The organism is Acinetobacter sp. ANC 4178 (assembly GCF_004331175.1).
Lineage (GTDB): Bacteria > Pseudomonadota > Gammaproteobacteria > Pseudomonadales > Moraxellaceae > Acinetobacter.
Genome location: NZ_SJOD01000001.1, coordinates 634,386 through 749,728 on the forward strand (window position 1 = coordinate 634,386; position 115,343 = coordinate 749,728).

General features: G+C 40.4%; 94 protein-coding genes, 9 tRNA genes, 1 other RNA gene and 2 pseudogenes (2 of these 106 cut by a window edge). 46 read left to right on the top strand and 60 right to left on the bottom strand.

What is annotated here, in order from left to right; all coding sequences use genetic code 11:
* The 4 genes from E0H87_RS02985 to tcuB all read left to right on the top strand — a co-directional run.
* A protein-coding gene (locus E0H87_RS02985; RefSeq protein WP_205677736.1) for a substrate-binding domain-containing protein crosses the window boundary here: on the top strand, window positions 1-551 show its 3' portion. The gene continues 244 nt to the left of window position 1, outside the view; only the last 551 of its 795 coding nucleotides appear in the window; the start codon falls outside the window, past its left edge; the stop codon is at window positions 549-551.
* A 131-nt stretch (window positions 552-682) separates the two neighbouring features.
* Complete coding sequence (locus E0H87_RS02990; protein ID WP_131322248.1) at window positions 683-1,612, top strand: LysR family transcriptional regulator; 930 nt, start codon at window positions 683-685, stop codon at window positions 1,610-1,612.
* Between the two features lie 103 nt (window positions 1,613-1,715).
* Window positions 1,716-3,122: an FAD-dependent tricarballylate dehydrogenase TcuA gene (gene tcuA / locus E0H87_RS02995; protein ID WP_131322249.1), complete on the top strand. Its 1,407-nt coding sequence runs from the start codon at window positions 1,716-1,718 to the stop codon at window positions 3,120-3,122.
* Complete coding sequence (tcuB, locus tag E0H87_RS03000) at window positions 3,112-4,245, top strand: tricarballylate utilization 4Fe-4S protein TcuB (protein WP_131322250.1); 1,134 nt, start codon at window positions 3,112-3,114, stop codon at window positions 4,243-4,245. Before tcuA ends, tcuB begins: the two co-directional genes overlap by 11 nt.
* Window positions 4,246-4,323: 78 nt before the next feature.
* Here the strand turns inward: tcuB and E0H87_RS03005 are convergent.
* Window positions 4,324-4,665: pseudogene (locus tag E0H87_RS03005) on the bottom strand (HPP family protein); the annotation flags it as partial.
* Between the two features lie 483 nt (window positions 4,666-5,148).
* On the opposite strand from E0H87_RS03005, the gene E0H87_RS03010 reads away from it, so the two are divergent.
* Complete coding sequence (locus E0H87_RS03010) at window positions 5,149-6,024, top strand: homocysteine S-methyltransferase family protein (RefSeq protein ID WP_131322251.1); 876 nt, start codon at window positions 5,149-5,151, stop codon at window positions 6,022-6,024.
* A gap of 12 nt (window positions 6,025-6,036) precedes the next feature.
* The gene (locus E0H87_RS03015; protein ID WP_131322252.1) at window positions 6,037-7,365 is read left to right on the top strand and encodes a basic amino acid/polyamine antiporter; all 1,329 of its coding nucleotides are present in this window, start codon (window positions 6,037-6,039) and stop codon (window positions 7,363-7,365) included.
* Window positions 7,366-7,746: 381 nt separating this feature from the next.
* On the opposite strand, the gene E0H87_RS03020 is transcribed toward E0H87_RS03015, so the two are convergent.
* The 12 genes from E0H87_RS03020 to lldP all read right to left on the bottom strand — a co-directional run bounded on the left by E0H87_RS03020 (window position 7,747) and on the right by lldP (window position 22,733).
* Window positions 7,747-8,184, bottom strand: coding sequence for a MarR family winged helix-turn-helix transcriptional regulator (locus E0H87_RS03020; RefSeq protein WP_131322253.1), 438 nt, complete (start codon window positions 8,182-8,184; stop codon window positions 7,747-7,749).
* Between the two features lie 19 nt (window positions 8,185-8,203).
* Window positions 8,204-9,268 (bottom strand): uroporphyrinogen decarboxylase, encoded by a 1,065-nt coding sequence (hemE, locus tag E0H87_RS03025; RefSeq protein WP_131322254.1) that lies wholly within the window; start codon window positions 9,266-9,268, stop codon window positions 8,204-8,206.
* 27 nt (window positions 9,269-9,295) lie between these two features.
* Window positions 9,296-9,973: a ribulose-phosphate 3-epimerase gene (gene rpe, locus E0H87_RS03030; protein WP_131322255.1), complete on the bottom strand. Its 678-nt coding sequence runs from the start codon at window positions 9,971-9,973 to the stop codon at window positions 9,296-9,298.
* A gap of 28 nt (window positions 9,974-10,001) precedes the next feature.
* Window positions 10,002-10,919 carry an alpha/beta fold hydrolase gene (locus E0H87_RS03035; RefSeq protein ID WP_131322256.1) on the bottom strand — a complete coding sequence of 306 codons (918 nt, stop codon included), beginning with the start codon at window positions 10,917-10,919 and terminating at the stop codon, window positions 10,002-10,004.
* A gap of 43 nt (window positions 10,920-10,962) precedes the next feature.
* Window positions 10,963-12,555: a class I adenylate-forming enzyme family protein gene (locus E0H87_RS03040; RefSeq protein WP_131322257.1), complete on the bottom strand. Its 1,593-nt coding sequence runs from the start codon at window positions 12,553-12,555 to the stop codon at window positions 10,963-10,965.
* A complete protein-coding gene (lysA, locus tag E0H87_RS03045; protein WP_171458327.1) occupies window positions 12,542-14,185 on the bottom strand; it encodes a diaminopimelate decarboxylase in 1,644 nt (547 codons plus the stop codon). The genes E0H87_RS03040 and lysA overlap by 14 nt, the downstream gene beginning before the upstream one ends.
* A gap of 560 nt (window positions 14,186-14,745) precedes the next feature.
* Window positions 14,746-14,835: transfer RNA gene (locus E0H87_RS03050), tRNA-Ser, on the bottom strand.
* An 87-nt stretch (window positions 14,836-14,922) separates the two neighbouring features.
* Window positions 14,923-16,956 carry an NADPH-dependent 2,4-dienoyl-CoA reductase gene (locus tag E0H87_RS03055; protein ID WP_131322258.1) on the bottom strand — a complete coding sequence of 678 codons (2,034 nt, stop codon included), beginning with the start codon at window positions 16,954-16,956 and terminating at the stop codon, window positions 14,923-14,925.
* A 181-nt stretch (window positions 16,957-17,137) separates the two neighbouring features.
* Window positions 17,138-18,835, bottom strand: a complete 1,698-nt coding sequence (gene dld, locus E0H87_RS03060) for a D-lactate dehydrogenase (RefSeq protein WP_131322259.1) — start codon at window positions 18,833-18,835, stop codon at window positions 17,138-17,140.
* A 297-nt stretch (window positions 18,836-19,132) separates the two neighbouring features.
* On the bottom strand, window positions 19,133-20,284 hold the full coding sequence (gene lldD / locus E0H87_RS03070; RefSeq protein WP_131322260.1) for an FMN-dependent L-lactate dehydrogenase LldD: 1,152 nt from the start codon (window positions 20,282-20,284) through the stop codon (window positions 19,133-19,135).
* 2 nt (window positions 20,285-20,286) lie between these two features.
* A complete protein-coding gene (gene lldR, locus E0H87_RS03075) occupies window positions 20,287-21,030 on the bottom strand; it encodes a transcriptional regulator LldR (protein WP_131322261.1) in 744 nt (247 codons plus the stop codon).
* A 32-nt stretch (window positions 21,031-21,062) separates the two neighbouring features.
* Window positions 21,063-22,733 (bottom strand): L-lactate permease, encoded by a 1,671-nt coding sequence (lldP, locus tag E0H87_RS03080; RefSeq protein ID WP_171458328.1) that lies wholly within the window; start codon window positions 22,731-22,733, stop codon window positions 21,063-21,065.
* A 566-nt stretch (window positions 22,734-23,299) separates the two neighbouring features.
* Between lldP and argG the strand changes: the two genes are divergently transcribed.
* The 11 genes from argG to E0H87_RS03130 all read left to right on the top strand — a co-directional run bounded on the left by argG (window position 23,300) and on the right by E0H87_RS03130 (window position 30,974).
* On the top strand, window positions 23,300-24,640 hold the full coding sequence (gene argG / locus E0H87_RS03085; protein WP_131265737.1) for an argininosuccinate synthase: 1,341 nt from the start codon (window positions 23,300-23,302) through the stop codon (window positions 24,638-24,640).
* Between the two features lie 256 nt (window positions 24,641-24,896).
* Window positions 24,897-25,931 carry a dihydroorotase gene (gene pyrC / locus E0H87_RS03090; protein ID WP_131322263.1) on the top strand — a complete coding sequence of 345 codons (1,035 nt, stop codon included), beginning with the start codon at window positions 24,897-24,899 and terminating at the stop codon, window positions 25,929-25,931.
* Window positions 25,916-26,575 carry a ribonuclease T gene (rnt, locus tag E0H87_RS03095; protein ID WP_165493930.1) on the top strand — a complete coding sequence of 220 codons (660 nt, stop codon included), beginning with the start codon at window positions 25,916-25,918 and terminating at the stop codon, window positions 26,573-26,575. Before pyrC ends, rnt begins: the two co-directional genes overlap by 16 nt.
* A 20-nt stretch (window positions 26,576-26,595) precedes the next feature.
* Window positions 26,596-26,671, top strand: a tRNA-Glu gene (locus E0H87_RS03100).
* Between the two features lie 98 nt (window positions 26,672-26,769).
* Window positions 26,770-26,922, top strand: coding sequence for a hypothetical protein (locus E0H87_RS16035; protein WP_165493931.1), 153 nt, complete (start codon window positions 26,770-26,772; stop codon window positions 26,920-26,922).
* A gap of 318 nt (window positions 26,923-27,240) precedes the next feature.
* Window positions 27,241-27,316: transfer RNA gene (locus tag E0H87_RS03105), tRNA-Glu, on the top strand.
* Between the two features lie 111 nt (window positions 27,317-27,427).
* Complete coding sequence (locus E0H87_RS03110) at window positions 27,428-28,846, top strand: amino acid permease (protein WP_131322265.1); 1,419 nt, start codon at window positions 27,428-27,430, stop codon at window positions 28,844-28,846.
* Between the two features lie 81 nt (window positions 28,847-28,927).
* Window positions 28,928-29,821, top strand: coding sequence for a hypothetical protein (locus E0H87_RS03115; RefSeq protein ID WP_131322266.1), 894 nt, complete (start codon window positions 28,928-28,930; stop codon window positions 29,819-29,821).
* A 127-nt stretch (window positions 29,822-29,948) separates the two neighbouring features.
* A tRNA-Glu gene (locus E0H87_RS03120) sits at window positions 29,949-30,024 on the top strand.
* Window positions 30,025-30,066: 42 nt separating this feature from the next.
* Window positions 30,067-30,142 (top strand) — tRNA-Glu (locus E0H87_RS03125).
* 133 nt (window positions 30,143-30,275) lie between these two features.
* Window positions 30,276-30,974, top strand: a complete 699-nt coding sequence (locus tag E0H87_RS03130; protein ID WP_131322267.1) for a glutathione binding-like protein — start codon at window positions 30,276-30,278, stop codon at window positions 30,972-30,974.
* A gap of 2 nt (window positions 30,975-30,976) precedes the next feature.
* Here the strand turns inward: E0H87_RS03130 and E0H87_RS03135 are convergent, their stop codons facing one another.
* The 6 genes from E0H87_RS03135 to E0H87_RS03160 all read right to left on the bottom strand — a co-directional run bounded on the left by E0H87_RS03135 (window position 30,977) and on the right by E0H87_RS03160 (window position 41,114).
* Window positions 30,977-32,221: an NADH:flavin oxidoreductase/NADH oxidase family protein gene (locus E0H87_RS03135; RefSeq protein ID WP_131322268.1), complete on the bottom strand. Its 1,245-nt coding sequence runs from the start codon at window positions 32,219-32,221 to the stop codon at window positions 30,977-30,979.
* A 93-nt stretch (window positions 32,222-32,314) separates the two neighbouring features.
* Window positions 32,315-33,919 (bottom strand): dipeptide ABC transporter ATP-binding protein, encoded by a 1,605-nt coding sequence (locus tag E0H87_RS03140; RefSeq protein ID WP_131322269.1) that lies wholly within the window; start codon window positions 33,917-33,919, stop codon window positions 32,315-32,317.
* Entirely contained in the window at window positions 33,897-34,907 is a 1,011-nt protein-coding gene (locus tag E0H87_RS03145) for an ABC transporter permease (RefSeq protein WP_131322270.1), read from the bottom strand. The genes E0H87_RS03140 and E0H87_RS03145 overlap by 23 nt, the downstream gene beginning before the upstream one ends.
* The gene (locus tag E0H87_RS03150; protein ID WP_131322271.1) at window positions 34,907-35,971 is read right to left on the bottom strand and encodes a microcin C ABC transporter permease YejB; all 1,065 of its coding nucleotides are present in this window, start codon (window positions 35,969-35,971) and stop codon (window positions 34,907-34,909) included. The genes E0H87_RS03145 and E0H87_RS03150 overlap by 1 nt, the downstream gene beginning before the upstream one ends.
* Before the next feature lie 74 nt (window positions 35,972-36,045).
* Complete coding sequence (locus E0H87_RS03155; RefSeq protein ID WP_227547307.1) at window positions 36,046-37,833, bottom strand: extracellular solute-binding protein; 1,788 nt, start codon at window positions 37,831-37,833, stop codon at window positions 36,046-36,048.
* Between the two features lie 77 nt (window positions 37,834-37,910).
* Window positions 37,911-41,114, bottom strand: coding sequence for a LysM peptidoglycan-binding domain-containing protein (locus E0H87_RS03160; protein WP_131322273.1), 3,204 nt, complete (start codon window positions 41,112-41,114; stop codon window positions 37,911-37,913).
* A 218-nt stretch (window positions 41,115-41,332) separates the two neighbouring features.
* Here E0H87_RS03160 and dnaQ point away from each other — a divergent pair, with 218 nt between their 5' ends.
* The 3 genes from dnaQ to nudC all read left to right on the top strand — a co-directional run bounded on the left by dnaQ (window position 41,333) and on the right by nudC (window position 45,257).
* Entirely contained in the window at window positions 41,333-42,709 is a 1,377-nt protein-coding gene (dnaQ, locus tag E0H87_RS03165) for a DNA polymerase III subunit epsilon (protein ID WP_131322274.1), read from the top strand.
* 125 nt (window positions 42,710-42,834) lie between these two features.
* Window positions 42,835-44,484 carry a chemotaxis protein gene (locus E0H87_RS03170; protein WP_131322275.1) on the top strand — a complete coding sequence of 550 codons (1,650 nt, stop codon included), beginning with the start codon at window positions 42,835-42,837 and terminating at the stop codon, window positions 44,482-44,484.
* On the top strand, window positions 44,484-45,257 hold the full coding sequence (nudC, locus tag E0H87_RS03175; RefSeq protein WP_131322276.1) for an NAD(+) diphosphatase: 774 nt from the start codon (window positions 44,484-44,486) through the stop codon (window positions 45,255-45,257). The genes E0H87_RS03170 and nudC overlap by 1 nt, the downstream gene beginning before the upstream one ends.
* On the opposite strand, the gene E0H87_RS03180 is transcribed toward nudC, so the two are convergent.
* From E0H87_RS03180 to E0H87_RS03190, 3 genes are read right to left on the bottom strand one after another with little or no spacing between them, the layout of a single operon-like run.
* Complete coding sequence (locus E0H87_RS03180; RefSeq protein WP_131322277.1) at window positions 45,246-46,130, bottom strand: alpha/beta hydrolase; 885 nt, start codon at window positions 46,128-46,130, stop codon at window positions 45,246-45,248. The two genes, nudC and E0H87_RS03180, sit on opposite strands and share 12 nt — an antisense overlap.
* Window positions 46,120-46,815, bottom strand: a complete 696-nt coding sequence (locus E0H87_RS03185) for a BON domain-containing protein (RefSeq protein WP_131322278.1) — start codon at window positions 46,813-46,815, stop codon at window positions 46,120-46,122. The genes E0H87_RS03180 and E0H87_RS03185 overlap by 11 nt, the downstream gene beginning before the upstream one ends.
* 60 nt (window positions 46,816-46,875) lie before the next feature.
* Window positions 46,876-47,316, bottom strand: coding sequence for a YraN family protein (locus E0H87_RS03190; protein ID WP_131322279.1), 441 nt, complete (start codon window positions 47,314-47,316; stop codon window positions 46,876-46,878).
* Between the two features lie 340 nt (window positions 47,317-47,656).
* On the opposite strand from E0H87_RS03190, the gene rsmI reads away from it, so the two are divergent.
* A complete protein-coding gene (gene rsmI / locus E0H87_RS03195) occupies window positions 47,657-48,493 on the top strand; it encodes a 16S rRNA (cytidine(1402)-2'-O)-methyltransferase (protein ID WP_131322280.1) in 837 nt (278 codons plus the stop codon).
* A gap of 65 nt (window positions 48,494-48,558) precedes the next feature.
* On the opposite strand, the gene E0H87_RS03200 is transcribed toward rsmI, so the two are convergent.
* The 3 genes from E0H87_RS03200 to ubiH all read right to left on the bottom strand — a co-directional run bounded on the left by E0H87_RS03200 (window position 48,559) and on the right by ubiH (window position 51,419).
* Window positions 48,559-48,807 carry a hypothetical protein gene (locus E0H87_RS03200; RefSeq protein ID WP_131322281.1) on the bottom strand — a complete coding sequence of 83 codons (249 nt, stop codon included), beginning with the start codon at window positions 48,805-48,807 and terminating at the stop codon, window positions 48,559-48,561.
* Window positions 48,808-48,981: 174 nt separating this feature from the next.
* The gene (locus E0H87_RS03205; RefSeq protein ID WP_131322282.1) at window positions 48,982-50,214 is read right to left on the bottom strand and encodes an FAD-dependent monooxygenase; all 1,233 of its coding nucleotides are present in this window, start codon (window positions 50,212-50,214) and stop codon (window positions 48,982-48,984) included.
* Window positions 50,211-51,419, bottom strand: a complete 1,209-nt coding sequence (gene ubiH / locus E0H87_RS03210) for a 2-octaprenyl-6-methoxyphenyl hydroxylase (protein ID WP_131322283.1) — start codon at window positions 51,417-51,419, stop codon at window positions 50,211-50,213. Before ubiH ends, E0H87_RS03205 begins: the two co-directional genes overlap by 4 nt.
* 676 nt (window positions 51,420-52,095) lie before the next feature.
* Between ubiH and E0H87_RS03215 the strand changes: the two genes are divergently transcribed.
* The 5 genes from E0H87_RS03215 to E0H87_RS03235 all read left to right on the top strand — a co-directional run bounded on the left by E0H87_RS03215 (window position 52,096) and on the right by E0H87_RS03235 (window position 57,854).
* The gene (locus E0H87_RS03215) at window positions 52,096-52,443 is read left to right on the top strand and encodes a hypothetical protein (protein ID WP_131322284.1); all 348 of its coding nucleotides are present in this window, start codon (window positions 52,096-52,098) and stop codon (window positions 52,441-52,443) included.
* A 1,425-nt stretch (window positions 52,444-53,868) separates the two neighbouring features.
* Complete coding sequence (locus E0H87_RS03220; protein WP_131322285.1) at window positions 53,869-54,768, top strand: LysR family transcriptional regulator; 900 nt, start codon at window positions 53,869-53,871, stop codon at window positions 54,766-54,768.
* Window positions 54,769-55,123: 355 nt separating this feature from the next.
* Window positions 55,124-56,116: a DUF1852 domain-containing protein gene (locus tag E0H87_RS03225; RefSeq protein WP_131322286.1), complete on the top strand. Its 993-nt coding sequence runs from the start codon at window positions 55,124-55,126 to the stop codon at window positions 56,114-56,116.
* A gap of 36 nt (window positions 56,117-56,152) precedes the next feature.
* The gene (locus E0H87_RS03230) at window positions 56,153-57,199 is read left to right on the top strand and encodes a methionine synthase (protein WP_131322287.1); all 1,047 of its coding nucleotides are present in this window, start codon (window positions 56,153-56,155) and stop codon (window positions 57,197-57,199) included.
* Window positions 57,200-57,362: 163 nt separating this feature from the next.
* Window positions 57,363-57,854, top strand: coding sequence for a flavin reductase (locus E0H87_RS03235; RefSeq protein WP_131322288.1), 492 nt, complete (start codon window positions 57,363-57,365; stop codon window positions 57,852-57,854).
* Window positions 57,855-58,792: 938 nt separating this feature from the next.
* Here the strand turns inward: E0H87_RS03235 and pepP are convergent.
* Together pepP and E0H87_RS03245 are read right to left on the bottom strand one after the other, a co-directional pair.
* Window positions 58,793-60,112, bottom strand: coding sequence for a Xaa-Pro aminopeptidase (gene pepP / locus E0H87_RS03240; RefSeq protein ID WP_131322289.1), 1,320 nt, complete (start codon window positions 60,110-60,112; stop codon window positions 58,793-58,795).
* 76 nt (window positions 60,113-60,188) lie between these two features.
* Window positions 60,189-60,818 (bottom strand): UPF0149 family protein, encoded by a 630-nt coding sequence (locus tag E0H87_RS03245; RefSeq protein WP_131322290.1) that lies wholly within the window; start codon window positions 60,816-60,818, stop codon window positions 60,189-60,191.
* Between the two features lie 64 nt (window positions 60,819-60,882).
* Between E0H87_RS03245 and E0H87_RS03250 the strand changes: the two genes are divergently transcribed.
* The 3 genes from E0H87_RS03250 to ssrS all read left to right on the top strand — a co-directional run bounded on the left by E0H87_RS03250 (window position 60,883) and on the right by ssrS (window position 62,006).
* Window positions 60,883-61,440, top strand: coding sequence for a hypothetical protein (locus E0H87_RS03250; protein ID WP_131322291.1), 558 nt, complete (start codon window positions 60,883-60,885; stop codon window positions 61,438-61,440).
* Window positions 61,437-61,721 (top strand): cell division protein ZapA, encoded by a 285-nt coding sequence (locus E0H87_RS03255; protein ID WP_016167013.1) that lies wholly within the window; start codon window positions 61,437-61,439, stop codon window positions 61,719-61,721. Before E0H87_RS03250 ends, E0H87_RS03255 begins: the two co-directional genes overlap by 4 nt.
* A 100-nt stretch (window positions 61,722-61,821) precedes the next feature.
* A non-coding RNA gene (ssrS, locus tag E0H87_RS03260) (6S RNA) lies at window positions 61,822-62,006 on the top strand.
* Between the two features lie 48 nt (window positions 62,007-62,054).
* Here ssrS and E0H87_RS03265 read toward each other — a convergent pair.
* From E0H87_RS03265 to E0H87_RS03280, 4 genes and pseudogenes are all read right to left on the bottom strand, one after another.
* Window positions 62,055-63,485: an amidohydrolase family protein gene (locus E0H87_RS03265; RefSeq protein WP_131322292.1), complete on the bottom strand. Its 1,431-nt coding sequence runs from the start codon at window positions 63,483-63,485 to the stop codon at window positions 62,055-62,057.
* A pseudogene (locus tag E0H87_RS03270) lies at window positions 63,485-64,280 on the bottom strand (ABC transporter permease). The gene E0H87_RS03265 and the pseudogene E0H87_RS03270 overlap by 1 nt, the downstream one beginning before the upstream one ends.
* Window positions 64,273-65,094, bottom strand: coding sequence for an ABC transporter ATP-binding protein (locus E0H87_RS03275; RefSeq protein WP_131322293.1), 822 nt, complete (start codon window positions 65,092-65,094; stop codon window positions 64,273-64,275). Before E0H87_RS03275 ends, E0H87_RS03270 begins: the two are co-directional and overlap by 8 nt.
* A gap of 50 nt (window positions 65,095-65,144) precedes the next feature.
* Window positions 65,145-66,125, bottom strand: coding sequence for an ABC transporter substrate-binding protein (locus tag E0H87_RS03280; protein WP_131322294.1), 981 nt, complete (start codon window positions 66,123-66,125; stop codon window positions 65,145-65,147).
* Window positions 66,126-66,786: 661 nt separating this feature from the next.
* Here E0H87_RS03280 and E0H87_RS03285 point away from each other — a divergent pair.
* Window positions 66,787-67,797 carry an isopenicillin N synthase family dioxygenase gene (locus E0H87_RS03285; protein WP_131322295.1) on the top strand — a complete coding sequence of 337 codons (1,011 nt, stop codon included), beginning with the start codon at window positions 66,787-66,789 and terminating at the stop codon, window positions 67,795-67,797.
* Between the two features lie 13 nt (window positions 67,798-67,810).
* On the opposite strand, the gene E0H87_RS03290 is transcribed toward E0H87_RS03285, so the two are convergent.
* Both E0H87_RS03290 and alc read right to left on the bottom strand, forming a co-directional pair.
* Entirely contained in the window at window positions 67,811-68,347 is a 537-nt protein-coding gene (locus E0H87_RS03290) for an ureidoglycolate lyase (RefSeq protein WP_131322296.1), read from the bottom strand.
* 65 nt (window positions 68,348-68,412) lie between these two features.
* Window positions 68,413-69,420 carry an allantoicase gene (gene alc / locus E0H87_RS03295; protein ID WP_131322297.1) on the bottom strand — a complete coding sequence of 336 codons (1,008 nt, stop codon included), beginning with the start codon at window positions 69,418-69,420 and terminating at the stop codon, window positions 68,413-68,415.
* A gap of 162 nt (window positions 69,421-69,582) precedes the next feature.
* On the opposite strand from alc, the gene E0H87_RS03300 reads away from it, so the two are divergent.
* Window positions 69,583-70,299: a FadR/GntR family transcriptional regulator gene (locus E0H87_RS03300; RefSeq protein ID WP_131322298.1), complete on the top strand. Its 717-nt coding sequence runs from the start codon at window positions 69,583-69,585 to the stop codon at window positions 70,297-70,299.
* A gap of 414 nt (window positions 70,300-70,713) precedes the next feature.
* Window positions 70,714-71,871 (top strand): FAD-dependent urate hydroxylase HpxO, encoded by a 1,158-nt coding sequence (hpxO, locus tag E0H87_RS03305; protein WP_131322299.1) that lies wholly within the window; start codon window positions 70,714-70,716, stop codon window positions 71,869-71,871.
* Window positions 71,872-71,985: 114 nt separating this feature from the next.
* Here the strand turns inward: hpxO and E0H87_RS03310 are convergent, their stop codons facing one another.
* From E0H87_RS03310 to greB, 9 genes are all read right to left on the bottom strand, one after another.
* On the bottom strand, window positions 71,986-73,050 hold the full coding sequence (locus tag E0H87_RS03310) for a hypothetical protein (RefSeq protein WP_131322300.1): 1,065 nt from the start codon (window positions 73,048-73,050) through the stop codon (window positions 71,986-71,988).
* A 492-nt stretch (window positions 73,051-73,542) separates the two neighbouring features.
* Window positions 73,543-74,838 (bottom strand): hypothetical protein, encoded by a 1,296-nt coding sequence (locus E0H87_RS03315; protein WP_131322301.1) that lies wholly within the window; start codon window positions 74,836-74,838, stop codon window positions 73,543-73,545.
* 184 nt (window positions 74,839-75,022) lie between these two features.
* Window positions 75,023-76,399 (bottom strand): nucleobase:cation symporter-2 family protein, encoded by a 1,377-nt coding sequence (locus E0H87_RS03320; RefSeq protein ID WP_131322302.1) that lies wholly within the window; start codon window positions 76,397-76,399, stop codon window positions 75,023-75,025.
* Window positions 76,400-76,444: 45 nt separating this feature from the next.
* Complete coding sequence (uraH, locus tag E0H87_RS03325) at window positions 76,445-76,780, bottom strand: hydroxyisourate hydrolase (protein ID WP_131322303.1); 336 nt, start codon at window positions 76,778-76,780, stop codon at window positions 76,445-76,447.
* Complete coding sequence (gene uraD, locus E0H87_RS03330) at window positions 76,780-77,280, bottom strand: 2-oxo-4-hydroxy-4-carboxy-5-ureidoimidazoline decarboxylase (RefSeq protein WP_131322304.1); 501 nt, start codon at window positions 77,278-77,280, stop codon at window positions 76,780-76,782. The genes uraH and uraD overlap by 1 nt, the downstream gene beginning before the upstream one ends.
* A 219-nt stretch (window positions 77,281-77,499) precedes the next feature.
* The gene (locus E0H87_RS03335; RefSeq protein ID WP_131322305.1) at window positions 77,500-78,162 is read right to left on the bottom strand and encodes a helix-turn-helix transcriptional regulator; all 663 of its coding nucleotides are present in this window, start codon (window positions 78,160-78,162) and stop codon (window positions 77,500-77,502) included.
* A gap of 198 nt (window positions 78,163-78,360) precedes the next feature.
* Window positions 78,361-79,767: an aldehyde dehydrogenase family protein gene (locus tag E0H87_RS03340; protein ID WP_131322499.1), complete on the bottom strand. Its 1,407-nt coding sequence runs from the start codon at window positions 79,765-79,767 to the stop codon at window positions 78,361-78,363.
* A gap of 615 nt (window positions 79,768-80,382) precedes the next feature.
* Window positions 80,383-80,472: transfer RNA gene (locus E0H87_RS03345), tRNA-Ser, on the bottom strand.
* 104 nt (window positions 80,473-80,576) lie between these two features.
* Window positions 80,577-81,056, bottom strand: a complete 480-nt coding sequence (gene greB, locus E0H87_RS03350; RefSeq protein WP_131322306.1) for a transcription elongation factor GreB — start codon at window positions 81,054-81,056, stop codon at window positions 80,577-80,579.
* Between the two features lie 366 nt (window positions 81,057-81,422).
* Here greB and E0H87_RS03355 point away from each other — a divergent pair, with 366 nt between their 5' ends.
* Window positions 81,423-82,535, top strand: a complete 1,113-nt coding sequence (locus E0H87_RS03355) for a transglycosylase SLT domain-containing protein (RefSeq protein WP_131322307.1) — start codon at window positions 81,423-81,425, stop codon at window positions 82,533-82,535.
* Between the two features lie 64 nt (window positions 82,536-82,599).
* Here E0H87_RS03355 and E0H87_RS03360 read toward each other — a convergent pair whose 3' ends face one another.
* Together E0H87_RS03360 and ttcA are read right to left on the bottom strand one after the other, a co-directional pair.
* Window positions 82,600-82,983, bottom strand: coding sequence for an SCP2 sterol-binding domain-containing protein (locus E0H87_RS03360; protein ID WP_131322308.1), 384 nt, complete (start codon window positions 82,981-82,983; stop codon window positions 82,600-82,602).
* 230 nt (window positions 82,984-83,213) lie between these two features.
* The gene (gene ttcA, locus E0H87_RS03365; protein WP_131322500.1) at window positions 83,214-84,137 is read right to left on the bottom strand and encodes a tRNA 2-thiocytidine(32) synthetase TtcA; all 924 of its coding nucleotides are present in this window, start codon (window positions 84,135-84,137) and stop codon (window positions 83,214-83,216) included.
* Window positions 84,138-84,685: 548 nt separating this feature from the next.
* Here ttcA and E0H87_RS03370 point away from each other — a divergent pair.
* Together E0H87_RS03370 and htpX are read left to right on the top strand one after the other, a co-directional pair.
* Window positions 84,686-85,504, top strand: a complete 819-nt coding sequence (locus E0H87_RS03370) for a lytic transglycosylase domain-containing protein (RefSeq protein WP_227547308.1) — start codon at window positions 84,686-84,688, stop codon at window positions 85,502-85,504.
* 130 nt (window positions 85,505-85,634) lie between these two features.
* The gene (htpX, locus tag E0H87_RS03375) at window positions 85,635-86,540 is read left to right on the top strand and encodes a protease HtpX (protein ID WP_131322310.1); all 906 of its coding nucleotides are present in this window, start codon (window positions 85,635-85,637) and stop codon (window positions 86,538-86,540) included.
* A 62-nt stretch (window positions 86,541-86,602) separates the two neighbouring features.
* Here the strand turns inward: htpX and E0H87_RS03380 are convergent, their stop codons facing one another.
* Both E0H87_RS03380 and E0H87_RS03385 read right to left on the bottom strand, forming a co-directional pair.
* Window positions 86,603-87,190, bottom strand: a complete 588-nt coding sequence (locus tag E0H87_RS03380; RefSeq protein ID WP_131322311.1) for a DUF4112 domain-containing protein — start codon at window positions 87,188-87,190, stop codon at window positions 86,603-86,605.
* 277 nt (window positions 87,191-87,467) lie between these two features.
* Complete coding sequence (locus E0H87_RS03385) at window positions 87,468-90,566, bottom strand: multidrug efflux RND transporter permease subunit (RefSeq protein ID WP_131322312.1); 3,099 nt, start codon at window positions 90,564-90,566, stop codon at window positions 87,468-87,470.
* Window positions 90,567-90,991: 425 nt separating this feature from the next.
* On the opposite strand from E0H87_RS03385, the gene E0H87_RS03390 reads away from it, so the two are divergent.
* Entirely contained in the window at window positions 90,992-91,366 is a 375-nt protein-coding gene (locus E0H87_RS03390) for a diacylglycerol kinase (protein ID WP_131322313.1), read from the top strand.
* A gap of 7 nt (window positions 91,367-91,373) precedes the next feature.
* Here the strand turns inward: E0H87_RS03390 and E0H87_RS03395 are convergent, their stop codons facing one another.
* From E0H87_RS03395 to E0H87_RS03415, 5 genes are all read right to left on the bottom strand, one after another.
* Entirely contained in the window at window positions 91,374-92,540 is a 1,167-nt protein-coding gene (locus tag E0H87_RS03395) for a LuxR C-terminal-related transcriptional regulator (protein ID WP_131322314.1), read from the bottom strand.
* Window positions 92,541-92,705: 165 nt separating this feature from the next.
* Complete coding sequence (gene groL, locus E0H87_RS03400) at window positions 92,706-94,340, bottom strand: chaperonin GroEL (RefSeq protein ID WP_131322315.1); 1,635 nt, start codon at window positions 94,338-94,340, stop codon at window positions 92,706-92,708.
* Between the two features lie 61 nt (window positions 94,341-94,401).
* Complete coding sequence (gene groES, locus E0H87_RS03405) at window positions 94,402-94,692, bottom strand: co-chaperone GroES (RefSeq protein WP_116763434.1); 291 nt, start codon at window positions 94,690-94,692, stop codon at window positions 94,402-94,404.
* 195 nt (window positions 94,693-94,887) lie between these two features.
* Entirely contained in the window at window positions 94,888-95,646 is a 759-nt protein-coding gene (locus tag E0H87_RS03410; RefSeq protein ID WP_131322316.1) for a metallophosphoesterase family protein, read from the bottom strand.
* The gene (locus E0H87_RS03415; protein ID WP_131322317.1) at window positions 95,627-96,559 is read right to left on the bottom strand and encodes a diacylglycerol/lipid kinase family protein; all 933 of its coding nucleotides are present in this window, start codon (window positions 96,557-96,559) and stop codon (window positions 95,627-95,629) included. The genes E0H87_RS03410 and E0H87_RS03415 overlap by 20 nt, the downstream gene beginning before the upstream one ends.
* Window positions 96,560-96,972: 413 nt before the next feature.
* Between E0H87_RS03415 and E0H87_RS03420 the strand changes: the two genes are divergently transcribed.
* On the top strand, window positions 96,973-98,805 hold the full coding sequence (locus tag E0H87_RS03420) for a phosphoenolpyruvate carboxykinase (GTP) (protein WP_131322318.1): 1,833 nt from the start codon (window positions 96,973-96,975) through the stop codon (window positions 98,803-98,805).
* A 112-nt stretch (window positions 98,806-98,917) separates the two neighbouring features.
* Window positions 98,918-99,289: a hypothetical protein gene (locus tag E0H87_RS03425; RefSeq protein ID WP_131322319.1), complete on the top strand. Its 372-nt coding sequence runs from the start codon at window positions 98,918-98,920 to the stop codon at window positions 99,287-99,289.
* 96 nt (window positions 99,290-99,385) lie between these two features.
* Here the strand turns inward: E0H87_RS03425 and glpD are convergent, their stop codons facing one another.
* Window positions 99,386-100,897, bottom strand: coding sequence for a glycerol-3-phosphate dehydrogenase (gene glpD / locus E0H87_RS03430; protein ID WP_131322320.1), 1,512 nt, complete (start codon window positions 100,895-100,897; stop codon window positions 99,386-99,388).
* Between the two features lie 347 nt (window positions 100,898-101,244).
* On the opposite strand from glpD, the gene E0H87_RS03435 reads away from it, so the two are divergent.
* Together E0H87_RS03435 and E0H87_RS03440 are read left to right on the top strand one after the other, a co-directional pair.
* Complete coding sequence (locus E0H87_RS03435; RefSeq protein WP_131322321.1) at window positions 101,245-102,564, top strand: MFS transporter; 1,320 nt, start codon at window positions 101,245-101,247, stop codon at window positions 102,562-102,564.
* A 128-nt stretch (window positions 102,565-102,692) separates the two neighbouring features.
* Window positions 102,693-103,124 carry a hypothetical protein gene (locus E0H87_RS03440; RefSeq protein ID WP_131322322.1) on the top strand — a complete coding sequence of 144 codons (432 nt, stop codon included), beginning with the start codon at window positions 102,693-102,695 and terminating at the stop codon, window positions 103,122-103,124.
* Window positions 103,125-103,151: 27 nt separating this feature from the next.
* Here the strand turns inward: E0H87_RS03440 and E0H87_RS03445 are convergent, their stop codons facing one another.
* Window positions 103,152-103,820: a class I SAM-dependent methyltransferase gene (locus E0H87_RS03445; protein WP_131322323.1), complete on the bottom strand. Its 669-nt coding sequence runs from the start codon at window positions 103,818-103,820 to the stop codon at window positions 103,152-103,154.
* Between the two features lie 282 nt (window positions 103,821-104,102).
* Window positions 104,103-104,951, bottom strand: a complete 849-nt coding sequence (folD, locus tag E0H87_RS03450) for a bifunctional methylenetetrahydrofolate dehydrogenase/methenyltetrahydrofolate cyclohydrolase FolD (RefSeq protein WP_016167035.1) — start codon at window positions 104,949-104,951, stop codon at window positions 104,103-104,105.
* Window positions 104,952-105,103: 152 nt separating this feature from the next.
* Between folD and E0H87_RS03455 the strand changes: the two genes are divergently transcribed.
* From E0H87_RS03455 to E0H87_RS03465, 3 genes are all read left to right on the top strand, one after another.
* Window positions 105,104-105,177: transfer RNA gene (locus E0H87_RS03455), tRNA-Cys, on the top strand.
* A gap of 13 nt (window positions 105,178-105,190) precedes the next feature.
* Window positions 105,191-105,276, top strand: a tRNA-Leu gene (locus E0H87_RS03460).
* 687 nt (window positions 105,277-105,963) lie between these two features.
* Window positions 105,964-106,695, top strand: a complete 732-nt coding sequence (locus tag E0H87_RS03465; RefSeq protein WP_131322324.1) for a hypothetical protein — start codon at window positions 105,964-105,966, stop codon at window positions 106,693-106,695.
* A 40-nt stretch (window positions 106,696-106,735) separates the two neighbouring features.
* On the opposite strand, the gene E0H87_RS03470 is transcribed toward E0H87_RS03465, so the two are convergent.
* Complete coding sequence (locus E0H87_RS03470) at window positions 106,736-108,520, bottom strand: alkaline phosphatase D family protein (RefSeq protein WP_131322325.1); 1,785 nt, start codon at window positions 108,518-108,520, stop codon at window positions 106,736-106,738.
* A gap of 210 nt (window positions 108,521-108,730) precedes the next feature.
* On the opposite strand from E0H87_RS03470, the gene E0H87_RS03475 reads away from it, so the two are divergent.
* Window positions 108,731-108,816, top strand: a tRNA-Leu gene (locus tag E0H87_RS03475).
* Between the two features lie 84 nt (window positions 108,817-108,900).
* Here E0H87_RS03475 and E0H87_RS03480 read toward each other — a convergent pair.
* From E0H87_RS03480 to rlmE, 5 genes are all read right to left on the bottom strand, one after another.
* Window positions 108,901-109,215: a DUF5713 family protein gene (locus E0H87_RS03480; protein ID WP_131322326.1), complete on the bottom strand. Its 315-nt coding sequence runs from the start codon at window positions 109,213-109,215 to the stop codon at window positions 108,901-108,903.
* A gap of 122 nt (window positions 109,216-109,337) precedes the next feature.
* A complete protein-coding gene (locus E0H87_RS03485) occupies window positions 109,338-110,930 on the bottom strand; it encodes a vWA domain-containing protein (RefSeq protein WP_131322501.1) in 1,593 nt (530 codons plus the stop codon).
* Between the two features lie 135 nt (window positions 110,931-111,065).
* Entirely contained in the window at window positions 111,066-111,917 is an 852-nt protein-coding gene (gene folP, locus E0H87_RS03490) for a dihydropteroate synthase (RefSeq protein ID WP_131322327.1), read from the bottom strand.
* Window positions 111,918-112,058: 141 nt separating this feature from the next.
* Window positions 112,059-113,948, bottom strand: coding sequence for an ATP-dependent zinc metalloprotease FtsH (ftsH, locus tag E0H87_RS03495; protein ID WP_131322328.1), 1,890 nt, complete (start codon window positions 113,946-113,948; stop codon window positions 112,059-112,061).
* Window positions 113,949-114,084: 136 nt separating this feature from the next.
* Window positions 114,085-114,735, bottom strand: coding sequence for a 23S rRNA (uridine(2552)-2'-O)-methyltransferase RlmE (rlmE, locus tag E0H87_RS03500; RefSeq protein ID WP_131322329.1), 651 nt, complete (start codon window positions 114,733-114,735; stop codon window positions 114,085-114,087).
* A gap of 185 nt (window positions 114,736-114,920) precedes the next feature.
* On the opposite strand from rlmE, the gene yhbY reads away from it, so the two are divergent.
* Both yhbY and E0H87_RS03510 read left to right on the top strand, forming a co-directional pair.
* Window positions 114,921-115,244 carry a ribosome assembly RNA-binding protein YhbY gene (gene yhbY, locus E0H87_RS03505; protein WP_131322330.1) on the top strand — a complete coding sequence of 108 codons (324 nt, stop codon included), beginning with the start codon at window positions 114,921-114,923 and terminating at the stop codon, window positions 115,242-115,244.
* A 9-nt stretch (window positions 115,245-115,253) separates the two neighbouring features.
* On the top strand, window positions 115,254-115,343 hold the 5' end (the start) of the coding sequence (locus tag E0H87_RS03510) for a DOMON-like domain-containing protein (RefSeq protein ID WP_131322331.1). The gene runs 450 nt beyond the window's last position; 90 of the gene's 540 nt are visible here — the first part of the coding sequence; the start codon lies at window positions 115,254-115,256; its stop codon lies beyond the right edge, outside the window.

The window sequence follows — 115,343 nt, forward strand, 5'->3', positions numbered from 1 at the left end:
TGGTGTTGGCTGCTCCTGAACTGAACAAGCTTGCAGAAAAAGGTTATGTCGACTCAAATTCACAAAGTGCTTTAGTCAATTCAAGTATTGGCATGGCTGTGCCTAAAGGTGCGCCAAAACCAGATATTAGCTCTGCGGCAAAATTTGAAAAAGTTTTATTAAATGCTAAGCATATTGGCTATTCAGCAAGTGCAAGTGGTACGCATCTTGAAAAAGATGTTTTCCCAAGCTTCCCACCTGTCGAGTACAAAGTGATTTCTGGTAAAGCAGAAAAAGTAGTCGGTGACCGTGTTGCAAAGCGCATTGCTGAAGGTCAGTTTGACATTGGTTTCCAGCAAATTAGTGAAATCAAACCTTTTACTGGCCAATATGGTCAAGTTGATTTAGTCGGTCCAATTCCTGCGCCTTATCAAAAAGTCACTGTGTTTGCAGCGGGCATTGGTAAAAACTCTGAACATGAAAAAGTCGCAAAAGAACTCATCAAATTTGTGAAGTCACCACAAGCAACACAAATTATTGAAGAACAGGGTCTGGAGCAGGTTAAACAATAAAAGCTCTAAAAGGCAACGTCTTGAGGTGATGTTGCCTTTACTCTGTTGGTGGTTTACTCAGCGCAATAGAACAAAATGTATAGCGATAAACCAGTGTAGAATAACTAATAAAGGACAATGTAGTATTTGCCGTGGAACTCAAACAATTAAAGTATTTTATTGCGGTGATCGAGTCAGGAAGCTTGGGTAAAGCTGCAAAAAATCTCGATATTGGAACTTCTGCATTAAGTCAGCAAATCTCAAAATTAGAAAGTGAGCTTTCTATTCGCCTTTTACAACGTACTGCTTTGGGTACGGTTCCTACCCCTGCGGGTTTAGCTTTTTTTCAACAGGTTCAACTGGCGCTTAGGCACTTAGACCATGCCGTAGATTCTGCACACTCTTCACGTTTAAGTGGTCATGTCACCGTCGGTTTTTCGCCGAGTGTCGCGTCGGTTATTGGTACGCACTTTTTAAAACTCATGAGAAACCGTTATCCCGACATTAAAGTCCGTTTAATTGAAGGTTTATCGGGTGACCTCAAGGCATTAGTTAATGCAAGGCAGCTTGATGTTGCCATCATCTTTAGTGACGATGTCGACCCACAGTGGTCCATACAGCCTTTAGTCAAAGAACAGATGTTTTTAATCTCGCCTAAAGAAGTGCTGAGTCAGTACCACCTTGAAAGCTGTATAGACACTCAAACGATTACCCATTCACAGCTTAAAGAACTTCCACTAATTTTACCGAGCCAACGACATGGGCTGCGCTTGTTGCTCGAACAGAAAATTCACCAACTTAAAGTGGCCTATGAAATTGATGGGCTGCATTTGTTAATGGAAAGCATTAGCCAACTGGAAATGGCAACCATTCAACCCGCGGGTGCATCGTTAAACTCACGGCAAGACCTATGTTTACTTCGCGTTGTAGAACCTGCAATTGAACGTATTAACTATTTAATCAGTCTTTCTGAAGAGGAAATTTCACCTGCTACTTTAGCCACGAAAGTGGTGATTCGTGCTTGTGTAACCAACTTGATTAATGAAAAACGCTGGCCCGGTGCGGAACTCATAAACACTTAAGCACTTAGTGTTTATTTTTACTAAATACCCATTCAAGCTTAGCCTCTCACTTCACCTTCCCTTTTAAAGCTACATTAACCCTAGCTGAGAAAGGGAGAAATCCATGCATGATGTGATTGTAATTGGTGGTGGGAATGCCGCACTGTGTGCCGCGCTCACAGCAAAAGAAAGTGGCGCGTCTGTGCTTGTCATAGAAGCAGCACCTAAAGAATGGCGTGGTGGTAACTCACAACACACTCGTAACCTCCGTTGCATGCATGATGCTCCTCAAGATGTATTGGTCGATGCCTACCCTGAAGAAGAATATTGGCAAGACTTACTGAAAGTCACTGCTGGCAAAACCAATGAACACTTAGCTCGTCTCGTTATTCGTAGCACGGCGACCTGCCGTGACTGGATGCGTAAACATGGTGTGAATTTTCAGCCACCACTATCGGGTGCTTTGCATGTTGCACGTACCAATGCGTTTTTTATGGGTGGCGGTAAAGCCCTCATTAATGCGTACTACCGAAGTGCCCAAGAACTTGGTATCGAAATTTTATACAACACAAAAATTAAAGATCTAAAGTTAAACCAAGGACATTTTGAAGCTGCAATTGCTGAAGATGGTCGTGTGTTTAAAGCGAAAAGCTGTGTATTGGCCGCTGGTGGTTTTGAGTCAAATCTGGAATGGTTAAGAGAAGCATGGGGACAAAATGAAAACGGCGAATGGCCTGCCGATAATTTCATTATTCGCGGAACCCGCTTCAATCAGGGCAACTTACTCAAATTTATGATAGATCAAGGCGCCGATATTATTGGCGACCCATCGCAATCGCATTGCGTCGCTGTAGATGCAAGAGCACCTTTATATGATGGCGGCATCTGCACCCGTATCGACTGCGTTTCATTGGGTATTGTGGTCAATAACAAAGCCGAACGTTTTTACGATGAAGGCGAAGACTTCTGGCCAAAACGCTATGCGATTTGGGGCCGTCTTGTTGCCAAACAACCACAGCAAATTGCCTATTCGATTATTGATTCAAAAGCCATCGGGCGCTTTATGCCACCTGTGTTTGCGGGTCTAAAAGCAAATAGCATTCAAGAACTGGCAGAAAAAATCGGGCTAGATGTAAAAACCTTATGCCACACCGTAGAAGAGTTTAACCAATCTTGCGTGCAAGGCACCTTTAACCATACGGTTTTAGATGACTGCACCACCAAAAATATTGTTCCCAACAAAACCCACTGGGCCGTTCCTCTCGATCGCCCACCCTTCTATGCCTATGCCCTTAAACCCGGTATTACCTTTACCTATTTAGGTTTAAAAGTCGAAGACGATGCTGCTGTGCGTTTTAACAATAAAGCCAGCCGCAACCTGTTTGTCGCAGGTGAAATGATGGCAGGTAACGTACTCGGTCAGGGTTATACCGCAGGAGTCGGCATGTCGATTGGAACGACCTTTGGACGCATTGCCGGAAAAAATGCAGCCCACTATGCACTTTCACAAGGAGTTGAACATGAATGCTAGTACTAAAGCCCTAATTCCAGTTGTTCAGCTCTCTGATCATGAGCAAGAAGTTCAAAGAGCCTTACAAATTTGTAATGCTTGTCGTTACTGTGAGTCTTTTTGTGCTGTATTTGCGGCGATGACTAAGCGCCTTGAGTTTAATCAAGCCGATATTCATTACCTCGCAAACCTGTGCCATAACTGTGGTGCATGTTTACATGCTTGCCAATATGCCCCACCACATGAGTTTGGTGTAAACATTCCAAAAGCGATGGCGCAAGTACGTTTAGAAACTTACCAAGAGTTTGCGACCCCTCAGCCTTTAGGCCGACTTTATAAGTCTGTCGGGATTCCTTTTGTCTCGGCATTAACACTTATTTTCTTTTTATGTATGTTAGCTGTGGTGTGGTACAAAGGCACCGACCTATTTGCAGGCTACCAAGGTAATTTCTATGCGATTTTCCCTCATAACTTTTTAGCTCTACTTTTTGGAACAACCTTTACAGTTGCCATTGTTTTACTCGGCATTGGAATTAGTAAATTTTGGAGACAGACGTCTAAAGTTATTCACGGCAAAGTTGAAAAACCCGACCTTATTCAAGCCTCTCAAAATGTTTTAACGCTTAAATATTTAGATGGGGGGCATGGCAAAGGTTGTAATGAGCAAGATGACCGTTATACCCAAATCCGCCGCGTGTTCCATCACATGACTTTTTATGGCTTTATGCTCTGCTTTGCAGCCACAGGTGTAGCGACTTTATACCACTATTTTCTTGACCTGCATGCGCCTTACCCTATCTTTAGCTTACCTGTTATTCTGGGCACTTTGGGTGGACTTGGCTTAGTTGTCGGGCCATCTGGCTTGCTCTATTTAAATCTTAAACGCCATCCGTTACATGGTGACCGTGAGCAAAAACCTGTAGATCGAGGCTTTATCTTCCTTCTACTTATCGTTAGCGCTTCAGGGTTAGCACTCATGGCATTTCGTAATACCCCTTACATGGCACTTTTACTGATTTTCCATTTAGCCACAGTCATGACGTTCTTTATTACCATGCCATTTGGAAAGTTCGCACATGGTTTTTACCGCAGTGCTTCTTTACTCAAATTTGCCATCGAAGAGCGTATTTCTAAAAAGTCATAATTTCATTTAAAAGTATTCACTATCTTGGCATAGTGAATACTTTTATTATTTTTCAGCTCAAAACACTTCATGCTTTCCCTACTTTTTACTATTTAAAATTCCCAAGCCATACATAGGCCACTTGGTGCTCGCTTTAATATTATTAATCAGCATCGCAACAAAAACTAAAGAAACTGCGCCGACCAAAACAGGAAAAATTAAGAAACTCCACTGGTAATGTATGCTGCTCGCGGTAAGCAAAATAACCAAAGGATTGGCACCCGCAGGTGGATGAACACACTTAAACACTTGCATGAGTGCAATGGCACAGCCCACTGAAAAAGCAATTGTAAATATAGAAACACCGACAAATTTTAGAAAAAACAAACCTACAAAAGCCGAGATAAGATGCCCAAATATAATATTTCTCGGCTGTGCTAATCTTCACCACCATAAAATTTAGTCATGATTAGCAAGAGCAATAAGCAAATTACCGATAACCATTCGTCAACTTAAATAAAATAAAACTTTCACCAGTAAACAACACTGGATAGCTGGATCTAAAGAAGTTTGATTTCGTCCCTATGTAGCTTTTGGCTTGGCATCGCATTGAATAGGAAAATCATAGCAAATCGGAAGATTGACTCTATTTATCAAAGTGTAGTTCTAAGAAACTCTATTCCCTGTGCGATAGTCGCTTCTAAGTTTTGGCTGATGCATCTGAGAATTATGTTGCTGAATAAACCTTTACAAACTGATTTATACAACAAAGCTATGGTTTATACTGTTGTGGAAGCGCGTTGCAATATACAAGAAATTCTAATTTACTATAGTCGAAAAAAATATAAATTCTGTACTTTTAAATCATTAATCATGGTTTTTATTTAATTATAATTAATTACTTTTTAATGATAACTGTAATATATGAAAATTTTAGATGGTGGCTTTGGTCGTGAACTAGCGCGCAGAGGTGCTCCTTTTAGACAACCTGAATGGTCAGCATTGGCTTTAACTGAAGCCCCTGAAATCGTTAAAGAGGTTCATTTAGATTTTATCCGTGCTGGCGCTGAAGTTATTACAACTAATAACTACGCAGTCGTTCCATTTCATATCGGTCAAGAACGCTTTGATACTGAAGTGAAAGATTTAGTTCACATTGCAGTTATGCAGGCAAAACAAGCCGTTGAGGAAAGTGGGAAAAAGGTTTTAATCGCAGGATGTTTACCCCCTTTATTTGGCTCATATCGTGCTGATTTATTTCAGGAGAATGAAGCTGAAAAACTCGCAAAGCCTATCATTGAGACACTTGCACCACATGTGGACTTTTGGTTAGCTGAAACACAATCTTGCTTAAAAGAAGTGGAAACTGTGCATGCGTTGTTACCGAAAGATCAACGTGATTTCTGGGTCTCATTTACATTGCAAGATGAAATAAAACTTGAGCAGCCATTATTAAGATCGGGTGAGAGTATTCATCAGGCTGCGGAGATGATTATACGTCTTGGTGCCAAAGCTGTACTATTTAACTGTTGCCAGCCAGAAGTGATTCACAAAGCAATCATTACGATCAAAAGTTTGTTACCAGAAGACATTGAAATTGGTGCTTATGCCAATGCGTTTCCTCCGCAAAACAGCGAAGCAACTGCAAATGATGGTTTAGATGAGGTTCGTGCCGATTTAAATCCAGCATTGTATTTAAAGTTTGCACAAGAATGGAAAGAAGCGGGTGCAACACTACTTGGGGGTTGTTGTGGTATTGGCCCAGAACATATTTCTGAACTTTCAAAATTCTTTAAGTAGTAAATATTTTTCATGTCTACATCTAAAATTGGCTTACTGTCCCTAACAGCCCTTGTTTTCAGTTCAATGGTGGGTTCGGGGGTATTTAGTTTGCCTCAAAATATGGCACTGGTTGCCAATGGTCAAGCATTACTCATGGCTTGGCTTATTACGGGTATTGGAATTCTTTTTCTCGCATTTGCATTGCTCTATCTAACGCGACAACGACCAGACTTAGATGGCGGAATCTATAATTATGCACGTGAAGGTTTCGGGGAACTTATCGGTTTTTGCTCGGCTTGGGGATATTGGCTGTGCACCACGATTGGTATTGTTGGTTATGTCGTTATTGCTTTCTCTGGCGTCGGCATGTTTACCGATAGGCCCGATCATGTCTATTTTGGCGAAGGTAACACGATTTATGCACTTATTGGCTCTTCAATATTTGTATGGATCATTCATTGGCTCGTTAGCCGAGGGATTAAAGAAGCATCCGTAGTCAATTTAATTGCGACCATCGCGAAAATTGTTCCGATTGTAATCTTCATCGTCTTTACTTTCATCGCATTTAAACTTGACCTTTTCAAATTCAATTACTTTGATTTTTCTTTACAAATGCCTGTGTGGGAACAAGTCAAAAATCTGATGTTAATTACACTTTGGGTTTTTACAGGTATTGAAGGAGCTGTTGTTTTATCTTCTCGTGCCAAAAATAGAAATGATATTGGGCGTGCTACTGTACTCGGTGTTTTGTTGGCACTGACTTTCTACGTTATGGTGACTGTACTGTCCTATGGTGTGGCAAATCGTGCTGATATAGCCAATATGCATAATCCTTCAATGGCCACTATTTTAGAGCAATTGATTGGGCTACCTGGAACCATCATTATTACCTTAGGATTGATTATTTCTGTCAGTTCGTCTTATCTAAGCTGGACACTTTTTGCCACAGAAATCCCCTTTCTTGCAGCAAAAAATAACGCGTTCCCACAGATTTTTTTGAAAACGAATCAGAATAATGTACCCATTGCATCATTATGGTTAACTTCTCTTGTCGTGCAAATTGCATTAATCGCAGTTTATTTTTTCAATAAAAACTATACGCAGTTATTGTTAATTTCTTCTGTCATGATTTTGCTTCCCTACTTTTTAGTATCCGCTTTTTATTTCAAAGAATCGTGGAAAAACAAACGAACTAAACATATCGTGATTGCAACCGTCGCTGTAATCTATGCCTCTTGGTTACTTTACGCAGCAGGCCTTTCACTCCTTTTACTTTCTGTCTGCTTATATTTTGTTGGATTATCAATATTCTTTTATAGCAGATTTTCAAATAAATCCAAGGTTTACAGTCCCTTGTAAATCTTTAATTAGGATGACTTATGGTCATCCTAATTTTTTTAAAACACCTAACTACTTTCAATTTTACATAAAAGCAAACTGATTCAATCCCAACATCTTGGAATTGCTCTCAATATTAATTTTAACTTCAATTTTGGCAAACATTGTGGCTTGCTGCACCAATCTTCAAAAACTGAACATTTCCTCAAGCGGTCTAAATTTAAATGACAACTGGAGATAAGGTCTGGCGAATGCAGTAAATTTAGTCAGGGCGACAATTCTCGCATGCACTTTGTTAAATTGAAAAAAGCTTTACTAACAATCAATATCCTGTTTGAACGAGTGATTTTAATCAGCACAGGACTACTTAAGCTCACCCACCTGACTAAACCATTAAATCATTCAGACCATTAATTCGTTCTTAATTTTTTTACAGACTTTTAAAGTTGAATCCACTTCGCTTTCATTCAGATTGAGTTTGCACTGAGTATCTTGGAAGATTTTCGCAACAGGATCTTTTAAATTCTGACCAGATTCAGTTAATGAAATATATTTTCGACGACGGTCGAGCATGTCCACTGATACAACAACAAAACCCGCTTTTTCAAGTCGTTTGATGATTGGGGTGAGTGAACCAAGATCAAACAAAGTTTGCTCACTCAATTCGCTAGATGACAAGTGATTTTGATTCCAAAGAGCCGCCAATACCAGAAGTTGAGGATAGGTTATTCCAAGTTCAGCTAATGGTTTAGTGTAGTTTCGCATCATAGCATTCGTCGTCGAATACAGTGTAAAACAGAGCATTTTGTCAAAATTAAATGTATCTAGCATCGAACTCATCTGTTATGTCCTGAAAAAATTAAAAACGATGAACAGCCTCAATTAACACGGACACCGAATCTGGGTTTGTTTCCTTCGAAATTCCATGCCCCAAGTTAAACACAAAACCTGTATCATCTTTTTGCTTTCCGTAAAAAGATGTCATGACTTTATTCACTTCGTTTTGAATTACAGAATCAGAGGCAAGTAATACTGCGGGGTCGAGATTACCCTGTAAGGTAACTTTAGAACCTACTCGCTGACGTGCTAAATCCAGATCAGTCATCCAGTCGAGTCCTAAAGCATTTGCCCCACATCGTGCCATTTCTTCAAGCCATTGACCACCTCCTTTTGTAAAGACAATTGAAGGAACAGAACGCTCACCTAACTGGTTTTTTAAACTATCTAAAATAAAGGTAATGTATCTGAGGGAAAATTCTTGATAAGCAGCTCGACTTAACATCCCACCCCATGTATCAAAAATCATGATGGCCTGTGCGCCAGCCTCCACCTGACATTTAAGATGCTGTACAACAGCTTTGGCATTTTTTTCTAATAATTGATGCAAGATTTTCGGGTTGCTATAAAGCATACTTTTTATCGTTATAAAATCTTTTGAACCCTGTCCCTCGACCATATAACAGGCCAATGTCCACGGACTTCCAGAAAAACCAATCAGTGGAACTTGACCATTGAGCTCATGACGACATTGGCTGACTGTCTGATAGACGTAAGATAAAGATTCTTGGGAAGGAATCTGTAAATTATTGATCTCTTGTTCAGAACGTATAGGGTTTTTAAATTTAGGTCCATGATTTTCTTCAAAATATAAACCTAAGCCCATTGCATCAGGAATAGTCAAAATATCAGAAAATACAATTGCTGCATCTAAATCATAACGTCGGATTGGCTGCAAAGTTACTTCAGTTGCATAGTCAGGTGTTTTCATTAGGTTAATGAAATTTCCTGCCATTTTACGCACGGCTCGATATTCAGGAAGATAGCGACCCGCTTGGCGCATCATCCAGATTGGCGTTCGATCTACGGGTTGTTTCTGTAATGCTCGAATAAAGTTAGTATTTTTAAGTGGTGCAAAGTTTGTCATTTGAGACTCAATTATATAGATGGGGATTTAGCTAATTCGATGATGATTTGCAGCATTTTTCATTTCTGAAATAGCTTCTTGATAATTAGAAGTATTGAAAATCGCCGTTCCAGCTACGAATGTATCTGCGCCCCATTTAGCAATTTCAGCGATATTGCCCGCATTCACGCCACCATCCACTTCAAGACGAATATTTCGACCACTTGAATCGATTAACTTTCGTGCCTCAGCAATTTTAGGAAGAACAGCAGGTATAAATTTTTGTCCGCCAAATCCTGGATTTACCGACATAATGAGCATTAAATCGATGTTATCCATAAGGTACTTGCATGAATCAAGCGAAGTGGCTGGATTGAACACCAAACCAGCTTTGCATCCTAGGTCTTTAATGAGCTGAATTGAACGATCTAAATGAATAGTGGCATCAGGGTGAATAGAAATATAGTTTGCACCCGCTTTTGCAAAATCAACGATCAAGGAATCCACGGGTGAAGCCATCAGATGTACATCTATCGGTGCTTGAATTCCTTCAGATCTAAGTGCCGAACAAACTTGGGCCCCCATGGTTAAGTTGGGAACATAGTGATTGTCCATAATATCAAGGTGAATCATATCTGCACCAGAATCTAATACAGACTTCACTTCTTCGCCTAAACGGGCGAAATTTGCGGCTAGAATTGAGGGAGCAATCCAAATGTCATTCATATAAAGAGCCTAAATATAAAAATTATTATCAATGATCTGCAAGAGAGGATTTGATATCCAAAATCATCTCGTGGCTTAAGTTTTCTAAATGTAAGTGATGACCACCTTCGTACCAGCTTACTTTTGCATTGTTTCCTAAATACTGTGATTTCGAATGAAATTTATCGCCAACGAATAATCCACCCGTTCCAAGCAGAATAGTCAAAGGACAATCAATTTGGTTTAGAAAGCGACCAGCTTGTTCATCCGTCAATTGAATTGGTTCAGATATAGTGAGCCGAGAATCATGTCGCCACCGATAGCCTAATTCGACTGCTCGAAGATCACGTTCTGCAAGACGTCTGGCACTGTCTAAAGAGATAAATCCACCAACTACTTTCTGTCGGGTTTTCACTGCAACCTCCACACTTGAAAACTGAGGTTGATTCTTTTCTGAAAAACCGTTGAGTTTGGTCAAATGTGCCATTTCAGACAGTCGAAGTGATGTTTTCAAATGCCGCACGACATCTTCAGCCGAGACGGTAAAAGGAGCTCCCATACCATCAATGAAAACTATGCGATTTATTCCTTTACTAATGGCATTTAAAATTGATGCAACGCCGGTACCCATCGAGTGGGCCAAAATAGAATAACTGTCCCACCCCATTTGTCTGACAAAGATAGATAAATCAATTGCATAATCCCATAAGTAATATGCGTGATTTAGTTTTCTATGATCTGATTTGCCGTGTCCAGCAAGGTCTGGAGCCACAACATAGTAGTGATCTAAGTAGGGAGCTATTCGTGAGAATGATGCACAATTGTCCAACCACCCATGTATTGCGAGAATTGGGGGATTTTTTTCATCCCCCCAAGTTCTTACTGCTAAGTCCAAGCCATTCACATTCATCGTGAATTCACGCTCTATAGCAGGTAAAACTTTAGAAGTTAAGCTCATCATATTCATATCGTTTTCTGTTTAAATTAGGTCTTGAAGAATTAAATAACTTTTAAACAGCGACATTTGAGCTTGAAGTTGTTTCGGCAGCCAATTCACTTTCAATAATTTGTTTCAAGTGAATTAAATCAAATTTACCGTTTGGAGTACGAGGAAACGAATTCAAGAATCTGATCGTATTGGGAACTTGATGGGGTTCCAAATCATTTCTGCATTTTCCCAATAGCTCAAGCTCATTAATATTTTCATTATCAGCTATTTGAATAAAAGCATGTAAGGTCCCACCTAAGTTCTCATCTTCAATGCCAACGACAGCAGCTGATTCAATGTTAGGTAAACTATAGAAATAATTTTCAATTTCAACAGGGCTAACTTTCATACCACGAGATTTGATAACGTGATCTGTGCGACCACGGAAGTACAAGTAACCATCTTCATCAATAAGGCCCAAATCGCCAGTATGTAAGACATATTCATTAGGCAAAGGTCCTGGTTTGAGTTTTTCCTGAGTCGCTTTAGTATCACGCCAGTACCCTGCCATAACAGTTGCTCCGCGTATCACTAGTTCGCCGATTTGGTTTGGCTTATTAATTTTGTTTCCAAGAGAGTCTACTAACCACATTTCCGTATTTGGAATTGCGATACCAACACTATCAGGTTTATTGTCAATTTGGTCTGGGGGGAGATAGGTGCATCGCTTACACTCCGTTAGCCCATACATAGAGAAGATTTCTGCGTTCGGAAAGAGTAATTTCATCTGCTGAATGTGATGAGATTTCAGTGCTGCACCAGTGTTTGTTACTATTCGGACATCAGGAAAGGTAACGCCCGATCTATGCGAATATTCATAGAGAAGTGATAGCATCGTAGGAACAAATGGAATGACCGTTATCTTATGCTGTTTTATTTTTTTAATTAAAAATAACGGCCATGTAAGTTCCTGTTCGAGAAATAACGTTGCACCTTTACTCATAGACATAATCATTTGGTAAAGACCATAGTCAAACGATAATGGCAGTGAACAAAGAATATGATCTGATTCTTGATAACCTAGATAAGTATTCAATGAATCTAATGCTGTACACATGTTTCTATGTGTCAGCATTACACCTTTGGGTGTTCCAGTTGAGCCAGATGTATAAACAATGGCTGCTAAATCAATCTCGAGAATATTATTATTCAGATATTCTACTTCATTGTAAGAAGTTGCTAGCTCCCATGAATCTACATCAGGATTCACTACTGAATTGGTAACAACAACACTTTTAAATAGAATACTTTTAGACGCTACAGATACATCTTGAAACTTTTGATCATTGGTGATCAAAATTGAAGCCTGAGAATTATCGATAATATAATTTAATTTATCGGCGGTTGTGTCTAAGCCCACATTACATACAACATAGCCCGCTTTTAGTACACCCCAAAAAGCAATAATAGTTTCTACTTTATTTCCTAAACAAAGTACTACTCTATCACCACGATGAAGACCCTGAGCTTGTAAATAGCCACTTAAGCGCGAAGACAACTCATCAATCTTGCCGTAAGAATGGGAGATTCCATTCTCTACAACTGCTACCTTTTCGGCATATTGTCGTGTGATATAAGGTAAGGTGTGATGCAGCAAAACATTACACATTTGCATGACACTGCCCCTTCATCTCAACTTGATTAAAGCGGTTTTTTTCAGCTTCGATATAAGATGCAAGTGTTTCAATTGTATTGAAATGCTTAGGTTCTATCGTTTCTGGATTAACAAAGAAATGTTCGATTTGATCTTCTAAAGCAACCAATACTTCTACAGAAGAAAGTGAATCAATTCCCAAATCATCACGAAGATGAGAGTTCGCAAGAATAGTTTTGTCTTGAGGTAATTTTAGAATTTTACTAACAATAGTGGCAACGATACGCTGTGTGTCATCTGTAATGACTTCATTATGCTTTTCTTCAGTAATGACTTTGTTTTGTCCTAGCAGTTGCTCTAATGAAATATCGGTGTGCATCGAAATAATATCTTCGACCGTATCTCTATAACGTACTAAATTTAGATTTCCATTTGAGTACAGAACTTCTGCTGGATAGCCATGACCGTGAAATAATGTTGGGGAAGCCGTAGCCCCATAAGCACCAGATGATAAGACTGCAAGAAGATCGCCAGATTTTAATTTTTCAAGTTTTATATCTTTTGCTAATAAGTCGTCAGGATTACATAATGGTCCAGAAACATGGTAGGTTTCAATTTCATCTGATTTTTGATCAGTAACTTTAATAATCTCAAAATTTCGTTTTAAAACCTGACCAGAACCTACAGCTGCTGAATGGCAGTTTGTTCCACCATCGGTTACGGCAAAATTTTTGCCATGGTTTTGCTTGATATTATCAACAGTTACTAACAGAGCAGCACTTTTACCAGCAATGAAACGTCCTGACTCCATAATGATGCGAGTTTTAGGATGTTTCTTGTGAAAGTTATTGAATAAAGGATGTAATAATCTTGTTAATTCTTTGATGTCTAGATCTTTTTCATTTTCATAATACTTAATACCCAGACCACCACCAACATCAACCATTGTCAGGTCTAATCCATAGAGACGTGAAATAGTTTCAAATAGCTCCAAAACATATTTTGAGTTGTCGTAGATAGACTGTGCATCTAAAATTTTTGTTCCATTATAAACATGGAGTCCTTTTAGATGAATGTTAGGCAGTTTTGCGTAACTCCCCATTTTTTTTATGGCCGTTTCTTCTTCAATACCAAAATGTGTTGGTCTGCCCCCCATTTTCCATGGAGAACCAGATGCTGAGAAATTCGGGTTAATACGTATTGCTACTGGTGCTAAAACCCCCATTTTTGTAGCTAAATCTGATAATTTTTCGAGTTCTTCTTCAGATTCAACAACAATAGCAAAAATATTTAATTCTAAAGCGCGTCTATGTTCTTCTTCTTTTTTCATTGGTCCCAAGAAAATTATATTTTGAGGGTTCACACCTGCTTTTATCGCAATTTCTAGTTCAGTTAAAGAACATACTTCGGTGTTCCCACCGTAAGACTTAATTAATTTAACAACTGATAAGTTAGGATTAACTTTGAGAGCATAAAAAATATCAACACATTCTGGTAATGCATTTCTTAGTTCTTGAAAGCTGCTTTTCAACTGGCTTTCATCATAAATATACGTTGGTGTCCCAAAATTTTTCTTTACTTTCAATAAAGTATCTAGAGATAGATTCATTTCTAAAAATTCCAATAATTTGTACTTATATAATTCGAGCATCATTCTACAAAATAAATACTTTGCGCACAAAGTATTTATTTTGTAGAATGATAACTATTAAGAATTAATGATAAATAATTTGAATACTATCTCAGCTAAATTTATTAAAAAATTTAATTATTTCAAATAATAAAAACATTTAACACTTTAGAATTATAGCTTTATCGGCTTTGTTGCATAAATATTTGTGATCAATTTTTATACAAGAAAAGAATCTCCAAACCAATAAAAGATATAGAATTTTGATTTTAACAACCCATCATTCAAGTGGGATATTTGGCACTAAATGGTAAGAAATTGATTTAAGAATAAAGTCAGGATTATTCCTAAAGAACAGATGAAAGTAGATAAAGAATTCCATGATCTAAAGAAGCTATTGAATTCCTGAAATCAGTTCATTTTAACCGTCAATCTCCCCCCATTTATAATGTAATGGCGTAATACTTTCTGATATGTGATTAATGTGTGCGGAATAAGCAGAGTTCATAAAATTTCAAATGATGGTCTAAATTATAGACAATAAAAAAAGCCCCTGTATTAGTACAGGGGCTTTTCGAATTTGGCGGAAGCGGTGAGATTCGAACTCACGGAGGACTCACACCCTCGTCGGTTTTCAAGACCGGTGCATTAAACCGCTCTGCCACGCTTCCATGTGCGCAAGAATACTAAGCTTTTTCATTTTAGACAAGTAAAAAATAGCGTTAAAGCATTCAAGTGCATATTGTTTCATCAATTTCTTAAAGTTTGGCTGCAATTTCAGCACCATCACGGATTGCACGCTTTGCATCAAGCTCTGCTGCAAGTTTTGCACCACCAATAATATGATAATTGGCTAAAGTAGCTTGCCCTTCACTTGGCATCAAATCTTTTACAGATTCTTGTCCTGCACACACCACTATGGTATCGACTCGAAGCAACTGATCCTGACCATTGGTTTCAACCCATAGGCCTTCATTAGTCACCGCTTTATATTGCACACCACGCAACATACGTACCGCATGCTTTTTTAATTGTGCTCGATGTACCCAACCCGAAGTCTTACCCAATCCAATGCCTAACGGCGTAGTTTTACGTTGTAATAAATAAATTTCACGGACAGGTGCTTCAACTTCAGCATGCAGTAAACCACCTTCTGTCATGTAGTTCGCTTCAGCATCAATGCCCCATTCTCGCTTCCACTCTGCCAAAGGTTGTGGCTGAGGCTGATGTGGCGGTTTCAACAAAAACTCAGACACATCAAAACCAATTCCCCCAGCGCCAATCACAGCAACACGGTGACCAACCGCTGCTCCACGCAATACTTCAGCATAAGAAAGTACATTCGGCGCATCACTACCTTGAATCTTTAAGGCACGTGGCACGACTCCCGTAGCCACAATCACCTCATCAAAACCTTCACGCTCTAATTGCTCACGGCTGACTTGAGTATTTAAGCGTAGCTCGACCCCAGTTTTTTCCAGCTGTACTTTAAAGTAACGAATGGTTTCGTGAAATTCTTCTTTACCTGGAATAACTTTGGCTAAATTAAATTGCCCGCCGACTTCATGACTGGCTTCAAACAAGGTCACTTGGTGTCCTCGCTCTGCCGCAACTGTCGCTGCCGACATACCTGCAACTCCACCACCTACAACCGCGACACGTTTTGGTTTTGCAGTTTTGACATAAACCAATTCAGTTTCAAATGCTGCACGTGGGTTGACCAAGCAAGTTGCGCGTTGGTTTTTAAAAGTATGGTCTAAACATGCCTGATTACAAGCAATACAGGTGTTAATCTCATCCACTCGATTAGTTGCAGTTTTATTGACCCAATAAGGATCTGCCAAGAATGGACGTGCCATTTGCACCATATCAGCTTTGCCTTGCGCCAATATTTCTTCGGCTGTGTCTGGCATGTTAATTCGGTTTGAAGCAATCACGGGCACTGTCACATGCTTTTTCACTTCTGCCGTATAGTCAGCAAAAGCTGCACGTGGCACAGAAGTCACAATAGTCGGAATACGGGCTTCATGCCAACCAATGCCTGTATTTAATAACGTAATACCCACTTTTTCTAAAGCCTGAGCAACAGCAATCACCTCTTGCATGGTGTTGCCATCATGCACTAAGTCCAACATAGATAAGCGGAAACAGATAATAAATTTCTCCCCCACTTTCTGGCGGATTGCTTTGACAATTTCAACCGCAAAACGCATACGGTTGTCAATCGAACCACCCCAACGATCTTGACGTTGGTTCACATGACGGCTCAAAAATTGATTCAGTAAATAACCTTCTGAACCCATAATTTCCACGCCATCATAACCCGCCAATTTTGCAAGATGTGATGTGTGCGCATAATCCTGAATCGTAGACAAAATCTGCTTTTCACTCATTTGGCGCGGTTTAAACGGTGAAATCGGTGATTTGATTGGACTGGCAGACACCACGAAAGGTTGATAGCCATAACGCCCCGAATGCAAAATCTGCATCAAAATTTTAGCGCCATGCTTATGCACCGCATGCGTGACCAAACGGTGTGGTGCAATATCTCCCATGGTATTCATGGTACCACCCGCTGGAAGTAGCCAACCTTGACGGTTCGGTGAGATTCCGCCCGTAATGATTAGCCCGACGCCACCTTTCGCACGCTCGCCAAAATAGGCAGCCAATTTTGGATAATTATAAAAACGATCTTCTAAACCCGTATGCATGGAACCCATCACCACACGGTTTTTAATGGTGGTAAAACCCAAATGAAGGGGTTTTAAAAGATTTACATAGGGTGTGGTCATGGTGAATCCTTATAATTTATTTACTTTGCAACTTGTTGCATAATACTTTAACGTGATTTTTTATTTTGTTTATGGCTTTAGCAGACTGATTCACAAAATAATCAGCCAATAAAAAAGTGTAGCCAACTTCTATTGCGAGTTGACTACACTTTTATCACAACTTATGAATCAGCTGTTGGATTTACTTCCAGTATTTTAACTTCGAGCTATGCCCAATCCCTACATTGAAGCTATTGGTTGGATCGAGTTTCTGATAATGTTGTTTTAATGCTGGTTTTGCCACATATAAATGTCCAACATTATGCTCCGCAGGATATTCAGCACCACGATCATCCAGTAAATGCCACATTTGATGTTCCATTGCCAAAGGATCAACGCCTTTTTTAACAATGTAATCTTGATGAAACACATGGCATAAGAAATGTCCGTAATACAGTTTATGCACGATCATCTCGTCCATTTCTTTCGGCAAGGTTTCCACCCATTCACGGTCATTACGACGCAAAGCAATATCCAGCGCTACAATATCTTCCACTTCACTCCGATGGGTATCACGATAACGAATCGCAGCACCCGCGACTGCAAAACGATGTAAAAAGGCTTTTCGCCCTTCTTCTTCATTACAATGGAAAAAACTGCCTGTAGAACGCTGGGAAAAATAACCACTCAGAAACTGTTTCACTTGCTCCACATCCTGATTTTCAATGCGTAAAATCAGATGATGTTCGTAAAGATCACGAAATTCATTCATGCGTTTTGGTAAATGATTCGGCATAAATTTGGTGATCAATTGCAGAACTTTATCGGACAACCCTTTCATGCCAACTTTTTCTAAATAACCATCAACTTTGTCTTTCATGGCAAAAGCAGCAGGCACTTTGGCGGTGCCAAATTTTTCAATAAAGACGAATGTGTCTTTACCGTATTCTGCGCCAATGTCATAGGCCACACGGTGAATGTATTCACCTGCAATCGGTAAGCGCGGTAAATCAGTTAATAGAAACCGACGAATTTCGGTCAAATCATCCTGTGCATTGGTGCCTATATAAAACACCTGACTTGGAATCTTCTCAAAGGTATCTAGTCGAACCGCAAACACACAAATTTTCCCTGCCGAACCTGATGCTTCAAATAAGCGCGATGGATCGGCATTGAATCGTGCAGGGGTTGCCTCATTCACTTGTTTCACGTCATGTGCATAACGCTGATCGGAGGCACAACAACTGGGATTATGCTGTACATCCGCAGTTTGATACTGCTGATTTTGCAGACGAGACAAGATTTCTTCAGGCGTAGTACCTAAATCCACACCTAAATGGTTGATGAGTTCCAGTTGACCCGATTCATTAACTCGCGCATACAGTGCCAACTCAGTATATGCAGGCCCACGACGCACCAACGCACCACCTGAGTTGTTGCAAACTCCACCTAGTACTGATGCACCAATACATGAAGAACCAATCACCGAATGCGGTTCACGATTAAAGGGTGCCAGTTCTTTTTCTAAACGGTCTAAGGTTGCTCCAGGCAGGCAAATCACCTGCTGCCCATCACGAATAATTTGAATGCCTGCCAACCGTCGTGTGCTCATCAGTACCACAGGACGGTCATAATCATCCCCAAAAGGGGTTGAGCCACCTGTCAAACCAGTATTGGCTGCTTGCATAATTACAATACAATCCGCATCTACAGCCGCTTGTAGCACTTGCCATTGTTCAAGTAATGAACCTGGTGCGACAACAGCCAACACTTTTCCTGCACCATAGCGACGACCTTGGCGGTATAAACGTGTGTCTTTATCTTCGGTTAATACATGTTGTTTACCGACAATAGCGATGAGCTTTTGAATGGTTTGCTGTGAATCTGAATTAGGTTGCATATTGGTTATCCTATGGATGAATGCTTATGCAGTTCAGGCTTTAAAGCATTCATTACGGCGGAGTAATTTCAGTTTTATTTATATTTAGAAATTAACCTTCGGTTCGACCTACTTTTCTTTTGGGAAAAGTAGGCAAAACCATTGTCATCCGCAAAACTCGTCAAATACTTTCTGATAAATATTATCCTCGCAGAAACATTACTTTAAATATGTAAGCCTGCCTCGAACAATTGCAGATGACATTTACGCGTATCAAACTTAAGAAACGACTCAAATTTGATATTTAAAAGTTAATGGCTAAGCCAATTCACGCTCTAAACGTACCAAGCAATCCTCAGTAATATCCGCAATGGTTTTCGCACCCGTTAAGGTCATGGCAACACGCATTTCTTTATCAATTAATTCTAAAAGATTAGAAACACCTTCACCGCCTGCTGCACCTAAAGCATAAACAAAAGCACGACCGAGCATACAAGTATCCGCACCCAATGCCAGCATACGTACCACGTCTAAACCATTACGAATACCTGAATCTGCAAGGATTTTAATATCACCTTTGACTGCATCGGCAATTGGAGGAAGCGCACGTGCAGAAGATAAAACACCATCAAGCTGACGACCACCGTGGTTTGAAACCACAATACCATCTGCACCAAAACGCACTGCATCTTTGGCATCTTCGGGATCAAGGATCCCTTTAATCACCATTGGGCCATCCCAGAACTCACGGATCCATTCTAGATCTTTCCATGAAATAGACGGATCGAAGTTTGAACCTAACCAGCCAATATAATCTTCCAGACCAGTCGGCTTACCCAAATATTTAGAGATATTACCCAAATCATGCGGACGTCCCATCATGCCCACATTCCACGCCCAATGCGGGTGGAAACACGATTGCATATAACGACGCATTGCGGCATTCGGACCACTCATACCTGAATGTGCATCACGGTAACGTGCACCCGGTACAGGCATATCTACGGTAAATACCAGCGTTGAACAACCTGCTGCTTTAGCACGTTCCAAAGCATTTTTCATGAAACCACGGTCACGCAACACATAAAGCTGGAACCACATTGGGCGCTGAATAGCAGGTGCCACTTCTTCAATTGGACACACTGAAACGGTCGATAATGTAAAAGGAATGCCTTTTTTATCCGCTGCCACTGCTGCCTGAACTTCACCGCGACGCGCATACATACCTGTTAAACCCACTGGCGACAATGCCACAGGCATCGACAAGGTTTCATCAAATAGTTTGGTTTCAAGACTTAACTCTGACATATCATTCAGAACACGTTGTCTTAAGGCAATTTTAGAAAGATCTTCTACATTTCGCTTCAGGGTATATTCTGCATAGGCTCCACCATCAATGTAGTGGAAAAGGAATGGTGGTAAACGACGTCTCGCAGCTTCGCGATAATCATTTGCAGAAGAAATAATCATGGTTATATCCTGTTTAAACGGCTCGAACGTTGTCGACGGGCTTCTTCCTCATCAATCGAACGTACTTGCTGAACTACAAACTCTATGTGCCCACATACAGCCTTACGTGCGGCTTCGGGGTCTCGGCGCTCAATCGCATCAATGACTTGTAAATGTTGCTCATGCAATTGATCAAAACGGTGTGCTTCGGAATAGACTTTACGTCGTCCCAAGGCAACGTTAAATTGCAATAAATCAAACACGCCACGCATGACTTGAATCAGCACCAAATTATGAGAAGCCTCTGCAATCGCCAGATGAAAATTGGCATCGGCGCGTGCAGCTTGCTCATCATCGCCCAAAGACTGAAAATGGGTAATCTGGTCATAACAATCACGGATGTGCTGAATATCCTCTGGGGTGGCGCGTAAAGCGGCATGCCATGCCGTGCCACCCTCCAAAATAATTCGTGCTTCCTGCACATCAAAACGATAGGCAGGATCTTCATCAATTAACTCACTCAGCGGCTGAACAATTTGATGTTGCGACCAAGAGCTAGGTAATTGTTGTAAATAAGTTCCCGCGCCGACTTTGCTGACCAGCATGCCCTGACTGGTCAGTTGCTGTATTGCCTCTCGCAAAGAGGAACGGGATACACCAAGTTGCTCACACAACTTTCTTTCAGCAGGCAAACGGTCTCCAACTTGCATATTGCTTTGTTCAATCAATACACGCAGGCTTTGTACAGCTTTATCGGAGACTTTCATCTGCTTTCCTTAACGTTGGTACACAATTTGTGTTATGGAATCATCCATGGGAACACATAGGCTTGTAAGGTAATAATAATACCCATCATAATTGTGAACGTTATACTGTGTTTTACGGTAAAACGGAATAAATCAGACTCTTTACCAACCAAGCCTACCGCCGCACATGCAATCGCAATCGATTGAGGCGAAATCATTTTACCGGTTACACCACCACTGGTATTGGCTGCCACCAAAAGCACTTCTGGCACACCAATTTGTTGTGCCGTTGTTGCCTGTAAAGCAGCAAATAAAGCATTGGCAGAGGTATCTGAACCTGTAAGGAATACACCAAGCCATCCTAAGAATGGTGAGAAGAAGGTAAATGCATGACCTGTATGTGCAAGCGCCAATGCCAATGTTGCAGACATGCCTGAATAGTTAGCAATAAAAGCAAAAGCCAACACCATACCAATAGAATAAATTGGAATTTTTAATTCATTAATGGTTTCACCAAAAGTAATTACTGCATCTTTAGGCTTCATTTTTAAGAAAATAATGGTGATGATTGAAGCAATTAAAATGGCAGTACCCGTTGCCGAGAACCAATCAAATTTATAAATTGCATCATAATCTTTAATTTCAGGAACAACAGGTGGCATCTTTTGAATCATTTGATGCAAATATGGCACTTTGATTGCAATCACGAGGTCATGTAATGCGCCATCTTTGGTAAATAAATCCTTAAACGGTTTTACGCTCCAAATCGTGACCATCACCGTTAAAATTGCAAAGGGTGACCATGCTTTCGCAATTTGAGCAATTGAATATTTCTTTTGCTTTTGTTCTGCTAAATTCTCATCAACATTACCTTCTTCATTGGCAAAACGGAAAATATGTTTCGGCTGCCAGTATTTCAATAAAATTGTTAATGAAACCAAAGAAGCAATCGATGCCGTAATATCCGGTAATTCAGGACCAACAAAGTTTGAAGTTAAATATTGTGCAATCGCAAATGAACCACCACCCACAATAACTGCTGGCCATGTTTCTTTCACACCGCGCCAACCATCCATAATGGCCATGATCCAGATCAATACAATCGGCACCATAAATGGTAACTGTCGGCCGACCATCTGACTGATCTCATGTGTGTCTACACCAGACACCTGACCTGCCACAATAATTGGGATCCCCATTGCGCCAAAAGCCACAGGCGCGGTGTTCACAATTAAGCAAAGACCTGCTGCATATAAAGGTTTAAAACCTAAACCCACCAATAATGCTGCGGTAATTGCCACAGGCGCACCAAAACCTGCTGCACCTTCTAAGAAAGTACCAAAAGCAAAACCAACAAATAGCATTTGTAAGCGCTGATCTTCAGTAATCGACAAAATGGAAGAACGAATAATGTCGAACTGGCCTGTCTTCACTGAAATTTTATACAGGAAAACAGCGCCAATAATAATCCACGCAATAGGCCATAAACCGTAGAAGAAACCATAAACCATGGATGCCAAAGCCATCAGCAAAGGCATTTTATAAGCAAATAAAGAAACAAGCAGAGCAAGTACAACTGTGATGGTACCTGCCACACTGCCCTTCATACGAAAGACTGCTAGCGCTAAAAAGAAAAAGATAATTGGAATAAGTGCAATTAAACTGGAAAGCCAGATATTGCCAATAGGATCGTAAACTTGTTGCCAATGTTGAAGCATTGTCATCTCCTTGAAATGCTTACTAGAGCCTTGAGTTGGTCAGATCATCCTGAGGTAAAAATACCTAATTGGTCAGACCAATAAACCAAAAGTGTAAAAAAATAATAGCTGTTTGCACCATTATAGTAATTTCAAACCTTGAATAGGTCAATAAAAAAGCATAATAAATATATTGGTCAGACCAATATATTAAATCTATTCCATCAAGACAATCTGTTTAGAAAAAATGAATAATTGTCGTAACACTACTGTTTTTATTTGTTTTTTTAGAAAGACCAACGCCAGACTGCATAATTATTCAACTTTAGTCGAATTCATGCGTTTGTTGAGGATTTATCCAGCCTTCAAGACAGTTCTCTGATTTTTATGTGAATTACCAAGCTTCAAACCATCGCAATATACTGCTTTTAGGGGCTTCAATTTCTGCATATCCATCAGAAAATTTACTGTTTTTTTTATTTTGACTTTGTTTTGCGAAAACAAGCGTCTGGAAAAGTGCTACAATCTCAAAAATATATATTCTTTCAGGCCACCCATTCTCGGTGCCTATATTTATATCGTTAGGATTAACAATGACTGATAATGCAACTATCTTGCAGAATGTCCCAGTTGGCAAAAAAGTTGGTATTGCCTTCTCTGGTGGTCTAGATACTTCAGCTGCTTTATTGTGGATGAAACAAAAAGGTGCAGAGCCTTATGCATATACCGCAAACTTAGGTCAGCCTGATGAAGATGACTACGATGCGATTCCGAAAAAAGCGGAAGCTTATGGTGCAGTAAAAGCTCGTTTAGTGGACTGCCGTTTGCAACTTGCGCTTGAAGGTATTGCAGCGATTCAGTGTGGTGCATTCCATATCAGCACTGGCGGTATGCCATATTTCAACACGACTCCACTTGGTCGTGCAGTAACAGGTACAATGCTTGTTACCGCAATGAAAGAAGATGACGTAAACATCTGGGGTGATGGCTCAACCTATAAAGGCAACGATATTGAACGTTTCTATCGTTATGGCTTGTTGACCAATCCTGCACTTAAAATTTACAAACCGTGGTTAGACCAAACTTTTATTGATGAATTAGGTGGCCGTGCAGAAATGTCACAGTTCCTCATCGACAATGGTTTTGACTACAAAATGTCGAAAGAGAAAGCTTACTCAACTGACTCAAACATGTTGGGCGCGACTCACGAAGCAAAAGATCTTGAATACCTCAATGCAGGTATCAAAATTGTTGACCCAATCATGGGTGTTGCATTCTGGAAAGATGACGTAAAAGTTGAAGCTGAACAAGTTTCAATTACCTTTGAAGAAGGCTTCCCTGTTGCAATCAACGGTCAACGTTTTGAGAATCCTGTCGACTTTATTCTTGAAGCGAACCGTATCGGTGGTCGTCATGGTTTAGGTATGTCTGACCAGATCGAAAACCGTATTATCGAAGCGAAATCTCGTGGCATCTATGAAGCTCCGGGTATGGCGTTATTGCATATTGCTTATGAGCGTTTAGTGACAGGTATTCATAACGAAGACACGATCGAGCAGTACCGCATTAACGGTTTACGTTTAGGTCGTTTGTTGTATCAAGGTCGTTGGTTCGATTCTCAAGCGCTTATGTTGCGTGAAACTGCACAACGCTGGGTTGCTAAAGCGATTACAGGTACAGTTACTTTAGAATTACGTCGTGGTAATGACTACACCATCATGAATACTGAATCTCCGAACCTCACTTATGAAGCTGAGCGTTTAACTATGGAGAAAGGTGATTCAATGTTTACGCCGATGGATCGTATTGGTCAGCTTACTATGCGTAACCTTGATATTACAGATACACGTGCAAAACTCGGTATTTATACAAACTCTGGTTTGTTGGCTGTAGGTACTGGCTCTGCTGTACCACAATTGAAAGACAAAAACTAAGTTTTCAATTGCTCAATAGCTAAAGAAAAAACCGCCTCAAGTAGGCGGTTTTTCTCTTTATGAAGCTCATCTGCATATCTTGATACTTCACAGATGAAATAGCTGCAATCAACGCACTGCTCATATTCAACAATCACACAAAAACAATAAAAAGCCTTTTGTATTTACCAGAATTAAGCCATTTATCTGTAATTCAGCTTAGCATTACTGAGTGATATAGATTATCATCTGATTTATTTTTTAGTCTGAAATTGCCTTGAATACGATTACTCTTTTGCAGCCAGACGATTGGCATGCCCACTTACGTGACGGTCTTGCCCTGAAACGCACTGTTCCAGATTTAGCAAAGCAATTTAAGCGTGCAATTTGTATGCCAAACCTTGTTCCACCAGTAAAAACTGTGGAAGAGGCACTTGCTTATCGTGAGCGAATTATGGCGCATGTGCCTGAAGGTAATGCCTTTGACCCGCGCATGGTACTGTATTTTACCGATAGCACGCCTGCAAGCGAAGTCAAAAAAATTAAAGACTCTGAATTTGTCAATGCGATCAAACTTTATCCAGCGGGTGCAACCACCAATTCGGACAATGGCGTAAGCGATATTCGTAAAGTCTATTCCGTGATTGAGCAACTTGAAGAACATCAAGTGCCATTACTGTTACATGGTGAAGTCACACATAATCACGTCGATATTTTTGACCGTGAAAAACGTTTCCTTGATGAAGTTTTAGCCCCACTCTTAAAACAGTTCCCGAAATTAAAATTGGTTCTTGAGCACATTACCACCAGCGAAGCTGCGCATTTTGTGTTAGAACAAGACCGCAATGTTGCCGCAACAATTACACCACAGCATTTATTGTTTAACCGCAATGATATGTTAGTAGGTGGAATTAAGCCTCACTTCTACTGCTTGCCAATTTTAAAGCGCCAAACACACCAACAAACTCTGTTGGAAGTGGCAACCAGTGGTAATCCTAAGTTCTTCTTAGGTACAGACAGTGCACCGCACTCAAAAAATGCCAAAGAAAATGCCTGTGGTTGTGCAGGTTGCTATAGCGCACCAACAGCAATTGAACTGTATGCTCAAGCCTTTGATCAAGTGAATAAACTCGAACGCCTTGAAGGCTTTGCTAGCCTGTTTGGTGCAGACTTCTATGGTCTTCCGCGTAATACCGAAACCATTACACTGGTTAAAGAAGAGCAAATCATTCCTGAAAGTTTTGATTATTTAGATGGTGACAAGATTATCCCGCTTTATGCAGGTAAAACCATCCAGTGGAGAAAAGTGTGACAAATGAAACTCTACCAGTAATTGGTCAGCGTTTCCGTGGATTCTTACCTGTGGTGGTCGATGTCGAGACTGCAGGTTTTAATTCGCAAACAGACGCGCTGCTAGAAATAGCTGCGATTCCAATTATTTATAATGCTGAAGGCCAATTCGTTCCAGGTGAAGCCCATCACGCACACATCAATCCATTTGCAGGTGCCAATCTGGATCGCCGCTCATTAGATTTTATTGGAATTGATCCATTTAATCCTATGCGTGTTGCGATGGCAGAAGATGAAAAATCGGCACTGAAACGTATTTTCAAAGCGGTAAATGAAGTTCGTCGCCAACAAAATTGCACCCACGCCATTTTAGTCGGTCACAACGCTCATTTTGATTTGGGTTTTGTTCAGGCTGCGATTGCACGTACAGGCACTAAAAATCAAAACCCATTTCACAGCTTCTCTGTGTTTGACACCGTGACTTTAAGTGCAATTACCTTTGGTCAAACGGTCCTTGCCAAGTCATGTATTCAAGCTGGAATTGAGTTCAATGGCAAAGAAGCACACTCGGCTTTGTATGACACACAAAAAACTGCTGAACTGTTTTGCTATATTTTGAACAAACTGTCGCCCCACCTACTTGACACTTTGGTGGCGGATCAATAAGATACCGCCATCTTCTAAACGTCCCTATCGTCTAGAGGCCTAGGACATCGCCCTTTCACGGCGGTAACCGGGGTTCGAATCCCCGTAGGGACGCCATCTATTTGCACTCGTAAAACTTTTATTGATTAAATTCACATCTCATTCTATTCTTCAGAATTGTTTATACTATCGTCTTTATTTTTCCCGATTGACCTATGTTAAAGAAAATATTACTGGTTTTACTGATTCTTTCCCCATCTGTTTTTTATCTCTATATTGTCAATAAAGATCAAAAATCTGCACCTTCTACACCAGATACTACACCGTTAGAAAAAGCGCACGATCCATACCAAACGCCAGAACATTAAATTTAATTAGAAAATTCCGTTTTTCTATGAATCTAACCTCTTTAAGTTTTAGTTTTCTCACTCACAAATAGATAAAATCTAGTTAAATGGTCTCTCAAAATGAGATTAAAAACTGCATTTTTGGGTAATAGAATATCCCTTAGGTCTCTTGCCGATAAAAGGTATAGCGACATCCCACCCCCTAAAATACGTAAAAAATTGCGTTACATCCTGCAAATAAGACATTTTTTACACAAACAAACCCATTTTTTAGAAATATTGTAATAACATGTTTGACAGTAAAGGAAAAACTCCATAATATACGCATCACCTCGCAACGTCCCTATCGTCTAGAGGCCTAGGACATCGCCCTTTCACGGCGGTAACCGGGGTTCGAATCCCCGTAGGGACGCCATCTTATCGTTTATACGATCATTGAAAACGCATAATTCATTATTATTCGATTGCAGATTTGTAGTTTTGCACTACAATAGCGCGCTTCATTATTCTATTTCTTCTCTCTCTTATGCAGTCATCTCAATCTCCGAATGATGCTATGCATCAGGGCAATTCTGCGCCTTTAAAACGCGCTATGAGTACTCGACATCTGGTCATGATTTCACTTGGTGGTGCAATCGGTACTGGTCTATTTTTAGGGTCGGGTGAAGTCATTGCACAAACGGGGCCTGTAGGTGCCATCATCGCTTATATTTTAGGTGGAATTATTGCCTATATGGTGATGCTCTGTCTGGGAGAACTTGCGGTACATATGCCTGTATCGGGTTCTTTCGGCGCTTATGCACAGAAGTATATTGGTCCAGGGACAGGCTACACAATTACATGGTTATATTGGCTAACTTGGACAGCAACACTCGGTACTGAATTCACCGCTGCTGCCTTGCTCATGCAAGAATGGTTTCCTCATATCTCGGTATGGATTTGGACGCTCATCTTTGCTGCCATTATTTTTAGCTTAAACATGAGTTCAACCCGACTGTTTGCCGAATCAGAGTTCTGGCTGTCTCTGGTCAAAGTCGTGACTGTGATTAGTTTCATTATTTTGGGTTTACTCGCCATTTTTGGCGTACTGTCTTTTCATGGTTATAGCTCAGCACCCTTATTTAGCAACTTGACCGCAGAAGGGTGGTTCCCTCAAGGTTTCTTCCCTATTTTTGCCACCATGCTGATTGTGAACTTTGCCTTTTCAGGTACTGAGTTAATTGGTGTTGCTGCGGGTGAAACTCAAGATCCAGCCAAAAATGTGCCTAAAGCCATTAATGCAGCCATTTGGCGTTTATTAATCTTCTTTGTAGGCACAATTGTCGTGATCAGTGCCCTCCTGCCACACCAAATGGCAGGCTTAGGCGGTAATGGCGTGAGTAGCAGTCCATTTGTGACGGTATTTAACTACATTGGTATTCCACATGCAGAAGACATTATTCGCTTTGTGATTATTACTGCGCTTCTTTCAGCGGCAAACTCAGGTTTATATGCTGCATCACGTATGATGTGGTCTTTATCTTACAAAAAGCAGTTGCCTGAAGTATTCTCTAAGTTAAATCACAAAGGTATTCCTTTTGTTGCCATTATTGTCACTATGTTTGGCGCAATTCCGGGTTTGCTGTCTGAACAATTTGCACCTGAAACCATTTTCAAAAACCTACTCGGTGTCGCTGCATTTACCATGGTCGTGGTGTGGATGAGCATCTGCTTAAGCCAGTTCAATTTCCGTCGCCAATGGTATAAGCAAGGCCATACAGCGAAAGAATTAGGCTTTGCAGCACCACTCTTCCCCATTGTGCCAATTTTAGGTTTTGTCTTCTGTTTTATTACTGGCATCAGTATGGCAGCAGACCCAGAAATGCTTGCAGGATTTATTGGCTGCTTAATCTTTATTGCCTTGTGTTATCTCAGTTATTATATTTTTTATCGAGAGCAAAACTAACACATAAAAAGAGTGGTCAAAGACCACTCTTTTTTTTAAGCTAAATACAGACAATGTCCTCTGTAAAAAGCCTGACCCTGTATGAAAATCATTTTTATTCACGGCATGAATCAACAAAATTATGATGAAGAGACTTTAAAACAGCATTGGTTAAATGTATTTAAAACTGGCTTGAGTCATGCAGAGCAAAATATTGAGCTTAATTCCCTAGACATCAAACTCCCGTTTTATGGTGATTTACTCACCAAACATCAGCTCAATAACAGTTTAGATTTAAATACACTGCTCCCTAAATCACTGTTGCATTTACATCTTCCTTTTCATCTTTGGCATAACACATCAATTGTTCAAGAGCATAGCCCATGCATCACCCCATTACCTTGTTTTAATCCAGAGCAATCAGAGTCGCTTACACAGCGTTTAGCTGTCATTTCAGCGCTTACCAAAGATCATGCATTTAAAGAATTGATCATGTTCCTTAATCATTACCCCAAACTCCATGAAACACTCATGCATAAATTTCTCATCGAGACCTATTTATATTTATCCAATTCTGATTTTATGCATGAAGTTCACCAAAGAATTATGTCGCATCTTCACCCAACCAAAGATCATATTATTGTGGCGCATTCTTTGGGTACCGTCATTGCCTACAACTTATTACATCAATTTACCCATTTTAGAGTGCACCGTTTTATTACACTAGGTTCACCTCTTGCCTTTAAAGTGATTCAAGAGAAACTCACCTTACCGATTTCTCGACCACCTCAGCTACATGACGATTGGTTTAATTTCTATTCGCCTGATGATTTCCTAACGGCATTCCCCTTATCTGAATCACCTTTCAATTTTGAACCCCCGATTATTAATCAAGCAATTACCACATTGGTAAATAATCCGCATCAAATTACTGGTTATTTACCCCATCCAGCAGTGATCAAAAGCATTGTGGATGCCTTAACGCTTAAAAAATAAACTCAACTAATGTGTATTTTTAGATTTTGTATTCTTTTTACCCGCTTAATTCTTTTTCCATCATTATCTTTAAAAAAATGTTTGACACCCTGCTTTATTCACCCTAATATACGCCCACCTCTGAAACGTCCCTATCGTCTAGAGGCCTAGGACATCGCCCTTTCACGGCGGTAACCGGGGTTCGAATCCCCGTAGGGACGCCATTTAATTTATGGTTTAGTTTTCAGAAGTACCAGCCTCATTAAGTCCCTATCGTCTAGAGGCCTAGGACATCGCCCTTTCACGGCGGTAACCGGGGTTCGAATCCCCGTAGGGACGCCATATTCAGAGATGTTTATCTCTTAAAAAAAACCTGAGCAAAACGACTCAGGTTTTTTTATGCCTATATTTTGAGTTATGCTCTCTTTGAGCAAAATAAAAAACATATTTAATAAAAGGCAATTGAAACAACAAAATGCAGATTCAACTTTACCATAAGCCCAATTCACGTTCGCAACGTATTGTCTGGCTTTTCGAAGAACTCGGTCTCGATTATGACATTTTGGTTTGCGACACACTAGACGATGCCAATACACATCAATTACAACAAGCACATCCTTTGGCAAAATTTCCAACAGTCAAAATAACAGAACTTGAACATACTTTTTTCTTATCTGAAACCAGCGCTATTGGCGAATGGTTCAGTGCTCGCCAACAAAGTTTAGGGACAATGAATTTAGACGGTTCTGCCTTAGTGGATTACTACTATTGGAAAAACTTCGCTGAAGCCACATTTATGCCAAATTTGGCGTTAAAACAGATCTTTTCCCAATTGGCGATCCGAACCCCTTGGCTTATACGTTTTATTCCACGAGCCATTCAATATGGATTTAATCAAGGCTATTTAAATCCCCTACTGCAACAACAAATGCAAATCATCAATCAACATCTCACCACACAGCCATGGGTGGCAGGCTCTCAATTCACCATTGCAGATATTTTGCTTTGGTTTCCATTACACGCTTGCACCCATCTAAATGCCCGTTATACGCACTACCATGCAATCAACGCCTATTTACAACAGATTCAAGACAGACCCACCTTTCAACGGGCTTTATCAAAAGGTCAATGGTCTGACGAAATCTTCAAACAGTATTGGGCCAAAGCTAACTAATATTATGCACTTTTGCGGGAATTGATTTGCCCTTGAATCACGGCTTTTAAATTGCCTTTCACATAATGGAAGAATACTTTAAGCGGAGAAAGTTTTGGATTTGGACGTTTACCTTGCGCAATGGTCTTAAATTGAGCGGCATACCAAATAATTTCCATAATGGCCATTTTATCGACCATTGGAATACCTGTTTTAATCTTATCCACCGCATAACGGACATCTTGCCCAACCAATAAACGTTCGGTCAAATCGGTTTCTACGGCAAATGGACGTGCAATCCCAATAAAATCACAGGCACCACTGTCAAGTGCAGCATTCATGCCTTGTGCTGTACGGAAGCCACCTGTCACCATCAAGTGACAACTCACTTGTTGACGAATTTTTTCAGCAAAGTCGAGGAAATAGGCTTCACGGGCAATGGTGCTGGCTTTACGTTTATCTTCCTTGGCACCAGCCATTGCAGGTGCTTCATAGGTGCCGCCCGAAATTTCAATCAAGTCAATTCCCGCTGCATCAATCGCTTTAAACACAGCAATCACATCTTCTTCAGTAATGCCGCCACGTTGGAAATCCGCAGAATTTAGTTTTACTGAAATAATAAAGTTATCTGATGTCGCTGCCTGAACGGCTTGGTAAATTTCTAATAAAAAGCGCATACGATTTTCAATGCTCCCGCCCCATTGATCTTGACGTTTATTGGTCAATGGCGAGAGAAACTGACTAATCAGATAACCATGTGCACCATGCAGTTGCACCCCTTCAAATCCCGCTTTTTCACAAATCTGTGCTGAACGAGCAAAGCGTTGAATAATGTCTAAAATTTCATCTTCAAGAAGTTCACGTGGTGTACCAAAGGTGGTGGCAAGCATTGGACTAAAAGGCACTGCCGAAGGAGCTACGGTTTCTTTATTTAGACCTTTCGGGCATTGTCGCCCTGGATGGGAGAGCTGAACCAACTGCACCATCCCATATTGCTTACCCAAAGCCGCCCATTGGCTCAGTTCAGCCATGTCACGTTCAGATTCTACAACAACAACACCTGGCTCATTCTTGGCACGAAAATCGACCATCACATTACCCGTAATGGCGCAGCCCAAGCCCCCTTTTGCCCAAGCTTCATATAAGCCCAAATGTAATCGATTCGGTTGTCCCGCATGATTGGCTAAAGCCTCACTCATTGCGCCTTTAATAATACGGTTTTTAAAGGTGGTATTTCGAATTTGCAAAGGTGCTGCAATATGACTCATGTGAACTTCCTCATTTTTTTATTTAGATATTTTACTCTAATCGGTTTGTTACTGAGGTCAAGTCATTTCTGACAATTTATTTTGTCAACTTTGTCAATTGATTGAATGGTATTGACTGGCTTGGATCAGTTGCTGAGTGTAAGCATATAATGGATGTGCAAATAAGGCTTCTGTGGTCTGCATTTCAACCACCTGCGATGCACGTAATACCAAAACTTTTTGACTGATCGCTCGTACTACATGTAAATCATGGCTAATCAACACATAACTCAGTTGATACTGCTGCTGTAAGCGTCGCAAGAGCTGCACAATAGCCCGTTGTGTCGTACGATCTAAAGAAGATGTCGGTTCATCCAAGATAATCAACTGTGGCTGTAACACCAGTGCGCGAGCCAAAGCGATCCGCTGACGCTGACCACCTGACAGTTCATGTGGATAGCGGTGCTTAAAACTGTCATCTAACTCGACATCCAATAAAGCCTGATGCACTTTCGTTTCAATATGATGATTTTCATGTCGATGGCTTAGCATCAATCCTTCAGCAATAATCTGTTGCACGGTTAAACGTGGGTTGAGGCTGCTAAAAGGATCTTGAAAAACAATCTGGAAATTTGCGCGTAGTGGACGTAATTGTTTTTGATTCAGGGTATTTAAATTCTGCTGCTGAAACAGGATCTGTCCTTGACTCTGAACCAAACGCACAATGGCCAAGGCCAACGAACTTTTGCCTGATCCACTTTCACCCACAATACCTAAACATTCACCCTGCATTAAGGTGAGATAAGGAATTTCAACCGCAATCTGCTGTCCCGTCATGCGATTCAGCCAACCCTGTTTAATTGGATACTGTACCAATAACTGTTCCAGTTGCAGGACTATTGGAGTCACGGAAGGTGCGAGTGCTTTGCCAAAATCGTGATTCATTAATTCACGAGTATAGTCCGTTGCAGGATGCTGAAAGACCTGCTCGGTAGCCCCCTGTTGCTCAACACGTCCCCGATTCATCACAATCACATCATCCGCATATTGACGAACCAAATTCAAATCATGACTAATCAAAATCAGGGACATCTTGCGTTGTTGTTGCAGCGTCTTGATCAAATCTAGAATCTGTATTTGCAGGGTTACATCCAAAGCGGTTGTCGGTTCATCTGCAATTAAAATTTCAGGGTCTAATGCTAAGGCAGCAGCGATCATCACACGCTGCCGCTGACCACCCGAAAGCTGATGCGGATAACGCTTTAGAAGGGCTTCTGTTTGAATTAATCCAACATCCTGTAATAACCGCATCACCTGCTGACGGACAGACTGCTTGGACAAACCTTGTAAAATTAAGGCTTCCCCAACAATTTTTTCAACCTGATGTAATGGATTCAATGCCGCCATCGGGTCTTGGAAAATCAAGGCAATTTTACGCCCCCGAATAGACTGTAATTGCGGTGCAGAAAGTGTTAATAAATCAACCTCAGCATAATTTACTGTGCCTGATCTAATCAAACTGTGTGGCAATAAATCTAACAGTGCCAAACAACTGATCGTTTTACCCGAACCGCTTTCCCCCACCAACGCCAATGTTTTACCCCGATGCAGTTGAAAGGATAAATTGTCCAGCAATATATTTTGTTCGTGTTGGATGCGCAGCTTCTGGACATCTAGAATCATACTTGCTGCATGATTATTGTCGTGGATCGAATGCATCTCGTGCAGCCTCCCCAATATAGATCAACAGCGATAAAACAATTGCCAGCGTGAAGAAACCCGATAAAGCTAACCACGGCGCATTTAAGTTATTTTTACCCTGTAGCAAAATTTCCCCCAAAGATGCGGTGTCCGCAGGCAAACCAAGCCCCAAAAAGTCCAAAGCAGCTAAAGCAGTAATATTGGCAGTTAACATAAAAGGGAGCTGTGACAAGCTCGAACTAATCACGTTGGGTAAAATATGTCGAACAATAATACGTGTATCGGCAATACCCAAAGCACAGGCAGCTCGCACATAATCTAGATTGCGCGCACGTAGAAATTCAGTTCGAACCAGATTTACCAACGTGGTCCAACCAAAGAACAACATGATCAAAAAAAGCCAATACACACTAGGTGTAAAAATACTGACTAAAATCATGACCATAAACAGCATAGGTAAGCCGCCCCACACCTCTAAGAGCCGCTGACCAATTAAGTCGACCCAACCGCCATAATAGCCTTGTATTGCACCAATAAAGATACCAATCACTGCTGAAAATAGGGTTACAGCAAAACCAAACAATAGTGAAACACGTAAGGCGTATAAAATTCTGGCGAGCACATCTCGGCCTTGATCATCCGTTCCTAACCAATTTTGCGCTGTCGGTTCAGAAGGAACAGGAACAGCTAAATCTAAATTTGGCGTTTGTGCTGCGTATCGAATCACGGGCCATACCGCCCAGCCCTGATCAGCAATCAATTGCTGTACCACAGGATCTTTATAATCGGCTTCTGTTTCAAATACCCCGCCAAATGTGGTTTCGGGATAGCGCTTAAATACAGGAAAATAGAACGACTGCTGATATTTGACCAATAAAGGTTTTTCATTGGCTATTAAATTTGCAGCTAAGGACACCACAAGAATCAGGCTAAATAAAATAAAGCAAAGAAACCCCAAACGGTTTTGTCGAAAACGTTGTAGACGTATTTGAATCATAGGAGACATTAGTGTTTTCCTCGTGATTCAAAATCAATTCGTGGGTCAACCCATTGATAGAGTACATCGCAAATTAAACGCAGAATTAAGCCCAATAAGGTAAAAATAAATAACGTCCCGAAGATGACGGGATAATCGCGCTGGATAATCGCCTCGAACCCCAACAACCCTAAGCCGTCTAGGTTAAATACAATCTCGATAAATAAGTTACCAACAAAGAAAATACTGACCAATGCTTCAGGTAAACCCGCCATAATCACCAATACAGCATTGCGAAATACATGCCCATACTGAACACGGGATTCACTCAAACCTTTGGCACGAGCTGCCCAAACATAAGGTTTGTTGAGTTCTTCCAAAAAAGAATATTTGGTCAAATAAGCCAAACTGGCAAAACCGCCCAAAACCATCGCCAATAAGGGCAAGCTTAAGTGCCAGAAATAATCCTGAATTTTACCCAACACGCTGAGTTGCTGAAAATTATCTGAGACTAAACCCTGTAGTGGAAACCACTGAAAATAGCTGCCGCCAGCAAAGAATACAATTAACAAAATAGCAAAAACAAAAGCAGGGACAGCATAACCAACGGCTAAAATGAGAGAAGTCGTTTTATCAAAGCATAAACCATGTTGCTTGGCTTTTTTAATTCCCAAAGGAATCGCAATAGAATAAATCAACAAACTGCTCCACAACCCGAGGGAAACAGAGACGGGCATTTTTTCCCAAATTAATTGCGTCACGGGTTTATCTTTAAAAAAGCTGACACCAAAATCCAAGGTGATATAATTCTTAAGCATCACGGCAAAACGTATATACGCAGGCTGATCAAAACCATACTGGGCTTCAATCTGACGAATCATCTCCTGACTCAGCCCTTTCGCACCTTGATAATTACTGTTTTCTGTAGAGATACCTGCTTTTACGGCTTGCAAACGCTGAAAAGACTCCGCTTGCTGAATGGCGCGCTCTACGGGGCCACCGGGAGCAATCTGAATCACAGCAAAATTAATGCATAAAATAAAAAATAAGGTCGGAATAATCAGGAATAACCTTTTTAGAATATATGTACCCAATTGCTTATCCTTATCTTCTGCATTATTTCCCCCTTAATCTAGCTGCATCACTCAAAACGGGCATATTTCTCGCCTTACTTACCGAGAAATTGACTGACTTTTTTGGCTTGTGCGGGGTCACTCCACCAATAGTCTAAGCCTAAAGATAATTTTGGCTTCACTTTAGGTTGATGATACATATTCCAATAGGCATACCAATTGTCATTTTTACCATAGGTTAGGATTTGATAGTAACCTGCCCGTAGTAATCGATCCAACACTCGGGTACGTAGAATTAATTGTTCCCGATTCGGTGCTTGAATCACCTGTTGCACAGCAGCATCGATGGCGGCATTTTGTATGCCTGCATAATTATAGTTACCAAACTCACGTGCTGCACTGCTACTCCACATTTGCGCTTGCTCGCTGCCAGGGGAAAGCGATTGTGGCATTTCCAAGGTGGTCATATCAAATTCGTAACGACGCATCCGCTCCATATATTGCGAGACATCAACCTGACGCAGTTTTACATTAATACCTAATTTTTTTAGGTTTCGAACCCACGGCATAATCGTACGCTGTGCGCCCTCTTGATAGAGCAACACTTCAAACTGGATCGGCCGTCCATTTTTATCATACAACTGCCCTTGTCGATATTGGTAACCCGCCTTCAGCAAAATAGTACGCGCTTGGAGTAAATTCGGGCGATTGAACCCACCTGCATCCGATTTAGGATACTGCCAATTGGAGAGTACACCTTGTCGTTGCACAGGATTCAGCTTCGGTAAATAAGCTTGTAATAATTTTAATTCAGCAGCACTCGGCTGCCCCGTTGCTGCCAATTCGCTGTTCTGAAAATGGCTTTGCAAACGCTGATACTGTCCATAGAACAAAGCTTTATTCAGCCATTCAAAATCATAGGCATAACTGAGTGCCTGACGAAAATAAATGTCATTCAATGGAGCTTTCCGCGTATTGAATACCAAACTTTGATTGACCACGGGTCGTGCCAAACGCTGGCTATATTGCTTGACCAATCCTGCTTTTACAGCAGGAAATTGATAGCCCGTGACCCATGTCTTGGTCTTCTTTTCTTCATGTAAGGTGTACTGTCCCGACTTAAAACCTTCAAAGGCAATATCATTATTACGGTAATAGACATATTTCAGCCGATCAAAATTATAACGCCCCCGATTGACCATTAAATTTTTTGCCCAATAATTCGGATTGCGCTTATAGGTAATACTGCGCCCTGCATCAATACGCTCAATTAAATAAGGACCCGAGCCTAAAATAGGTTGTAAGGTAATTCGAGTAAAATCTTTATTTTTCCAATCTAATTTGGAGTAAATGGGTAAACTCGCCACAATCAGTGGCATTTCCTTATTTTTGCTCGACTTAAAAATAAATTTAACTTGTGATTTGGACAGGACTTCTGTTTTCGCCAAATTCGACAAATACATCTGCAAGCCTAAGTTGGCTTTACTTTGATAGGCATCAAAACTGAATTTAACATCCTCTGCGGTCACAGGCGTTCCATTGCTAAAACGCGCCTGAGGATTCAAATGAAAAATAATAAATTGCGGATTTACGGGATCAAATGTGACTTGATCAGCCAATAACGGATACATCACCCCAGATTCATCTAAGGAATTGTCCATTAAGGTATCAAATAAATAATTGACACCCTCTGTTGCACTGCCTTTGCCATTCATACTGTTGAGATTATCAAAAGTACCCGTTGCCGCAGTGCTGATATATCCGCCTTTTGGCGCCTGAGGGTTAGCATAAGGCATTGCCTTGAGCTTGGTATATTTGGGCTGACCATGTACAGCAATATACGGCGTGGTCTGCAAAGACGACCACACCTGCTGTGTTACCATACCACTGCTTAAATATAGCAATAGCACGGCAACTTTTTGGCTGGTTAAACGAACTAGCGACATCTTAGATTGACGAATTAAAGATTCGGAACTTTAATCACATCACCAATTTTTAATTGCGCCGATGGCTTCAAGTCATTCATTTCTGCCAAAGCACTCGCCTCAACACCATAACGTGTAGCCAAGCGAATCAGATTATCACCTGATTTCACTTTATACTCTTTCACCGTTTTCGGAATTAGAATGGTTTGACCAACCTGTAAACCAGTACGTGAGCTCATATCATTTAAACTTGCCAATTCGGAAACTGAAATTCCCACACGACTGGCAATCAAATTCAGTGACTCACCCGATTTCACCGTATATTTCTCGGTGTCTTTGCTACTCACACTACTCTTTTTCGGGCTGCTATCCGCTTTAACGGCGGTTTTCGTCGGTAAATCACCGTCAACTTTCAAACGTTGTCCAACACGAACCGAAGCATTGGTTGACAAGTCATTTAACGTTGCCAAATAACTCAACTGCAAATGATATTTCTTGGCAATACTGCCTAAGGTCTCACCCGATTTCACTACATGCGTGTCTTTTGTAGTTTCGGAACTTTCATTGGACGGTTCAATCACAGGAACTTCACCTGTGAGTTTTAATCGCTGCCCAACACGAACATTGGCATTACGACTCATGCCGTTTAAGGTCGCTAAATTGGCTTGGCTTAAATTGTATTTACTGGCAATGGCAGACAAACTATCGCCAGATTGCACCACATAGCTTTCAGGCACTGTAGAACCTGCTGGCACTTTGATGGTTTGTCCAACATAAACACCGCTGTTGGTTGAAATTTTATTCAGCTCTGCCAAATCACTGAGCGAAATTTTCGACTGTGATGCAATGCTATATAGCGTATCGCCACGCTGAACTTTATAGGTTTCAGTTTTAATATTGATATCAACATTTGGACTGTCCACTTTTGCCGTGGCATGTTTTTCCGATGTCGATGCTTCCTGATTGACAGTATTGATTGGAACATTAATTTTTTGTCCAACCATCAAATTACTACCTGCATTTAAGCCCGATGTTAATTCTGCCAACTCTTGGTTAGATAATGCATAGCGGTCAGCAATCAACTTTAAATACTCACCGCGTTTCACCACGTAGGATTTGGTTTTAATGCTGCTCTTTGCCACGGCTTTTTCAGTCGATTTCTTTGCCGTGCTTGAACTGCTGTCTTTTAAAGATAACTTCTGACCCACAAATAAACCGCTGGTTACGGTTAAATCGTTATAGTCCGCCAACTGTTTCACTGAGAGACCAAACTGACTTGCAACACTGGTCAAATTGTCATTGGCTTGCACCACATAGCTGTCTGGTTTGCTACTGGTATTATTAGAAGAACGATCTTGTACAACGGGTTTAGCATCGTATAAATAGATACTATTGCCAACAAACAATGGTGCATTTGGATCAATCTGATTCCATTTGGCGATATCGCGCCAGTTCACCCCATTTTTCATGGCGATGGTTGCTAAAGTATCACCTTGTACAACAGTATACGTGCTACGTTTACCTTTCGGCGGCACTACGACCACTTCAGATGCCGTTTTCACATAATTCTTGTCTTTATTTAGTTGAGCTTCTTCTGAGTCTAACTTGGTATTGTCTGTGACTGATTTTGGATAAGCAAAGCCTTTGGTTAACTCTTTACCTTGTTGCTCTGCGACAGATTGACTGGTCTGAATTGCCGTCAATTTAATCTTGCCATCATAAGGATCGACAATTTCCGTTCCTTGTGGGGCAATCTGTTTGATCTCAGCAACCACTTGTTCTTGTTCAGCTTTGGTTGCTACAGGTTGCAAAACCTGATCAACAGTTTTGGTTGCATCTTCCGCTTGAACCGCTGCCATAATCTGCTCACGTTCCACCGCAGAAATTGGCGGTTCCACACTCACTGGCTTCACGTCTTTGGCAGGTGTAACTGCAACAGGAATACGTGGTGCGCTCGGAACAACTGTATTCGAAGCAAAAGCCGCTAAAGCATCTGCACCGCGTGGTGTAGTCGATAAAGGACGACCTGTATTCGTCATCACTGTAGTTGTTGCCTTCGAGCCTGTCGTTTTAGAGGTGTTGCTCGCAACCAACGCAGGTGGTGTCGCTTTACTTGGCGTAATCACCGTTGCAGTCGAACTATTCATCATCGGTGCAGCGCTGGCCCATAAACCGCCTGAGCTTGATTGTAATTTAGATAATTTTGCATCAATTGATGGACTAATATCCGCAGGAATCAAAATACGCATTGGGCTGCTGCTATCAATCTGATCACCACGATGACCTGGATTGAGCGCATACAATTCAGCACGACTTAAACCTGTAACCGCAGCAATATCATTTAAGTTCGCTGGCCCTACACTAATTTCTCTAAAGTGTGGTCGGTTTGCAATTGGAGGTAATGTCACACCATAAGCATTTGGATTCTTAATAATCTGTGCAACTGCCAAGAAACGTGGCACATAGTTCATGGTTTCTTGCGGTAAACGTAAAGACCAATAATCGGTCGGTAAACCCGCCTCACGGTTGCGGTTAATCGCCTGTTGAATTCGACCTGGGCCTGCGTTATACGCGGCCAAAGCCAACTCCCAAGAACCAAACTGGTTATATAGGCTACCTAAGAACTCATATGCGGCACGGGTCGATTCAACGACATCACGACGACCATCATACATACCCGACTGTTTTAGCCCGTAAATACGTCCCGTACTTGGAATAAACTGCCAAAGTCCTGCTGCCGCTGCACTACTGGTTGCGGCAGGGTCATAAGAACTTTCAATAATCGGCAATAACGCAAGTTCAGTTGGTAAACCACGACGCTCGGCTTCTTTGACTGTGTGGTAAAGATAACGTGAGGCACGTGCGCTTAAACGCTCAATATAAGGCTGTCGAGAGACGAACCAACTACGCTGGGCTTCAATACGTGAATCCCAATGGTTAAGATCCATTTTAAAACCGACAGTCATGCGCTTCCACACATCACCGTGTTTTAAAATAAGCAGACGATCCCCTTCTACGGCACGCATATCGGTGGCAGATAAAAGATCTTCCAAAGAATCTAAACTATTTGCATCTAAATAATTCGAGCCAACCTGTTTTGAAGCAGCAGCCTTGGTTGCACTCTGGCTCGATGCACAACCTGTGGTTAATCCTAATGCAGCGAGTGCAGAGCCCAATACAGTAATCTTAAATAATGTCGGAACCGAGGGCTGCCACAAGAACGTGGTTGGTTTATACATAAAAAAATCCAAACAACTCGTATAAAATTTATTTTTAGCACTGCCATTGTAGTGAAGCACGGCAGAGACTCAAGGCAATAATTTAGCGCGATTCGAGGATAAATGTTACAAGAAATTAAAATTTAACCATGTAATACACTTCCAAAGCACAAATGCGTTATACAATACGAAATTAGATTCGCTTCTGTTAACTTTCTTTGCTGGCTGGATGACCCTTTATGTCTGAAACAATTACGCTCTATGTCGATGGCGCTTGTCGTGGAAATGGTAAAGATAGCGCACTCGGAGGTTGGGGAGCCTATATCGTTACAGCAACCGAAGAACGTAAAATCTTTGGCGGGGAAACTCAAACCACCAATAACCGCATGGAATTGACTGCGGCAATTGAAGGTGTGCTCGCTTGTCCAAAAACAGCCAAGCTGATTATCTGGACAGACTCCAACTATGTCAAACAAGGTATTACTGAATGGATTCATGGTTGGAAAAAGAAAAATTGGAAAGATGTTAAGAATCCAGATTTATGGCAAAAACTAGATAGCGTCTGCCAAGGTCGAGACATTGAATGGAACTGGATTAAAGGCCATGCAGGTCACCCAGGAAATGAAATGGCAGATCAATTAGCAAATCTCGGCGCTGATCAAACTGCAAAAAATTTAACAGCAGCAACAGAAAACCGCACTGATGATAAAAAAAAAGCTGAATCCGACTGGCTTTTTGATGACCCTTTCGGACTAGATTTTGCAGGAGAAGAAGCTGAACCTGTGGAACCTGAAAACGTCGAAGATGAAATCGCAGAACCTATCATTGCTGTGGAAATTCAACAAGATTCGCTACCGCCGACTACATCCGTAACGACGCATCCGCACATTGTGATTACGCCTGCAACCGTAGAAGCAATTGGTCCGCGTCAATTAATTCTGGATACCGAAACCACAGGTTTTTATTTTCAGGACAGCGATCGTATTATTGAAGTCGGCGCGATTGAAATGATCAATCGCAAACTCACAGGCAGCTCCATTCATATTTATATCAATCCTGAAAAGGAGGTCGGTGACTCCGTCAATGTCCACGGCATTACCGATGATTTTTTAAAAGATAAGCCAAAGTACGCAGAAATTGCAGATGTCTTGTTTGACTACTTAAAAGGCGCTGAAATTATTGCGCATAACGCGACCTTCGATATGAACTTCTTAAATATGGAGTTTAAGCGTACAGGTCATGGGCCACTCTCTGAAGTGTGTGAAGTCACAGATACGCTCGCGATGGCGAAAAGCAAACATCCTGGACAAAAGAACTCCTTGGATGCTTTGGTACGGCGCTATGAAATCGCGCAACGTGATCGTACTTTCCATGGCGCATTGCTCGATGCCGAAATTTTAGCCGACGTCTATTTGGCAATGACGGGCGGACAGGTTTCGTTTGATATCGATGCGCTATCGCAAAGTGAACAACAGCAAGGTGCAAGTGGACGACGCCAAATTGATCAAACAGGCTTAGTCGTTATCCTACCTTCCGAAGAAGAATTGGCTGCACATGAGACGTGGGTCAAACAAATTGAGGAAAAACAGGGCAAATCTTGCTTTTTTTCAAAATAATTTCTAGAGATTCTGTTATTTTTTGTATTTAAACTTTGGGGACTTCAGTTATAGTTAAATACAAGAAATAACGCTCTAACTCAGCTAAACATAAACAGATAATATACTAGGAAAGGTGCAGATAAATGTCTTACCAAACCTCTATTCATTTTGATCCTACGGCCTTACTGATAATAAAAAATGAGGTTGATAACTCGATCAAGTTAGTTGAATCTGCGGTCAGTACCTTAGCAGAGGATCATACTCTACCGTTTGGTATTGATGATGCGCTGAATCAATTTGAACAATGCGCCCAAGTTTTGGTCTTAATTGATATGCCAAACTTAGGACAAATTGCTCAATACGCTGCGGAACTTATGCGTAAAATCATGGCAAATCCTGAAAATATCAACACACAGGATGTGATCGCGCTCAGTGAAGGCACGACCATGTTGAAACGCTATATTGAGTTTATCTGCCTGCGTGAAGTCAAAGTTCCTCAATTTCTACTTGATACATTAAACCGTTTAGAACTGGCTTTAGGTAAACCACTGACACATGAAGGTCAGCATCTTGAATCACTGTTGAACCATATTGAACCTACATTGCAGTTGGCTCATGTTCCAACACTCGAAAAGTCAGAATATGTACACCGCTTATATAAACTTGCCTTAAACAAATTGCTCCAGCAGCAAGAAACCGAACTCGATTTGCAAGCCATTCGCATAGTAGGTACCTATTTAGCAGGTTTAGCCAACCAGTTAGCCAGTCAACAATACTGGGGACTGGTTCATGTAGCATTTAATCAAATTGATAATCTACTGTTTACAGATGCACGTTTACGTAGTCTGATTGATATTGAACGCAATATGGCCGCTTTTTTCCAAGCACCAGAAAACTTCAATGCCAGTCTGAAAGATTTATCTAATATTCTTAGTTTATGTATTAGCCAAGAAGATGACTCTGCTCAAAGCATCCGTGATCAATTAAATATTAGTGAAGATGCCTTAACAGACACTCAACTGCAAGTGTTTAGCCGTCATTTGTATGGTCCAGATTTCAATACCATGCATACCATTAGTGAACTTGTGACCACAGAAATGGCACAAATCCGCAATGAAATTGAATATAACTACCAAACCCTTTCACCTGAGAAAACGCAAGAATTACAGGTAAAAATTAAGGAATTGGCGAATATATTCAAAGTCTTGAATTTGAATGAAGCATATCAAGACTTATCGCGTCAGGCCGAAGCATTGAATCAAAGCGATGTGTTAAAAGACGAAAATTTTGCTCAGCAATTAATGAAAGGCATCATCTCTGCCATAAATTCGATTGGAGTATTAGAACGTCATCACACATCAAATCGCTTACAACATCGTGTGAACAACATGAACGTTTCTCTAGATCGTCTAGACGAAGCCCATGATGCTTTACTAAATGAAACCAAAATTTTGGTAGATCATGCCGCTGCTGCATTAATTCAATATCTTCAAGATCAGTTCTTGGGTGCATTAGGCAATCTGTCTACACAACTGAATGAAATCAGCGGTGCGTTACTCTTCCTGAATGCCAATGAAGGTCAGCAAGCCTTGAAAAATGCTGCGCAATTTGTGCAACAAAAAATTGAAGCTTCTAGTAATATTTCTGAACAAGAAATCAACTACATTTTAGATACTCTCGCGAGTGCCGAAATGATGATTGATAATTTAAAGAACAAACAGCCTGTATTGCATTCAATGTTTGATGTAGCATTGAGCAGCAGTCAAAAACTTAATGCCGAAGTAGTCGCCTAATGTCAGAATTATCACTTGCCTATATTTTTCATCAACAACAACTCTTGGTTGATGAACATCTGCAACTACCTAAAGTTGAGCGCATGGCAAGTGATCTACATTTACACACGGGCAATACTGTCATTGCCCGTGATCTACAAGCCAATGAGAGCATTCCCACTGGACTACAATTGGTGCCCATTCGACAACTGTTGACTCAATGGAGCACCAAGCAGTTTGAACAGGCCAGCCGTGCCATGCAGCTCTTAGAATGGCGTCGTAACCATAAGTTCTGTAGTCATTGCGGGCATGAAACACAGGTTCATGCAACTGAATATGCCATGATCTGTCCAGCTTGCCATTATCATCAATATCCACGCGTACAACCTTGCGTCATAACCGTGATTACCCGTGGGGAAGATGAAATTCTTTTAGCGAAAAATGCCAAAAACACCAACAATATGTATGGTTTGATTGCAGGCTTTGTTGAAGTTGGTGAAACGCTAGAAGATGCGGTACGTCGTGAAACTGAAGAAGAAGTCGGCTTAAAACTCAAAAATATTCAATATTTAGCAAGCCAGCCTTGGCCCTTCCCAAGTAACTTAATGATTGCCTTCCGTGCTGAATATGCTGCGGGTGATATTCAATTACAAGAAGAAGAAATCAGTGATGCCCAATTTTTCAAATTTGACCAGCTCCCTCAAATTCCATTCAAAGGAAGTATCGCACATGCCATGATTATGCATGTGACGCAAGGACACCCAGTTGCCGATGACACACATCTATGGCTTTAAGGCTTCCTCTATAGAAATCAAAATTTGTTCTTTGGTTTCAAAATAACGACTGAATAAACTCGATACTGATCCCATCACTGTAATATGGCCTGTGCGTGGAATTACAATCATTTTGCTGTGATTGCCATTTTCTTTCAATACTCGGTCAAAATCTTCCGTATTATTGTGCCCCACAATCTGATCATTTTCTGCCATGAGCAAATAATGCTTAATACTATTCGATGCTACAAAGTAATATGGCATGACTTGCTGAAAAGGAACACTTTGATCAAATGCCTCGGCACACAGCGGATCACCTTTATAATCAAAATGATATGGACCTGCCACCCCAATGATGGCACGGATTTGCGCACGACATTGCAACTCATACTGCTGCGGATGATACACCGCCGACATGACATTAAATGCACCTGCCGAATGCCCCATAAGCACCACATTGTCGGTACGAATTAAGAGTTTTTGCTGATGCAGGCTTAAAAAATTAAGGGCAAGAGTTAAATCATCAACATAGCTTGGGAATACGTACTGCGGTGCAAGATGATAATTAATAACTGCTACGTCATAACCTTCACGGGCAAAAGCTTCACCTACAAAACGGTAAGAACTTTTATCACCATGCGTCCAAGCACCACCATGCACAAAGATAATTAAAGGTTGATTCAACTGAGGTTTATTCGTTTTGAATAAATCTAGACGATGACGTGCCTTTAAGCCATATGCAATATTTTCATGCAGTGTATATCCCTCACGCGGTGTGAGCTGATTTAATGCATAACTACCAACATCGTAGATGCGAAAGTCTCGAAGAAAGTCTTTCGCATTACCCACGGTGTCATTTAACTGTTTAATCCAATATTCGGATTTATTGAACATTCGTCGGTTCTACCTGATCTGGGTCAATAGCTACAGGCGTTTGAACTTCAGGCTGCGCATTGCTTGCGACTGGGCTTACAAAACTAGAATTTATCGATTTCTGTCCTTGATCGACATTATCAACCAATGTCACGATTTTAGTTACATTACCCACTTGCTGTAACACGTTATTCAAATCATTGATTTCAGCATTATTCAAACGCCCCATCACGTACAACACACCATCTTCTGTATGTACACGGACTTTACTGTCAGCAACTACCGGCGCTTTCATAATCAAGCCACGGGTATTTGCTGTTGCAGAAGCATCCTGCATGATGGTGTTATATCCAATTTTATCACCCACGGTAATAAAATTATGCACATTTTTTACATCACTCATCGCACGGACATTGTCTTCAGCCAGTTGTTTTAGATACTGATCTGGGACTTGCCCTGTCAATAAAACATTGCCATAAAAACTTTCAATATTGATACGCGACTGTTTAAAACGAGAATCTAGTTTATATAAATTAATATTCGCTGTACGTTCAATTGAGGAATCAATAAAGACCTGACCCAATGAGCGTACCCCACTTTCAGTTCCAACGGGTGCAGTCCCTGTACCACCTGAAATAAAACTCGCACAGCCTGATAAACTTAGACCTGCGACACAAAGCACTGTCATTGCAATACGATTCAACACTCAGCAAGACTCCTCACTTATTTCATTCATTTTTCTATAGCATTGATGCTTCCTGTTACTTCAAAGATTAATGAACTCTGAATCAAAAGTAAAAGCATTTTCTATCCATTGCAGATCATAAGTGAAACTTGAAAAGTCATACTGTACTGTTTTTGCAAATTGTTGATAAAAATCAAAACAAATTACATCAAATCGACAATAGAACTGCTCAAATTCAGGATATTCATTCAGAAAACATAACGCGGTTTTAATCAGTTTGCGCTGTTTTGAAAATGACACCACTTCATTGGCATGTGCATAACGGGTCAAAGTACGTGCCTTAACTTCAACCAAAAGCAATTCTTCACCTTGTTGCACCACCAAATCTAGCTCGCCATATCGGCTATGATAATTTCTTTGCACGAGCTGGAAACCTTGCTGCTGCAAAAGAATTAAGGCTTGCTGTTCTGCCCAATCTCCCAAGGCTTGAGATGTTGTTTTAAGCTTCAATTTTTCCTCCATTCAGTAAAACCCAGTCATTTCTTGTTGTAATGCAATGAATACAAAGCTTTTTATCATGTATCTTTATTCTAGTTGAAGCACAGACCTCATCTCAAATACCCATCGTAAATTGAGCAAATGAAAACTTGTCGATTTTAATCATTTTTTACATACATTCACCATCAAAGTCACACCACAGCCGAAGTACATACCTTATCTAATCACCTGATAGAATCTAATTCGCGTCTGAGCAGTGGATTCAGGTAGAATGCAGGTATTCTAACGCGTTTGCGGATTCAACTCCCATATCACCTACATCGCGTCATTCTTTTTAAATTCTATTTTGGCATGGAGACTTCACATGAGTGCTCAGTTATTTGTTGTAGCAACCCCTATCGGGCACTTAGATGACATGACTTTTCGCGCCATTGAAACCCTAAAATCAGTGAGCATTATTGCAGCCGAAGATACACGCACATCGGCGCAATTACTCAAGCATTTTAATATTTCTACACCGCTCACTGCATGTCATGACCACAATGAAAGCAATAAAATTGATGTGTTAGTACAACGTCTGTTAAAAGGCGAAAATATGGCGTTAATTAGTGATGCAGGTACGCCATTAATTAGCGATCCTGGGTTTAAACTGGTACGTGCAGCCCAAGAACATGGCATTCGTGTAATTCCTGTACCGGGAGCATGTGCCGCGATTGCTGCCTTAAGTAGCGTGGGTTTGCCAAGTGACCGTTTTAGTTTCGAGGGCTTTTTATCCTCTAAAGCTTCACAACGCCTATTACAACTTGAAAAGTTGAAAGACGAAACTCAAACCCTAATTTTTTACGAAGCACCACATCGAATTTTAGAATGCGTAAAAAACATGGCTGAAGTGTTTGGTGCAGACCGCCCAGTGGGCTTTGCTCGAGAAATTACCAAAACTTTTGAAACTATTCGCAAAATGACTTTGGGCGAATTGGTTCAGTTTATTGAGTCTGACCATAATCAACAAAAAGGTGAAATCGTGTTGGTAGTGGGTGGTGCAACCCAAGAAAAAGACATGGAACAAGAAAAATTAGACCAACTTCTCACCCGTCTTTTACAGGATTTATCGGTCAAAGCGGCATCACAACTGGCTGCGGACTTAACTGGAATTAAGAAAAAAGTGGCGTATCAACGTGCCTTAGAATTGACTGACAAGTAAAACAAAAACTTGAATGTCGCACAAATAAAAAACCACTCTCATGAGTGGTTTTTTATACTGCTAGATTAGTCGTGTGCAGACTCATCGGGTGGAACTTCAGTAATACGTCCACCACGGGCTAAGAATGCAGCGACTTCATCTTCCAAAGCTTCACGTTGCTTCTTCTTTGCAGTCACGGTTAATGTTTCTGCCTCAGCCACATCACCATCCGAAGCCCCTTCGACTTCATCTGATGCACCTTTTTCGGCAGCCTTCGCTTCATCCTCATCTACAACAGAGTCTTCTGCATCATCATAATCATTCATATCCGTCATCTTAATCTCCCCACAATGACTTCCAAATACTTCGTTTCGAATCGATTTCGAATTACGATGAAATTTATCAATCTAAATCGCTTTCGCATAGTACTTAATGCAAAAAAATCGTATCTTTTTTAATCAAATTCGTAATCAGATTTAACTAAATGCCTAAAAATTATCTGTTTAAACCTAATTTGCATAACGGGTATTTTTCAGTACCTGCAAACCGTTGGCTTGCATCATAAAAGCATCTTTTACTACGGGCTGTTGTTCAACTTGTTTTAAGCCAAAATTACGCGCCCAAATTACGGGAAAAAATTCTGTGGTTTCTAGCCAGCCAATTGCCGACATGCTATGCATCATGGCGTCATTTTGACCTTTACGGCGATGTTCATAACGCTGCAAGGTTTGCTCATGTGCCCATACCCCACGCGAAAAGTCATGCAATAAGGCATCACACAATACCGCAGCATCTAAACAGCCAATATTCACCCCTTGCCCTGCCAATGGATGAATCACATGTGCCGCATCTCCAATTAAGGCTAGCCCTGAAGTCACATATTGCTGTGCAGCCCGTGCTTTCAACGGAAACATCGCCCGTGGTGTCGCTTCTAACACCTCACCCAACATATGTTGACTTTCACGTGTCAGCAGTTGTAAAAAGGCAGCGTCATCCAGTGCGATATATTCCTCGGCATAGTCATCAGGTAAAGTCCAAACAATCGACTGCCAATAACCATTCTGCTCAGGCTTTAAACTTGCCATCGGTAAAAATGCCAAGGGACCCGTTTCTAAGAAAATTTGACGGGCGACATGTTGATGCGGCTGCGCGGTACGAATGGCACAGGTCACGCCTGCCTGACGATAATCCAATACATCCAGATCAATAAATGCCTGTTCGCGCACAAAAGAGTTGGCTCCATCGGCACCAATCACCAATTTAGTGGTGAGTTGTGTGCCATCCGCTAGATGAATATGCCAAACACCAACGCCACGTTCCACTCTCGTGACTTTGACTTGCGTTCGATAGTCTTTGACTTCGCTCAACATGCGTTTTTGAATGGCTAAATTCAAAATACTGGGCTCGACCATTGAACCCAATGCTTGCTCTATGGAAGGAGTTTTTTCTGCGACATCCCCAAAATGAATGTCACCATAGCCATTTTTATTCCAGACCTGCATACCGCTATAGGGCATTTGACGCGCCAATAACTCCCAAACTTTTACGGTCTTAAGTAAATGGATGGTCGCTTGGCTCAGTGCCAATACACGTGGATTAGCAACCGCTAATACTTTGCCCTCATCCAAAATAGGTGCAGCATCTAAAACCGTTGCTTGTACACCACCTTGAGCCAGCAACAAGGCGGTCAATCCACCGACTAAACCACCACCAACAATCACAACATCTAAAACTTGACTCATGCTTTTAGTCCCATTGCGTAAGTGGCCACCAATGGTTTAATACCCGGAATTAAATCAAATGCGATCAGTCCTGTATTACGTAATAATTTCAGCATCGGATTTTGATTGCTAAAACCTCGTACCACACTGTCACAGAACTTAATGACACGTTGCTGATCTTTTAAGCGAGCTTGTTCATATTCAAGTAATATGCTTGGCTCACCGAGGTCAGCACCCGCACTCTGTTGTGCTTCTAAATAGCGCAGCAATACATAGGCATCACGCATACATAGGTTAAACCCTTGTCCTGCAACAGGGTGAATGGTATGTGCCGCATTACCCATCAGCACTACACGCCCTACTGCCTGCTTTTCTGCTAAAACTTGTGACAATGGATAACTAAAACGCTTACCTGTTTTTTGGAATTTACCTGCACGGTCACCATAGGTTTGCTGCAAAGCATCCAAGAAATGCTGGTCATTTTCTTCTCCCAACCACTCTTGCTCTGTGCCCTTTTTCACTGGCCAAACTACTGAACGACGGTATTCACTCGGTAAAGGCAACAATGCCAATGGCCCAAGAGGACTAAAACGCTCAAAGCCAATATGTTGATGCGGTTTCGAAGTTTGTACGGTGGTGACAATTGCTACTTGATCATAATCATGCTCAGATACACCAATACCCAAAGCTTGACGACAGAACGAATCTCGACCATCTGCCGCAATCACCAACTTGGCTTGTAGTTGCAACTGTTCTTCACCACGTCGAGCTTCAATATAAGCATGCTCTGCATCTTGGGTAAGTGAGGTGACCTGCACACCATCAATCAATTCAATCAATGGCTGTTGGCGAACTTGGGTCAGTAACACACGCCCTAACCACGCATTTTCAATGACTTGTCCAAAGCTTTCGACTTTCTCTTGCTCTGCAATTAAACGCGCCTTACCAAAGCTGCCTTCTTCAGTAATATGTACTTGTAAGATGGGTGTTGCATGTTGTTGCAAGGCATCCCATAAACCCAGTTCTTGGTAAATTTGCACGCTACGGCGAGACAAAGCACTATTTCGTGCATCGAAACTGGAATGGTACGGTGCAAGATTTATATCATCATAATTTGGGTATTTGATGGCTTCGAGCAGTTTGACTGCAATATTTGCTTTCGCCAACATGAGTGCCAGACTCAGCCCAACCATTCCACCACCGACAATGACGACTTCTTGCTGCATGCTTGTATCCTTTTTATGGCGTATTCGAAGGAAAAAACCTCAAAATACCTATAAGTTTTAATGGATTTTATATTACATCAAAGCGTTTCATTTTTATAATGAAACGGACTTTTTTACGTACGATCACGGTAAAATGAGCTTCCATGATTTTGAAAAAGTATGTACTGTCGGTTATTGGGAAACTTGCTCAAGGTACTGTTTCAGCTAACTTATAAATAGCAAATAGCGTGAAACAATGTTGAATAATTGTTTGTGGAACATGAAAAATCAATAAAAAAGCCCAATATGGAGATATTGGGCTGAGTTCAGGGGACTATCGATTTGATTTATATCACAATAATAAGTTGATTACGTATAAAGTGCATTGTTTTGATTTTAGCAAGACTTAATGAATAGCCACCAATAATTTTAGTAAAAAAAGAAAAAATCTATTTTTTGATTATCTTTTAATAGTCACTGAACTGAAATATGAACTACTCATAAGGAAAATTTTTTGATTATAACTATCTGTATTATTACGTTTTTTGTTTTGTTTATTATATTTATTAGAACTACATTTGATAAAAAATATAGTAACACTCAAATTTATTCATTTATGAAACGCAGTTTTTGGATTTGTATATGTATTCTTCCGCTTGTTTGGCTCATCTTTTATAAAGACTTAAATCATCCTCAGATGCCTGATAATGCAAGTGGTTCATATGCATTAGGAGTTGCTTTATTCGGACTTGCTTCACCTATTTTTGTCATTGTTGGATTTTTACTAGGTCATATATTTTTTCTTGCAATATTTATGGTTATTGATTTAATAATTTCAAAAATCTATGGCAATAACATAAAGTTCATTGTCAGTATTCTATTAACTACTTTAGTCACGATTGTTATTTTAGAATTTATTTGGTGGGGAATATTTTACTCAGAAGGCTCCATTCCAATTCGAATTTATGTATGGAATATTGCAATCCTAACTTTACCATGGTTGCCAATTATTAGTATTTTAGTTACCCAAAGATGGAAAAAATAGAAACTTTAATCTGGGAATTATAATCCATTTAACATAATGGCGGTTATACGAAGTACACTTGCATATGAATATAAATATCAATTACTTAAAAAATTAAACCACCACTAAAAATTCACAAAACACCAGCTTTGAAACAAGTCGGTGGCTTATCCATAATTTTTATATTCTTTCGCAAAGCCAATACGAAAACATACCTATTTTTAATGTGGCTTAAACTATTTTCGATGAGGGAAAGAGCGATAAAGGTAGGTTAAGTAAGGCAACAGACACCCATCAATGTCTTAAGCTTTATTATATTTAAATCTATATTATTGATTTTAAAATAAAAATAAAGTCACCAACAGATCAAGGGTCTTCTTTAATATAGTTTTCAATGCACTCCCACGCGGAGTCCTTTTGATCGCTCGACATCATAGGATGGAAGTGTCAATCTGGCTGCAAGCTATGATGCATTTTGATTCTTATTTAATCGTAGCGATGAAATAACAACAAGTCAAGAAATGTGTCTCGATAAACAATACCCCAACTTAATGCCAGTTTACCTCTCTCTTTTTGCCGTCAGAATAGAGCGGTGATAAGCGCATCCTAATTCGGGAAAGACCGCTCAGCCATAAGCATACTGCCCTATTTTTCAGGACTGTTAATCTGTTCGGCTTTCTTAAAGATGGTGAGCGATTGCTCACAATTAAGATCCAGAAACCTCTTGCGAATTCGCCATGTGCAACCTGTTGTTCAATCAATTTCCTTCTGTTTATGCTGTTCAGCAGTGAACTATAGATTAACCCGCTCATAGACCGGAGCAGACTGCGTATTCTCTCCAAGCTGAATGGCGGTATGATAGATCAAGCAATTCTTACAATCTTTGGTCAATTCAAATTACGCTAACGCGGGCTTACCCACCTGTACAAAATCTGCGGATAAACTTTGGGGGTAAGTTTTGAGCAATGATGTACGCTCTGGCTGACACGAATTAGGGATCATTGCGTCTAGGTCGCTACTGATATTTTTCATATGATGGGGACATAGAGAACAGGATGTTCCAACACATAAAACAATAATGATAAGTGCACCACTAGGACGTGAGGTACGACAGGAGTTATACCTAAGCAACGCATACGAAAAAGCCCGACAGGATGTCGGGCTTTTTTATTGTCTAAATTGTTTTGCATAAGCAGCATTCGGTTAAATAAAGGCTTAATCAATCAATAAATCTATATGATCTAAAGCCGATTTAGAAAGCCTCTCTGTGTAATTATCATAAGACTGAGCTGCTAAGCAGATAACGACTACAACGATAAATAAAATAATTTTATTCTTAAGAACCATTTTAGCTTCGACTTGACTTAATTCTATTAAAAAAAAGATATAACAACCTATCAATCTAATCTAATATAAAAAAAACACCAATCTATCTATTTTTGAGATATGTTAACTTTTAAACAATGTAATTATCTAATCAGTATTGTGGAAGAAGGAAGCTTTATCGCAGCTTCAGAAAAGCTATTTATTGCACAATCAGCTTTAAGCCGACAAATAAAAAATTTAGAAGATGAGCTAGGTTTCTGCATTTTTGATCGATCTGAGAAAAAAATAAAATTAACCTCTGCTGGATTAACTCTTTATAAAAGCTTAAAAAATCATCTTGAGAATTTAAATAATTCCATCGAGTTAGCAAAGAGAGTTAGTCTGGGAGAAGATAGAGTCGTAAAAGTTAGCCATTCTAGTAGCATTATTTTCGATAAAGAAAAACTTAAAGCTTTAGATCAATTATGTGAAAAATATCAAATTAATATAGAGATCAATACTATTTCTTCAGAGGCTCAAATTGAGGCAATACTCAGTGGTGATATTGATATTGGATTTATTCGACCTCCAGTTCACCACAGTTTAGATGGAATAAATTCTGTAATTTTATATAAAGCCCCTTTACATGTCGCTGTCTCAGTCTCTAATCAAAATTTTGCTAAGAAGGACAGTATTTATATTAGAGAGTTAAAAGAGCTCAGGTTTGTTTCTACGCCACATTCTAAACGTGGAGGTCTAAGTTATTTGGTGTCTAATCTTTGCTTAAGTAATGGATTCGTCCAGAAAAAATCCAGAATTACCTCAAGGAAACTTTCACAGTTAGAATTGGTTGCCAATGACTATGGTATTTGTATCGTACCTGAGGAGTTCTCTACCGTTCTTCCAAAGAATGTTAAGTTACTTTCAATAAGTGATAAAAATAATGAATCTGAAGTTAGATTAATTTGGAAAAAAGGCAATGATTCACTCATAGAAAATTGTGCAAAAGCAATTCAGGTTTTTTATAAAATAGATGCTTAAATCCCCCCTAAAATCAACACAATCTAGCTTATAAGAAATATCCAAAACAAACTGATATTAAACAAATATTTAGAATAGAATTCCATCTTTAAAATCGATAAAAATAAGTTTTCATCATCCCCCAAACACCATAAAACTGACTTGGAAACAAGTCAGTCATTTATTCCTAATTTTTATATTCTTTCGCAAAGCCAATACGAAAACACGCCTATTTTAATGTGGCTTAAACCTTAAACATGAATTTTACTCACTTTACACTGAGACTAAATCATTTTTATTCATGTTTGGATTGCGGTATAAATTACACCATTCAAGCAATTTAGATTTAATCTCAAAAATTAGGATGACCATCACCATGAGTAAAGAGTTTGCATGTTCAATCAAACGCATTCGTTTTGATGAAAACTATCAACCAGCAGATAGCACACGCCTAACGACTAACTTTGCTAACTTAGCACGTGGTGAAAGCCGTGAGCAGAATCTACGTAATACGCTTCGAATGATTAACAATCGTTTTAATGCTTTAGCACAAACAGATAATCCAAATGGTGATCGTTATTCGCTTGAAATTGATATTATTTCTGCGGATTTAGATATTGAAGGTAACGGTCAAACTTTCCCAATTATTGAAATGCTGAAAAGCACCATTACCGATCATCATACCCATCAACGTATTGAAGGCATGATTGGCAATAGCTTCTCATCTTATGTACGTGACTACGATTTTAGCGTGGTACTCAAAGAACATAATAAAGCGAACTCAACCTCGTATGCACCTGAAGGTTTTGGTGATTTACATGGCAAGCTGTATCAATACTTAGTGAATTCGGACACGTTTAAAGCAGAATTTAATCAACAGCCTGTGATTTGCTTGAGTGTTTCAACGGCACGAACTTATCACCGTACCACCAATGAACATCCGATTTTGGGTGTTGAATACAAGCAAGATCAATACTCACGTACCGATGAATACTTCCATAAAATGGGCTTACAGGTTCGCTTCTTTATGCCCAAAGGCAGTGCTGCACCTTTAGCATTCTATTTTGCAGGTGATTTGCTACGTGATTACACTGATTTTGAACTGATCAGCGCGATTAGTACCATGGAAACGTTCCAAAAGATTTATCGTCCTGAAATTTACAATGCAAATTCATCAGCAGCGCAAGTTTATCAGGCAAGTCTAGAGTACCCAGATTACTCATTAACACGAATTGTGTATGACCGTGTTGAACGTGGTCAGCTCGCAGTCAAACAAGGTAAATGGACTGAAGAAAACTTTATCAAGCCTTATCAAAACATCCTTGAGCAATGGGCTGCCAATTACAACGCAGACCGTAACGCTGCTTAATTTACCTGAAATAGAATATTGAAATAGAGATTTATAATGGCAATTTTATTACCGACATCAACCGCTGGCAGTTTACCTAAACCTTCTTGGCTTGCTGAGCCTGAGAAACTTTGGTCACCGTGGAAACTCGAAGGTGAAGCATTACTCGAAGCGAAACAAGATGCCTTACGTTTGTCATTGCAAGAACAACTCCATGCAGGCATTGATATTGTCAGTGATGGTGAACAAACTCGCCAACATTTTGTCACCACGTTTATTGAACATCTAGATGGCGTGGATTTTGAGAAGCGCGAAACAGTACGTATCCGTAACCGTTATGATGCCAGTGTTCCATCTGTAGTGGGTGCAGTTTCTCGTCAAAAGCCAGTGTTTGTGGAAGATGCTAAATTTTTACGTAGCCAAACCACACAACCAATTAAATGGGCACTGCCTGGCCCAATGACCATGATTGATACGCTTTATGATGGTCACTACAAAAGCCGTGAAAAACTGGCTTGGGAATTTGCCAAAATCTTGAACCAAGAAGCCTTAGAACTCGAAGCTGCTGGCGTCGATATCATTCAATTCGATGAGCCTGCATTTAATGTGTTCTTTGATGAAGTAAATGATTGGGGTGTGGCAACTTTAGAGCGTGCTCTTGAAGGTTTAAAGTGTGAAACTGCGGTACACATTTGCTATGGTTACGGCATTAAAGCAAATACCGACTGGAAAAAGACTTTAGGTTCAGAATGGCGCCAATACGAAGAAGCATTCCCTAAACTTCAACAGTCTAAAATTGATATCATCTCACTTGAATGTCAAAACTCTCGTGTGCCAATGGATCTGATTGAACTGATTCGTGGTAAAAAAGTCATGGTGGGTGCGATTGATGTCGCAACCAATAGCATTGAAACACCTGAAGAAGTGGCGAACACATTACGTAAAGCACTTCAATTTGTTGATGCAGATAAACTTTATCCATCAACGAACTGTGGTATGGCGCCTTTGGCACGTCATGTTGCAAGAGGCAAACTCAATGCGTTAAGTGCAGGTGCTGAAATCATTCGTAAAGAACTTTCGACTTCTTACGCATCGATTGCATGATGTGAAAGAGCTACGCATTAGATAAAATGAGTAGCTCTTATCTCAATAAAAAGCACGCGTCAGTGCTCCGCCAGAATACATTCTAATCCAGTGGTTATATGACCGAATTGCGTGATATAGCCCAATTTAAACAAAATGTACGGTTCAATTTAGGAATAAAGTGATGATTGAAGCAACAGACTTTAGAAATGCTATGTCTTCGTTAACCAGCGCAGTAAGTGTTGTGACCACGGCAGGTATGTCTGATCGTCATGGTTTCACTGCATCTGCCGTATGTAGCGTGACTGATACTCCCCCAACGTTATTGGTCTGTATGAATAAAGCTTCTCGATCACATGAGCATTTTATCGAAAATAAGATTTTAACGGTAAATGTTTTAGGTGCGCAGCATGAGCATATCTCTAACGTTTTCTCATCTAAACTAAGTTCAGAAGAACGTTTTAAGCATGGTGTTTGGAAAGAGTTGGAAACAGGCGCACCAGTATTGGAAGATGCTTTGGTCAATTTTGATTGTGAAATTGATCAAATTCAGGAAGTCGGTACACATACCATTTTGATCTGCCGTATTGTTGCAATTCAGCAAAGCAAGCAAGATCAAAGTCTAGTTTATTTTAATCGTGCTTATCATCAAGTCGGGCAGACGGAAATCGCTTAAATAATAGTTGCTTCGATAGAGTATATTTCGAAAAAACCAATACCAAAAATAAAAAAAGCCAATCTTTTGATTGGCTTTCATTATTCTATATTCTTCTGATTAAGCCCATTTCATCAAGATAGCCTTTCTTGAAAATCTAGAATTTAGCGACACAGCCTTTGCCTTAACTTTCTCAACAGTACAAAATATAGAAATCTCTTGAAAATTCCCCATATGAATACATTAATTTAGAGAAATTTGATTTAAGAATTCTGAGTACATCATCATTTAATAAAATGGCGATTGCACCGATTTTTTTTGATTGATTCTAAAATCATAAAATGTAGACAAAAGACACAGTGTTATTAGTAAAATGATTGAAAAAAAATCCTTAGTAATAAAAAATACAATGCAAAACCCCAACATAATATTACATTTAATCAACTGTTCTTTGATCACTTTATGCAGAATAAATATACCTAATACTACAATAGTAATAAAAAAATATTCATGAGGTAGAAGCACAATAAGCCACATACAAATTTGTATTAGATCAAATTGATCTAATATTCGTTTAGGTTTACTAAAATTGAGAAAAATAAGGTATAAAAATAATGGAAAAACAAACAATAATGGATATATAAAAATAATAAACCCAATTCCAATTATGCTTAGAAAAATTGAACAAACACCTAATGTATAACGAAATATTGGTAAAAATTTTTCTATATTATTTTGCCTAAAAATTGATTGCATTTTCTTTAACTCTAATCAAGGTTCTGATGCCTCACTGTATGTAAATAATTTAGTTTCCATCAAACCAGCAAAATATAGTTTATACAAAACTTAAAAAAATAGCCCCATATCAAGGAGCTATTTTACGCGAATTATCTTCTATGAAATCTTGCTATTCAAAATGATAAAACCAGTCTCATAATTGGCTTTCATATTATTGATGCTTAAGCCATCAATGCTTCAATCTCTGCAATCGATTTCACCACATCTTTGGTTAAAACCAGTGGACCATTGGCGGTTGCAACAACATCATCTTCAATACGAATACCAATGCCACGCCATTTCGCATCTACCGTTTCATCATCTGGTGCAATATAAAGACCTGGTTCAATCGTTACGACCATGCCCTCTTCATAAGGACGCCATTCTCCTGCTTGCTTGTATGCGCCTACATCATGCACATCCATCCCCAACCAGTGTCCAGTACCATGCATATAAAACTGACGGTAAGCTTCGGTTTCAATAATTTTCTCAATATCTCCCTGCATAATGCCGAGTGACAATAAGCCTTCTACCAAAATACGCACCGCAACATTATGTGGTTCTTTATATGAGTTGCCAATTTTGACTGCATCAATCGCGGCAAGCTGCGCATTTAATACAATTTCATATAACGCTTTTTGCTCAGCACTAAACTTGCCATTGACTGGGAAAGTACGGGTAATGTCTGACGCATATAACTCATATTCACAAGCCGCATCAATCAGAACCAAATCACCATCTTTCAATTCTTGGTTATTTTCTACATAGTGCAAAATACAAGCATTGGCACCACCACCCACAATACTGTTATAGGCAGGAACACAACCCTGTTGACCAAACACGTAATTCAGTTCAGCTTCCAAGGCATATTCCATCATGCCCACACGCACAGTTTGCATAGCACGGGTATGGGCTTGTGCACTGATATTCGATGCAATCTGCATTAATTCAATTTCTTGTGGTGTTTTAAATAGACGAATTTCATCTAAAATACGATCCAGTTGAATCACTTGTGCTGGCGATTCATTGCCACGACGTTGCTGGGCATCTGCCTGCTGAATCCATTTACTCACACGGACATCAAACTCAGAACTGTGTCCAATACGATAAAATAATTTCTGTTTATTCAATAATTTTTCAATGATTTCTTCATCAAGTAGATCAATCGCATAAGCCTCATCGGCTTCATAATCATCCACTGCACCATCAACACCCGCACGATAACCATTCCAAATTTCCATCTCACGGTCACGTTCACGACAGAACAAGCTATAAGTATAACCTTCGTCCAAAGATTCATAGGTTTCAATAACAGCAACCGCTTCTGGTTCTGCAAAACCCGTCAAATAGAAAAAACTGCTGTCCGCTCGAAATTTGTAGTCTGCATCCCGATTACGAATTGCTACTGGGCTGGTGGCAATAATCGCAATGCTATGTGGTCCCATTTCCTCTGCGAGGCGGTCACGACGTTCCTTAAAATCTACTTGAGTCAGTTTTTTCATTAAATGTTCTTCGGTCTTGTTGAATATAGAATAGGGTTGCTGTGTTTGTGATCTTAAAGCAAAAAATCGACCAAAATTAACTTGGTCGATGTGGTGTAAACATTTCTACAACATTGTTTTCAGCACTCGTTTTTTTCTGCTGCATTTTGGCATGAAAGTTTTGCAATAATGAACTTTCATCTACGGCCACTTTCGTGCGCCCTAAAGCTAAGCTCACAGGAATCAAGCGTACAAACTCATACAGTTCTTGATAACTGTCTTCGCCTTCTTCGTCATTGTCAGATTCTTCAAACTCAACCGCAGCCACATCTTGTAAATGCTCAATCAACTCCATTTCATCTTGGCGAATATGACCTGATGCTAAACCAAAGCCTAATACGACACCTGCGCACCAATCTGCCAGTGCTTGCACACGATCTGGCAACACATGTTCATCATCTGGCAACAAAGGTAAGTAATCTAATTCATCGTCCGATAATGCATGCGATACATCTTCTGCCTCATCTGTAAGCACAGTTAAAGCCATATCACTTAATTCTGGTACATTAAGTGTCGCTAAAATTTGTTGCCACTCTTCACGCGTCGGCGATTGAGTCACACAAACTATACCAGTGAGTAACCCATGTAACTCACTTGGGCTTGAAATCTCGTCAATTTGGGAAAAATGTTGGTTCCATTCCGACCAACCTGAAATATCGTCTTGCATTCGTTTATCCAATCTCTATACTTCTTATATATTACCTTTGTTTGCAACACTGTGCGACTACGTTATGTTAGAAGAATTACAGCGTCTACAGGCGCATATTGGCGTTTTAAAAACCCGACTCGCGCATTATGAAACCGAAAATAATGCACTAACCGAAGCCAGCGCAACTGCCGCTGAGCAACACCATGCCCAAGTTGTGCATAAAAACGGCATCATTACCAAAAAACAAGAAGAAATTGAGAACCTTACAGAACAACTGACTGAGGTACAATCCCAATTTAAGCAACTCAATACCGATGCAACAGCGTTAGCCGACCGTTATAGCCGTTTGGAAAAAAGCTGCACCGATTTAAAAAATCGCTTTCAGGATATTTTAAGTGAACGTAATGAATTACGTGTCATTAAAGAAAAAATGCAGAATGAACAGCGGCATACTCAGCAAGAAATTCAAGGTTTGCAGCAGGAACGTGATAGATTGTTACAAAAAAATGAGTTGGCACGTACCAAAGTTGAAACCATTATTCAACGCCTATCTATTTTAGGCACTGAACAAGACCAACATGCGCAAGAAATTCAACAATTGGCTCATCCCACCGAAGTAAATGAGGAAATACAATCATGAGCGAACAAATTCCTGTTGAACTACGTGTATTGGGACATAGCTTTCGTTTAGCCACCACAGAAGAGAAAAAACCTGAGTTGGAACGTGCAGCACAATTGTTGAATGACAAATATGACGAATTCCGACGTCAAGCACCCCGTGTTGAACCGAGTAAGCTGATTATTATGGTTGCACTTGAGCTAATGCAAGAAGTGCTCGCAATGAATAAGTCTTTACAGGAATATGCACATTGTGAACGTTTGCTCAGTACCATTCTTGAAGATGTTAAAACACTTACCTAGTTTCACGTTTATTTGCATAATCTCTCGTCAAACAGCACTTAACTTTACAGTTCTTTGCCTACGATGAGTTGCCAGTATGACTTTATCCGTTATACTAGGCTTAACTCTGAGATGTTCGCCAGCGGGTCTATTCCCCTGCCGATACTTAAACTTATGGATTGCGTTCTGTATATTTAGAGTGTATGCCCACCTTCGAGTGGGAAACCCAGCAAGTATACGTCGCGTCCACCTTGAACTCATCGGGTTCAGGGTAACGACACATGCAGCGGCATCTTCGGAGTACTTTAATTTCATATAATAAATACCTTATATTCAATTATTTCCTCCTCTATCTTAAGCAATCTTCAAAGTACGTTCTTGCAATAACTGAACCGACAGTCGTGCCTGCCATGCAAGCTCCATCATGTCTACATTGGGAATTTGGTCATCCTGCATCACCCTTTTACCTGCGACAAACATGGCCTTAATATGGGCGCGGCCGCCACTTGCAATTGGACCAATGGCAAGGTCATGCAATCCAAAATAACGCGGGTCATCTAACTGATACAACACAAAATCGGCCTGCTGCCCAACTTCAATACTTCCCACTTGGTCTAGACCTAAAATTTTGGCACCGCCTGCGGTTCCCCAACGCACAATATCTTCAATGCTAGCAGCATCTGCCCCACCCTCAAACTTGCCGCCATCATACTGCGGTACCGCCAACATGCCTTTACGTGCGCGCTGCATTAACCAAGCTGCATGCGTTTCTGACAACATATCGGCAGCTTCATTGGATGCAGCCCCATCAACCCCAATAGAAATAGTCATACCTGCTTGTTCAAGCGCGACCAAATCCGCAATGCCACTGCCTAAACGCGCATTACTTTGTGGACAATGTGCAATGCCTGTACCTGTCTGTCCCAAAATTTGAATTTCTTCAGGCAGTAACTTGACCAAATGTGCAAACCAAACATCGGAACCCACCCAATCATGCTCGGCACAAAACTGGACTGGCGACATAGCAAATTTATTTTTTGCAGCATCCAGATAATCAACCGTTTCGGACAAATGGCTATGTAAACCAATCCCCAATTGGCGTGCGAATTTGGCAGTTTCACGTAATTGAGCGGGCGTGGTGGAATGTAAACATGTGGTCGGTGCCATGACAATTTTACGTAATGCATTGCCATCTTTTTGATGATAGCGCTGAACTAATCGTTCGACATCTTGCATAAAATCTTCAAAATTTTCGGCACGTAATGCTTGTGGTAACTCGCTTTCTAAACCCCGCGTCTGGGTTGCCCCACCACGACAAAGCACAAAGCGCATACCTAATTTATCGGCTTCTTCAAATAAAATTGCTGCGCCATCAAACGGCATGTTCGGCCAATACAAATAATGATGATCAGCCACGGTGCCACAGCCTGAACGTAGTAGCTCAATCAAGCCAATACGTGCTGCAATACGAAAGGTGTCTTCATCAAATGCTCCACGGAAACGATACGGCGTACTGGCTAACCACGGCGTTAAACTTTGATTTAACCCCTGTGGCTCACCTTTGAGTAAAGACTGAAACAAATGATGATGTGTATTGACCCACGCGGGATAGATCACACAGTCTTTTGCATCAATAAGGGTATCTTCAGGTAATAAACTCAGCTGCCCAATCTCGCTGATTTTACCTTCTTGAATGCGAATATCTGTGGCGGTGGAACGTGCCGCCTCACCTGATAAACCCGTGAGTATGCTATAGGCATTTTTAATTAAATATTGAGTCTGCATTACACTTGCTCACTTTCATGCCATTTGCTTAAAAAATAAGGTACTGACCCAAGACATCGTGACGAATAAGGCTAAACCTGTACAAGTAATCAGTAACAATGCAGCAAACATGAGCGGTAAATCCAGTTGAAAACCTGCCTGTAAAATTTGATATGCCAAGCCTGCACTGGTACCACCTGTTCCTGCCACAAACTCGGACACTACGGCACCAATCAAAGCCAAACCACATGAAATCCGTAGCCCACCAAAGAAATACGGTAGCGCGTTTGGCACACGCAAGCGCATGAGAATTTGCCAACGGTTGGCTTTATTAATTTGGAATAAATTCAGCAAGCCTTTGTTGACACTTCTTAAGCCCAAAGTGGTATTGGTCAGAATGGGGAAAATCGCAACCAGCATGGCACACACCACCAAAGCTAGGGTGGTATTTTGAATCCAGATAATCACCAAAGGTGCAATAGCCACAATCGGAGTGACCTGAAATAAAATAGCATAGGGCATAAAACAGGCTTCAATCACACGGCTTTGTACAAACAAGAATGCCACCAATGTGCCAATAATTACCGCACTTAAAAAAGCCAATAAGGTAATTTTCAAAGTGACCCATAAACTGCCAAACAGTAAGCCTGATTGATTGATCAGTGCCATGGCAATATCACTGGGCTTAGGCACGATATAAACAGGAACTTGCAGCTGCTGAAAACTAATTTGCCACGTTAATAACAAAACCAATCCTAAAATGATCGGTGCAACGAAACGCTGAATAGCTGGGTTTTTTATTAAAGGTTTATTCATGTTCTAAACCTCCACTGGCTTGCACCAGCAATTGCGATAAATGTGAACATTGTTTGATGAATGATTCCGAGGTACGGAAGGACTCGTCACGCTGAATCGGGCCATCGATTTCAATATCTGCCACAATTCGACCTGGGCGTGCGCCCATTACAATCACACGTGAAGACAAATACACCGCTTCGTAAATACTGTGCGTAACAAACACCACCGTTAAATCACGTTCTGACCAGAGTTTTCGGATATCACCGTCTAACTTGTGTCGCGTAAATTCATCTAATGCACCAAAGGGTTCATCCATAAGCAATAAGTCAGGCTCAGTCACTAAAGCTCGGGCTAAAGATGCTCGCATCTGCATACCGCCTGAAAGCTCTCTTGGATAAGCTTTGGTAAAGTTTTCTAAACCCACGGCTTTTAAGGCTGCATGTACTTGAGGACTGCTATTCGATTTTGCAACGCCTTGTAAATCTAAGGGTAAACGTGCGTTATCTTCGATATTTGCCCACGGCATCAAAGTGGCTTCTTGGAACACCATTGCCATTTTACATTGTGACTGGATATCGTTTTTTCCATTCCAGCGTACTTGTCCTGCGGAAGGCTGTTCTAAGTCAGCAAACATTTTTAATAAGGTACTTTTGCCACAGCCCGATGGCCCCAGCAAGGAAATAATTTCTCCACGGGCAATGTCTAAATCTAAACGTTCTAAGGCTTTAGTCCCATTTGGATAGGTTTTTTCTACTCCGCGTGCCATGAGCATAGGAGCAATAAAACTGGTGGATGCTTGTCGTAAATCATCAATGGGTAATGCGAAATTCATGAGGTTTCCCCTTCAGGCAACTGCCTTATTTTATTAACCTTTGCTTTACGTTATTTTTTCACAGGACTCACAAACTGAGTGGTATAGGCTGCTTTCCAATTCACCTTCGCATCCAACAATCCAGCACCGACCATAAAGTCGCGCGTGGCTTTCCAACGAGCATCGGTCATGACACCAAGACCTTTAGTTTTGGCATCGCCGCCATCAATTAAATGTAATTTTTTCATTTGTCCTACGGCAAAAGCCAATAAATCATCCTGCATGTTTGGATTTTCTTTTTTAATGACGGCATTGCCGAGTCTTGGATCTGCTAAATAGTTTTTCCAACCTTCCATAGAGGCTTTAACAAAACGTTGTAGCACTTCTGGCTTAGTCTGAATAACATCGTTACGGGTGACCAAAATACCGCCATAAGCAGGATAACCTGCATCTGCAAACAAGAAGAATTTACTGGATGGTTCTGCTTTTTTGGCTTGGAAAACTTCGGAAGTGGCATAGGCTTGTTGTGCAACATTCTTCCCTGCAAGGAAAGGTTGCATATTGAAGGTGTACGGACGAGCTTGCGAAGCATCTAATTTATATTTAGTTTTTAACCATGGCCACCAACTGGCTTGCCCACTGGTCGAGACCAAAACGGTTTTGCCTTTTAAATCACTCAGCGATTTCACATCACTGTGCGTGAGCATGCCTTGCGGATCAAACTGGAATGGCGCAGCAATGGCTTTAATTGGAAACTTGCTTTCCATGCCTTTCAGCACTTGCAAGTCGTAGTTAATAATAATGTCGGCACGTTTAGACAACAACAGCGTCATATTATTGACCTGTGGCCCACCAATTTTAATTTCTACATCTAAACCATATTTTTTATAAATACCTTGCGCCAAAGCTTGGTAATAACCGCCTTGTTCAGCTTGTGCGTACCACGTGGTTTGCAGCACCAATTTATCCGCTGCATGTGTAAATGAACTGAACCACAAAGCACTAGCAAGGAGAGCTAAACGACCTTTGCCTACACGGTGATGAATTTTCATAAGTAATACCCCTAATATATGCATGAACTCATTTTTGCTATTCTTTTTAGGGGTAAATTTTTCGGATAGATTTACTCTCAAAGCCAAGTCAGACTTAACCTTGTCCCCTAAAGAGGAACAGCCAACGCTGTAGAGCAATGTCCCATGTGTAAACTACACACTAACCGCTTATACTCAGACTAGATTTAGCAAGCTCTGTGCCAGTTTTATTTTTTTAATCTTTTTCATCGTTTTAGTTTTAAAGAAACCTAGTTTTCAATTTCTACGCAGAGCAGATCAAACAGAAATAGTGATCTCTCCAAACCTTCGTCTTTAAACCCATCAATAAGTGCACCAATTTATAGCAGCATACTGTGCAAAAATGATTCAAAAATTGAACCTGTTTTTGCGCCGATTCAACACGCGCTAAAAATCGCATGGCGGTGCTTCTTCATGTTCTATTTTTCAGCCTTCATCACATTGGTATAAAAAATGCTTATCTTTAGTCCGAGTAGAAGCGTTCAGCAAAGATTATCCTTTTCATCATCTTTGTGGGTCATTGCTCAGAAATATGCCTATGTTCTTACCTGTTAGGAACATGTGGCTTTTTTTGACCAAAATGACCCGATTTTTGATCTACAGCAAAATTGGGTCATCTATATCCAAAATTTGAGGTAGAGAGATGAACAGTGTAAATATGAACCCAATAGCTGAAGAAGATTACAGCTTGGACGAATTAAAAAAAGAGGCACGTATGGGTGCCTTTGGCGAAGAAACCTTTGAACGTGAAGTTCGCGTGATTGATTTGTCGGATTTTGAACAGCGTAAATACCAAATTGCCGATGAACTCTGGAATGCGGCAACTGATATTGGCTTTTTCCAAGTGTCGCATCATGGCATTCCACTCGATCAAATTCATGATGCCTTTGCCATGACCGAGCAATTTTTTAAACTCCCTGATCAAGTCAAAGCACAATATCCGTTAAACCGTAACGCGGGTTGGGAAAGTAAGGCACAAATTCGTCCTTCTACCCACACGCCTGACCAAAAAGAATCGTATCAAATCACTCGCCCACGGATGATGGGCTTATATCCTTCAGAGCAAGAGTTGCCTAATTTCAAACAAACCATGTTGGAATTTGAACACGCCTGTTGGGAAGTTGGGATGAAAATTTTATCCTGCTTTGCCTATAAACTGGGCTTTGCCGATGATTTCTTTAGCCATGCGCACAATCCTGAGCAAGAAACCTATCAAAGTACCCTGCGCATGTTGCATTACTATGCAGTAGATCCTGTGCTGAAAGACCAATTGGGCTTATGGCGTGCAGGTGCACATACCGACTTTGACTGCTTAACTTTATTGTTTCAACGCAACGGACAAGGCGGGCTGCAAGTTTGCCCAGGTAAAGATATGCAACAACAATGGACCAGTATTCAGCCCCGTGATGATGTGATTACCTGCAACATTGGCGATATGCTGATGCGTTGGAGTGATGACCAACTCCCCTCCAATTTCCACCGCGTAAAAAACCCTGAAGCGCACGAATATCAAGGTGCACGTTATAGTTTGGCATTCTTTTGCCAAGCCAATGAAGATGTGTTAATTGAAAGCCCTGCGCATAAATATCCTGCCATTACCGCACGTGAATATTTAAAACAACGCATTAGCGCTAACTTTGAAGGAAAATACTAAACCGTTCACACAGTCAGGGCAGAACTAGCTCTGGCTGTGTATGCGATTCTACAATCCAAACTGGTTGTGAAAGTGTATGCACATCACAATTATGACCGTCACCAATCCGATCAATTACCAAAAAGTCACTTTCATCTTCCAAAGTGATTAATGGATGATGCCAAACCCCTTGATGATAGGTTACACCCTGCTGACCGTTGCTTAGGAATGCAAAGATTTGCTGCTCATTTGGCTGCTCATCATTCAGTGGCAAAGCCACGACAACCATAAACCTCTGTCCCGCTAAAGGCATAAAAGATTGCGAACCTAGAGGATGGCGTTCGAGCATTTCAATTTGAAAAGGGACTCTGATTGCGGTTAGGTTATGAAAAATGCTCACCCCGACTGCACCATTTTCGTCACTCACTTGGGGCAAAGACAGTGCATGAAAGCGCTGAGTCAACCCCTGATTTATAGCAAACTGATCTCGCCCTTGAGTTTCAATCACATCGCCAAAAGAAGCAAAACCTTCTCGTGTTAAGGGCTGAATAATAATGGCTTGTTCAGGCATAGTTCCTCCTTCACTGTTCATTCTACAGATTCAGCATCTCGTCACCGATGCTGTCCTCCTGTTTGTTATTGTCCCGACATTTTTCCCCAAAGGCGAATACGGCTAATTCCACCGTCAGGAATCATATTGACGCGAATATAATTGACCTTGTGATGTGGCAAAATTTCACTGGTATAGCCATGTTTATGGTCCATGCTTAAAGGTTGTTGCTCAAGTAAAAATGACCAGAACATACTTTGCGGAATGAGCTGTGCATCCGTAGCATTTTCCACATACGCTGCTTGAATGGAGCAAAAGGCAGGGAAATTGCCTTTAAAAAAAGCGGTATCGACTTCAATCTGCTCGACTTGTCCTGCTTGCCCCAAGGCAATAATGCACCAGTCAAACCCTGGCGCACGGCGTCGTTTGGTCTCCCAACCATCTCCCATATTTAAACCTGCATCAGGTTTAATCAAATTATTGGGATGACCAAAATGCGCATCACTAAACGCCACAATACGCCCGCCATTTTTCAGCCCTATTAAATCCAGTACTTGATCAGGCTCAATATTTTCTAAGACCACCTGACCATAGACTCTTAAACGTGCAATACCGCCATCTGGGAAAATATTGATTCGAATATGGGTAACTTTATGAGACTCACACTGAAAAAAATGATGTTGATCGGGTGACAGTACCGAATTATTCAGTAAAGGTAACCATTCGACCTGATCCAACTGATCCTCTGCTGCATAACAGCCTTCTATGGATGCCGATGCAGGATAGTTTCCAGTAAAGAACGAAGTATCAATATCGAAACCTGAAACCATACCTGCAACACCTAAACGGACAATACACCAGTCATAGCCTGCTTCACGTTTGCGTCGTGTTTCCCAACCATCCATCCATTTACCATTATCGTCATATTTACCATCGATAAATTGCGCGGGTTCAGTTTGTAACATGCGTTCTGCTGCGGCAAAAAACTGATCCGAACACGACACAATGCTGGCGCCAATACGTGCATCAGCTAAGTTGGTCAGACCGTTCAAGTCCTTGGGTAAATCTACAGCTTTGGCAATATGCACCGTCATTGATCATTCCTAACATTATCTTTGTTTAAGCTTATGCAAAATCCAGTCCAACTGGTCTGACCTGTTGTAAAAATCTTGCTTATTTTTCTGCTAAAACGAAACCTTTTGATTTTTTTGTGTAGAATCAAGTTGTTCGTTTTTGATTAGGATGCAGCCGCTATTATGAAGTCACAAGCCATGCTCAATGGAAAATCATCTCAGGTGACTGAGCAAGCTGTAGAAGTGATTCATCAACGCATTCAGCAAGGGATTTATGATGTCGGTTCTATTCTGCCCTCGCAGCGCGAGTTGGCACTGCAACTGGGTATTAGTCGAGCATCTTTACGCGAAGCGGTCACGCGGCTGGCGGCTTTAGGTTTACTTGAAATTAAAGCGGGTAAAGGCGTCTATGTAATTTCACAGCACAGCCAAGCCGCTGAGCAATGGGATGGCAAACACCGTGTCTCCCTAAAAGACTTTTATCAATTACGCTATGTCTTGGAAAGCTTTTCTGCCCTCTTGGCCTGTGAATATTTAAGCCCTGAAGATAAAACCTTACTCCAGCAATATCATGAACAACTCACCCATGCCATTCAGCAACAAAATTGGCAAGCCGCATCTGAATATGACTACGCCTTCCACCAACACATTATTGATTTAAGCCATAATCAGTCGATTATTCAAACACTTAAAATGCATACAGAGTGGATCAAAAAGAGTCAAATGTTACCCTTCTTACAACCCAATTTAGCCTTTAAAACCGTGCAAGAACATGAAGCCATCTTAAAAGCACTCTGCTTACAAGATGCTTTAGCCGCAGAAAAAGCCATGCAAGCGCACATTATTGGAGCAGCACAACGCGCAGGTGTTTATTTTTCCAGACATCAAGTTTTAAATTAATGTAACCGCCCTGAACTGAGTTAAACGTTAAGACTAGGGAAAAGTACTGTAATTTGAACCAATATTTTCATTGAGGAAAACGCCATACTCCTACCAGCTTGAAAGTACTTGGTAATATTGACGCCAATTAAAATTTGAACTGAACTCAAAAATATTTCAAATCATTATGGATGAATGCCTTAATCGAATTTAGTTCATCTTTGAAAATATCCCATCATCCACCGTTTTTTCCAATCCTGCACCACTTTCATTCATAGAATGAAACAACACAATGCAACGCTGCTTTTTATGCCATTTCATAAAGCATAAACACTGGTCATACCAGTAAAACCAGTCTTATAAAATTGGCACAGTTCTCGCTTAATCCTGCTTATACATTTTATTTTTTAAACAGAATAGATAAGGTTCTCATCGATGAAAATTGCAATTGTCGGTGCAGGTATGGGCGGTTTGACCGCAGGTATCGCATTAAAAAAATTTGGGCATCAAGTCACTATTTACGAGCAAACCACCGAAATTTTACCTGTCGGTGCCGCAATTTCACTGTGGTCAAATGGGGTCAAATGTTTGAACTATTTGGGCTTAACCCATGAGATTCAAGCCTTGGGTGGCGCAATGGAATCGCTGGCTTATGTGGATGGCTTAAATCAGCAAACCATGACGCAATTTAGTCTGACCCCACTATATAAAGAAGTCGGACAAAAAGCCTATCCTGTGGCGCGTGCCGATTTACAAAATTTATTGATGCAACATTTTGGTCCGCAAGATATTCAGTTAGGCAAAAAAATGATTGGCATTGAAGAACATGCTGCGCATGTCTGCATTCAATTTCAAGATGGATCTGCGGCGGATGCCGATTTGCTGATTGGAGCAGATGGAACCCATTCCCTCACCCGCCAATACGTGCTCGGTCACAATGTGGAACGTCGCTATGCAGGCTATGTCAATTGGAATGGTTTGGTCGAAATTGATGAAGGCTTAGCACCAGCACAACAGTGGACCACCTATATTGGTGAAGGTAAACGCGTCTCGCTGATGCCCGTTGCCAATAACCGCTTCTACTTCTTTTTTGATGTGCCCCTTGAAGCAGGACTGGACAATCAACGTGATCAATATAAAACATCATTAAAACAATATTTTAAAGACTGGTGTGCCCCCGTACAGCAATTAATTGAAAATATAGATGAGCAAAAAACCAATCGTGTCGAAATTCATGACATTGAGCCCTTCATGACTTTTTATAAAGGACGTGTGGTTTTATTGGGTGATGCTGCACACAGTACCACGCCTGATATTGGGCAAGGTGGTTGCCAAGCCATGGAAGATGCGATTTATTTAGCGCGTGCCTTACAAATCAATACCTTTGGGCTGGAAGATGCACTGAATCGCTACCAAAACAAACGCAATGAACGCACCCGAGAAATGGTACTACGTGCACGTAAACGCTGTGATGTGACCCATATGAAAGATCGTCAACTGACCGAAGAATGGTATCAATCGCTCTATCAAGAGCAAGGCACGCACATCATGCAAGGCATTATCAGCAATATTGTGGGCAATCCTTTAGATTAAAAAAAGTTGTGTGAAAAACAACAACTGACTAATTATCAGTTTGTAATTTTCTGACAAAAAGCCAAATAGTTTATCTATCTGGCTTTTTCTTTTTTTGCGGATAAGGTTGAGGAACTAAGATGACATTTCGTTAAAAATCATGTCAGCGAAAATAGTATTATTGGCTTTATTGGGATGAATCTCATCAAACCAATTGGATACTTTTTTCAGTTTTTCACGGAAATCCATTAAGATGATTTTTCCACCATATTCAGGCAGTTTGCTCACTTTCAAAAGAGTTGCATACATATCATTAATCATTTCAGCTATGATAGCCTTTTGCAAATCATGATCTTTGATTTTTCGTTTTTTTGAGAGATTTTTCCCGATCCAATGCCCAAATCTACCATCACCTGTTTGAATCGGAATAGGGTAGGCATAACTGTTTACGATAATTTTTTCAACGGTTTTGCTATATAGCTGCACACCTGAAAAAACCTCTTTGTACCAAAATTCTAGTTGCTCTAATTTATTATAAAACTCTTTGTTTAAATGCTCTCGGGCTGTCTTATTGGAGTCATAGTCATAAACAAAGGCAGATGTATCGGCTAAAATGTCATTCCCGCCTGCACTAAGTAAAAATACAGTGGCTTTTTCAGTTTTTAATGGTGAAACGTATTCTTTCTTAGCGATTATTTCACGTAGCTCTTGACCGGCTCGGGCAATACAATAGATAGCTAAATTCTCATGTTTTTCATCAAGCATATCGATGATGTCTTTATTTAATGGGTGTTGATACCATGAGTCACCTACAGAGATCACAATCTTATCATAGTTGCCAGTTCTTTTTTTATTGAAAAACTTATCAATGCGTCTTTCCCTTTCGTAGTCTATGATCATATCTGCAATAGGGTTGAATAGTGATCCAAGGCTAAAATTTATAAATGCTTGATCAGATCGGATGAGGGAAAAGTGTTGGGTTGGATTGACAACAAATCCTCTACGGTCTTTTACTGCAAGATTCTCACTATCTTGGGTTAGTTCTGTACCATCATTTGCGATGATAGTAACGTTCTTTTTCGGAATGTAGTCAAATCCATTTTCTGTATAGATTACATCAACATATTTGGATAGTTCCTTTTTAGAGTCATCGGAATTCTTTAGGATGGTTTTAAGTTCATTGATATGAATCGTTTTCATTGTTATGACCTCTCTTTGCTATTCTTATTGGGCATCGTAAATACAATAATTAAAGTTCTATGCGTTGGTAATTTTAAGTTGTAAATAATTGAAACGTGTGAATAGTTACTTATTCTTTCTATCAAAGCACGTTGCCGTAAAGAATCTCCCATACTTCTATCACGGGTGAAATATTTAGCTTTCTAACCATATCTATAAGCTTTATAAGCTACGCAATTACAAACTTAATTTTTATCAAATCCTCTTTCCTGTAAAAGGTCTCTCCTTACTAAATAACAAAGGAATTATTTCCAATGCTTCACTTTTTAACTGACCATCTGAATATTGAATAAATGTAAGCCAAAATATTATATCCTTTGTTTATCCAGAAGAAAAAACTAAGCAAGCCATTTATATATTTTCTTTATTATCTAGGTTACTGATAGTTTATATATGTAAAAAAAGTTCGGAACAGCATCCTTGTTTTAACAGAATGCTGCTTGGTATGAACGCTTAAAATTTATAAGAAATGGCAAAACGGTTCTGTAAGAAATCTTTGTTATAGCGAGGAGAAGTTTGAATACCTGCAAAGTTACTCACGCTTAAACCTTTGAGTGCACCAGCAAAATTATAGATGCCAAACAGCATATATTCAGACTGATTACGGCTTTTCAAACGGTCATCTTCTTTTAAATCCATAAATGAATAACGTACACCTGCAATCATTTGATCCGTGAGTTTACCCTCTAGGGATGCCATCAATGCATTACCTGCGCCTAAATCCTGCGTACTGGTAAAAAATGGCTGTGCAAAAATTTCACCTGAAGAAGTTTTTGTGGCATACGGTGTCAATAATGCGCCATTCAAATAGCTGTCCTGATCAGGCTTAATATAATCATAAGCGAGTTTTAAAGTCGCTTTCGGCACCACGTTTAAAGCGGCTTGTACCCCAAAGATGTGACTGTTGACTTCCCCTGCCAAAGCCTTGCCCTGCTCGCGCCCATTCAGATATTGCACTGAAAACTCAGGTGCAGTTTTCCAAAGTGGTACAGCAAAATCGGCTTGGGTATAAATTAAATGCGTGTAGTCATCATAATGTTGATACCACAATTGAGTTTTCAACTGTTTTTGCTCAGCAAAGGCAAAGGATTTCCCCAAGCCAATCGACCAGACGCCATCCGTCGAAATGTTACTAGTTTGACGAGTCGTTTCAGTAAACTCATCATCGCCATAACTCTTGAATTTATTGACTTTGGTTAAACGTAAATAATCCTTGTTATTACCAATCTGTACATCCGCCGCTTGGTACAGATTGAGCAATACACGTCGATCCGCATAATCGCCCATAAAAGGTAAATTGAGGCGCTGATTACCAATGGTCACTCGCGCCTTATCATTTTTCCATGTGATGTATGCTTCCCCTAAACCATCACGATCATCTTTCAGCTCGGACACTTCTGGATGTTTATTTTTTTCATCTAAGCGACGTTGCAGGTCATATCCCACAGCCGCCTGTACACCATAAAAAGGGGCAGTCTCGTATTTAATATACCCCCCGATTGCCACCGTATCTTGGTTAAGCCCTTCCACAAAATAGGCATTATTGGTCGAATAATACAGTGACTTTACTGCGCCATGCACAGCACCACAGCCCAAGACCTCTGTGAATGAACTGACAGAATTATTTACAACCTGACAGTCTTGTTTTAAGTTCAGCACCCCATTCAAACTGGTGTCTGCCGCCCACGCTTGCATTGCAGTAGTTGTGACGAGCATGAGCACAGCCGATTGAATTTTAAAATGTTTCATAAATACCCCAAGTTTTATATTTAAAAGGAACTTATTTTTAATAAACAATGGTTTATATTTTTTCAAACTTCACTCTTTGACTTTTTACAGTCAAAAATCCCCTAGACCTATTCAAAAATGAATAAGTACCTTTTAAATAATGATGATTAAAAAATAGTAAATTAGGTGTGTTGCAAACCCAACATTAGGTGGAATGTTCAGTCTTGCTCGATACTGATTTCAACACACCCTGTGCTTGAGTTCGTGGTAAATGGTTAAATAATAAATTCAGTAAAATGGCACTAATACACGTCGAACTAATACCTGAATGTAATAAGGTTTTGACCCAAGTTGGAAACTGGGCATAAAACTCCTGATTCACAATTGGAATCATGCCTATCGCCAATGAAGTCGCCACAATAATTAAATTGCCATGCTCGTTATAATCGACTTTGGAGAGTGTGCGAATACCACTCGCAGCAACCGTACCAAATAGCACAATACCTGCTCCACCCAATACAGGCATAGGTATGGATGCAATTAAACGCCCTACAATTGGAAATAACCCCAGTAAAATTAAAATGCCCCCCGCTGTTGCCACCACAAAACGACTTTTAATCCCCGTAATGGCAACCAAACCCACATTTTGCGCGAAGGCACTTTGCGAAAATGAACCAAACAATGGTGAAATAGCACTCGATAACATATCGGCACGCAGTCCATCGCCTATACGTTTCGCATCGACTTTGGTCCCAACAATTTCCCCAATGGCAATAATATCTGCTGTGGTTTCAGTCATAATCACCAAGGTCACAATCACCATCGATAAAATGGCAGTCACTTCAAATACAGGCGAACCAAAGTGAAATAAATGAGGAAATGCCATCACTGGTCCTGATGCAACTCTGCTGAAATCAGTAAAGCCCATTCCCCACGCGAAAATTGTGCCCAGTACAATTGCCATCAAAATGGCTAAACGGCGTAAGATCACCTGACGCAGCATACTAAAAATCAAAACTATCGCTAAAGTTAAGGCAGCCAAACCCACATTGGCAGGATCTCCCCAATTTTCAGCTTTCGGATTTCCACCCATAATCCAACGAATCGCGACGGGGGTCAGCGAAATACCAATCATGGTAATCACACACCCCGTAACCACAGGCGGAAAAAAGCGAATAATTCTTGCAAAAAAAGGCGTCAGTGCCAGACCAATCAGTGAAGCTGCGATTACCGCTCCATAAACCGTAGCTAAGCCTCCACCTGTACTTAAAATAGCTAAAATGGTGGCAACACCTGCAAAAGAGACGCCTTGAACAATCGGCAGTTTTGCCCCGAAATATTTAAATCCAATGGTTTGTAACACGGTTGCCAAACCACCCACAAACAACGCTGCCGCAATAAGCAATCCAATTTCAGCAGGTGCCAAACCCGCTGCTGCCCCTATAATCAGGGGCGGTGCAATAATGCCACCGTACATGGTTAAGACGTGCTGTAAACCAAACATGACATTTTTGTTTAGCCCCAAGTGCTGATGCTCTGGGGCAACCTGTGACGGATCTGAATGAATCTGCTCTTGCTGCATGTGTTATTCCTCTAAAGATAAATTTGATGCGTGTCTTGGCTACATTTAGCTACCGCGATAAGTTGAATAAGAAAATGGACTGATCAATAACGGCACGTGATAGTGCTGATGTTCATCTGCAACAGTGAAGTCAATGCAAACTCTCGGATAAAAACTGGCGACTTCTAGCTGCTGAAAATAGCTGCCGACTTCAAACACCAGTTGATAATCTCCCTTGAGCAATTCATCCATTTGAAAGGCTTTGATTCGACCATCCGCATCAGTCTGTTGCACGTCCAACATCACAATACCAGCCTTAGACTGTCGAAATAATTTGACGACAACTTGAGGCGCAGGCAGCCCGATTGAAGCATTTAAAATATGAGTGCTAATTCCAGCCATTATTGAATTTCCTGTATTAAACGTAGCAGTGCAATTTCCGTCAGTTGTTGCTGTACTTCTTGTTGCTCTTGTTGGGGGGTATTACTTAAGCGGCGTTGCAATTCCGAAAGCATGTCTTGCCCCGTACGCCCTGCTGCACGAATAAGAAAGATATGTCCAAATTTGTGCTCATACTCCAAGTTGCCCTGATAAAGTGCTTGCTGAATCGCCTGATTGCTGCCTAACTGGGCCTGTTCATTTTTAGAAAAAAGCTGCTCTTTATCGCTCAGTTCTACTGCGGCTTGGCGTTCCCCAATGCGTGGATGCTGCGCCAATGCTTCTGCAATTTCCGCCCATGTCCAACCACTAGCCTGCTCAGCGGCATAGTGAAAGAGTTGATCTTTAGAAGCATATGGACGCTGCTGAGTCAAAGCTTCCACCCAAGTTGATATATGTACACAAGGTTGTAGTAGCGCTTTACTTTGCTCTGCACTTAACTGATTAAATTGCTCTAAATCCATCATTGCTCCATATCAACACATTGTCAGACTGGTCTGACCAGATGAAATAAATCAAGCAATGAATATGCCAAGTATGATTGGAAAGTGATCAAGCCCGTCGCACGCTTTTCATTTATTCGTGTAAAAGCATAAAATAATTGAGGATATATAGAACCAATAGGAAATGAGAAAATTATTATAAAGTTAGTCTGAATAGATTATATAAAATTGAACAACTGATTATCTTATGAGTTTAAAAACCAATTCCTGTCGACTATTTACATTTAATTTCTGATAAATATGTTGAACATGTGTTTTTATGGTCGACAAACTACAATTGAGTTTTTGGGAAATTTGAATGGCTTCCAGATTTGTAAATAATTCTTCCAAAACCACAATTTCTTTTTTGGTTAATTGATATTGATCCATGATTTTATCTTTATTAATCATGTCAACATGATGATGAAAGTGATCGATAGATAATCGATGAAAAGATTCAAATATTTTCTTTTCTTGCTGATTAAATTTGGCTTTGCCCTGTTCTCTAAAAATACTCAAACCAAAGATCGGTTGTCCATCACGTTTTCTGAAGAAAAATTCAGCCGTATCTTCCACTTGCCAGCGCTGCATAAAGTTTAGAAAGATTTCATTCGGTTGATGTTGCCCCAAAAGGGCAATGTTCTGATCACCATGATAAAAATGCCTAAAACTAACAGGATCATATGCAATTTTGCCATTTAAATATTCATCAATTGCACTTTTTGATATTCCACCTTGCTCAAAATCATAGGCATGCTCAATATTATCGATTTTATATGTTAAAAAACCATCAATATCGGAAACGTGTTTTATTTGAGCAATAAAATCATGACTAAACTGCTGAATAAAATTATGATTGAACATAAATTTTCATCATCCTTTTGAAAATTTAATATAATAGATAGAGCAACATTATTAGCTTCCTGCCAATAAATGATGTGACTAATAAATATTCTAAAAATTAGTTTTAATATTTTCTAGCCGTTGAATATGATCAATAAAAAATCACACTCAACTCTAGAACTCATATCATTAGTCACACATGTTGATCTATTTTTCTCATTATTGAGAAATATGAATCGCTTGTTTATGCGTGAACAATAACAATCCGCTTAAACCAAAGGAATAACCCAAGCCAGACATTTTCCATCCGCCAAACTCGGCTGCGGGTGAAACATCGGAATGACTGTTAATCCAAACGGTTCCTGTTTCAAGTTTGCTGGCAAGTTCTTGTGCACGATCTAGATCTTTGCTCCAAACTGAACCACCTAAACCAAAAATACTTTTGTTGGCACGTTCAATCACACTATCCACATCACTAAATTTGATAATCGGTAAGACTGGACCAAACTGTTCCTCATCGACCAAAGCCATGCCTTCTTTTACATTGGTCACGAGTGTAGGTGGAATAAAGTAGCCATGCTCACTGACTTTTTTCGCTTCAGTGATAATTTGGCCGCCTTGCGCCACAGCATCCTCAATCATGCCTTTCACTTTGTTATATTGAACGTGGTTTTGAATTGGACCAAATGTCGTCGCTGAATCTAATCCATTGCCAACCACTTGTGCATTGGCGATTTGAGTCAGTTTCTGTGTTAGTGCATCATATACATTTTCGTGTACATATAAGCGCTTTAATGCTGCACAGGTTTGTCCCATATTTAGGAATGCAGAACCAAAGATTTTTTCAGCTGCGACATCAACATCCACATCATCTAATACAATCCCGACATCATTGCCGCCCAATTCAAGCACAACACTTTTTAATGTATTGACGGAATGTTTCAGAATACTTTGCCCAGTGCGTGTTGAACCCGTAAACGTTACTTTATCTACATCTATATGTTCACTGAGCGCCTGACCAACATCACCTTTCCCTAAGACAATATTACAAACACCTTTTGGCAAATGACGGTTAATAATCTCAACGAGTTTAATCGTGCTGAGCGGTGTAAATTCAGATGGCTTATTTACCACGGTATTCTTGGTTTTCAGCGCAGGAAAGAAATGCCAGATTGCAATCATAAATGGCCAATTCCAAGGTGTAATTGAAGCCACAACACCCAATGGACGGTTATAGACCTTTATGGTCTTACCACTCGGATCAGCAATCGTTTCGACTGGTACTTCCAAACTGGTAATGTATTCAATCCAATTTGCCCCAGCTTCAACTTCAAATTGTGCCAAAGCCAACGGTTTACCCTGTTCAGTAGTAATCAACTGAGCAATTTCATTGCTTTCTGCACGAATATCTTGTGCAATTTTCAGAAAACTTTCATTAATCACCTGATCAGAAACATGTTGCCATGTTTTAAACGCGACACGCGCAGCTTGCACCGCTTGATCAACTTGTTCAGTTGTTGCACTGTTAATCTCGACAATCGTTTGCTCTGTTGCAGGATTGAGCACTGCAAAAGCTTCACCTTGACCTACAACCGTTTCACCATTCAACAACATGTTGCTATTCATCTGACTCATATCCATATTGATGTTCTTTTACATGAAGTTTATCGCTGATTATTATTCATAAACTCATCCTTTAGGATGATTTTAACGCAACTCAGCATAAAAACAATACGCTTTAATTTTTTATTTTACAATCTGGTATCAGTATTTTTTAATGTAATTTTACATGTATTTATTAGGATAAATAAAGAAATGACTGTGTTCTCTTTTGAAAAAATAAAGAAGTGATATCGTGCTTGCTCAGTCAATTTTTGACATAAACATCCGACAATCTGGTTATAAATAATTCTTTAATTTCTAGTGTTTAATCATCATTTAGTTGTTGGAATTTTTTTAAATTATATTTCTTTTCATGACTTTTCTTCCAACACCCTGCTGCCTCTCAAAATAAAAATTCAGGTTCAGCAAAATGTTTAACTTAAAAACAGCGACTCCCAAAATCTATCCCTGTGTTTGTAATCAAATATCTTATTTCGAATGAGTCATTGATTTCTATCCCAATACAGCTTTGTTACACCGAGTCCTTTTTTCAATCCTAAATTTTTGTAGAGTCACTTGACGGGTAAAAGTACAGATAAAAAATAAGCCCTTGTAAAAACAAGGGCTTATTTAGATATTTGGCGGAAGCGGTGAGATTCGAACTCACGGAGGACTCACACCCTCGTCGGTTTTCAAGACCGGTGCATTAAACCGCTCTGCCACGCTTCCAATGGCGGCTATCATATAAATATTTTTCTAAGTTGGCAAATACTTTTGCATATTTTTCTATTCAACTGCACAAAATAAAATCAAAAATTCAATTAAAAGGTAATTTACGGCTTTTCATAGCGGATTTTATTGATATACCACGTCTTTTTCCCAGATGGTGTCATGACTTCAACCTCATCATCTACTTGTTTCGAAAGTAAGGCGCGTGCCATAGGCGAATCTATGGAAATATGTTGCGGATGATGATCATAAATTTCATCAACACCGACTATGCGGAGTTGTTTTTGCTCACCTTGTTCGTTCTCAATTTCAACCCATGCACCAAAATAAACTTTACCCTCTTGCTCGGGAGAAAAATCAATAATTCTTAACTCTTCTAAACGTTTTCCAAGGTAACGGACACGGCGGTCAATTTTTCTTAAAATTTGTTTATTGTACTGGTAATCCGCATTTTCACTTCGATCACCAAGGCTTGCTGCCCAGTTCACTTTTTTGGTAATTTCTGGACGTTCTTCACGCCATAAATGCTGAAGTTCAGCCACCAATTTATCGTGCCCAGAACGTGTAATTAAATTAGATTTCATATTGCAAATTGACTTTTCAAGGTACGAAATAGATACATTTTTAAGCTATTTTATGCCCATTTTCACCACAACAAAAGGGTATAAAAATAATTTATTAATTAAATTAGATAGTTATGTTACATTTTTTCACTATTTTTTATACTAAATTTGACAATCTAAATTTCCGACTTTATTATGCCTTCATCTTTTGTTTAGTGTACTTTTTAACCTATGTGGTTTTTGACTGCATAATTTCATTTTTTCCCATGTCATTTTGAATGACGTCCATGACTGCCCACCCCTTATTGAATTTATCAAACTTGTAAAAGTTTAAGGCCTCGTTTGCTTTAGATTTTTTGGGCATAAATTACTTGTAGCGGAGACAACATGCACAGTAGTTCATCTTCTGGGTCGAGGCTTAGCCTTAACTCATTAACCTTCTCTCTCCCTTTAAAAGCCTTAGCACTCACCGCAGCCTTAATTCCATTTCATACAATTAATGCCAGCAAGGCTTACCAATATGACGCTGTTGTCAATAACAACAAACTCACAGTGGTTGGTGTAGAAAATCCATCTACTGTTTTTAAAGATGGACAGCATTTACATGGTTTTGGTTATGACCTTGCCCGTAATTATGCTGACAGTATGAATGTAGAACTGGTGTTTACCACAGTTCCTGATAATGCCACTGCATTAAAAATGGTGGATCAAGGTAAAGCAAACTTTGCCATTACCACATCAAGCATTCAAAACATTGAAAGCAAAAAACTGGCCTCATTTTCAGCCACCTGTGGTGACTTATATAGCCTACAAAAAAATGGCTTAAATACACAATTGAATTGGGTATTTAAACATGCTGATGACCCTTTGACTCAAACTGCGAGCGGTTTTGTCTGTCAGGGTAAACAAACCGGTTCAATTAGCCAATTGGCTTCTTTTTATAATCGTAATGTCGTGCAAGCCGAGTCATGGGATTCTATTGAACGTGACCTCAGTAAACGCATGCCGATTTATAAAGCCAGCTTTCAACGGACTGCTGAGAAATACGACCTCGATTGGCATTTCTTAGCTGCTATAGGCTATCAAGAATCGTACCTAAAACCCGATTCAATTTCGCCTACTGGTGTACGTGGCATCATGATGCTAACCAATAGCACAGCAAAGGCGATGGGTGTCACCAATCGTACCGATCCTGCGCAAAGTATTCAGGGTGGTGCGAAATATTACGACCTTATGCTGAGTAAGTTCGAAGAAGTGCCATATCCAGATCGTAACTGGTATGCCTTGGTCGCCTATAATATGGGACCAGGTGCAGTCGATCAGATTCAAAAGCGTATCAGTGCCCAAGGCAAAGATCCGAATAACTGGGTAAACCTATATAGTTATTTAGATGGCCATAAAGCGCAGAATGGTCGCTATCGACAAGCAGTACAATATGTCACGCGTATTCGTTCTTATTTGGAATACATTAAAAATACGCCTCAATTAGTGAATATATAAATAGTCATTCATTGAAGACAGAAAAAAAGCTTACCCTCGGGTAAGCTTTTTTTTTGCGAAAAACTTAAGCAGTGAGCTCAAGCACTTTCTTAAATAAATCTTTTTGTTCTTGGCTTGGTTTTGCCGTTTGCAATGCCATCAATTGTGACATATCGCCTTGAACTTTGATTTTACCTGTCATGAATGCTTGCATCGCAGCAGCCATATCAAACTCCAAGAATACTTTACGAAGTGTATCAGCATCCATATTGAGCGTTGTTTTAGCATTTGAAGACAAACCTTTTAAGATTCTGCCGCCATCTAATGCCAATTCGGTATTACCACTCGTATCTGTCACAACCAAGTTAATGGCTAAATTTGCCAAAGCTGGTGGCAAATTTAAATCCCCTGCTTGCGCAGTCAAAGTTTCTACAGTTGAAAACCAATCATCAGTTAAAAAGGCAGGCATGATGTTTCCTCAAATTTATTTGTTCATTTTGTGTCACCTATCCAGGCGACATCATTGTGAAGCTAAAATACGCTTGCAGATTGTTATAGCATGTATACCCTACATGTGCCTAAAGTTTTTTGTACGTACCGTTCATATTTTATATTTCTTATACAAAACTTATCAAAATCATTCACATAAAAAAAACACCAATCATAGATTGGTGTTTTGCATTGGCTTAAATGACAAAATTAATCTACAGCAAAGCCAAGATTCACCATATTGATACGTTTGTTCTCAGGTTCAGCATCCGTCGAACAACTTTCGCCTTTAAAGTCGAATTCACGTTGTGAATCGAGCACTTCAAAATCAAACAGTTCACGATCGGCCAATTGAGAGGGTGAAACGTTCTGTAAGGCACCAAAAATGCTGTGTAACCGTTTCGGATGCTCTTTGTCCCATGTACGCAACATGTCATTTAACATCGCGCGTTGCAGATTTTCCTGCGAACCGCACAAATTACATGGAATGATTGGGAACTGACGCATTTCTGCATATTTAATAATGTCTTTTTCTTCCACATAGGCCAGTGGACGAATCAAGATGTTCTTTTTATCTGTAGACAACAATTTTGGTGGCATCGCTTTTAAGCTACCGCCATGGAACAAGTTCAAAAAGAAAGTCGCCAAAATATCATCACGGTGATGTCCAAGCGCTACTTTGGTTGCACCAATCTCTTGTGCAAAACCATACAATGAACCACGACGTAAACGTGAACACACCGCACAGTAAGTTTTCCCTTCTGGGGTTAACTTTTTAGTGATGCTGTAAGTGTCTTTTTCCAAAATATAGTAAGGAATGTTGTTTTCTTCTAAATAACGCGGCAATACATCTTCTGGGAAACCCGGTTGCTTTTGGTCAAGGTTTACCGCAACCACGTCAAAGTTAATCGGTGCAATACGTTTAAACTGCAATAAGATATCCAGCAAGGTATAACTGTCTTTACCACCAGAAATACAGACCATGACCTTATCGCCATCTTCGATCATTTTAAAATCACGAATCGCATGCCCCACTTGGCGGCGAAGCTTTTTTAACAAACGATAGTAAGCAGAGCTGGTTGGGAGTTCTGGCTTGAAATTAAACCCTTGTTCGGACTCAACTGGCGAGTACATAGGCACGATTAACCCATAAATAAAAATACCGCGCAATTTTATATGATTCGTCAGGCAATCGCATCTAAAGAATGTAAATTCTCATGACCAAATCCTATTGTCATTTTTCCTTATTAAAAAAAGGGTAAATTTGAACGTTGCAGTTCATTTTTTAGCCCAAACGCTTATCTTTTGGACTTTTCCACAGTTGTCCACAAAAGCTGTGGATAACTTTGTGGATTTCAAAACACTTGACAGGTGATTCTTCCCATAGTTTAAGGCTTCTATTTAAATTGATCATTTTTTGATCAATTTTATTTTAAATAAATATCAATGACTTAATATAGTCAAGCAATCCTGATTAAAAATAAATTAAATTTTTTTTTGATTATTAACTCCGCAATCAAGCTTGATTTTTACAAAGTCATGAAAAATAAAATCCAGTAACGCTTTTTATCTAAGCGTTTTTTGCTAAACTTATCTTGACTGTTTGGGGACAGAAAAATTGATAAAAAATGAAAAATAAATGGCATAACATTCAAGCTTACTTTCTTGGCTGTGCATCTTTAATGTTGATCAGCTCTACCTGCGTTGCGGGTGAAACCATTTATCAATTGACTGATTCGAATGGCACAACCTTACTCACCAATAAAAAAAATAAATATAGCCACTTAAAAGTCGAAAAAAAAACCTATTATCCCGACAGTAACATGCACAGTTATAGCAACTGGGGAAGTTCAGAATCCTCAGTTTTGCCGAGCTATAGCCGTAATCGAAATGCTTTTGACAGCATGATTCGTCAGGCAGCCCAAACCCATGGGATTTCTGAAGGTTTAATTAAAGCCGTGATGCATACTGAATCGGGCTTTAATGTAAATGCACGCTCACCTGTGGGTGCTTTAGGCTTAATGCAACTGATGCCTGCAACTGCACGTCGCTTCAATGTTTCAAATGCCTATGACCCACAGCAAAATATTATGGGTGGTGCCAAATATTTAAGCTGGTTACTCAAACGTTTTAATGGCAATACTTCACTGGCACTCGCTGCTTATAATGCGGGTGAAGGCAATGTCGATAAATACGGCGGTATTCCCCCTTTTAAAGAAACCCAAGACTATGTACGTCGTGTAAGTAGCCGTTATAGTAATCTCTATGCAGGCGGTTTGATCAGCAGCGCTAGCAACTCAGGTAAAATCGTTGCCCAATCTGTAAATTACAGTGCTGATCAAATTAATGCTCAATCAGCACAGGCGGAGTCCATTCCAAACCCATCCTCTAGAAGTAGTCAACGTCAGATCATCATTGCAGCCGATGGTAGTTATACCGATGCACCGCGATCAGGGACTTATTCGACAGAACATGCTTCGGCATCTGCGCGAATCTATTAATAGAAAAATGTTATTTTTAGCGACGAATCACGTTTTTTTCTTGAATTTTTGCAATATTCACCGCATATTGATCCTTATGATTTATAAGTTATAAATCAGATTATATTTCTATATTAAGAGGATTTTCTCAATGATGCGGATTGGTTTGTTCTTGCTAACCAACCTCGCGGTACTGGTTGTAGCTGGCATTATTTTGTCACTCTTCGGTGTCGGTAGTTACCATGGCGCGGGTGGCTTGAATCTAGGCAACCTTTTAGTCGTCTGTTTCGTGTTTGGTATGGTTGGCTCTTTAGTGTCTCTGTTCATGTCGAAATGGATGGCGAAAAAAACAACTGGCACTGAACTTATTGACCCTAATGCTCCACGTAGCCAAGCAGAGGTTTGGTTGCTACAAACAGTTGCGGAATTGTCTCAGCATGCTGGTATTAACATGCCAGAAGTGGGTATTTTCCCATCTTACCAATCGAATGCATTTGCAACCGGTTGGAATAAAAATGATGCGCTCGTAGCCGTTTCTACAGGCTTGCTTGAGCGTATGAATAAAGATGAATTGCGTGCAGTACTGGCTCACGAGATTGGTCACGTTGCCAATGGTGATATGGTCACACTGGCATTGATCCAAGGTGTTGTTAACGCCTTTGTCATGTTCTTCGCACGTGTCGTGGGTGATTTCATTGACCGTAATGTATTCGGTCGTGAAGACGGAGAAGCTCCAGGATTGGCTTACTTCGGTATTACTATTGTCTTAGACATCGTATTTGGTATTTTGGCTTCTGCTATCGTGATGTGGTTCTCACGCCATCGTGAATACCGTGCTGACGAAGCTGGTGCGCGTTTAGCAGGCAAGCAAGCCATGATTTCTGCCTTATTACGTTTACAAGCAGAATCAGAACTTCCAGACCAAATGCCTAAAGAAATGAAAGCATTCTCGATTGCGGAAGGTAAAGAACAAGGGTTTAGCTTAGCAGCCTTATTTCAAACTCACCCAACCATTGAACAACGCGTAGCAGCCTTACAACAATTAGACTGTGCATAAACTTGATTTTAAAGATTCAAAAAAGCCTCCATGTTGGAGGCTTTTTTATGCTAAAAAATAACTTATGACCAGTTTTGAACCCACGCCCATACGGCAGTAAATCCATACCACGTTGCCAGCAACAGACCAATAATAAAAACTAGCCCCACTAAATCTGGAATATGTAGCCACAGCCACGCAATCACTGGCTGACGCCAAAATGCCGAATGCTGTTGTTTCATTTCTAATTTTTCATGTAAATAAGGATGAACTACATGTGCCGTGTCGTGTATTTGATATTCCTCACGAATATGCTCATGTACAACATCGAGTGCTTTACGGCTTGGACGAATAAAAATATCAAATATCGTGCCTGCAATCGGAATAAATCCCACCAGCAAATCCATTACCGCCAGTTTATACACCACGTTTAATTTATGTTGCGGCACTCCAATTTGCTTGGCTTTGTAAATCGCATAACAGGTTAGAGCAAAACCAGCAACATCTCCCGCCACAGGTATGGTACCCAAGGCAGCATCTGCCCCCACGCCCTGCTTGGTAAAAGGAATCCGAATTACGGAATCCATGAGATTGGCATATTTCGCCAAATCACGCTCTAAACGAATCACTTCTTGCGGTGTTTTGGGGGTAGCTCGCTGCTGTTCAGGCATGTTCATGTCGGCATGATATTGATTTCACTACAGCTTAAAACATTTTGTTTGCGAATGCCGTAACAAAGGGTTATTCAAAATTCCAGAAAAATGAACAACTCCCCCGCTATTCATCTAACTATCGAGTCACTCTCCTTAAATCAGCCGTCTGTAAGAACATTGACCATTACATGGCGTCATAGATGAATCACTTTCAACATGAAGTTTTAGAAATCGAACCTTGTTGATACTGCTGTTGGATTTACAAAATACAGAAACCCAGCAACAGTTCTCAGCATTATGATTGCTGTTGTTTAGTTCCAAAAATGGAGCGAATCAATACATACATAAAAGGAATAAAAATCAGTACCAAGACTGTCCCGAAAATCACTCCACCGAGTACGCTAATGCCGATTTCTTGACGACTTGCCGCACCTGCACCAAAGGCAAATACCAAAGGAATGACGCCTGCACCAAAAGCCAGAGAAGTCATCAAAATTGGACGTAAGCGTAAACTTGCACCTTCCATAGCGGCTTGCATGACAGTCAGACCACGTGTTTGTGCCATAGAAGCAAATTCCACAATCAGGATGGCATTTTTACACGACAGCCCAATCGTGGTGAGTAAGGCAATCTGGAAATAAATATCATTTGGGAATCCGACCCAATAACTGAACAGGATATTGCCCCCTATCCCTAAAGGAATGGCACTCATCACAGCCGTTGGAATAGTCCAGCTCTCATACAGCGCAGCCAAACATAAAAAGATAAAACCAATCGAAATTAAATACAACCATAATGCTTGATGACTGGATTTCTGCTCCTCAAATGAAAGACCACTCCATGCCAAGTCAATATCGGGCTGCTGTTCCACCAGTTTCTGAATATCGCCCATAGCGACACCAGAGCTGACATTCTTGGCCATATCCGCTTCCATCTCTAAAGCGGTATAGCCCATAAAGCGTTTCACGACTTCTGGCCCGCCACCCCAATTCACGTTGGCAAAATTGGCAAATGACACCATCTGATTGGTATCATTGCGGACATACCATTGCTGCAAATCTTCAGGCTTCGATCGATATTCGGCATCCCCCTGCATCATCACACGTTTGACCCGCCCACGATCAATAAAATCATTGACATAAGAGCCACCCCACGCAGCCGACAAGGTACTGTTAATCGCAGATTGAGATAAGCCTAGAGCCATCGCCTGTTTTTGATCAATCTTGACTTGTAATTCGGCTTTATCAGGATTTGCCTTGTTATCCAGATTTTCAAAGCTCTTATAGTGTTCTGCTGCCGTTTGTAACTGCTTAAATTCTGCATCTAAGAATTGACGTCCATTGCCGTTAATATCTCGAATCCAGAACTCCAAACCATCCGTTTGTCCCAACCCACTGACTGAAGATGGCATATTCACCATAATCTTGGCATTCCGATTCTTACGGAAATGCTGCATGGCGCGTTCACGTATGGCTTGCGCTGAATTGTGTTGACCACTCCGCTCATCCCAATGCTTTAAGGCTATGAAACCCTGCCCTAGGTTCTGTCCCGTTCCAGAGTAATTACGCCCATAACGCACCATCACCAAATTGACATTGGCTTTTTCTTGACTCAGAAAATACTGGCGGATTTCCTCTCCGACTTCACGACTTTTAGACAACGGTGCACCATTGATCAACTCAAATTGCACACTTAATATGCCCTGATCTTCACTCGGAATAAAACTGGTCGGTAAAGCACGATAGAACAAGGCAAACACGGCAATTAACGCTGTAAATATCACTAAACTGATGCGTTTATGATTCATGGTGAATTGCGTAAGTTTAAGATAGTGTGTTTTTAACTGTTCTAACTTTTGATTGAACCACACGGCCCATTTTTTCTGCTTATTACTTGGCTGTAAAATTAAAGCACACAGGGCGGGTGTTAACACCAAAGCCACCATTAAGGAAAGCCCCATGGCCGCTACTAAAGTCATGGAAAACTGGCGATAAATAACCCCTGTTGAACCCCCAAAAAATGCCATCGGAATAAAGACCGCGGTCAGCACCAAAGTAATCCCAATTAAAGCGCCACTAATTTCCTGCATGGATTCAATGGCGGCATCTTTGGCAGATAAATGCTGTTCATGCATCAGACGCTCTACATTTTCGACCACCACAATCGCATCATCTACTAATAACCCGATGGCTAAAACCAAAGCAAACAAGGTTAAGGTATTAATACTCATGCCTAAAACATACAGAATTGCCATCGTGCCCAAAATCACCACAGGCACAGTAATGGTCGGAATTAAGGTAGCGCGCCAATTCTGTAAAAACAAGAACATGACAATCACCACCAAAACAACTGCCTCAAATAGAGTTTTGACGACTTCCTTAATTGACTCTTGTACAAACGGCGTATTATCACGTGGATAAACAATTTTATAGCCCGCGGGTAATTTACTGGATAAGTGCTCAACCTCGGCTTTAATCAATGCAGAAGTTGCAAGGGCATTTGCTCCAGAAGACAACGAAATACCCATCCCTGCCGAGGCAAAACCATTGATGGTGTTAAAAGATTGATAGTTTTCCGCACCAAGCTCAATACGCGCCACATCTTTTAAATAAACAAAACTACCATCACGGTTTGATTTCACAATGATCTGTTCAAATTCAGGCACCGTTTTAAGGCGCGATCCCGAAGTCACTTTAGCATTCAGATATTGATTTTCGACTGTGGGTAAATCCCCAATGCCCCCCGCTGCCACTTGGGTATTCTGGGCTTCAATTGCACCACGAATATCGGATGGCATTAAGCTATATTGCTTGAGTTTTGTCGGATTCAGCCAGATGCGCATGGCATATTGCGAGCCAAACACATCAACTTCACCCACCCCTTCAATACGCGCAATGTCCTGCTCCAAATGCGTCATCATATAATCAGACAATTCAATATTGTCACTACGACCAGAGGCATCGTACAAGCCAATCACCATATGGGTATCCCCCAGTGATTTATAGACATTGACACCTTGGCGCTGTACATCTTCGGGTAACCGACTGACCACACCGTTAATGGCATTCTGAACTTGTACCTGCGCAGTGTCTGGGTCTGTACCGTTTTCAAAACTGATGCTAATTCGGCTTCGCCCAGAAGAATCACTACTGGAACTAAAATATAAAAGGTGATCGATCCCTTTGATTTGTTGTTCTAAAATTTGTGTAACACTTTCCTCGACAGTTTCCGCAGATGCACCTGTATAACTTGCACTCACAGTAATACGTGGTGGCGCAATATCGGGATAACGCTCTACTGGTAAATTCAGTACAGCAAAAAGTCCCATAGCCATCACAATAATTGCAAGTACACCAGCAAAAATGGGACGTTGTATAAAAAACTTAGACAACATAGGTCTGCGCCACTTAAAAATTAGAAGACAAAGGAGGAATCAAAAAAACTAGCAAATTTATGTTGATATTCAATGACCCAACTATAAAACGCAATCATTATTAACATAGTTACGGATTTATTATTCAATTATGTAGACATTGTGAAGATTCATTCCCTCAGCCTCAGCATACTAATGAATCATGTAAATCAAGCTTTAATCCTATATCAGCTAGATATGCTTCAATCCACAAAGCCAATGCCTATTTAAATATAAGCTGAACTCAAAGGATAAATATCTCTTTATTTCAAGCTAAGTTACGACTTATTGCCCATCTGATTCATCTTAATTTATGCTAAACTGAGTGCACATACTTTCGTATGTTTTAAGCCCACTTTAATCTATCAGGGCTATTATCCTCTCTATCTTGAACGATCCAATCCATCATGAGCGAATATTCTCCCCTTAAAGGTAAAACTGGTTTTAAACGCATTTTTCATGCAACCAACTATTCCATCGCTGGTTTTAAAGCCGCTTTTAAGCATGAAGCCGCTTTTCGACAAATTATTTTTATCAATCTTATTTTGATTCCAATCACTTTTTTTCTCAACGTGAGTCGTAGCGAGCAAGCCATTCTCATTGCAGTCTGCTTATTGGCAATTATCGTTGAACTCTTCAACTCTGCCTTAGAAGCCATTGTCGATCGCGTTTCTTTAGAACGTCATCCCTTGTCTAAAAATGCCAAAGATATGGGCAGTGCCGCACAATTTGTTGCTTTAAGTATTATTGCCGTCACTTGGTTACTGATTTTATGGAGCTAAAGTGCCATTAAGGAATATGTTCAAAATCCAAGCTCAAATCTACCAATAAACGAAATAATTCGACTTGAGTTGAACACTGCATTTTGGCAAAAATATATTTCATATAGGTGCGGACTGAACTGAGTGTCAACGTGCATTCCTTTGCAATGGCTTCAAGATTGTAGCCATTGACAAAAAGTTCACAAATTTTGACCTCACGTGGTGAAAGCTGATAATGCTGCTTTAAAAAATCACCCGCAAGTTGATAATATTTATCTGGCTCAGTTAAAAATACCGCTACTTTCTGTTCTGTTTGCTGTTGATTCAGCATGTTCTGCCAAACACTTGAAAAAGGTACAACACTGACCGTCAAAACTCGCGACTTTTCAGCAGACGGAATCACCAGAACGCCACCCGCATGAATCGCTTGATAATTGCTTGATGACAAATCTTGAAAGCATGCACTGGCAATATATTGTTCTAATTGTGCATGATAAGGCGTTATCGCCTTCAAACGATTAAAATGATCTAAACTGAGTTCTTGGCCTGTTTCTAAAATCCTTTGTGCTTTCGCATTGGCATACAATAAATGGGCATTTTCATCCAGTAAAATTACTCCTGTTTTTAAAGCATCAAAAAGCTGATATAAATCGCTATTTTCCTGCTGTACCAAACTTAACTGACGATGAATTTGCAAAGCACGACGAAAATGCTTACTTAGTCTTTTTAGCAGTTCAGTTTCTTGTTGTTGATATATTGGCACTGTCGCTGTTCGATGAATACCCAATACTGCCCAACGATATTGTCCTGTTTCTAATAAAATGCCTTGCACCGAACCTATGCCTGATGGCGCCACACATTTTTCATAAAAGATATATTCCGCTTGCCCTTGACGCTGTGCGTAAGCGCTCCAGTCCAAAACCACAGGCTCTCCCAAACCTTGTTGTTTCAAAATAGGAGCATGTAATTGCATATCGATCATCTGAATTTTTTCATCATGATAGGCGGCTAAAGTCAGCTCAGAAATATTGTGGGTAAAGGTGAAATTAAATTTGGGATTAAGTTGATCGATTGCAGTAAAAATTGCACTTTGACTACCTGTATATTCAACCAGTCGAATAAGAACCTGCTGCCACAATGTTGGATTTATGGTTGCTTCATAAATCATTTCGACCATTTCATGTTCTTGCTCCATCTCCCTCTCCCCAGAAGCAAAAAAAACACTGATACATTACTTTAATATTTTGTTTTTTATAGCTTTATACTTTTTAAATCTTTTTCTCACTTAATTATACCGATAAAAATAAAAAATCCCCACATTAAGTGGGGATTTTTTAGCTTGGTACGTTTGGGCCGATAATTACATCATGCCGCCCATACCACCCATGCCGCCCATATCAGGCATCGCTGGTTTGTCTTCTGGAATGTCAGTGATCATGCACTCAGTTGTAAGCATAAGACCAGCAACAGAAGCAGCGTGTTCAAGTGCAGAACGCGTTACTTTCGCAGGGTCAAGAATACCCATTTCTAGCATGTCGCCATACTCAGAAGTTGCAGCGTTGTAACCGAAGTTACCTTCACCATTTTTCACCGCGTTGATCACAACTGAAGGTTCATCACCCGCATTCGCAACAATTTGACGAAGTGGTGCTTCAATTGCACGACGAAGAATGTTGATACCCACGTTTTGGTCATCATTCGCGCCAGTTACGCCATCAAGCGCAGTTGCAGCACGTACAAGTGCAACACCACCACCAGCAACTACACCTTCTTCAACCGCCGCACGCGTTGCATGTAATGCATCATCAACACGGTCTTTCTTCTCTTTCATTTCAACTTCAGTTGCAGCACCAATTTTAATCACTGCAACACCGCCAGCTAATTTAGCTACGCGTTCTTGAAGTTTTTCTTTGTCATATTCAGACGTAGATTCTTCAATTTGTGCACGAATTTGAGTTACACGCTCAGAAATCTGAGCTGCATCACCCGCACCATCCACAATCACTGTGTTTTCTTTAGACACTGTGATTTTGTGCGCAGTACCTAAATCTTGAAGAGAAGCTTGCTCTAAAGACATACCTACTTCTTCAGAAATCACAGTCGCACCCGTCAAGATTGCGATGTCTTGAAGCATTGCTTTACGACGGTCACCAAAACCAGGCGCTTTCACTGCACATACTTTAATGATGCCACGCATGTTGTTTACAACAAGTGTTGCTAATGCTTCACCTTCAACATCTTCAGCGATGATTAAAAGTGGCTTGCCTGTTTTAGCTACTGCTTCTAAAACAGTAATTAATTCACGGATATTGCTGATTTTTTTATCAACAAGCAAAATGAACGGGTTTTCTAATTCAGCAGTCAACGTGTCTTGTTTGTTCGCGAAGTATGGAGAGATATAACCACGGTCAAACTGCATACCTTCAACAACGTCCAAAGCATCTTCAAAGCCTGAACCTTCTTCAACGGTAATTACGCCTTCTTTACCCACGCGTTCCATTGCTTGTGCAATGAGTTTACCTACAGTTTCGTCAGAGTTTGCAGAGATTGAACCTACTTGTTCAATCGCTTTAGTATCAGACGCAGGCTTAGCCGTTGCTTTAATTTCAGCAACCAATGCTTTCACTGCAAGGTCGATACCACGTTTCAAGTCCATTGGGTTCATACCCGCAGTTACAGACTTGATCCCTTCGTTTAGGATTGCTTGAGCAAGTACAGTTGCAGTTGTTGTACCGTCACCCGCGATGTCATTGGTTTTAGAAGAGACTTCACGAACCAATTGAGCGCCCATGTTCTCAAATTTGTCTTTAAGCGAAATTTCTTTCGCAACAGTTACACCATCTTTAGTGATGTGTGGTGCACCGAAAGAACGGTCGATCACAACATTACGGCCTTTAGGACCTAAAGTTACTTTTACAGCATCTGCAAGCACGTTTACGCCTGCAATCATTTTTGAGCGAGCTGAATCACCAAATTTTACGTCTTTAGCTGACATTTATAGACTCCGAAATTTTTTTAATCTTTACTAATCTGAGATTGAACGAGTAAGGACAGAATTAGCCTTCTAATACAGCTAAAATGTCAGACTCTTTCATGATAAGAAGTTCTTCACCTTGTACTTTTACAGTTGTACCTGCATATGTACCGAACAATACTTTGTCGCCAACTTTTACATCTAAAGCGCGAATACCGTTGTCAGTGATTTGGCCATTACCTACAGCAATAATTTCACCTTGTGCAGGCTTTTCAGCTGCTGAACCTGGCAATAAAATACCGCCAGCGGTTTTCGTTTCTTCTTCAACACGACGAATAACTACACGGTCATGTAATGGACGAATGTTGCTCATAAATAACTCCATCAGACTAAGTCTATTAAGATGACTGATGACGACTTATTTATTCCTTTGGTCATCATCAAAATGATTTTAGATGACACTTTTGTGGGGATGGAAAATAGGGCTTCAAGGGCAGACTTTAAAAAAAATCATCTTTTTTGTATTTTTTTTACGCAATATGAATGATTCGTTGCTTAATTCAGCAATTCAAACCAATTCAAACGCTAAATGTTGAAGACTAAATTGATAATGTCGGACATCTGCCTGCGCATCGATGACATTAAAACTATTGCTCAAAGCATGATGTAAACGATAAGAAGTTGCGGTACCAGCATGAATATCGAGTACAGGATGCCCGACTCCCAAATGGTATAAATAATTTAAATCGAATACTGCTGACTGATGCAAATGACCATGCAACAGTGCCTTTAAACCACTTTTGCTCCAAATATCTAATGCCATCCGTCCAAGTACAGGACAATCTTTAATGTCATGCGGATCTTCTGGTGATGCATAAAAAGGCTGATGCGCTGCAATAATTTTTATTTTATGTTCAGGTGCACGCTTTAATATTTGATCAATCCGCTGAATTTGCTCTAGAGAAATATGTCCGCGCGTATGGTAACGACGGCGAATACTGTTAACCCCAATCATATAAAAGTGCTCAGTTTCCAACGTCATTTCCATATTGCCAAAAAACAATTGGTAGCGCGTAAAGGGATTAAAAATACGATCCCAAAGATGGTACAGCGGAATATCATGGTTACCCGGCACCACCAAGTAAGGACAATTCAAACTGTCGAGAAATTGTTTACAGTGAAAAAACTCAATGTAGCGTGCACGTTGGGTTAAATCCCCACTCACAACCACCAGTTCGGGCTGTTGTTCACGGCAAAACTGCTGAATTGCCGTGAGACATTCAGGTCGCTCCGTACCGAAATGTAAATCAGACAGATGGAGCAACATAGGGCACCATCATCTTAACGGCATTTTTTTGCACCGTGATATGCAGGGGTGGACGCATTTCTACAATTTCACCATCCAGTGCAACCGTTAATTTTTCACGTCGTGAAAAGACTTTGACATCATCTGCTGCAAAACTATACACATCAGGCGCTTTTTCTAATTCACCCCGAATTAGCTGTAATAACATCCGAAATAGGGTCAACTTATCACTTTTTGCCACCACTACGCCTGCAACTTGCCCTTGCTCTGCACATTTGGCAATACGTAATTTCATTTCTGCTAACTGCAATTGATTATTACCAAAAAAGATTAAAGGCGTTTTTACAGGATAGGTTTTACCATCCACTTCCACCTCCAGTTTCAATTCTTTACGATCACGAATCAATACATCCAAGCCCGAAGTGTAGGCATGCAAAGGAAAACGCCCAAACTTGGCATTGTAGAGTTCACGACGTTGAATGAATAAAGGATATAAGCCCAAACTAGCATTATTTAAGTAAATTTGATCATTAATTTTAGCTACATGAATGGAGCGTATCTGCCCTGTAGCAATCACTTCAGCCGCTTGCATAATTTCAAGGGGAATATTTAAAACCCGCGCCACATAATTAAATGTGCCTAAAGGTAAAATACCTAAAGGAATATCGGTTCCGAGTAAGGCTTTGGCAACTGCATTTAAAGTACCATCACCACCCGCCGAAACAATCACCCCCATTTCATTGGAAGCAGAATGGCGCTGAATAATGGATTGCATCAAAGCAGGAAAATCGTTTTTTTCGCCAAGTTCAAAAGCCTGAATTTCGAAACCTTGCTCTGTAAAATATGTCAGCAATTGTTCATAGACTTGTTCTTTATTGTTGGCATGAAAACCAGAGCGTGCATTGTAAATAATGGAAAGAGGTTTTAAATTCATCCCGCAAATTCACTTCTATGAAGTATTTGCTCTAATTTTGTCCAATTTATCACCAATTAACAATGCCCTTATGCAAAATTCAAATTACCACCATTTATTTAATCAATAATAATTCTCATAAAAAAAATACACGTAAGTTATTGTATGTAAAGAACATAATTTAAATAAATAATTTCCATAAACAAAATAAATACAAATAAATTTTTAAAATAAAAATACCAACACAATGATTTATAAAGAAAAAATAAAAATACAATGCAAATTATCAATATCTACAAGTAGATACGGGTGTCTTATTTTTTTCATCGTTTTGTGCTTTAATACTGCCACTTTTTTTTACTTTCATCTAGGTAACCTGATTACTTAGATTGGACTTTGTACAAAATTTGTACACTTTTAAGATAGGCCTCACCATGACCCAAGTGAACGCACCAGAATTCGTTCGTCACCCTAAGCTTATTGCATGGGTTGAAGAAATTGCGAAATTAACCAAACCAGCAAAGATTGAATGGTGTGACGGCAGCGAAGAAGAATATCAACGTCTTATCGACTTGATGATCGCTAACGGCACTATGCAAGCTTTAAACCAAGAAAAACACCCTGGTTCTTATCTTGCAAATTCTGACCCTTCTGACGTTGCTCGTGTTGAAGGTCGTACATATATCTGTTCTGAAAAAGAAGAAGATGCAGGCGCGACAAACAACTGGGAAGCTCCTGCAGAAATGCGCACGCGTTTAAATGGTTTATTTGACGGTGCTATGGAAGGTCGTACAATGTACGTTGTTCCTTTCTCTATGGGTCCTTTGGGCAGCCACATTGCACACATCGGTATTGAATTAACAGACTCTCCTTACGTTGCTGTAAGCATGTCTAAAATGGCACGTATGGGTAAAGCCGTTTATGACGTTCTGGGTACTGATGGCGAATACATTCCTTGTGTACACACTGTAGGTTCACCACTTGCAGCAGGTCAAAAAGATGTTGCATGGCCTTGCAACCCTGAAAAATATATCGTTCATTATCCAGAAACTCGTGAAATTTGGTCATATGGTTCTGGCTACGGCGGCAATGCATTATTGGGTAAAAAATGCTTAGCACTCCGTATTGCATCTGCAATGGGTCGTGAGCAAGGCTGGTTAGCTGAACACATGCTCATCCTTGGTGTAACGAATCCTCAAGGTGAAAAACACTACATCGCTGCAGCATTCCCTTCTGCTTGTGGTAAAACAAACTTTGCAATGTTGATTCCGCCAGCTGGCTACGAAGGCTGGAAAATTGAAACTGTAGGTGACGATATTGCTTGGATTAAACCAGGTGAAGATGGTCGCTTATATGCAATTAACCCTGAAGCTGGCTTCTTCGGTGTTGCGCCTGGTACAAATACCAAGACCAACCCGAACTGTATGGCAACACTACAAAAAGACGTGATCTATACCAACGTTGCTGTAACTGATAGCGGCGAAGTTTGGTGGGAAGGTCTTTCTAAAGAAGCGCCTACAAACCTTACGAACTGGAAAGGTCAACCTCATACAGGTACTGAAAAAGCAGCTCATCCGAATGCGCGCTTTACAGTTGCTGCTGGTCAATGCCCTTCTATTGACGCTGACTGGGAAAATCCAGCTGGTGTACCAATTTCTGCGTTCATCTTCGGTGGTCGCCGTGCAGACACAGTTCCATTAATCTCAGAAGCATTTGACTGGGTTGATGGCGTATACAAAGCTGCAACTATGGGTTCTGAAACTACGGCTGCTGCTGTGGGTCAACAAGGTGTTGTTCGTCGTGATCCGTTTGCTATGCTTCCGTTTGCGGGCTACAACATGGCTGATTACTTCTCTCACTGGTTAGAACTTGGTGCAGAAGTTGAAGCAAAAGCAAAAGCTGCTGGTAACAAACTTCCAGGCATCTACAATGTAAACTGGTTCCGTCGTGATGCTGAAGGCAACTTCGTATGGCCTGGTTTCGGTCAAAACATGCGTGTGCTTGAATGGATCATTGATCGTTGTGAAGGTCGTGCAAGCGCTGTTGAAACTCCAATTGGCTTAGTCCCTACTTACGAACAGTTAAACTGGACTGGTTCTGATTTCACTAAAGAACAATTTGAGCTTGTAACTTCTCAAGATAAAGATCAATGGATCAAAGAAATTGAGAGCCACACTGAATTGTTCAATCAATTAGGTGACCGTTTACCAGCTGCACTTAAAGCTCGTCAAAACGAACTTCTAGAAGCGGTTAAGCAATCTGCTTAAATACTTAAAAAAAACTTAAGATTAAAGACCGCGTTAGCGGTCTTTTTTCAACCTATTTTAATAAATTTATAACTTTTATAACTTCACAACTAAGCATAAAAAGGGGAAATCCATGCTAAAAACACTTACATTAACGACAACCGTCTGCTTACTCAGCTTATCAAGTATTGCTATGGCCAATACTGAAACTGTAGAACAATCAGCTCCTCATATCTGCGCAATCAAGGGCACACCTGATTCTAGCCAATTTAAAATCATGAAACGCATCAAAGTAGCGAAAGGTACTTATGGTAGCGTTGAAGAACTTTATCCACGTTTTGCAGAGCGTACGCACCAGGTTGGTGGTAACGTAGTCATTAACTACAATGCCAGTCAAAGATTTGGTTTCTGGCCTTGGCGTATTGTACGTCCAGTTATATGGGGTACAGCCGTTAAATGGAATACGCCTGTAAACTGCCAACAAATTGGTGGTATCGAAATCTAAATGTAGAAAAGCCGCTGAAGCGGCTTTTTTTTAACGGGTCAATAACCAGCTTTTTCAAGAGTTTAAAGCCAATCATTTGTATAAACTCAAATGATATTAAGCTGCTATCTCTTGTGCGCGACGTTTATGTAAAGCAAGCAAATATTCATCCAATCGAGCAATCTGGTCTGGGTCAAATTTTAAATACAACTTGGTACGGCGTTTTAAAATATCTTCACTACTCACTGCCCATTCGTGAGCCACCAGATAGTCGAGCTCCTGTTGATATAACTCATGTCCAAAGTGCTGCCCAAGCGCAGAAATACTCTCACAACCATCCAGCATCTTCCAAACACGCGACCCATAAGTATGTATCCAACGCTCCGCAAGTGATTGAGTTATATCTTGTATACGCTGTTGTAACTCTTCAACCAAACGTGTTTCGTCAAAAAAATTTTCTCCACCTGGTAATAAGGCTTTGGCAGTCCAGTCAGGTTTTAATTTATTAAAAAATGGCTTGAGTTGATGCATGGCAGATTCTGCCAGTTTACGATAAGTCGTAAGCTTGCCTCCATACACGGAAAGCAATGGTGCATGCTGCTGGTGAGTCAATACCAAGGTATAATCACGGGTCATGGCAGATGGATTATCAGACTCATCATCACACAATGGACGAACACCTGAATAAGTGGCAATAATGTCATGACGCGTCAATTGCTGCTGAAAATGTGCATTCATGACCTGCAACAAATAATCAATTTCACTTTCTGTAATGTCTACTTGATCAGGATTGCCCAAATAACGCTGATCCGTAGTCCCAATCAGGGTGTATTCATCTAGATATGGAATTGCAAAGACAATTCGTTGATCATCATTTTGCAGAATAAAAGCCTTATCTCCTGTATAAATCTTCGGTACGATAATATGGCTACCTTGAATTAATCGAATGCTATAAGACGCCTGCATTTTTAAATCTTGCTGGATAAATTCAGTGACCCATGGTCCTGCAGCATTCACCAATACTTTGGCGCGAACAGTAAAGATCCCTTGTGTATTTTGTAATTGTACGGTCCAAACGTTTTGCTCTGTCTGCGCTGCAATACAACGTGTCCGTGTGTGTATACTGGCCCCATTTTCATGAGCTTGCATTGCATTCGCAACAACAAGACGCGCATCGTCGACTGCACAATCCGAATACTCAAATCCTTTCACAATTTCAGGTTTAAATAGACTGGTTTTCGGATCAAAATTGATTAGATTGGAACCCGCTAGCTTTTCCCGTTTACCCAAATGATCATAGAAAAATAAACCTGTCCGAATGAGCCATGCAGGCCGTAAATGTGGACGATGCGGCATAATAAAGCGCATGGCACGAATCAGGTGTGGTGCTTTTGCCATCAAGACTTCGCGCTCTGCCAAAGCCTCCCGTACTAGACGAAACTCTTTATGCTCTAAATAACGCAAACCACCATGAATCAATTTGCTACTGGCTGATGAGGTATGACTGGCTAAATCATCCTTTTCACACAACAAAACAGATAACCCCCGCCCCGCGGCATCGGCAGCAATACCTGCCCCGTTAATTCCTCCGCCTATGACGACCATGTCATATAAATGATGTTGATCCATGTTTAGGCTCCTCTTATTTTATGTGCTTCAAGCAACTTTTATTTTGTTTATAGTGTTCTCTACTTAATCCTAACAGAAAACCCAAATTGCAAGGCGTTTATTGTCGGACCATTGCCATAAAATACGTTCTATACAAAATCCTTCAACATAGCTCATCAATCTTGGATGACTCAATCCCGACTACTCCCTTTATTGCGACTAAAGTCGAATGCGAAATGTAGCGCATGAGCGTATAAAGAAATGTGAAAAGTAACATATTATTTCTTTTATAAAATACATGTTTTTAAGTTTTTAACCCCCAAAAAGAACTTAAAAGAATGTGTTTTGCCACTGCTCTGGAATTTCTTGTGTCAAACTCATCCCCACAAATTGCGCACACGCCATTTGATCGAAAAACACGTTTTAAATCTATTTTAGGTGGCTCCGCTGGTAACCTTGTGGAGTGGTACGATTGGTATGTTTATGCAGCCTTCACACTGTATTTTGCGCCCGTTTTCTTTCCCGAGGGCAATGAAACTGTCAAGCTTTTACAAGCGGCAGCTGTATTTGCCTTAGGCTTTTTAATGCGCCCGATTGGTGCTTGGATTATGGGCATCTATGCAGATCGTAAAGGGCGTAAAGCAGGTTTAACCCTATCTGTATCCTTGATGTGTGTGGGCTCCCTTATGATTGCCTGTGCCCCATCTTATGATACTGCGGGCATGTTAGCACCTGCAATTTTACTCTTTGCGCGACTGCTGCAAGGACTCAGTGTAGGTGGTGAATATGGCTCGAGTGCGACTTATTTAACAGAAATGGCGGGTAAAAATCATCGCGGATTTTTCTCTAGTTTTCAGTATGTAACCTTAATTTCAGGTCAACTCATCGCTCTATGTGTGCTGATTATTCTGCAACATACACTTTCTGAACAAGCATTACATGCATGGGGATGGCGTATTCCCTTCCTGATTGGTGCCATGTTAGCGATTGTGGTGTTCTGGATCCGTCGTGGTTTGGTTGAAACCCAATCTTCAAAAGAAGCTCAAGAACAAGCCAAACAAGGTGGACCAAAATCAGGGGCGATCGAGTTATTTACCAAGCACCCTAAAGCCGCTTTTACCGTCATTATGCTGACTGCGGGCGGCACACTCGCATTCAATACCTTTACCACCTACCTACAGAAATATTTGGTGAATACTTCTGGTTTTGACAAAAGCACTGCCACTGAAATCACCACAGCAGCCATCTTTATTTTTATGCTGATTCAACCTGCAGTAGGCGCCTTGTCCGATAAAATTGGGCGCAAACCCATTATGATCGCTTTCGGCATTTTTGGCGTACTCTTTACCGTACCGATTTTCAATCGTCTGGGAACAACCACAGACGTGACAACGGCATTTTTACTCTGCATGAGCGGGATGATTATTGTGACAGGCTATACCGCGATTAATGCGGTTGTAAAAGCTGAACTATTTCCACCCCATATTCGCGCTTTAGGTGTTGCACTACCTTATGCGATTGCCAATACCATCTTCGGTGGTACCGCAGAATTGATCGCTTTAAGTTTTAAAAATGCAGGCCATGAAAGCTATTTCTTTTATTATATTACCATCATGATCGGCTTATCTTTAATTACCTATGTGTTTATGAAAGACACGAAAAAACACAGTTTAATTACCGATCATTAATCACCCTTATAGCCGCTCTCGACCATCCTGATTTTTGTTACAGGAGGGTCGTTTTGCTTTGAACTACATCGTTATTTTCACATGCTTATGGCATACTGTGCCCAAGAATAAAACACGGAACTTTCACCATGAAAAAAACGTTTCAATTTTTAGGGCTTAGTTTTATCGTTGTGGGGCTTGCAGCCTGCCAAAGCACGCCTCAACAGTATAATGGTCAAGTCGGTTACCGTGTAGAAAGCCAAACAGCGGACTCTGCAACCCTCGCGTATACCCTTGCTGGTCGTCAAAATCAGGACCTAGATGCCAAAAAACTACAACGCGCTTGCCAAAAAGTTTTAGGGACAAATAAAACCTTTAAACTGCAAATTTTAAGTGTGAACGAAGTCGCTAACCCTGCTGCGATGGCATCTGATAGTTATGGTCGTCAGATTGGTAACTCACGTACTTCTATCGGGCTCAGCAACACGCCAGACCTACATAATGGCGAAGACTACGCAACACGTCAGGCTTTAGAAGCGCGTCCAAGTACTTTGCGTATTGTGCGCTATAGCTGCTCATAAAATCAAAATCTTATAAGACGCTATGCGTTATAGCGTCTTATAAAAGCTCACATTGCGAAACTCTTTTGCTTCATCCAAATCAGGCCAAGTTGTGGCACTACGCTCATCAATTTTCATATATTTTGGATGGCTAAAATTTTTCACTCGACTGTCTGCCACCCAAACTTCAGGGGCAAACTTTAAGAATTCGTCTAAGAAAAAACGGTTACATTGATCATATAAGACATCCGCTGCTAACAATACATCGACTTGTTCTGATTGATACAGATCATCTAAATATTCCAGTTCGACCTGATTCAAAATCGCATTCTCCTTACACGACTCCAAACTCACCTTATCGATATCACAACAAATCACACGTTTCGCACCCGCCATTTTGGCAGCAATCGCCACCACGCCTGAACCCGCACCGAAATCGAGGACTACTTTATCTTTCACATGATGCGGCTCTGCCAATAACCACTGCGCCATTGCTAACCCCGAAGCCCAGCAAAAAATCCAGTATGGGGTTTCATTCCAAATACGACGAATCACCTCATCATCTAGACGATCTGTTGGAAAGACAGGTGGAATGAGCCACAAAGAAATAGGTGTTTCTGGCAACTGTTGCGCCGATAGCTCCGCCTGAGGAATGACCTCATGTAATGCAACCAATAAGTGTTGTGGTGCTTTCGCCATTTGAAAAGTACAGCTCATTAAATTTATAAACCTTTAATGCTACGCAAAATATGCATCGTTCAAAAACAGCAATTTAAATACTGCCATCGCTGTCACTAGAATCAACAGATCAGGCGATCATAATCTAGCTGCACATGACTGAAAAGTAATAATCCGCTGAGTAAACCTACGCACTCACGCAAAGTGGCTTAAACAGAAGATTTTCCGACTAAACCTAAAATTCTCCTAAATGAAATCTATCCCATAAAAAAAGCTGTATAGTTTTATGCTATACAGCTTTTTAGAAGCGTACTTAAAGTATTAGCCTAAAGCTTTCTCAGCGGCTTCAACTGTTTGACGAATTAAAGTCGTAATGGTCATTGGACCTACACCACCTGGAACAGGCGTATAAGCAGATGCAATCTCTTCAATACCCACCAATTGAATGTCACCTACACCACCGCCATCACGTGGATGGAAGCCTGCATCAACCACAACAGCGCCTTGCTTAATCCAGTCTTTTTGAATCAGCTCAGCTTTACCTACCGCGCCCACAATAATATCGGCTTGTTTAACAAACTCAGAAAGGTTTTGAGTACGTGAATGGCAAATCGTGACTGTAGCATTTGCTTCCAATAACATTGCCGCCATTGGTTTACCTAAAATTGCAGAACGGCCAACAACTACAGCATGTTTGCCTGCAATTTCAATGTTGTTTTCTTTTAGGATGGTCATAATTCCCGCTGGTGTTGCAGAACCATAAGCCGCTTCACCCATTGCCATACGACCATAGCCAAGGCAAGTTACACCATCTACATCTTTTTCTAAAGAAATGGCATCGAAACATGCACGCTCATCAATTTGCTCAGGCACTGGGTGCTGCAACAAAATACCGTGCACATCAGGATTCGCATTTAATTTTTCAATTTCAGCCAATAATTGTTCCGTTGTTGTTTCTTTCGGCAGTTCAACTTTTAATGAATCCATACCTACACGGCGGCAGGCATTTCCCTTCATGCGCACATAAGTCGCTGATGCACCATCGTCACCAACCAAAATCGTTGCCAAAATTGGGGTACGACCTGATTTTGCTTTTAACGCTTCAACGCGGGTTAACAAGTCAGTTTCAATTTGTTTAGCCAATGCACGACCATCTAAAACTAATGCCACAGCACATCTCCAAGGTAGATATGAATCAATTTTGCAAATAATACATGATTATTTAGGCAATTTTATTCTACATGCTGATTTTATGTGCATATGCACAATTTAAAGTATTGTAATTTTTTTAAAGGTTGTTAATATGTGCATCAACAAGACATGGCGGGGTGGCAGAGTGGTCATGCAGCGGACTGCAACTCCGTGTACGCCGGTTCGATTCCGACCTCCGCCTCCAATCTTGTTAAAACGCCCGGGTGGTGAAATAGGTAGACACAGGGGATTTAAAATCCCCCGCCCTCAAAGCGTGCCGGTTCGAGTCCGGCCCCGGGCACCATTTTAATACTTCTTAAAATGGTGCAATAAAGAATCCAGCGAAAGCTGGTTTTTTTATGTCTAAAAATCCCCCTTATTCACAATCAAGCGATTAAAGCAAAATTCAGCTCAGGCATTGATTGTGTTTTAATTATTTTACTTCACGAAGTCTCTCATGATTGCTGCATATAGGTTTGCAACTCTTGAAAGAAATTCTCTTTTAAATTGTTGGGTTTCAAAATTTTTACATACGGAATCCAGTAACGCACAAAAGGTAAAAATTGCATTGAATGAGCCATTGAAAATAGATAAGTGTAAATTGCCATTTTCCATTTCATTGTGGATGGTCTGTTTGGGAAATTGTATTACATCTTCAGAACTGCAACCTTTTTCCATATCTGATAGCTAAGTAATCCTTGTAAGAATAGTGGCTCAGGACTTAGAAACATTCCCCTATACCTACTAGCTACGCAATAACAAACAAGAAAACAACAACTCATAAAAATTTATGCAAATTATGCGATGACACAGCAATCATTTGCATACCCCCAACAGATCACATTTTTTAAATATGCTATTTGTTGGCTAGGTTATGTCATGATTTTATTTCACGATCAGATTTTATACTCCCTTAAATCGATTTTAAGATCATTTAAACAAAAAGTGCATTTCTGATTTATAATGCTGTAACTTTCAAGTACTCATTTTTATGGTCAGTGATAAGCAGGCAGCACTTTTTTTAAAGCCGTTACAAATGCAGTATCCCGCAGCATTTAAACGTAACTTTGTATTTTACGGCATGCTCAAAACCAAAGGTTTAATGGACGAAATCAAAGAGTTTATTCCTTGGATTTTAGCCATTATGATTTTTGTTTCCCTGTCCCTAAGCTTAGGACATTATTTCGAAATCCATTTTCCCCGCTTTACCCCCTTTCAAGCGCATGGCTTTGCTGTATTGTGCTTTATGTTGTTATTTATGCTGTATGTTCCGCTTGTACTTAAACAAATGAAACACAGCTCAAGCTCCTGTTATGAACAACAACAACATGCACCCGTTAAAATTGCAGCATTAATTATTCTACAAGCCATCAATATTGCATTCGTAGAAAGTACTTTTCTGCAAATTGTGCTGTTTTTCTTTGCCATGGGTTTTGGCTTTGTGAAGTTTTACAAAGAAAATCTATTCCGTAATAGCGCAACCCATGTTGGGCTGTATTACCTTCAAGAGTTAAGACGTTTTAACTTCTGGAGTTATAAACAAACAATCAAACTCAAATTTATTCTAAAATTTACTGGAAAAGATACTGAAAAATATCAGCAAAAATTAACACAATTACAGCACTTTCATGCTTTGCATTTAAAATCTATGCATATGGAACAGCAACTTTGCCAAACACATAAACATCAAGATTTAGAAAATTATCTGGATAGCTTGATGTAATAAAAAACTGGGATTTTTCCCAGTTTTTTTATCATTGCACTTAAGCCGATTGCGGTAAAGATTCCAGCACTTGAAGCTGTGAGTTAAATATCAATTGATAGCCTCTGGTTTCATCGACCATATAGCTTTTTTCCTTAATACTATTAACAAAGATCCAATCGGATTGCATGCTCTGTTCAGTAAAACTCACCAACAAATAGCCACGCTGATTCAAATTACAATAAGCTAAATCGTTAATCAGCGTTTGGAAGGCGTATTCAAATTGCTGTAATTGTGCCAAAGGAATACTTAAATATTTTTCCAAGCCCGGTGAAGACACAGAGCTCGTCGCCAATTCGACACCAACCAAGTCTTGATCCTTGCTCAGCAACTCAGAATACCAAGCATTATGCGTATCCCCAGCCAAGACCACTACTTTCTTATTCAGTGCTTTCAGCGTGGCATACAACACTTCTCGTTCATAAAAATAACCATCCCATGCATCCAGATTATAAGGTGCCAGTGTATTAACCCGCGCCTTTTCCAAATCTGTCAATGCAGGATCACCTGCTTGTGCGCGTAACTTAATGCTCACTAACTCCGTAATTTGCGCATTCATTTTTGTGAGCGTTTCAGCACTGACTGTACCACTGGTAATTTCCGCCAAAGATAATAGCAATTCGGCTGGAATAAACATTTTTGACATTAGAATTTGCTGCCCCAATACGTTCCACTGCGCATTGCTTTGCATCATTTTCTGCAACAACCAATCACGTTGCTCATAACCAAGCAAGGTTCGGTCTTGTGCTAACAAATCTTGCTGAAACTGCACCGTATTTAAGCCCTGAGCCGTCATATAATTGGCATAATCCAATTGCTGATCACGCGCAATAATTCGAGTGTCCAACATGGTGAGCTGTACCAGTGAACCAAAATCAAACTGACGATAGATATGTAAATGATCATCTTCTGAAACAGGACGAATAGGCATCCATTCGAAATAGGCCTGTAATGCTGCCAGTTTCCGATCAGAAAATTTACCTTCATTTTGCGCCTGAGCTGTTGCCTCAGTATGATTCTCCGCGCCATTACGCCACGTATCATTGGCCAGCTCATGGTCATCCCAAATCACAATAAAAGGATGTCTCTGATGCAATGCTTGTAAATCCGTATCTTGACGATACAAAGCATAACGTTTGCGATAATCTTCCAAGCTCAATATTTCTCGCTGATTATCTGCTGCCAGCAAGCGTCCTAACTTTTCCGAATCTTCGGTCGCATAACCATTTTGACCATATTCATAAATATAGTCCCCAAGATGCAGTACCACATCAACATCTTGTTTGGCCATTTCACGATAAACATAAAAATAGCCCGCAGGATAATTTGAACAAGAACAGATGGCTAATTTCACCTGATTGGTTTGCGACGGCAAGGTTTTGGCTTGCCCAATCGGTGAAACTGCCTGCCCAAAGCGGAAGCGATAGAAATAACGCTGCTGTGCGTGTAAGCCAGTAACATCGACTTTTACGATAAAGTCTTGTGCTGGGCTGGTTTGCACTTTACCCGAGGCATAAATTTGGCTAAATTTTTCATCGCTAGAAATTTCCCAAACAATTTCTAATCGAGCTGACATATCGCTAGGCGTGGCGCGTGTCCAAATAATCACTCGGTCTTGTAAAGGGTCACCACTGGCAACACCATGTTTAAACTGAACACTCACACCCGAGCCAGAAGAATGATCCGAGTCATCCCCACATGCGGTGAGCGAAATAGGTAAAGAGACTGCACCAAAACCAGCTAAAGTTTTTTGAATGAGTTCACGGCGCGTTAAAGTATTTGTCATTTTTTTAATCCACTACAAACGTGAGTTAAAAATAGGCAATAATTATTTAATGATGATCTCAATTACATGAACATATGATGACAATAAAAATCAGATTGGCTTTGAAATTGTGATTTTTTTGAGCACAAGCTTCTGAATTGTCTAAAAATAAAGCAAATACAAAGAAATAGTCTTGCAAAGAATAAATTCGTACTCTATTATTGCGCTCATGCCCGGGTGGTGAAATAGGTAGACACAGGGGATTTAAAATCCCCCGCCCTCAAAGCGTGCCGGTTCGAGTCCGGCCCCGGGCACCATTTTAATATTTCTTAAAATGGTGTAATAAAGAATCCAGCGAAAGCTGGTTTTTTTATGTCTAAAGTAAATAAAAAAAGAGAGTGTTACCACTCTCGATTTACAATCAACTCTTCCATTTCCACATCGAAATGACCATGCTCTTGTACCACCATCATCATTGCTTCAGCAATATAATCCGCAGCAGTATCATCCAAGGATGAATCTAAATCTTCAAATTGTGGCTTCATTTCATTAATGGCCACAACAGTTTCATTTGCAAAACGATAAATTTCAGCTGTGCTTTCTTTTACCTTCGCAACTTTCTTCGCAAATTGCACAATACATTGTTGTACTTCAGCCACCAATACATCGGGGTAATAATCATCGTCAAACATTGGAAGAAGTAAATCTGCAAACATACAGCCACTCAAAACTACTTATAAACGCGAGCCTGTATAGCATAAAGATGAACATTTACCAAATAAAAAATGGGCAGTATAAATACCACCCAGTTGTCTTTATATCAAAATGACGTGAATGCTTAAGGTTTTACAGGCTCAGCACTTAAGCTTTTCGCGGTTTTCACCAAATCTAAAAATTCTGCACGCAAGCCAAATTCATCTGGTTGAGCTGCGCTTTGGGCTAATTTTAAAATATCATCCCACTTCATATTGGCATTATATTGCCCACCACGTAGCTGTTGCGCATAGGATGCAACCGCAATGGCAAAGCGAGTATCTGAAGATGCCTGTGTCAATGCCAGACTGCGTGCAGGGACAGGTTGACTCAGTAAAATACTTTGGCTTTGTTGTGGTTGTTTATAACGTACATTCACATAAGCGTATTCTTGTTTATTGGCTTTGGATGAATTCATTGGTGCTTGATAGCGTGATTCATTCAACCAACCTTTCTGACCTACAGGAATAATTTCATATAAGGCTGTGACGGTATGTCCAGCACCAATATCTCCCGCATCTACACGATCATTATTAAAATCTTCATTATTTAATACACGATTCTCGTAGCCAATTAAACGGTATTCTTTAACCGTGGCAGGATTAAACTCGACTTGGATTTTTACATCTTGAGCAACTGTTGCCAATGTTGAACTCAGTTGTCGCTGCAATACTTTTTTTGCTTCACGCTCATTATCAATATAACTATAGTTGCCATCGCCTGCATCAGCGAGCTGCTCCATCAACTGTTCATCATAATTGCCTGTTCCAAAACCAAAGGTAGAGAAAGAAATCCCTAATTTTCTTTTCTCAGCGATCATCCCCTTTAAGGTTTCAAAATTGGTAATTCCAACATTAAAATCACCATCCGTTGCAATTAAAATTCGATTGATACCACCCTGAATATAAGACTTTTGTGCTTGCTCATAGGCCAATTGAATTGCCCGCTCTCCCGACGTTGCTCCACCTGCTTTTAATCGATGAATGACTTTTAAAATTTTATCCTTGTCGGCACCAGAAGTCGGTGCCAATGCCAAATCCTCGCCGCTCGCATAGGTCACAATGCTGACTTTATCTTGCGGGCGCAATTGTTCAGTGAGTAAGGTTAAGGTCTTTTTGACCAAAGGCAGTTTATTGTCATCATCCATACTTCCCGAAACATCCACCAAAAATACCAGATTGGCTGGTGGTAATTGCTTCATGTCCAAATCTTTCGCTTTAATGCCAATTTTGATAATTTGAGCATTCGGCTGCCATGGTGAATTCACGACTTCCGTATTCACAGAAAAAGGGTGTCGACCCGTTGGATTTGGGTATTGATAATTAAAGTAGTTCAGCATTTCTTCAATTCGAATCGCATCCACAGGGGGCAACCGACCTTCATGTGTGAGAAAACGTCTCACATTGCTATAACTCCCCGTATCCACATCAACACTAAAAGTCGAGATAGGCTGTTGTGCGACCGTATGTACTGGATTGATTTCTAATTTCTGATAATTTTCAGTATTCTCAGCTAATTGAGGCATACTTTCATAAGCATTTACCATTGATGGTGCAGGCATTCCCACTCCCACCGCTGCCATTTTACTCATGGACATCTGTTGAGAAGGCATTTGCCCACAAGCTGCCAACAACAAACCACTCAGGCTCACAACCAACAATTTCGGTTTCACAATCATCATTATTCCCGTGTTATTTTAATTTCAAATATTTAACAAACTCATCTACATCTTTACAGCACATACTTACTGCATGGCAACCCAAAAAGATAAAAGCAATAATCCTTTTATCTCTTTAAAAAAATCAATCAACCACTAAGCCAATTGCATCGCTTGCCACACTTTAATTGCATCCGACATTGCCTTGACATCATGTGCACGCACCATGCATGCACCTTGCTGAATGCTGAGTAAATGCGCAGCGACTGAACCTACTGCGCGTTGTGCTGCATCAGCACCACCCAACGCTTCACCAATAAAACGCTTACGTGATAATGCCGATAGAATTGGATAACCCATTGCATTCAACTTCCAAAACTCCTTGAGGAGTTTTAAGTTTTGCTGGGCATTTTTGGCAAAACCAAAACCCGGATCAATCAAAATATGTTCAGGCTTAACCCCCGCAACCAATGCATCATCAATTCGTTGTTGTAGTTCAACCATCACATCTTCCGTGACATCTTGGTATTGATCCAGATTATTCATGGTCGTTGGCTCACCACGCATATGCATAATAATAATTGGTATATTCAGTTCAGCCGCAGTTTGAAGAGCTTGAGGGCGAGTTAATGCACGCACATCATTCCAAATATGGGCACCTGCTGCTACAGCCGCACGAATGACCTCTGGTGCTGAAGTATCAATAGAAATAATCACATCATGTTGTGCAAGTGCTTTTACCACAGGAATCACACGTCGAATTTCCTCATCCACATCAACGATTGCTGCCCCAGGACGTGTAGACTCCCCACCCACATCAATCACAGTTGCCCCCTCAGCGATCATCTGTAATGCACGTTCCACTGCTGCGTCTTTGGTATTATGCAACCCACCATCACTAAAAGAATCAGGCGTCACATTCAAAATACCCATCACCCTTGGGATAGACAAATCTAAACTTAAACGACCACAGGTTAAAACGCGATTTGGCAAGGGCATAAGTTGCATGAAGACACTCCAAAAACAAGTAATGCTAGTGTAACAATTCAAGGTGATCACAGGCTGAAAAGTTTTAAGTTAAACTCCACTCAAAACAGCAGCACAAAAAAAGAGCCTCATGTAGAGACTCTTTTTTATTAACTTTTAAACTTAATTTGCTGGTAATGGCGGTGGAGTAGATGGACCATTAGTTGGCGTCACATCAATCACTGGATTTTCTGCCACATACACTTTTGGTGGTTGTGGTTCACGACCTTCCATAATGTCACGGATCTGTTCACGATCAATGGTTTCCCATTCCATCAAAGCTTTTACCATAGCATGTGCAATATCTTTGTTATTTTCTAAGACTTCACGTGCCACACGGTACTGCTCATCCAAAATACGACGTACTTCTTCATCTACTTTTTGTTGTGTAGCTTCAGAAATAGTACGGCTGCCAACATTACCAAAGAAACCATTTTGGTTTTCATCTTCATAAACCATCACACCAAGCTTGTCCGACATACCATATTTGGTCACCATCGCACGTGCCATTTTGGTCGCACGCTCGAAGTCGTTCGAAGCACCAGTAGACTGCTGGTTAATAAAGATTTCTTCAGCAATACGACCACCAAACAAGATTGAAAGTTCATTCAACATCTTGTCTTTATAATGGCTAATTTGGTCTTGTTCAGGCAACTGCCATGTCACACCCAGTGCCCAACCTCGTGGCATGATTGTAACTTTATGAACTGGGTCTGTACCCGGCAAGATTTCTGCAACAATGGCATGACCTGCTTCATGGTAAGCCGTTGCACGACGTTCTTCTTCACGTAGAACCATCGATTTACGCTCTGGTCCCATGTAAATTTTGTCTTTCGCATCTTCAAAGTCATGCATATCCACCGTATTTTTATTACGGCGAGCAGCAAACAATGCAGCTTCATTCACCAAGTTTGCCAATTGTGCACCAGAGAAACCTGGCGTACCACGTGCAAGAACTTTTAGATCTACACCCGTTACCGAAGGTAATTTCTTCAAGTGCACATTTAGAATTTGCTCACGACCTTTAATATCAGGAAGACCTACCATCACTTGACGGTCAAAACGACCTGGTCGTAGTAATGCTTTATCCAATACATCCGCACGGTTGGTTGCAGCAATGACGATAATACCCTCATTACCTTCAAAACCATCCATTTCTACCAACATCTGGTTAAGGGTTTGTTCACGTTCATCGTGCCCACCACCTGTGCCCGAACCACGATGACGGCCTACCGCATCAATTTCATCAATGAAAATGATACATGGCGCATGACGTTTCGCTTGTTCGAACATATCACGGACACGTGATGCACCAACACCGACAAACATCTCAACGAAGTCAGAACCAGAAATACTAAAGAAAGGAACTTTCGCTTCACCTGCAATGGCTTTTGCAAGCAAAGTTTTACCTGTACCTGGTGGACCCACCATCAAAACGCCTTTTGGAATGGTTGCACCTAGACGTTTAAACTTCGCAGGATCTTTCAAGAAGTCTACAATTTCAACCACTTCTTGCTTTGCTTCATCACAACCCGCTACATCCGTAAATGTAATTTTAATTTGGTCCTCAGAAAGCATTTTTGCTTTTGACTTACCAAAACTCATTGGGCCGTTTTTACCACCTGCTCCGCCACCCATGTTGCGCATAAAGAACATGAATAACAAAATGATTAAAAGTACAGGGAAGCTTGCAATCAGAAGTTGCATCAACAAACCTTGACGTTGTGGTGCTGTTCCTTCAACGACAACATTGTTTTTAATCAGGCTAGGCATCAATTCAGGATCTTGCACCGCTGGACGGATACTCTCAAATTCAGATCCATTTGATTTAGTGCCACTAATTCTTTCACCATCAATTGTGACTTGCTTAATTTGACCAGCATTCACCGCTGTAACGAACTCTGAATAGTTCATTGCAGTTGGCTTATCACGGTCACTGATGTTGCTGAAAATCAAAATCAGCACACCTAGTATAATGAGCCACAACACGGCATTCTTGAAGAGATCGCTCAAAGCTTTATTCCCATATCAATCTAATTTGATCATGCCCAAGGATGGGTGACCTTAATAATGTAAGCTGTAAACCCAGCTGTTCAATAATGTAAAAAAGTACAAAATGCACAATTTTTAACGCGTTGGCAAGTAAACTTTACTTCAAAGCCTTCTTGCGCCCTTGGCCGATTAAAAAAACTTCTTTCGAACGAGCACGAGATGCAGCCGGCTTAGCCGTCTTCAACACGTCAAAACTATCGACCACTTGTTTACGGAATTCGTCAAATCCAGTGCCTTGGAAAACTTTCACCACAAACTGCCCTTTCGGTCCTAAAACTTTATTGGCAAAATCGAGTGCAAGTTCACAAAGGTAAATTTGGCGAGGTTGATCTACAGCCTTATTACCAGATGTATTGGGGGCCATATCTGAAATTACAACGTCAACAACACGCCCATTTAAAATTTTTAACAATTTTTCGAAGACTTCTTCCTCACGGAAGTCACCTTGTAAAAAAGTTACGTCTGGTAAAGCATCCATTTCTAAAATATCTGATGCAATGACTAAACCTTTGTCACCGACCAGTTTTCCTGCGATTTGAGACCAACTCCCTGGAGCAGCTCCCAAATCCACCACGGTCATACCGGGCTTAATAATTTTATATTTTTCTTGAATTTCCAATAATTTATAAGCAGCACGCGCTCGATAACCTTCCTTTTGCGCTTTTTTCACAAAAGGATCATCAAGATGTTCTCTCATCCACGCACGACTACTTTGGGATAATTTTTGGTTGGTAATGCGTGTTGCCATAACTCTCTTTGCGTATAAAAACTTCTAATTTTTTATTGTACGTGAAAAACCAAGTGCTTGCAGTATACATCTGTATCTAAATCGACTTTATCCTGCTGTTTTTTTCAATCAACAAGATCGATTATTTCAACCGCTTTAACTCAATTTTGCTATACTAGGTCGTTTTTAAAATTAGGTTATCTTTCATGGCGGCTTTATCTATTCAGGAACGCAAGCGTTTACGTCAAATTGGTCATGCACTTAATCCTGTAGTAATGATTGGTGGTCAAGGTTTGACTGAAAATGTCGTTGAGGAAACTAACCGTGCATTAAATGATCACGAACTCATCAAAGTAAAAATTGCTGGTGAAGATCGTGAAGCACGTGTAGCTGTTATTGCTGAAATCGCGCAAGTGACAAGCGCAGAAGTCGTGCAAACGATTGGTAAAATTGCCCTGCTTTATAAAAAAGCAAAGCAACAAAATCCAAAACTTTCGAACCTTGTTCGTCATGCTCATTTATCTAAGTAATTTCGATTTATGGCAAGCTACGAGCTCAGTGCATTTGATCGCCGCTTTCAAGCGATTTCAGTGGTCGGCGCGATTGAATCTGTCAGCCCTTTTACACTA

Excerpts from the sequence above, each read along its gene's own strand:
- tcuA (WP_131322249.1), top strand. The coding sequence starts at position 1,716 with ATGCATGATGTGATTGTAATTGGTGGTGGGAATGCCGCACTGTGTGCC.
- tcuB (WP_131322250.1), top strand. The coding sequence starts at position 3,112 with ATGAATGCTAGTACTAAAGCCCTAATTCCAGTTGTTCAGCTCTCTGAT.
- E0H87_RS03010 (WP_131322251.1), top strand. The coding sequence starts at position 5,149 with ATGAAAATTTTAGATGGTGGCTTTGGTCGTGAACTAGCGCGCAGAGGT.
- E0H87_RS03015 (WP_131322252.1), top strand. The coding sequence starts at position 6,037 with ATGTCTACATCTAAAATTGGCTTACTGTCCCTAACAGCCCTTGTTTTC.
- E0H87_RS03020 (WP_131322253.1), bottom strand. The coding sequence starts at position 8,184 with ATGAGTTCGATGCTAGATACATTTAATTTTGACAAAATGCTCTGTTTT.
- hemE (WP_131322254.1), bottom strand. The coding sequence starts at position 9,268 with ATGACAAACTTTGCACCACTTAAAAATACTAACTTTATTCGAGCATTA.
- rpe (WP_131322255.1), bottom strand. The coding sequence starts at position 9,973 with ATGAATGACATTTGGATTGCTCCCTCAATTCTAGCCGCAAATTTCGCC.
- E0H87_RS03035 (WP_131322256.1), bottom strand. The coding sequence starts at position 10,919 with ATGAATATGATGAGCTTAACTTCTAAAGTTTTACCTGCTATAGAGCGT.
- E0H87_RS03040 (WP_131322257.1), bottom strand. The coding sequence starts at position 12,555 with ATGCAAATGTGTAATGTTTTGCTGCATCACACCTTACCTTATATCACA.
- lysA (WP_171458327.1), bottom strand. The coding sequence starts at position 14,185 with ATGCTCGAATTATATAAGTACAAATTATTGGAATTTTTAGAAATGAAT.
- E0H87_RS03055 (WP_131322258.1), bottom strand. The coding sequence starts at position 16,956 with ATGACCACACCCTATGTAAATCTTTTAAAACCCCTTCATTTGGGTTTT.
- dld (WP_131322259.1), bottom strand. The coding sequence starts at position 18,835 with ATGCAACCTAATTCAGATTCACAGCAAACCATTCAAAAGCTCATCGCT.
- lldD (WP_131322260.1), bottom strand. The coding sequence starts at position 20,284 with ATGATTATTTCTTCTGCAAATGATTATCGCGAAGCTGCGAGACGTCGT.
- lldR (WP_131322261.1), bottom strand. The coding sequence starts at position 21,030 with ATGAAAGTCTCCGATAAAGCTGTACAAAGCCTGCGTGTATTGATTGAA.
- lldP (WP_171458328.1), bottom strand. The coding sequence starts at position 22,733 with ATGACAATGCTTCAACATTGGCAACAAGTTTACGATCCTATTGGCAAT.
- argG (WP_131265737.1), top strand. The coding sequence starts at position 23,300 with ATGACTGATAATGCAACTATCTTGCAGAATGTCCCAGTTGGCAAAAAA.
- E0H87_RS16035 (WP_165493931.1), top strand. The coding sequence starts at position 26,770 with ATGTTAAAGAAAATATTACTGGTTTTACTGATTCTTTCCCCATCTGTT.
- E0H87_RS03110 (WP_131322265.1), top strand. The coding sequence starts at position 27,428 with ATGCAGTCATCTCAATCTCCGAATGATGCTATGCATCAGGGCAATTCT.
- E0H87_RS03115 (WP_131322266.1), top strand. The coding sequence starts at position 28,928 with ATGAAAATCATTTTTATTCACGGCATGAATCAACAAAATTATGATGAA.
- E0H87_RS03130 (WP_131322267.1), top strand. The coding sequence starts at position 30,276 with ATGCAGATTCAACTTTACCATAAGCCCAATTCACGTTCGCAACGTATT.
- E0H87_RS03135 (WP_131322268.1), bottom strand. The coding sequence starts at position 32,221 with ATGAGTCATATTGCAGCACCTTTGCAAATTCGAAATACCACCTTTAAA.
- E0H87_RS03140 (WP_131322269.1), bottom strand. The coding sequence starts at position 33,919 with ATGCATTCGATCCACGACAATAATCATGCAGCAAGTATGATTCTAGAT.
- E0H87_RS03145 (WP_131322270.1), bottom strand. The coding sequence starts at position 34,907 with ATGTCTCCTATGATTCAAATACGTCTACAACGTTTTCGACAAAACCGT.
- E0H87_RS03155 (WP_227547307.1), bottom strand. The coding sequence starts at position 37,833 with ATGGTAACACAGCAGGTGTGGTCGTCTTTGCAGACCACGCCGTATATT.
- E0H87_RS03160 (WP_131322273.1), bottom strand. The coding sequence starts at position 41,114 with ATGTATAAACCAACCACGTTCTTGTGGCAGCCCTCGGTTCCGACATTA.
- dnaQ (WP_131322274.1), top strand. The coding sequence starts at position 41,333 with ATGTCTGAAACAATTACGCTCTATGTCGATGGCGCTTGTCGTGGAAAT.
- E0H87_RS03170 (WP_131322275.1), top strand. The coding sequence starts at position 42,835 with ATGTCTTACCAAACCTCTATTCATTTTGATCCTACGGCCTTACTGATA.
- nudC (WP_131322276.1), top strand. The coding sequence starts at position 44,484 with ATGTCAGAATTATCACTTGCCTATATTTTTCATCAACAACAACTCTTG.
- E0H87_RS03180 (WP_131322277.1), bottom strand. The coding sequence starts at position 46,130 with ATGTTCAATAAATCCGAATATTGGATTAAACAGTTAAATGACACCGTG.
- E0H87_RS03190 (WP_131322279.1), bottom strand. The coding sequence starts at position 47,316 with ATGGAGGAAAAATTGAAGCTTAAAACAACATCTCAAGCCTTGGGAGAT.
- rsmI (WP_131322280.1), top strand. The coding sequence starts at position 47,657 with ATGAGTGCTCAGTTATTTGTTGTAGCAACCCCTATCGGGCACTTAGAT.
- E0H87_RS03200 (WP_131322281.1), bottom strand. The coding sequence starts at position 48,807 with ATGACGGATATGAATGATTATGATGATGCAGAAGACTCTGTTGTAGAT.
- E0H87_RS03205 (WP_131322282.1), bottom strand. The coding sequence starts at position 50,214 with ATGAGTCAAGTTTTAGATGTTGTGATTGTTGGTGGTGGTTTAGTCGGT.
- ubiH (WP_131322283.1), bottom strand. The coding sequence starts at position 51,419 with ATGCAGCAAGAAGTCGTCATTGTCGGTGGTGGAATGGTTGGGCTGAGT.
- E0H87_RS03215 (WP_131322284.1), top strand. The coding sequence starts at position 52,096 with ATGCCTGATAATGCAAGTGGTTCATATGCATTAGGAGTTGCTTTATTC.
- E0H87_RS03220 (WP_131322285.1), top strand. The coding sequence starts at position 53,869 with ATGTTAACTTTTAAACAATGTAATTATCTAATCAGTATTGTGGAAGAA.
- E0H87_RS03225 (WP_131322286.1), top strand. The coding sequence starts at position 55,124 with ATGAGTAAAGAGTTTGCATGTTCAATCAAACGCATTCGTTTTGATGAA.
- E0H87_RS03230 (WP_131322287.1), top strand. The coding sequence starts at position 56,153 with ATGGCAATTTTATTACCGACATCAACCGCTGGCAGTTTACCTAAACCT.
- E0H87_RS03235 (WP_131322288.1), top strand. The coding sequence starts at position 57,363 with ATGATTGAAGCAACAGACTTTAGAAATGCTATGTCTTCGTTAACCAGC.
- pepP (WP_131322289.1), bottom strand. The coding sequence starts at position 60,112 with ATGAAAAAACTGACTCAAGTAGATTTTAAGGAACGTCGTGACCGCCTC.
- E0H87_RS03245 (WP_131322290.1), bottom strand. The coding sequence starts at position 60,818 with ATGCAAGACGATATTTCAGGTTGGTCGGAATGGAACCAACATTTTTCC.
- E0H87_RS03250 (WP_131322291.1), top strand. The coding sequence starts at position 60,883 with ATGTTAGAAGAATTACAGCGTCTACAGGCGCATATTGGCGTTTTAAAA.
- E0H87_RS03255 (WP_016167013.1), top strand. The coding sequence starts at position 61,437 with ATGAGCGAACAAATTCCTGTTGAACTACGTGTATTGGGACATAGCTTT.
- E0H87_RS03265 (WP_131322292.1), bottom strand. The coding sequence starts at position 63,485 with ATGCAGACTCAATATTTAATTAAAAATGCCTATAGCATACTCACGGGT.
- E0H87_RS03275 (WP_131322293.1), bottom strand. The coding sequence starts at position 65,094 with ATGAATTTCGCATTACCCATTGATGATTTACGACAAGCATCCACCAGT.
- E0H87_RS03280 (WP_131322294.1), bottom strand. The coding sequence starts at position 66,125 with ATGAAAATTCATCACCGTGTAGGCAAAGGTCGTTTAGCTCTCCTTGCT.
- E0H87_RS03285 (WP_131322295.1), top strand. The coding sequence starts at position 66,787 with ATGAACAGTGTAAATATGAACCCAATAGCTGAAGAAGATTACAGCTTG.
- E0H87_RS03290 (WP_131322296.1), bottom strand. The coding sequence starts at position 68,347 with ATGCCTGAACAAGCCATTATTATTCAGCCCTTAACACGAGAAGGTTTT.
- alc (WP_131322297.1), bottom strand. The coding sequence starts at position 69,420 with ATGACGGTGCATATTGCCAAAGCTGTAGATTTACCCAAGGACTTGAAC.
- E0H87_RS03300 (WP_131322298.1), top strand. The coding sequence starts at position 69,583 with ATGAAGTCACAAGCCATGCTCAATGGAAAATCATCTCAGGTGACTGAG.
- hpxO (WP_131322299.1), top strand. The coding sequence starts at position 70,714 with ATGAAAATTGCAATTGTCGGTGCAGGTATGGGCGGTTTGACCGCAGGT.
- E0H87_RS03310 (WP_131322300.1), bottom strand. The coding sequence starts at position 73,050 with ATGAAAACGATTCATATCAATGAACTTAAAACCATCCTAAAGAATTCC.
- E0H87_RS03315 (WP_131322301.1), bottom strand. The coding sequence starts at position 74,838 with ATGAAACATTTTAAAATTCAATCGGCTGTGCTCATGCTCGTCACAACT.
- E0H87_RS03320 (WP_131322302.1), bottom strand. The coding sequence starts at position 76,399 with ATGCAGCAAGAGCAGATTCATTCAGATCCGTCACAGGTTGCCCCAGAG.
- uraH (WP_131322303.1), bottom strand. The coding sequence starts at position 76,780 with ATGGCTGGAATTAGCACTCATATTTTAAATGCTTCAATCGGGCTGCCT.
- uraD (WP_131322304.1), bottom strand. The coding sequence starts at position 77,280 with ATGGATTTAGAGCAATTTAATCAGTTAAGTGCAGAGCAAAGTAAAGCG.
- E0H87_RS03335 (WP_131322305.1), bottom strand. The coding sequence starts at position 78,162 with ATGTTCAATCATAATTTTATTCAGCAGTTTAGTCATGATTTTATTGCT.
- E0H87_RS03340 (WP_131322499.1), bottom strand. The coding sequence starts at position 79,767 with ATGAATAGCAACATGTTGTTGAATGGTGAAACGGTTGTAGGTCAAGGT.
- greB (WP_131322306.1), bottom strand. The coding sequence starts at position 81,056 with ATGAAATCTAATTTAATTACACGTTCTGGGCACGATAAATTGGTGGCT.
- E0H87_RS03355 (WP_131322307.1), top strand. The coding sequence starts at position 81,423 with ATGCACAGTAGTTCATCTTCTGGGTCGAGGCTTAGCCTTAACTCATTA.
- E0H87_RS03360 (WP_131322308.1), bottom strand. The coding sequence starts at position 82,983 with ATGCCTGCCTTTTTAACTGATGATTGGTTTTCAACTGTAGAAACTTTG.
- ttcA (WP_131322500.1), bottom strand. The coding sequence starts at position 84,137 with ATGTACTCGCCAGTTGAGTCCGAACAAGGGTTTAATTTCAAGCCAGAA.
- E0H87_RS03370 (WP_227547308.1), top strand. The coding sequence starts at position 84,686 with ATGTTGATCAGCTCTACCTGCGTTGCGGGTGAAACCATTTATCAATTG.
- htpX (WP_131322310.1), top strand. The coding sequence starts at position 85,635 with ATGATGCGGATTGGTTTGTTCTTGCTAACCAACCTCGCGGTACTGGTT.
- E0H87_RS03380 (WP_131322311.1), bottom strand. The coding sequence starts at position 87,190 with ATGCCTGAACAGCAGCGAGCTACCCCCAAAACACCGCAAGAAGTGATT.
- E0H87_RS03385 (WP_131322312.1), bottom strand. The coding sequence starts at position 90,566 with ATGTTGTCTAAGTTTTTTATACAACGTCCCATTTTTGCTGGTGTACTT.
- E0H87_RS03390 (WP_131322313.1), top strand. The coding sequence starts at position 90,992 with ATGAGCGAATATTCTCCCCTTAAAGGTAAAACTGGTTTTAAACGCATT.
- E0H87_RS03395 (WP_131322314.1), bottom strand. The coding sequence starts at position 92,540 with ATGGAGCAAGAACATGAAATGGTCGAAATGATTTATGAAGCAACCATA.
- groL (WP_131322315.1), bottom strand. The coding sequence starts at position 94,340 with ATGTCAGCTAAAGACGTAAAATTTGGTGATTCAGCTCGCTCAAAAATG.
- groES (WP_116763434.1), bottom strand. The coding sequence starts at position 94,692 with ATGAGCAACATTCGTCCATTACATGACCGTGTAGTTATTCGTCGTGTT.
- E0H87_RS03410 (WP_131322316.1), bottom strand. The coding sequence starts at position 95,646 with ATGTTGCTCCATCTGTCTGATTTACATTTCGGTACGGAGCGACCTGAA.
- E0H87_RS03415 (WP_131322317.1), bottom strand. The coding sequence starts at position 96,559 with ATGAATTTAAAACCTCTTTCCATTATTTACAATGCACGCTCTGGTTTT.
- E0H87_RS03420 (WP_131322318.1), top strand. The coding sequence starts at position 96,973 with ATGACCCAAGTGAACGCACCAGAATTCGTTCGTCACCCTAAGCTTATT.
- E0H87_RS03425 (WP_131322319.1), top strand. The coding sequence starts at position 98,918 with ATGCTAAAAACACTTACATTAACGACAACCGTCTGCTTACTCAGCTTA.
- glpD (WP_131322320.1), bottom strand. The coding sequence starts at position 100,897 with ATGGATCAACATCATTTATATGACATGGTCGTCATAGGCGGAGGAATT.
- E0H87_RS03440 (WP_131322322.1), top strand. The coding sequence starts at position 102,693 with ATGAAAAAAACGTTTCAATTTTTAGGGCTTAGTTTTATCGTTGTGGGG.
- E0H87_RS03445 (WP_131322323.1), bottom strand. The coding sequence starts at position 103,820 with ATGAGCTGTACTTTTCAAATGGCGAAAGCACCACAACACTTATTGGTT.
- E0H87_RS03465 (WP_131322324.1), top strand. The coding sequence starts at position 105,964 with ATGGTCAGTGATAAGCAGGCAGCACTTTTTTTAAAGCCGTTACAAATG.
- E0H87_RS03470 (WP_131322325.1), bottom strand. The coding sequence starts at position 108,520 with ATGACAAATACTTTAACGCGCCGTGAACTCATTCAAAAAACTTTAGCT.
- E0H87_RS03480 (WP_131322326.1), bottom strand. The coding sequence starts at position 109,215 with ATGTTTGCAGATTTACTTCTTCCAATGTTTGACGATGATTATTACCCC.
- E0H87_RS03485 (WP_131322501.1), bottom strand. The coding sequence starts at position 110,930 with ATGATTGTGAAACCGAAATTGTTGGTTGTGAGCCTGAGTGGTTTGTTG.
- folP (WP_131322327.1), bottom strand. The coding sequence starts at position 111,917 with ATGCAACTTATGCCCTTGCCAAATCGCGTTTTAACCTGTGGTCGTTTA.
- rlmE (WP_131322329.1), bottom strand. The coding sequence starts at position 114,735 with ATGGCAACACGCATTACCAACCAAAAATTATCCCAAAGTAGTCGTGCG.
- yhbY (WP_131322330.1), top strand. The coding sequence starts at position 114,921 with ATGGCGGCTTTATCTATTCAGGAACGCAAGCGTTTACGTCAAATTGGT.